At 26.9% G+C, this 115,343-nt stretch carries 111 protein-coding genes, 1 tRNA gene and 1 pseudogene (2 of these 113 running past the window's edge); 49 read left to right on the top strand and 64 right to left on the bottom strand.

Features of this window, described 5'->3' with window-relative positions; all coding sequences use genetic code 11:
- The 5 genes in view from ppk2 to greA are tightly spaced (at most 60 nt apart) and all read right to left on the bottom strand, a layout consistent with a single transcriptional unit that may run on beyond the window.
- A protein-coding gene (gene ppk2 / locus ACKU4C_RS03645) for a polyphosphate kinase 2 (RefSeq protein ID WP_321314523.1) crosses the window boundary here: on the bottom strand, nt 1–327 show its 5' end (the start). The gene continues 570 nt to the left of window position 1, outside the view; 327 of the gene's 897 nt are visible here — the first part of the coding sequence; it begins with the start codon at nt 325–327; its stop codon lies off the left edge, out of view.
- Nucleotides 328–387: 60 nt separating this feature from the next.
- Nucleotides 388–948, bottom strand: a complete 561-nt coding sequence (locus ACKU4C_RS03640) for a hypothetical protein (protein WP_321314522.1) — start codon at nt 946–948, stop codon at nt 388–390.
- On the bottom strand, nt 945–1,640 hold the full coding sequence (locus ACKU4C_RS03635; RefSeq protein WP_321314519.1) for a UDP-2,3-diacylglucosamine diphosphatase: 696 nt from the start codon (nt 1,638–1,640) through the stop codon (nt 945–947). The genes ACKU4C_RS03640 and ACKU4C_RS03635 overlap by 4 nt, the downstream gene beginning before the upstream one ends.
- Nucleotides 1,630–2,634 (bottom strand): N-acetyl-gamma-glutamyl-phosphate reductase, encoded by a 1,005-nt coding sequence (gene argC / locus ACKU4C_RS03630; RefSeq protein ID WP_321314517.1) that lies wholly within the window; start codon nt 2,632–2,634, stop codon nt 1,630–1,632. The genes ACKU4C_RS03635 and argC overlap by 11 nt, the downstream gene beginning before the upstream one ends.
- Nucleotides 2,634–3,119, bottom strand: a complete 486-nt coding sequence (gene greA / locus ACKU4C_RS03625) for a transcription elongation factor GreA (protein WP_321314516.1) — start codon at nt 3,117–3,119, stop codon at nt 2,634–2,636. The genes argC and greA overlap by 1 nt, the downstream gene beginning before the upstream one ends.
- 73 nt (nt 3,120–3,192) lie before the next feature.
- Between greA and ACKU4C_RS03620 the strand changes: the two genes are divergently transcribed.
- The gene (locus ACKU4C_RS03620) at nt 3,193–3,843 is read left to right on the top strand and encodes a tRNA threonylcarbamoyladenosine dehydratase (protein ID WP_321314513.1); all 651 of its coding nucleotides are present in this window, start codon (nt 3,193–3,195) and stop codon (nt 3,841–3,843) included.
- Nucleotides 3,844–3,914: 71 nt separating this feature from the next.
- The gene (locus ACKU4C_RS03615; RefSeq protein WP_321314512.1) at nt 3,915–4,820 is read left to right on the top strand and encodes a response regulator; all 906 of its coding nucleotides are present in this window, start codon (nt 3,915–3,917) and stop codon (nt 4,818–4,820) included.
- Nucleotides 4,821–4,848: 28 nt separating this feature from the next.
- Here the strand turns inward: ACKU4C_RS03615 and argH are convergent, their stop codons facing one another.
- The 5 genes from argH to ACKU4C_RS03590 form a co-directional block, all read right to left on the bottom strand.
- Nucleotides 4,849–6,240: an argininosuccinate lyase gene (gene argH, locus ACKU4C_RS03610; protein WP_321314510.1), complete on the bottom strand. Its 1,392-nt coding sequence runs from the start codon at nt 6,238–6,240 to the stop codon at nt 4,849–4,851.
- Nucleotides 6,241–6,318: 78 nt separating this feature from the next.
- On the bottom strand, nt 6,319–6,501 hold the full coding sequence (locus ACKU4C_RS03605) for a hypothetical protein (protein ID WP_320036431.1): 183 nt from the start codon (nt 6,499–6,501) through the stop codon (nt 6,319–6,321).
- Between the two features lie 105 nt (nt 6,502–6,606).
- Nucleotides 6,607–8,130: a methyl-accepting chemotaxis protein gene (locus ACKU4C_RS03600; RefSeq protein ID WP_321315913.1), complete on the bottom strand. Its 1,524-nt coding sequence runs from the start codon at nt 8,128–8,130 to the stop codon at nt 6,607–6,609.
- A 189-nt stretch (nt 8,131–8,319) separates the two neighbouring features.
- Nucleotides 8,320–9,300, bottom strand: a complete 981-nt coding sequence (locus ACKU4C_RS03595) for an iron-sulfur cluster assembly scaffold protein (protein ID WP_321314507.1) — start codon at nt 9,298–9,300, stop codon at nt 8,320–8,322.
- 20 nt (nt 9,301–9,320) lie between these two features.
- Nucleotides 9,321–10,517 (bottom strand): NifS family cysteine desulfurase, encoded by a 1,197-nt coding sequence (locus tag ACKU4C_RS03590; RefSeq protein ID WP_321314504.1) that lies wholly within the window; start codon nt 10,515–10,517, stop codon nt 9,321–9,323.
- A 205-nt stretch (nt 10,518–10,722) separates the two neighbouring features.
- Between ACKU4C_RS03590 and ACKU4C_RS03585 the strand changes: the two genes are divergently transcribed.
- Nucleotides 10,723–11,541, top strand: coding sequence for a transporter substrate-binding domain-containing protein (locus tag ACKU4C_RS03585; protein WP_321314503.1), 819 nt, complete (start codon nt 10,723–10,725; stop codon nt 11,539–11,541).
- 13 nt (nt 11,542–11,554) lie between these two features.
- Complete coding sequence (locus ACKU4C_RS03580) at nt 11,555–12,346, top strand: amino acid ABC transporter permease (protein WP_321314502.1); 792 nt, start codon at nt 11,555–11,557, stop codon at nt 12,344–12,346.
- Between the two features lie 3 nt (nt 12,347–12,349).
- Here the strand turns inward: ACKU4C_RS03580 and ACKU4C_RS03575 are convergent, their stop codons facing one another.
- From ACKU4C_RS03575 to ACKU4C_RS03565, 3 genes are read right to left on the bottom strand one after another with little or no spacing between them, the layout of a single operon-like run.
- A complete protein-coding gene (locus ACKU4C_RS03575; protein WP_321314500.1) occupies nt 12,350–12,727 on the bottom strand; it encodes a hypothetical protein in 378 nt (125 codons plus the stop codon).
- An 11-nt stretch (nt 12,728–12,738) separates the two neighbouring features.
- Nucleotides 12,739–12,960, bottom strand: a complete 222-nt coding sequence (yidD, locus tag ACKU4C_RS03570) for a membrane protein insertion efficiency factor YidD (RefSeq protein ID WP_321314498.1) — start codon at nt 12,958–12,960, stop codon at nt 12,739–12,741.
- 1 nt (nt 12,961) lies between these two features.
- Nucleotides 12,962–13,183 carry a DUF4177 domain-containing protein gene (locus ACKU4C_RS03565; RefSeq protein WP_321314496.1) on the bottom strand — a complete coding sequence of 74 codons (222 nt, stop codon included), beginning with the start codon at nt 13,181–13,183 and terminating at the stop codon, nt 12,962–12,964.
- Nucleotides 13,184–13,361: 178 nt separating this feature from the next.
- Between ACKU4C_RS03565 and sufB the strand changes: the two genes are divergently transcribed.
- From sufB to ACKU4C_RS03530, 7 genes are read left to right on the top strand one after another with little or no spacing between them, the layout of a single operon-like run.
- Nucleotides 13,362–14,798 carry a Fe-S cluster assembly protein SufB gene (gene sufB / locus ACKU4C_RS03560; RefSeq protein ID WP_321314495.1) on the top strand — a complete coding sequence of 479 codons (1,437 nt, stop codon included), beginning with the start codon at nt 13,362–13,364 and terminating at the stop codon, nt 14,796–14,798.
- A gap of 28 nt (nt 14,799–14,826) precedes the next feature.
- Nucleotides 14,827–15,588 carry a Fe-S cluster assembly ATPase SufC gene (gene sufC, locus ACKU4C_RS03555; RefSeq protein ID WP_321314493.1) on the top strand — a complete coding sequence of 254 codons (762 nt, stop codon included), beginning with the start codon at nt 14,827–14,829 and terminating at the stop codon, nt 15,586–15,588.
- Nucleotides 15,569–16,405 carry a SufD family Fe-S cluster assembly protein gene (locus tag ACKU4C_RS03550; RefSeq protein ID WP_321314491.1) on the top strand — a complete coding sequence of 279 codons (837 nt, stop codon included), beginning with the start codon at nt 15,569–15,571 and terminating at the stop codon, nt 16,403–16,405. Before sufC ends, ACKU4C_RS03550 begins: the two co-directional genes overlap by 20 nt.
- A complete protein-coding gene (locus tag ACKU4C_RS03545; protein WP_321314490.1) occupies nt 16,398–17,579 on the top strand; it encodes a cysteine desulfurase in 1,182 nt (393 codons plus the stop codon). Before ACKU4C_RS03550 ends, ACKU4C_RS03545 begins: the two co-directional genes overlap by 8 nt.
- A 10-nt stretch (nt 17,580–17,589) precedes the next feature.
- On the top strand, nt 17,590–17,997 hold the full coding sequence (locus ACKU4C_RS03540) for a SufE family protein (RefSeq protein ID WP_321314488.1): 408 nt from the start codon (nt 17,590–17,592) through the stop codon (nt 17,995–17,997).
- A gap of 3 nt (nt 17,998–18,000) precedes the next feature.
- On the top strand, nt 18,001–18,342 hold the full coding sequence (locus ACKU4C_RS03535; protein ID WP_321314486.1) for an iron-sulfur cluster assembly protein: 342 nt from the start codon (nt 18,001–18,003) through the stop codon (nt 18,340–18,342).
- Nucleotides 18,343–19,491 (top strand): MFS transporter, encoded by a 1,149-nt coding sequence (locus tag ACKU4C_RS03530; protein WP_321314484.1) that lies wholly within the window; start codon nt 18,343–18,345, stop codon nt 19,489–19,491. It abuts the gene before it with no gap.
- A gap of 323 nt (nt 19,492–19,814) precedes the next feature.
- Here the strand turns inward: ACKU4C_RS03530 and ACKU4C_RS03525 are convergent, their stop codons facing one another.
- The 6 genes from ACKU4C_RS03525 to ACKU4C_RS03500 all read right to left on the bottom strand — a co-directional run bounded on the left by ACKU4C_RS03525 (nt 19,815) and on the right by ACKU4C_RS03500 (nt 24,865).
- The gene (locus ACKU4C_RS03525) at nt 19,815–21,191 is read right to left on the bottom strand and encodes an ATP-binding protein (RefSeq protein ID WP_321314482.1); all 1,377 of its coding nucleotides are present in this window, start codon (nt 21,189–21,191) and stop codon (nt 19,815–19,817) included.
- Nucleotides 21,181–21,861, bottom strand: coding sequence for a response regulator transcription factor (locus ACKU4C_RS03520; RefSeq protein WP_321314479.1), 681 nt, complete (start codon nt 21,859–21,861; stop codon nt 21,181–21,183). Before ACKU4C_RS03520 ends, ACKU4C_RS03525 begins: the two co-directional genes overlap by 11 nt.
- Entirely contained in the window at nt 21,861–23,216 is a 1,356-nt protein-coding gene (nhaA, locus tag ACKU4C_RS03515) for a Na+/H+ antiporter NhaA (RefSeq protein ID WP_321314477.1), read from the bottom strand. Before nhaA (ACKU4C_RS03515) ends, ACKU4C_RS03520 begins: the two co-directional genes overlap by 1 nt.
- 126 nt (nt 23,217–23,342) lie before the next feature.
- Complete coding sequence (locus ACKU4C_RS03510; RefSeq protein ID WP_321314474.1) at nt 23,343–23,915, bottom strand: SCO family protein; 573 nt, start codon at nt 23,913–23,915, stop codon at nt 23,343–23,345.
- Nucleotides 23,915–24,400 carry a hypothetical protein gene (locus ACKU4C_RS03505; RefSeq protein ID WP_321314472.1) on the bottom strand — a complete coding sequence of 162 codons (486 nt, stop codon included), beginning with the start codon at nt 24,398–24,400 and terminating at the stop codon, nt 23,915–23,917. The genes ACKU4C_RS03510 and ACKU4C_RS03505 overlap by 1 nt, the downstream gene beginning before the upstream one ends.
- Before the next feature lie 12 nt (nt 24,401–24,412).
- On the bottom strand, nt 24,413–24,865 hold the full coding sequence (locus tag ACKU4C_RS03500; protein ID WP_321314470.1) for a copper chaperone PCu(A)C: 453 nt from the start codon (nt 24,863–24,865) through the stop codon (nt 24,413–24,415).
- 424 nt (nt 24,866–25,289) lie between these two features.
- On the opposite strand from ACKU4C_RS03500, the pseudogene hisI reads away from it, so the two are divergent.
- Together hisI and ribA are read left to right on the top strand one after the other, a co-directional pair.
- A pseudogene (gene hisI / locus ACKU4C_RS03495) lies at nt 25,290–25,589 on the top strand (phosphoribosyl-AMP cyclohydrolase); the annotation flags it as partial.
- 54 nt (nt 25,590–25,643) lie between these two features.
- Nucleotides 25,644–26,213 (top strand): GTP cyclohydrolase II, encoded by a 570-nt coding sequence (gene ribA / locus ACKU4C_RS03490; protein ID WP_321315912.1) that lies wholly within the window; start codon nt 25,644–25,646, stop codon nt 26,211–26,213.
- Nucleotides 26,214–26,325: 112 nt separating this feature from the next.
- On the opposite strand, the gene ACKU4C_RS03485 is transcribed toward ribA, so the two are convergent.
- Nucleotides 26,326–26,760, bottom strand: a complete 435-nt coding sequence (locus tag ACKU4C_RS03485) for a secondary thiamine-phosphate synthase enzyme YjbQ (protein ID WP_321314468.1) — start codon at nt 26,758–26,760, stop codon at nt 26,326–26,328.
- Between the two features lie 46 nt (nt 26,761–26,806).
- On the opposite strand from ACKU4C_RS03485, the gene ACKU4C_RS03480 reads away from it, so the two are divergent.
- On the top strand, nt 26,807–27,118 hold the full coding sequence (locus ACKU4C_RS03480) for a hypothetical protein (RefSeq protein ID WP_321314466.1): 312 nt from the start codon (nt 26,807–26,809) through the stop codon (nt 27,116–27,118).
- A 5-nt stretch (nt 27,119–27,123) separates the two neighbouring features.
- Nucleotides 27,124–27,276, top strand: a complete 153-nt coding sequence (locus ACKU4C_RS03475; protein WP_321314464.1) for a hypothetical protein — start codon at nt 27,124–27,126, stop codon at nt 27,274–27,276.
- Here ACKU4C_RS03475 and ACKU4C_RS03470 read toward each other — a convergent pair.
- Entirely contained in the window at nt 27,273–27,503 is a 231-nt protein-coding gene (locus tag ACKU4C_RS03470) for a DUF2798 domain-containing protein (RefSeq protein WP_321314461.1), read from the bottom strand. The genes ACKU4C_RS03475 and ACKU4C_RS03470 overlap by 4 nt on opposite strands.
- A 74-nt stretch (nt 27,504–27,577) precedes the next feature.
- Complete coding sequence (locus ACKU4C_RS03465) at nt 27,578–29,035, bottom strand: protein adenylyltransferase SelO family protein (RefSeq protein WP_321314460.1); 1,458 nt, start codon at nt 29,033–29,035, stop codon at nt 27,578–27,580.
- Between the two features lie 142 nt (nt 29,036–29,177).
- Here ACKU4C_RS03465 and ACKU4C_RS03460 point away from each other — a divergent pair, with 142 nt between their 5' ends.
- From ACKU4C_RS03460 to ACKU4C_RS03450, 3 genes are all read left to right on the top strand, one after another.
- A complete protein-coding gene (locus ACKU4C_RS03460; RefSeq protein WP_321314459.1) occupies nt 29,178–30,332 on the top strand; it encodes an aminotransferase class V-fold PLP-dependent enzyme in 1,155 nt (384 codons plus the stop codon).
- Nucleotides 30,333–31,826, top strand: coding sequence for a PLP-dependent transferase (locus ACKU4C_RS03455; RefSeq protein WP_321314458.1), 1,494 nt, complete (start codon nt 30,333–30,335; stop codon nt 31,824–31,826).
- Between the two features lie 63 nt (nt 31,827–31,889).
- Complete coding sequence (locus ACKU4C_RS03450; RefSeq protein ID WP_321314456.1) at nt 31,890–33,899, top strand: HAMP domain-containing methyl-accepting chemotaxis protein; 2,010 nt, start codon at nt 31,890–31,892, stop codon at nt 33,897–33,899.
- A 10-nt stretch (nt 33,900–33,909) separates the two neighbouring features.
- Here ACKU4C_RS03450 and ACKU4C_RS03445 read toward each other — a convergent pair whose 3' ends face one another.
- Both ACKU4C_RS03445 and ACKU4C_RS03440 read right to left on the bottom strand, forming a co-directional pair.
- Nucleotides 33,910–35,337: a hypothetical protein gene (locus ACKU4C_RS03445; protein ID WP_321314455.1), complete on the bottom strand. Its 1,428-nt coding sequence runs from the start codon at nt 35,335–35,337 to the stop codon at nt 33,910–33,912.
- Nucleotides 35,318–36,301: a metal ABC transporter solute-binding protein, Zn/Mn family gene (locus tag ACKU4C_RS03440; RefSeq protein WP_321314454.1), complete on the bottom strand. Its 984-nt coding sequence runs from the start codon at nt 36,299–36,301 to the stop codon at nt 35,318–35,320. The genes ACKU4C_RS03445 and ACKU4C_RS03440 overlap by 20 nt, the downstream gene beginning before the upstream one ends.
- Nucleotides 36,302–36,429: 128 nt before the next feature.
- On the opposite strand from ACKU4C_RS03440, the gene ACKU4C_RS03435 reads away from it, so the two are divergent.
- Genes ACKU4C_RS03435 through ACKU4C_RS03420 form a run of 4 tightly spaced genes read left to right on the top strand, consistent with a single transcriptional unit; the run spans nt 36,430 to nt 39,891 of the window.
- A complete protein-coding gene (locus tag ACKU4C_RS03435; protein ID WP_321314453.1) occupies nt 36,430–36,807 on the top strand; it encodes a transcriptional repressor in 378 nt (125 codons plus the stop codon).
- On the top strand, nt 36,804–38,084 hold the full coding sequence (nhaA, locus tag ACKU4C_RS03430) for a Na+/H+ antiporter NhaA (RefSeq protein WP_321315911.1): 1,281 nt from the start codon (nt 36,804–36,806) through the stop codon (nt 38,082–38,084). The genes ACKU4C_RS03435 and nhaA (ACKU4C_RS03430) overlap by 4 nt, the downstream gene beginning before the upstream one ends.
- Before the next feature lie 53 nt (nt 38,085–38,137).
- Nucleotides 38,138–38,938 carry an AraC family transcriptional regulator gene (locus ACKU4C_RS03425; RefSeq protein WP_321314452.1) on the top strand — a complete coding sequence of 267 codons (801 nt, stop codon included), beginning with the start codon at nt 38,138–38,140 and terminating at the stop codon, nt 38,936–38,938.
- 59 nt (nt 38,939–38,997) lie between these two features.
- A complete protein-coding gene (locus ACKU4C_RS03420) occupies nt 38,998–39,891 on the top strand; it encodes a DMT family transporter (protein WP_321314451.1) in 894 nt (297 codons plus the stop codon).
- Between the two features lies 1 nt (nt 39,892).
- Here the strand turns inward: ACKU4C_RS03420 and ACKU4C_RS03415 are convergent, their stop codons facing one another.
- From ACKU4C_RS03415 to ACKU4C_RS03400, 4 genes are read right to left on the bottom strand one after another with little or no spacing between them, the layout of a single operon-like run.
- On the bottom strand, nt 39,893–42,949 hold the full coding sequence (locus tag ACKU4C_RS03415) for an efflux RND transporter permease subunit (protein ID WP_321314450.1): 3,057 nt from the start codon (nt 42,947–42,949) through the stop codon (nt 39,893–39,895).
- 1 nt (nt 42,950) lies between these two features.
- Nucleotides 42,951–44,054 (bottom strand): efflux RND transporter periplasmic adaptor subunit, encoded by a 1,104-nt coding sequence (locus tag ACKU4C_RS03410; RefSeq protein ID WP_321314449.1) that lies wholly within the window; start codon nt 44,052–44,054, stop codon nt 42,951–42,953.
- Nucleotides 44,044–45,801: a TolC family protein gene (locus ACKU4C_RS03405; RefSeq protein ID WP_321314448.1), complete on the bottom strand. Its 1,758-nt coding sequence runs from the start codon at nt 45,799–45,801 to the stop codon at nt 44,044–44,046. The genes ACKU4C_RS03410 and ACKU4C_RS03405 overlap by 11 nt, the downstream gene beginning before the upstream one ends.
- A complete protein-coding gene (locus tag ACKU4C_RS03400) occupies nt 45,801–46,433 on the bottom strand; it encodes a TetR/AcrR family transcriptional regulator (protein ID WP_321314447.1) in 633 nt (210 codons plus the stop codon). Before ACKU4C_RS03400 ends, ACKU4C_RS03405 begins: the two co-directional genes overlap by 1 nt.
- Before the next feature lie 142 nt (nt 46,434–46,575).
- On the opposite strand from ACKU4C_RS03400, the gene ACKU4C_RS03395 reads away from it, so the two are divergent.
- Nucleotides 46,576–47,280: a hypothetical protein gene (locus ACKU4C_RS03395; RefSeq protein ID WP_321314446.1), complete on the top strand. Its 705-nt coding sequence runs from the start codon at nt 46,576–46,578 to the stop codon at nt 47,278–47,280.
- Nucleotides 47,281–47,309: 29 nt separating this feature from the next.
- Here ACKU4C_RS03395 and ACKU4C_RS03390 read toward each other — a convergent pair whose 3' ends face one another.
- Nucleotides 47,310–48,014 (bottom strand): SDR family oxidoreductase, encoded by a 705-nt coding sequence (locus ACKU4C_RS03390; RefSeq protein WP_321314445.1) that lies wholly within the window; start codon nt 48,012–48,014, stop codon nt 47,310–47,312.
- A 96-nt stretch (nt 48,015–48,110) separates the two neighbouring features.
- Between ACKU4C_RS03390 and ACKU4C_RS03385 the strand changes: the two genes are divergently transcribed.
- Nucleotides 48,111–48,815: a rhodanese-like domain-containing protein gene (locus ACKU4C_RS03385; protein WP_321314444.1), complete on the top strand. Its 705-nt coding sequence runs from the start codon at nt 48,111–48,113 to the stop codon at nt 48,813–48,815.
- Between the two features lie 4 nt (nt 48,816–48,819).
- Here the strand turns inward: ACKU4C_RS03385 and ACKU4C_RS03380 are convergent, their stop codons facing one another.
- Nucleotides 48,820–50,985 carry a hypothetical protein gene (locus ACKU4C_RS03380; protein WP_321314443.1) on the bottom strand — a complete coding sequence of 722 codons (2,166 nt, stop codon included), beginning with the start codon at nt 50,983–50,985 and terminating at the stop codon, nt 48,820–48,822.
- 336 nt (nt 50,986–51,321) lie between these two features.
- Here ACKU4C_RS03380 and ACKU4C_RS03375 point away from each other — a divergent pair, with 336 nt between their 5' ends.
- The gene (locus tag ACKU4C_RS03375; RefSeq protein ID WP_321314442.1) at nt 51,322–51,630 is read left to right on the top strand and encodes a F0F1 ATP synthase subunit C; all 309 of its coding nucleotides are present in this window, start codon (nt 51,322–51,324) and stop codon (nt 51,628–51,630) included.
- Nucleotides 51,631–51,761: 131 nt separating this feature from the next.
- Nucleotides 51,762–51,846, top strand: a tRNA-Leu gene (locus tag ACKU4C_RS03370).
- A gap of 2 nt (nt 51,847–51,848) precedes the next feature.
- Here ACKU4C_RS03370 and ACKU4C_RS03365 read toward each other — a convergent pair.
- Together ACKU4C_RS03365 and ACKU4C_RS03360 are read right to left on the bottom strand one after the other, a co-directional pair.
- Complete coding sequence (locus ACKU4C_RS03365; protein WP_321314441.1) at nt 51,849–52,013, bottom strand: hypothetical protein; 165 nt, start codon at nt 52,011–52,013, stop codon at nt 51,849–51,851.
- 188 nt (nt 52,014–52,201) lie between these two features.
- Nucleotides 52,202–52,369: a hypothetical protein gene (locus ACKU4C_RS03360; protein ID WP_321314440.1), complete on the bottom strand. Its 168-nt coding sequence runs from the start codon at nt 52,367–52,369 to the stop codon at nt 52,202–52,204.
- A gap of 136 nt (nt 52,370–52,505) precedes the next feature.
- Here ACKU4C_RS03360 and ACKU4C_RS03355 point away from each other — a divergent pair, with 136 nt between their 5' ends.
- Both ACKU4C_RS03355 and ACKU4C_RS03350 read left to right on the top strand, forming a co-directional pair.
- Entirely contained in the window at nt 52,506–53,570 is a 1,065-nt protein-coding gene (locus ACKU4C_RS03355; protein ID WP_321314439.1) for a cobalamin-dependent protein, read from the top strand.
- A gap of 3 nt (nt 53,571–53,573) precedes the next feature.
- Nucleotides 53,574–54,782: a HAMP domain-containing sensor histidine kinase gene (locus ACKU4C_RS03350; protein ID WP_321314438.1), complete on the top strand. Its 1,209-nt coding sequence runs from the start codon at nt 53,574–53,576 to the stop codon at nt 54,780–54,782.
- 17 nt (nt 54,783–54,799) lie between these two features.
- Here the strand turns inward: ACKU4C_RS03350 and ACKU4C_RS03345 are convergent, their stop codons facing one another.
- Nucleotides 54,800–56,353: a BCCT family transporter gene (locus tag ACKU4C_RS03345; protein ID WP_321314437.1), complete on the bottom strand. Its 1,554-nt coding sequence runs from the start codon at nt 56,351–56,353 to the stop codon at nt 54,800–54,802.
- Between the two features lie 181 nt (nt 56,354–56,534).
- Nucleotides 56,535–59,003, bottom strand: a complete 2,469-nt coding sequence (locus ACKU4C_RS03340) for an ATP-binding protein (RefSeq protein ID WP_321314436.1) — start codon at nt 59,001–59,003, stop codon at nt 56,535–56,537.
- A gap of 163 nt (nt 59,004–59,166) precedes the next feature.
- Between ACKU4C_RS03340 and hcp the strand changes: the two genes are divergently transcribed.
- On the top strand, nt 59,167–60,492 hold the full coding sequence (gene hcp / locus ACKU4C_RS03335; RefSeq protein WP_321314435.1) for a hydroxylamine reductase: 1,326 nt from the start codon (nt 59,167–59,169) through the stop codon (nt 60,490–60,492).
- 19 nt (nt 60,493–60,511) lie between these two features.
- On the opposite strand, the gene ACKU4C_RS03330 is transcribed toward hcp, so the two are convergent.
- The 10 genes from ACKU4C_RS03330 to ACKU4C_RS03285 form a co-directional block, all read right to left on the bottom strand.
- The gene (locus tag ACKU4C_RS03330) at nt 60,512–60,721 is read right to left on the bottom strand and encodes a cation transporter (protein ID WP_321314434.1); all 210 of its coding nucleotides are present in this window, start codon (nt 60,719–60,721) and stop codon (nt 60,512–60,514) included.
- Between the two features lie 13 nt (nt 60,722–60,734).
- Nucleotides 60,735–63,062 carry a heavy metal translocating P-type ATPase gene (locus tag ACKU4C_RS03325; protein ID WP_321314433.1) on the bottom strand — a complete coding sequence of 776 codons (2,328 nt, stop codon included), beginning with the start codon at nt 63,060–63,062 and terminating at the stop codon, nt 60,735–60,737.
- A 193-nt stretch (nt 63,063–63,255) separates the two neighbouring features.
- Nucleotides 63,256–63,924, bottom strand: a complete 669-nt coding sequence (locus tag ACKU4C_RS03320; protein WP_321314432.1) for an STAS/SEC14 domain-containing protein — start codon at nt 63,922–63,924, stop codon at nt 63,256–63,258.
- Nucleotides 63,925–63,943: 19 nt separating this feature from the next.
- A complete protein-coding gene (locus tag ACKU4C_RS03315; RefSeq protein ID WP_321314431.1) occupies nt 63,944–66,055 on the bottom strand; it encodes a heavy metal translocating P-type ATPase in 2,112 nt (703 codons plus the stop codon).
- A gap of 8 nt (nt 66,056–66,063) precedes the next feature.
- Nucleotides 66,064–66,402 carry a YtxH domain-containing protein gene (locus ACKU4C_RS03310; RefSeq protein WP_321314430.1) on the bottom strand — a complete coding sequence of 113 codons (339 nt, stop codon included), beginning with the start codon at nt 66,400–66,402 and terminating at the stop codon, nt 66,064–66,066.
- Nucleotides 66,402–66,755: a hypothetical protein gene (locus ACKU4C_RS03305; protein WP_321314429.1), complete on the bottom strand. Its 354-nt coding sequence runs from the start codon at nt 66,753–66,755 to the stop codon at nt 66,402–66,404. The genes ACKU4C_RS03310 and ACKU4C_RS03305 overlap by 1 nt, the downstream gene beginning before the upstream one ends.
- On the bottom strand, nt 66,745–66,996 hold the full coding sequence (locus tag ACKU4C_RS03300; RefSeq protein ID WP_321314428.1) for a hypothetical protein: 252 nt from the start codon (nt 66,994–66,996) through the stop codon (nt 66,745–66,747). The genes ACKU4C_RS03305 and ACKU4C_RS03300 overlap by 11 nt, the downstream gene beginning before the upstream one ends.
- Before the next feature lie 93 nt (nt 66,997–67,089).
- Nucleotides 67,090–67,866: a DUF2202 domain-containing protein gene (locus ACKU4C_RS03295; RefSeq protein WP_321314427.1), complete on the bottom strand. Its 777-nt coding sequence runs from the start codon at nt 67,864–67,866 to the stop codon at nt 67,090–67,092.
- A gap of 2 nt (nt 67,867–67,868) precedes the next feature.
- A complete protein-coding gene (locus ACKU4C_RS03290; RefSeq protein WP_321314426.1) occupies nt 67,869–68,183 on the bottom strand; it encodes an HMA2 domain-containing protein in 315 nt (104 codons plus the stop codon).
- A gap of 62 nt (nt 68,184–68,245) precedes the next feature.
- Entirely contained in the window at nt 68,246–70,399 is a 2,154-nt protein-coding gene (locus ACKU4C_RS03285; protein WP_321314425.1) for a cation-translocating P-type ATPase, read from the bottom strand.
- 266 nt (nt 70,400–70,665) lie between these two features.
- On the opposite strand from ACKU4C_RS03285, the gene ACKU4C_RS03280 reads away from it, so the two are divergent.
- The 8 genes from ACKU4C_RS03280 (at nt 70,666) to ACKU4C_RS03245 (ending at nt 80,828) form a co-directional block, all read left to right on the top strand.
- A complete protein-coding gene (locus tag ACKU4C_RS03280) occupies nt 70,666–72,009 on the top strand; it encodes an imelysin family protein (protein WP_321314424.1) in 1,344 nt (447 codons plus the stop codon).
- Nucleotides 71,978–73,372, top strand: a complete 1,395-nt coding sequence (locus ACKU4C_RS03275; protein WP_321314423.1) for a di-heme oxidoredictase family protein — start codon at nt 71,978–71,980, stop codon at nt 73,370–73,372. The genes ACKU4C_RS03280 and ACKU4C_RS03275 overlap by 32 nt, the downstream gene beginning before the upstream one ends.
- Nucleotide 73,373: 1 nt before the next feature.
- Nucleotides 73,374–74,360 carry an imelysin family protein gene (locus tag ACKU4C_RS03270; protein ID WP_321314422.1) on the top strand — a complete coding sequence of 329 codons (987 nt, stop codon included), beginning with the start codon at nt 73,374–73,376 and terminating at the stop codon, nt 74,358–74,360.
- A 9-nt stretch (nt 74,361–74,369) separates the two neighbouring features.
- The gene (locus ACKU4C_RS03265) at nt 74,370–75,272 is read left to right on the top strand and encodes a sterol desaturase family protein (RefSeq protein WP_321314421.1); all 903 of its coding nucleotides are present in this window, start codon (nt 74,370–74,372) and stop codon (nt 75,270–75,272) included.
- The gene (locus tag ACKU4C_RS03260; RefSeq protein WP_321314420.1) at nt 75,272–76,426 is read left to right on the top strand and encodes a cytochrome c peroxidase; all 1,155 of its coding nucleotides are present in this window, start codon (nt 75,272–75,274) and stop codon (nt 76,424–76,426) included. Before ACKU4C_RS03265 ends, ACKU4C_RS03260 begins: the two co-directional genes overlap by 1 nt.
- A gap of 133 nt (nt 76,427–76,559) precedes the next feature.
- Nucleotides 76,560–78,467, top strand: coding sequence for a TonB-dependent receptor plug domain-containing protein (locus ACKU4C_RS03255; protein ID WP_321314419.1), 1,908 nt, complete (start codon nt 76,560–76,562; stop codon nt 78,465–78,467).
- Nucleotides 78,467–78,937 (top strand): hypothetical protein, encoded by a 471-nt coding sequence (locus ACKU4C_RS03250; protein WP_321314418.1) that lies wholly within the window; start codon nt 78,467–78,469, stop codon nt 78,935–78,937. Before ACKU4C_RS03255 ends, ACKU4C_RS03250 begins: the two co-directional genes overlap by 1 nt.
- Entirely contained in the window at nt 78,927–80,828 is a 1,902-nt protein-coding gene (locus ACKU4C_RS03245; RefSeq protein WP_321314417.1) for an EAL domain-containing protein, read from the top strand. Before ACKU4C_RS03250 ends, ACKU4C_RS03245 begins: the two co-directional genes overlap by 11 nt.
- Nucleotides 80,829–80,839: 11 nt before the next feature.
- Here the strand turns inward: ACKU4C_RS03245 and ACKU4C_RS03240 are convergent, their stop codons facing one another.
- The 4 genes from ACKU4C_RS03240 to ACKU4C_RS03225 are packed head-to-tail and all read right to left on the bottom strand — an operon-like array spanning nt 80,840 to nt 82,603.
- The gene (locus ACKU4C_RS03240) at nt 80,840–81,331 is read right to left on the bottom strand and encodes a flavodoxin (protein WP_321314416.1); all 492 of its coding nucleotides are present in this window, start codon (nt 81,329–81,331) and stop codon (nt 80,840–80,842) included.
- 9 nt (nt 81,332–81,340) lie between these two features.
- Nucleotides 81,341–82,096: a hypothetical protein gene (locus ACKU4C_RS03235; protein WP_321314415.1), complete on the bottom strand. Its 756-nt coding sequence runs from the start codon at nt 82,094–82,096 to the stop codon at nt 81,341–81,343.
- Entirely contained in the window at nt 82,096–82,296 is a 201-nt protein-coding gene (locus ACKU4C_RS03230) for a hypothetical protein (RefSeq protein WP_321314414.1), read from the bottom strand. The genes ACKU4C_RS03235 and ACKU4C_RS03230 overlap by 1 nt, the downstream gene beginning before the upstream one ends.
- 1 nt (nt 82,297) lies before the next feature.
- Nucleotides 82,298–82,603, bottom strand: a complete 306-nt coding sequence (locus ACKU4C_RS03225) for a DUF2325 domain-containing protein (RefSeq protein ID WP_321314413.1) — start codon at nt 82,601–82,603, stop codon at nt 82,298–82,300.
- A gap of 153 nt (nt 82,604–82,756) precedes the next feature.
- Between ACKU4C_RS03225 and ACKU4C_RS03220 the strand changes: the two genes are divergently transcribed.
- The gene (locus ACKU4C_RS03220; protein ID WP_321314412.1) at nt 82,757–84,616 is read left to right on the top strand and encodes a mechanosensitive ion channel domain-containing protein; all 1,860 of its coding nucleotides are present in this window, start codon (nt 82,757–82,759) and stop codon (nt 84,614–84,616) included.
- A gap of 5 nt (nt 84,617–84,621) precedes the next feature.
- Here the strand turns inward: ACKU4C_RS03220 and ACKU4C_RS03215 are convergent, their stop codons facing one another.
- From ACKU4C_RS03215 to ACKU4C_RS03190, 6 genes are read right to left on the bottom strand one after another with little or no spacing between them, the layout of a single operon-like run.
- Nucleotides 84,622–86,151, bottom strand: coding sequence for a PAS domain S-box protein (locus ACKU4C_RS03215; RefSeq protein ID WP_321314411.1), 1,530 nt, complete (start codon nt 86,149–86,151; stop codon nt 84,622–84,624).
- Nucleotides 86,141–86,536 (bottom strand): hypothetical protein, encoded by a 396-nt coding sequence (locus ACKU4C_RS03210; RefSeq protein ID WP_321314410.1) that lies wholly within the window; start codon nt 86,534–86,536, stop codon nt 86,141–86,143. The genes ACKU4C_RS03215 and ACKU4C_RS03210 overlap by 11 nt, the downstream gene beginning before the upstream one ends.
- Nucleotides 86,537–86,544: 8 nt before the next feature.
- Complete coding sequence (locus tag ACKU4C_RS03205) at nt 86,545–86,859, bottom strand: hypothetical protein (RefSeq protein WP_321314409.1); 315 nt, start codon at nt 86,857–86,859, stop codon at nt 86,545–86,547.
- A 13-nt stretch (nt 86,860–86,872) separates the two neighbouring features.
- The gene (locus ACKU4C_RS03200; RefSeq protein WP_321314408.1) at nt 86,873–88,180 is read right to left on the bottom strand and encodes a DNA polymerase IV; all 1,308 of its coding nucleotides are present in this window, start codon (nt 88,178–88,180) and stop codon (nt 86,873–86,875) included.
- 55 nt (nt 88,181–88,235) lie between these two features.
- Complete coding sequence (locus ACKU4C_RS03195; RefSeq protein WP_321314407.1) at nt 88,236–91,991, bottom strand: ATP-binding protein; 3,756 nt, start codon at nt 91,989–91,991, stop codon at nt 88,236–88,238.
- Nucleotides 91,992–92,001: 10 nt separating this feature from the next.
- Nucleotides 92,002–94,962, bottom strand: a complete 2,961-nt coding sequence (locus ACKU4C_RS03190; protein ID WP_321314406.1) for an ATP-binding protein — start codon at nt 94,960–94,962, stop codon at nt 92,002–92,004.
- 138 nt (nt 94,963–95,100) lie between these two features.
- Between ACKU4C_RS03190 and ACKU4C_RS03185 the strand changes: the two genes are divergently transcribed.
- Nucleotides 95,101–95,277: a hypothetical protein gene (locus ACKU4C_RS03185; RefSeq protein ID WP_321314405.1), complete on the top strand. Its 177-nt coding sequence runs from the start codon at nt 95,101–95,103 to the stop codon at nt 95,275–95,277.
- A gap of 11 nt (nt 95,278–95,288) precedes the next feature.
- On the opposite strand, the gene ACKU4C_RS03180 is transcribed toward ACKU4C_RS03185, so the two are convergent.
- From ACKU4C_RS03180 to ACKU4C_RS03165, 4 genes are read right to left on the bottom strand one after another with little or no spacing between them, the layout of a single operon-like run.
- Nucleotides 95,289–95,819: a rhomboid family intramembrane serine protease gene (locus ACKU4C_RS03180; protein ID WP_321314404.1), complete on the bottom strand. Its 531-nt coding sequence runs from the start codon at nt 95,817–95,819 to the stop codon at nt 95,289–95,291.
- Nucleotides 95,806–96,372 (bottom strand): hypothetical protein, encoded by a 567-nt coding sequence (locus ACKU4C_RS03175; RefSeq protein ID WP_321314403.1) that lies wholly within the window; start codon nt 96,370–96,372, stop codon nt 95,806–95,808. The genes ACKU4C_RS03180 and ACKU4C_RS03175 overlap by 14 nt, the downstream gene beginning before the upstream one ends.
- Before the next feature lie 4 nt (nt 96,373–96,376).
- A complete protein-coding gene (lon, locus tag ACKU4C_RS03170; protein WP_321314402.1) occupies nt 96,377–98,794 on the bottom strand; it encodes an endopeptidase La in 2,418 nt (805 codons plus the stop codon).
- Nucleotides 98,795–98,819: 25 nt separating this feature from the next.
- On the bottom strand, nt 98,820–99,494 hold the full coding sequence (locus ACKU4C_RS03165; protein ID WP_321314401.1) for an outer membrane protein assembly factor BamD: 675 nt from the start codon (nt 99,492–99,494) through the stop codon (nt 98,820–98,822).
- A gap of 127 nt (nt 99,495–99,621) precedes the next feature.
- Between ACKU4C_RS03165 and ACKU4C_RS03160 the strand changes: the two genes are divergently transcribed.
- Genes ACKU4C_RS03160 through ACKU4C_RS03145 form a run of 4 tightly spaced genes read left to right on the top strand, consistent with a single transcriptional unit; the run spans nt 99,622 to nt 101,332 of the window.
- Complete coding sequence (locus tag ACKU4C_RS03160) at nt 99,622–100,386, top strand: pyrroline-5-carboxylate reductase (RefSeq protein WP_321314400.1); 765 nt, start codon at nt 99,622–99,624, stop codon at nt 100,384–100,386.
- Nucleotides 100,373–100,663, top strand: a complete 291-nt coding sequence (locus ACKU4C_RS03155) for a hypothetical protein (protein WP_321314399.1) — start codon at nt 100,373–100,375, stop codon at nt 100,661–100,663. Before ACKU4C_RS03160 ends, ACKU4C_RS03155 begins: the two co-directional genes overlap by 14 nt.
- Nucleotides 100,650–101,000 (top strand): prepilin-type N-terminal cleavage/methylation domain-containing protein, encoded by a 351-nt coding sequence (locus ACKU4C_RS03150; RefSeq protein WP_321314398.1) that lies wholly within the window; start codon nt 100,650–100,652, stop codon nt 100,998–101,000. The genes ACKU4C_RS03155 and ACKU4C_RS03150 overlap by 14 nt, the downstream gene beginning before the upstream one ends.
- Complete coding sequence (locus tag ACKU4C_RS03145) at nt 100,997–101,332, top strand: hypothetical protein (protein WP_321314397.1); 336 nt, start codon at nt 100,997–100,999, stop codon at nt 101,330–101,332. The genes ACKU4C_RS03150 and ACKU4C_RS03145 overlap by 4 nt, the downstream gene beginning before the upstream one ends.
- A gap of 5 nt (nt 101,333–101,337) precedes the next feature.
- Here ACKU4C_RS03145 and rdgB read toward each other — a convergent pair whose 3' ends face one another.
- Nucleotides 101,338–101,928 (bottom strand): RdgB/HAM1 family non-canonical purine NTP pyrophosphatase, encoded by a 591-nt coding sequence (rdgB, locus tag ACKU4C_RS03140; RefSeq protein WP_321314396.1) that lies wholly within the window; start codon nt 101,926–101,928, stop codon nt 101,338–101,340.
- 74 nt (nt 101,929–102,002) lie between these two features.
- Between rdgB and ACKU4C_RS03135 the strand changes: the two genes are divergently transcribed.
- The 4 genes from ACKU4C_RS03135 to ACKU4C_RS03120 are packed head-to-tail and all read left to right on the top strand — an operon-like array spanning nt 102,003 to nt 106,891.
- Nucleotides 102,003–103,319, top strand: coding sequence for an MFS transporter (locus ACKU4C_RS03135; RefSeq protein WP_321314395.1), 1,317 nt, complete (start codon nt 102,003–102,005; stop codon nt 103,317–103,319).
- Nucleotides 103,319–103,987, top strand: a complete 669-nt coding sequence (locus ACKU4C_RS03130) for a transglutaminase-like cysteine peptidase (RefSeq protein WP_321314394.1) — start codon at nt 103,319–103,321, stop codon at nt 103,985–103,987. The genes ACKU4C_RS03135 and ACKU4C_RS03130 overlap by 1 nt, the downstream gene beginning before the upstream one ends.
- 35 nt (nt 103,988–104,022) lie before the next feature.
- Nucleotides 104,023–104,670 (top strand): transglutaminase-like cysteine peptidase, encoded by a 648-nt coding sequence (locus ACKU4C_RS03125; RefSeq protein WP_321314393.1) that lies wholly within the window; start codon nt 104,023–104,025, stop codon nt 104,668–104,670.
- 16 nt (nt 104,671–104,686) lie between these two features.
- Nucleotides 104,687–106,891, top strand: coding sequence for an EAL domain-containing protein (locus ACKU4C_RS03120; RefSeq protein ID WP_321314392.1), 2,205 nt, complete (start codon nt 104,687–104,689; stop codon nt 106,889–106,891).
- A 17-nt stretch (nt 106,892–106,908) separates the two neighbouring features.
- Here ACKU4C_RS03120 and ACKU4C_RS03115 read toward each other — a convergent pair whose 3' ends face one another.
- Complete coding sequence (locus ACKU4C_RS03115; RefSeq protein ID WP_321314391.1) at nt 106,909–107,409, bottom strand: hypothetical protein; 501 nt, start codon at nt 107,407–107,409, stop codon at nt 106,909–106,911.
- Between the two features lie 137 nt (nt 107,410–107,546).
- On the opposite strand from ACKU4C_RS03115, the gene ACKU4C_RS03110 reads away from it, so the two are divergent.
- A complete protein-coding gene (locus ACKU4C_RS03110) occupies nt 107,547–110,636 on the top strand; it encodes an efflux RND transporter permease subunit (protein ID WP_321314390.1) in 3,090 nt (1,029 codons plus the stop codon).
- On the opposite strand, the gene ACKU4C_RS03105 is transcribed toward ACKU4C_RS03110, so the two are convergent.
- The 3 genes from ACKU4C_RS03105 to ACKU4C_RS03095 form a co-directional block, all read right to left on the bottom strand.
- A complete protein-coding gene (locus ACKU4C_RS03105) occupies nt 110,633–111,481 on the bottom strand; it encodes a methylated-DNA--[protein]-cysteine S-methyltransferase (RefSeq protein WP_321314389.1) in 849 nt (282 codons plus the stop codon). The two genes, ACKU4C_RS03110 and ACKU4C_RS03105, sit on opposite strands and share 4 nt — an antisense overlap.
- Nucleotides 111,482–111,549: 68 nt before the next feature.
- Nucleotides 111,550–112,812, bottom strand: a complete 1,263-nt coding sequence (locus ACKU4C_RS03100; protein ID WP_321314388.1) for a serine hydroxymethyltransferase — start codon at nt 112,810–112,812, stop codon at nt 111,550–111,552.
- A 76-nt stretch (nt 112,813–112,888) separates the two neighbouring features.
- The gene (locus ACKU4C_RS03095) at nt 112,889–113,653 is read right to left on the bottom strand and encodes a hypothetical protein (RefSeq protein ID WP_321314387.1); all 765 of its coding nucleotides are present in this window, start codon (nt 113,651–113,653) and stop codon (nt 112,889–112,891) included.
- A gap of 133 nt (nt 113,654–113,786) precedes the next feature.
- Between ACKU4C_RS03095 and metA the strand changes: the two genes are divergently transcribed.
- Entirely contained in the window at nt 113,787–114,695 is a 909-nt protein-coding gene (gene metA, locus ACKU4C_RS03090) for a homoserine O-succinyltransferase (RefSeq protein WP_321314386.1), read from the top strand.
- Between the two features lie 36 nt (nt 114,696–114,731).
- Here metA and ACKU4C_RS03085 read toward each other — a convergent pair whose 3' ends face one another.
- On the bottom strand, nt 114,732–115,343 hold the 3' end of the coding sequence (locus ACKU4C_RS03085) for a valine--tRNA ligase (RefSeq protein ID WP_321314385.1). The gene runs 2,004 nt beyond the window's last position; only the last 612 of its 2,616 coding nucleotides appear in the window; its start codon lies off the right edge, out of view — the gene reads right to left on this strand; its stop codon occupies nt 114,732–114,734.

The following is a 115,343-nucleotide window of genomic DNA, read 5'->3' as shown; positions in this document are numbered from 1 at the left end:
CACATCTGAAGGTTTACCTAAAGCAACAACTCTATAATGTTTTTCATTCATATATCTAGTTATTCTTCTAATTGCTCCACCTTTTCCAGAAGCATCTCTTCCCTCAATTAAAATTATCATTTTTTCATTGTGTTTTTCTAAATGATCTTGTAGTTTTATTAGTTCAACTTGTAATGTTCTTAAAGCTTCTTCTTGAGAACGATATTCATACTTACCGTGTAAATCCTTTAAAAACTCTTCAGAAGGATTATTTCTTAATATATCTAAGAAATCTTCATAATTTAAAATATCTTCAATCTCTTTTTCATATAATTTTTCTATTTTCATTATTACTCCAAATTAAAAATGTAGGATAACTAAAAAAGGTTACAAAACAATAATAGTATTTTATTTTGAATAATTTTTATAGTTTGCCAAAAAGTAAAAGATAATAGAAACATCCCTATTTGACCAAATATAATCTTTACATAAAGCATCTTTTGACTGATTAAAATCTACATACTGTTCATATTTTCTTATAATATCTCGCATTAGGCTTTTTATATCATTTTCTGTAGAATTAATAATAATATCAGGGAAAATATCTTCTTGATCATAAATAACTAAATCTTCAAGTCTTTTAAAAGTCATCAGTAGTATTGAAATCTGCCATGAGTGCCACTCTTTTTTTGCTAAGATTGCAGTGCTTTGATTTTTGTAATCAAAACTTCTATAAGATTCAAATATTTTTTTTGATATATCTCTTAATTGATTTTTTGACATACTTTCTATTATTTTTGGCAAATCTAAACTATAAGTCGTGGGCATAGGCACATGATAATTTTTATTTTTACTTTTATTATTACTCTTTTCATTTTTTCCACTAAATACAATAAGTAAAACAATCAAAAGAACAACAATTATTACTAAAAAAACAATTCCCAAGTAGATTAAATTTATATTTATCATAAATCTTCCTTTGTAAAAACTTTATTTAGTCTAAAATAACTATCTTCACAACATAATGATGGAACATTTACATATAATTGTTTATCATCTTTATAAGTTTTTCCTTGATGAAAATGTCCCTCTATTACAATATCACTTTTATAATTTGATAATCTTTTTTTTGCAAATTCATTAAAATTTTTCATTTTAAAACAAATCTCTTTTTTAATAAGTGTATAATATATTTTTTTTGAAATAAAATAATTAAAATCAAGCATATTTAAAAAAACCAACAAAGAATGATTTCTTATTATTTTACAATATAAATCATAATGCCATGGAGTAAATATATCTCCATGAGCTATCTCTACACTATTTTCTTTATATTTTGTAGTTATAGGCTGATTTTCTCTTTTGATAACTAATACTTGAGGGAAAAGCATATTCATATTATAATCATGATTTCCCTCTAAATAAACAATCTCTATAATTTTTGAAAGTTTATTTATTAATTCAATTAAGTCGTTATTCCTATTTATAAAATATTCACTCTCACCTGAAATAAAATCAAACATATCACCCATCAAAAAAAGTTGAGATGTTCGAATCACTCCAGAATCTAACTTTTTAAGAAAAGTTAAAAATTGAGTTTTTTTCTCATTATAATGTGCATCTGCTACAAAAATAGCATCATCTTTAATTTTAAGGTACATAGGCTATTTTAGGGATTCCTTCACCTTCTTCATATCCACACATTAAATTTGCATTTACAACTGCTTGGGAAGAAGCACCTCTTAATAAATTGTCAATAGATGAATTAACAAATAATGCTTTGCCATTTTTAGCTACAAAAATATCACAAAAATTTGTTCCTGCAGTTGATTTTAAATCTACTGCTTCATCTCGAACTCTTACAAATTCTGAATTCTTATAACTATCTTCTAAAATTTTTTCTACATTTACATCATCTTTAAGTGTTGCAAATACAGAAACTAACATACCTCTTGTAATAGGTAAAAGATGAGGAACAAAATTGATTTGACAATCCACATCTTTAAGTAATTTTACTTTTTCTTCAATCTCTGGCATATGTCTGTGTTTAAATGGGTTATAAGCATGGCAATTTTCATTTAAATGTCCAAAATGTGTAACCTCTTTTAAACCTTTTCCAGCTCCACTCATACCTGTTTTTGCATCAATAAAAATTTGTGCATTTGTATCAATATAGTCTATAAAAGGTAAAAGTGCTAATAAGGCTGCTGTAGGAAAACACCCAGGATTTGCTACTAAACTTGCACCTTTTAAATCCTTTGAATAGTATTCAGGTAAACCATATACTGATTCATTAATATGCTCTTTATCTTCATGAGGGCAATAGTGTTTTTCATAAGTTTCAAGTTCAAGTCTATAATCTGCACTTAAATCTACAACTTTAACACCAAGCTCTAAAAGTTCTTTTGCAAAAGACATTGAAGTTTTATGAGGTAACGCCAAAAATGCTAAATTGGCAACTTTACTAACCTCTTTTGCATCTGCTTTTTGAACTTGCGCATTAATAACATCTTTTAAACAAGGATGAAGTTCTTGAACATTTTGTTCTCCTGTAGAGTTTGCTATATATGTTATATTAAATTTTGAATGATTAATTAATATTTTTATTAACTCTAACCCTGTATATCCACTTGCTCCAATTATTGCTACATTCATTATAACTTTAGCTCCTTATACATAACACTTAATACTTCAAATGTTTTTTGTCCACCTGGCAAAGTAGCAGTTATTTCATCCCCCTCTTCTTTACCTAATAGTTGTTTTGCTAAAGGGGAATTAAAAGATATCATTCCATTCTCTGCATTTGATTCAACTCCACCAACAATTGAATACTCAAACTCTTCTTCTGTATCCACATCAACTAACTCAACTGTTGATCCAAAACTTACTTTATCATGAGGCAAACTTTCAGGATCAATAATTACAGCTTTAGAAATAATTGAACCTAATTCCCTAATTTGTGAATCAATTAAAGCTAATTTATCTTTTGCAGCATGATATTCTGCATTCTCTTTTAAGTCACCAAGTTGTCTTGCTTCATCAAGTGCAATTACAGTTTCAGGTCTTTCTTTACTTTTCAAAAAATCTAATTCATTTGTAATTTTTTCGTATCCTACTCTTGTCATTGGCTCTTTATCCATGAAGCCTCCTATTTATAAATTTATGTTTTGATTTAATTTGATATAATACCGAAATTTTTATAAAAGAGTAGATATGCAAAGATATGACCGTACCTTAAAACTTTTTGGAGAAGAAAACTTCAAAAAATTTCAAAATACAAAACTTATTCTTCTAGGTGTAGGAGGTGTTGGAAGTTTTGCTTTGGATTCATTATATAATACTGGAATTACAGACATCACAATCGTTGATTTTGATACTTATGAAGAATCAAATATGAATAGACAATTAGGAAGCCATGGAAATATAGGAAAAGTAAAAGTTGATTCTTTAAAAGAAAAATATCCTGAAGTCACAGCTATAAATGAAAAAATTACACCTGAATGGATTGATAAATTTGATTTTTCTCAATATGATTTAATTTTAGATGCTATAGATGATATTAAACCTAAAGTTCATCTTATACAGAGATATTATAATAAAGTTATCACTACAAGCGGAAGTGCAAAAAGGTTAGATCCTAGTAAAATAGAGTATAAATCAATTTGGGAAACGTATAATGACCCATTTATTAGAAAAATAAGATACGAATTAAAACAAAGAGGATTTAAGAAAAAATTTAAAGTTGTATTTTCTAGTGAGAATCCAAACTGTCTAGAAAAGGGGAGTTTTGAAGCGGTTACAGGCTCATTTGGATTTATGATGGCTTCACTTACAGTAAAAAAGATCTTAAACAGTAAAAAGTAAAATAATTTTTTAAAGTTAAGTATAAGAAAAAAAGCAATATAATTTAGCAATAAAGCACATAAAGGGTTTTCATGAGTGGTATCAATAGTGTTGAACAAATGACTCAAGGTCATTTAAGAAATGTTCAGCAATTAGCTGTATTTTACACTGGTCACAATAATATTTATGCAATTAATATTGCAAAAGTAAAAGCATTCATAATTACAGAAGAAGTAACTATCAATGATACACCAACTGATACAGATGTTATTGCTGGTATAGCAACGATTAGAGGTGAACCTGTTACACTAGTTAACCTAGATGCATGGTTAGGACATCAAAAACTTGATCTAAAAGAGTACAAGCTAATAATATATTGTGAGTTTAATCATAAAAAAGTTGGTTTTTTAATAAAAGACATGCTTGATATTGTAGAAAAAACTACAGATGAATTAAGACATTCAGAAGAAACTAACTCAAAGATTACATATACTACATATGTAAAAGTTCATAATAAAGATGAACTTTGTACAGTTTTCAATGCAGAACAGATGTTAAAAGATTTAGGTTGGGTTGAAGATGGAGATGATGTATTAAATAAATATGTTGAATCTTCATTTAACACTTCTAAAGTAATCTTAGCAGCAGAAGACTCAAATGTAGCAAGAGAAGTTTTAACAAAATTTTTCAAAAAAGCTAAAGCACATTATGAAATCTATATTAATGGGGCACAACTACTTAATAGAATTCAAGAATTAGATCCAGAAGATATAGGTCTAATTATAACAGATATTGAGATGCCAGAAGCTGATGGATTCCAAGTGGCAACTTTTATTAAAACAAATGATGAATATAGTCATATTCCAATTATTGTTAACTCTTCAATGACAACTGATGCAGTAAAAAACAAGATGATTAATATTGGAGTTGAAGACTTTATTGGTAAAACTGATATTCAAGCACTTTATCAAGCTGTTAAACAACATTTACTACACTAATATTAGATGAGTTAAACTCATCTAATATTTATACCTTTTTTAACCAATCTTCAAATACTTTTATTTGTTCAACTGTTTGAATTGTTGATGTGCCACCAAATGATGTTCGTGCGTTCATAGAGTTTCTTAAATCTAAATACATGATTATCTCTTCATCAATATTTTTTAACTCTTCATTTGCACTTCTAATTTCATCTAAAGTTAATTCACTTATATCTTTGTTTAAAGAGTTTGCACAAGCAACTACATCTTTTGTAATATAATAAGCCGTTCTAAATGGCATATTTTGTTTTTGAACTAGAAAGTCAGCTAAATCTGTTGCACTTAAGTGTCCAATTTTACAAGCTGCTTCCATCTTATCAACATTTACAATCATTGTTCTTATAACTTCAGTTAAAATTTTAAGTGAAATCTCTACAGTTTTAACTGAATCAAAAACACCCTCTTTGTCTTCTTGTGTATCTTTATTGTAAGCTAATGGTAAACCTTTCATAACAGTAAGTAGTGAGATTAAGTTTCCATAAACTCTACCTGTTTTACCTCTTAATAGTTCTGGTACATCAGGGTTCTTTTTTTGTGGCATAATTGAACTTGTTGTTGCATACTCATCACTCATTCTAACAAATTGAAACTCATATGAAGACCAAGTAACTAACTCTTCAGATATTCTACTAACATGCATCATACAAGTTGAGATATTAAATAAAATCTCCAAAGCAAAATCTCTATCACTTACTGTATCCATTGCATGGGAAGTTGGAGCAGTAAATCCAAGTATCTCGCTACTTAAAAATCGATCAATATTGTGTGGAGTTCCTGCTAATGCAGCACTTCCAAGTGGCGAAAAATTGTTTCTCTCATATGAACTTTCAAACCTTTCAAAATCTCTTTTGAACATATTTGCATAAGCAAGTAAATGGTATCCAAAGTTTAAAGGTTGAGCATGTTGTAAGTGTGTCATTCCTGGGATTAAAGTTGTAGTATGTTTATCTGCTACTTCAACAAAAACTTTTATTAGTTCTTTTAATTGAGCTTTTATACTTTCACTTTTATCTTGAACATATAGTCTAAAATCTGTAGCAACTTGATCATTTCTACTTCTTGCTGTATGAAGTCTTTTCCCTGGTTCTCCAATGATTTCAGTTAATCTACTCTCAACTGCCATATGAATATCTTCTGTTTCTAATGAAAATTTAAATTCACCCGACTCAATCTCATCTTTAACTTGAAGAAGACCTTTCTCAATTGCTTCTTGTTCCTCTTTTGTTAATATTCCTTGAGTATATAGCATTTTTGAGTGTGCAATTGAACCTGCAATATCTTGCGCGTATAACTCTTTATCAAACATTATAGAAGCATTAAATTCATCTAAAATTTGAGCATTAGTATTTTTAAGTATTTGATTATTTTGATTTGACATAAATTATCCTATTTTGATAGTTGTGAAATTATAACATAAGTGTATTTAGTTTAATGTAGTTAAGTAGTGCATAAAGCACTACTCTTTTTCTATTTTTTCAATTGTATCTTTGATAATAGCTAAAATCTTTTTTTTAGCTTCATCTTCATCATTTTCAGGTACATCCCAACCTACAATCGTCATATATTTATCTAATAAATCTTTAACATCGTCAACAATAGTATCATGAAGTTGTTCTAACTCTTTATCTTGTGCTGTCATAACATTCTCCTATTTAATAAATTTAAATAATTATATCATAAATAAAAAAAGGCCTAGAATAACTAGACCTTTCTTAAATCAATAAAAGCAGATTTGTTTATTTTATTAAAAACTTTCCCATTCATCACTATTTGAAATTTTAGATTCAATTTTTCTATTTTCAGTTTTTTGTATAGATTTTGATTGTGTATGCTTTGTTGCATTTGAACTTATAGTTTTATTTTGATTACCTAAAACTTTTGCTTTTACTTTATCTTTACCAATAAATTGTTTTTCATCTGCATCAGATACAATTAGTTTTGCTATCTCATCAGTTTGAGCAGCTATATCATGTGTTTGATTTGCAATTGATGCATTTTGTTGTGTCTGTTGATCAAGACTATTTATTGCATCATTTATTTGCTCAATTCCTGTTAATTGTTCTTTTGAAGCTATTTCAATATGAGAAATCAATTCTATTGTTTTAGTAATATTCTCACTTAAACCATTATATCCTTGAATCATCTTATCTGAAATTGCTTTACCACTATTAGCTTTATTTGTAGCATTTTCTACAAGATCTTTAATCTCTTTAGCAGCTTCAGCAGATCTAGCTGCAAGGTTTCTTACCTCTTGAGCAACGACAGCAAATCCTTTTCCTGCTTCTCCTGCAGTGGCAGCTTCAACAGCTGCATTAAGTGAAAGAATATTTGTTTGAAAAGCAATTTGATCGATAACTGTAATTGCATCATTAATTGCATTAACCTCTTCATCTATCTCATTCATTGCTACAGTTGTTTGTTGTGCTAAATCTTTCCCTTCATTTGTTGAGTTTGTAACTTCATTTGCAAAATTTGACATTTTTACAACATTTTCTGTATTGTGAGAGATGTTAGAGGTAATCTCTTCTAATGCAGCTGCCGTTTCTTCTAAAGAAGCTGCTGCTTCATTAGAATTTACATTTAAAGTATCAACATTTTTAAGTAAAATATTTGAACTTTCACCTAGAGTCAAACCATTTTCTTTGTTTTTAACTAACATTTGATTTATTACATCAGCAAGATTATTTAGACCACTTGCAGTATCACCTAAATCATTTCCATCTATTCTATATGTAAAATCAAGTTTTTGATAAAAACTTAAAGCTTTTGAGATATTATTTAAGTCTCCATCAACTTTTGATGATACTACATTAAATAAATCATTAATTCCATTTTTCAACTCTTCTATAGCTGAATTTTGTGTTGTTTCAGTTATAGTATTTTTCATAATTCCAGTTTTTGCTAACTCAATTGCATTATTAACACTATCTATTACAGTTTTTGCAGAAGTAATATCTTGTGCAAATTTAACTACACGATTGACTCTTCCACTTTTATCTTTTACTGGTGTATATGAGGCTTGAATCCAAACAGAACTTCCATTTTTATGAATCCTTTCGAACTCATCTATTTGCGATTTTCCACTTGATAAATCTTTCCAAAAATTAGTATATTCAGTAGTATTTATGTAATTTTTGTCACAAAACATTCTATGATGTTTTCCAACAACCTCATTTAAATTGTAACCTAAGGCATTTAAAAAGTTATCATTTGCATGGATAATTGTTCCATCTGGTTTAAATGATATAATTGCATAGTTTTCTTCCATTGCAGCTAATCTTGCTGCTTCCTCGTCAGTTTTACCAAAATTAAACATAAAATACTCCCAAAATAATTTAATAAATCTTATCTTTTTTTTCTTTTATTTTAATTTAATTTTGAATGAAAGTTCACTTAAGTATAAAAAAACCCAAGTTAACTAAATAACTTGGGTTTTGGGTAATTTTGATTAAATTAATTAGATAGGTAAAACTCTAATATTCTCATCAACTTTTTGTTTAAGTACTGATTCAATAGCGTATAAAGTACCTGTATCACCAGATGCACAACCATTACATGCACCTAAGTATCTGATATAAATATCATAGTGTGGAATATTTTCTTTAATATCAATAATCTCCATATTACCACCATCCATCATTAGCATTGGTCTGATATCAGTATCTAAAACTTCATCTACTAGTTTAATTCTTTGAACAATTGTCATTTTATCAAATGAAGATTGCCCACTTTCACTAGCATCTGCAGCAGATTTCATTCTTTCATGATCCATTTCAGCTCTTGTATTTTCTAATATATCAACTAAGTACATCTCTTTTTCTTCGTGACCACCTGGTTTAATACATGATTTACAAAATGCCCCTGCTTTTGTATAATCAGTAATCTCTTCAACAGTTTTAAGGTCATTTAATTTAATAACTTCTTGTATAGTTGCTAAAGAAACTCTTGCACACTCACAGATAATGAACTCCTCTTCAAAAGATTCCATATCTACACCTTTATATGTACCAGCAGCTTTTTTAATAACATCATAAGCCATAACTGAGCAGTGCATTTTTTGAGGAGGAACTGCAGGAACATCTGGATGATCTCTTAAAGCTTTTTCAACATCAATATTTGTAATTTTTACTGCTTCATCAACAGTTTTACCAATACAAAGCTCTGCCATAGCATCAGATGAAGCAATAGCTGTACCACAACCAAAAGATTTAAATTTTGAATCTAAAATCTTATCAGTTTTTTCATCAACACACCAGTAAAGTCTTACTGCATCACCACAAGACTCTGCACCAAAATCAGCTACAATTAATTTTCCACCTAATTCTTTTGCTCTTTCTTCAGTAATTTCACCTTGATGAGTTGGATCATCCATTCTTCTGATTACTTGGTTTGAGTATTCATCCCAAATTGAACCAGTAATTAAATCATTCTTTGCCATTATTAATTCCTTCTTCTTTTTTACAATTGTGACACATGGTCTTTTGGAGTATATGCATATGAACTTGAGATAGATCTAAGTCTATTAATTGCGCTTTTTATTACGTCAATTGCATAATCAATCTCTTCTTCAGTATTAAATCTACTTAAAGAAAATCTTACACCTGTATGTGCTAATTCGCTATCACTACCAAATGCATTCATAACAGGATTTGCTTCTAAATCTTCTGATGCACAGGCACTACCAGTTGAGGCACCAATTGTTTTTTGATTTAAATCCCAAAGCATTGACTCACCTTCAACCCCTCTAATAGAAATTAAAGTTGTGTTTGGAGTTCTATTTTCTTTTCCACCAATAACAATAGTTTCTGGTATTTCAAGAATTGCATTTTCAAGTTTATCTCTTAACTTTCTTACATGGTTATTCTCGTAAGCTAAAGCTATTTCAGAGGTTGCTAATTTCATTGCAACTCCCATTCCTATCATAGAAGCAACATCAACAGTTCCTGCTCTATGACCCCCCATTTGCTCACCACCATGTAATAAAGGAGTTAATTCATACCCTTTTTCTACATACAATGCACCAACACCTTTTGGTCCATGAAACTTATGAGCAGATAAAGATAAATAGTTTACATTACACTCTTGTACATCAACTGGAACTTTTCCAATTGCTTGAGTTGCATCTGTATGGAAAGGGATACCTGCTTCTTTACATATTTGACCAATCTCTTTTATTGGAAAAAGTTTCCCTGTTTCATTGTTTGCCCACATAATTGACACTAAAGCAGTATCTTCTCTAATATAATCTTTTACACTAGATGCTTCTAAAACTCCATCTTCATTTACAGGTAGATAAGTTACACTTACACCTTGTGTTTCTAAAAATCTACATGTTGCAGTGATTGCTGGGTGTTCTACTTCTGAAGTAATAATATGATTTTTATTACCATTTAATATTTTATCAACCCAAATACCTTTTATAACTGTATTGTTACTCTCTGTAGCATTTGCAGTGATAATAATATCATCTTCATCAGCAGCATTAATTCCATCATATAAATAATTTAAAGCCTCAACCATTTTAGGATGAGTTCCTGCCCCAAATTTATGAAGTGAATTTGGGTTACCATATATATGACAAAAGAATGGTTCCATTGCTTTAAAAACTTCTGGATCCACTTTCGTTGTTGCGTTGTTATCTAAATATACTTCCATACATATTCCTATACTATTCTTTGGTGATTTTTATGCAATAAGTGTTCCATAAAAAGTACCCTCTTGAATTTTAATTTTGAATTATAATTAAAATAGGATAAAAATAGTCTTAATTAATAAAACTATACTTTTACACTATTCCTTTTCTAATTTTAACATAAGTTTACTTCTGAGATAATATACCAAATTTTATAAAGGTTATACTATGAAAAAATTATTTTTTAGTTTTTTAGTTTTATTTGTTAGTCTCCTATTTATTGGGTGTGGTGAACAAAAAGTTGCTTCAGATTCTCAAGAGAATGTAAAGAAAGATATTTTAACAGTTGGTATGGAATTAGCTTATCCACCATTTGAAATGAGTGATAAAGATGGTACACCTTCAGGTGTTTCTGTTGATTTTGCTAAAGCATTAGGTAAATATTTAAATAAAGAAGTTGTAATTGAGAATATTGCATGGGATGGTCTTATTCCATCTCTTAAAACAGGTAAAATTGATCTAATCATCTCTTCAATGACAATTACAGATGAAAGAAAAAAATCTATAGATTTTTCAATTCCTTATGCACAAACTTCACTTGCAATCTTAGCAAACAAAGATTCTGATGTTGACTCAATAGAAGATTTAAATAAAGAAGGGAAAAAAGTTGCTGTAAAAAAAGGTTCAACTGGTCACTTATACGCAAAAAATAATTTACCAAATGCTGATATTCTAGTTTTTGATAAAGAAGCTGCATGTGTACTTGAAGTTGTTCAAGGTAAAGCTGATGGATTTTTATATGACCAATTAACTATTTATAAAAACTATGCAAAACATATGGATACAACAAAACCACTTCTTAAACCATTTCAAAAAGATTTTGAATATTGGGGAGTTGCTTTAAGACAAAATGATCCATTAAAAGAAAAAGTAAATGAGTTTATCAAAAAAGCAAAAGAGGATGGAACTTTTGATACATTTGCTAAAAAATATTTAACTGATGCCAAAAACACATTTGATGAACTTGGTATCCCATTTTTCTTCTAGGAAATAATATAAATTGAATATAAAAAAACTTTTTATCCATGAAAAAGGTTTAAAAGGAGATAAAAAGGTAGATAAACCTATCTACCTTTTTAATCTTTTTCTACTTACAATCTTAGTTTCTGTTACATTTTACTTAATGTTTAAAAATGTCTCATATAGTTTTAATTGGGATAGTGTTTATGAATATAGGCAAAAATTCATTGATGGATTCTTTATAACTATCATAATCTCTTTTTTTGCATTAATATTAAGTTTTATTATTGGATTATTTTTTGCATATGCTCAGAATTCAAAACTATTAATACTTAGATATTTTTCAAAATTTTATATTGAGATAATAAGAGGAACTCCCCTTTTAGTACAAATTTTAATATTTTTTTATGTTTTTGCAAATAATTTAGGTTTAGATAACAGATATGTTGTTGGTGTTGTGATTTTAGCTTTATTTGCAGGAGCTTATGTTTGTGAAATCATAAGAGGTGCAATTGAATCTGTAGACTTTGAACAATATGAAACAGCTTTAAGCCTGGGAATGACAAACTATCAAATGTATAGATATGTAGTTTTCCCACAAGCATTTAAAAGAATGTTACCTGCTTTAACAGGACAATTTGCTAGTATAATAAAAGATTCATCTTTGTTATCAATAATATCAATAAGTGAATTTACAATGAATGCACAAGAGGTAAATGCATATACATATTCTACTTTAGAGAGTTATATTCCACTTGCATTGGGTTATTTAATTTTAACTTATCCTATCTCTTATTATACAAATAAACTTGAAGCACATATAAAAAAATAAGAGTTATTTTATTTTATTTAATGTGTCTTCATATACTTTATTATTATAATCTTGCACAATTACTTGTGAATTAAATAATGCTCCTAATTCAATCACTGAGATAATTATTATTATAAAAAATCCTATTTCAAAAAAGGAAAGAGACAAAAAAATTATACCTATAATAAAAATTGATAAATTAAATACACCCCTTTTCCATTTTTCTAAATAAAAATGGTGTAACCCTGCTATAAAAAACCAATTTAAAACAGCATAAGTATCAGGGTCTTTCAATTTATCTTTAACATCTTTATAAAAGACTTTTCTTTTTTCATCATCAAGATTATTAATTTTTATACGAATTTTTTCCTCTTCTAAATCAACTTCATCTTTTTTTAACACAAATAATCCTTTTATTTAAGGGGATCTATACATTTACAAATTGAATCACTTTTTTTACAATCATTTATTCTATGAAAACCTAAAGTTATTCCCTTTTTTATTCCATATTTTTCTATTGCGTTATAAGTAAATAAAGAACAAGTTGGTTCAAAATTACACTCAATTCCAAACCATCTTTTACTTCCTCCACTTTTACGATAAAGATTTATCATAAATAAAATAACTTTTTTCAATCTAACGACCTAAAGTAATTATTGCAGCTTCTCTTGTCCAAAATAACCAAAATCTTTTACTTTCAATAACTTGGAATACCATTTGCCAACCTTCACTTGCATGTAGGTTTAATTCAGCCTCAATTTTCTTCAATGGTAAGCCTGAAGAACCTAAAAAAATTGTTCCACATCCGCCCTCAACTATATGAATAACTTTATACTCTTTATATCTATTAGTTTCCATAAATCTCCTTTTTAGATAATAAATTATATTATAATAATATTTAGGAACGATTAAATATATTAAAATAAATTTAAATTGGTATTTTACTAATTTATATAAATATTTTTTTAATGAACATATGTTACATTTATTTTTAGAAATAGGATAAAAATAGTCCTATTTAAAAAAGGGGTTTAAAATGAGTGATAATAAACAAATAAAAGATATTTTAAATAGAGACTATAAATTAGGCTTTGAAACACTTATTGAGAGTGATACATTCCCAAAAGGTTTAAATGAAGATGTCATAAAAGCCATATCAAAAAAGAAAGATGAACCACAATGGTTATTAGACTTTAGATTAAGTGCTTATAAAAAATGGCTAAAAATGGAAGAACCATCTTGGGCAAATTTAAAGTATCTAAAAATTGACTATCAAGATATTTCATATTTTTCTGCGCCAAAAAAGAATTTAGATTCTTTAGATGAAGTTGACCCTGAAATATTAAAAACATATGAAAAGCTTGGTATTCCTTTAGAAGAGCAAAAAATGTTAGCAGGTGTTGCTGTTGATGCTGTATTTGACTCTGTTTCAGTTAAAACAACTTTTCAAGATGAATTAGAAAAATTAGGAATTATATTTTGTTCAATCTCAGAAGCAGCACATAAACATGAAGATATATTAAAAAAATATTTGGCTTCTGTTGTAGGAAAAGCAGATAACTATTTTGCAGCATTAAACAGTGCAGTATTTACAGATGGAAGTTTTGTATATATTCCACCAAATACTAGATGTCCAATGGAGTTATCTACATATTTTAGAATAAATGCATTAAATACAGGTCAGTTTGAAAGAACATTAATAATATGTGATGAAGGAAGTTATGTTTCATATAATGAAGGATGTTCAGCTCCAAGTAGAGATGATAGACAACTTCATGCAGCAGTTGTAGAGTTAATTGCCTTAGATAATGCACAAATAAAATACTCAACTATTCAAAACTGGTTTCCAGGTGATGATGAGGGTAAAGGTGGTATTTTAAACTTTGTTACAAAAAGAGGTTTATGTAAAGGTGAAAACTCAAAAATATCTTGGACACAAGTTGAAACTGGTTCATCTATTACATGGAAATATCCATCATGTATCTTAAAGGGTAAAAATTCTGTTGGAGAGTTTTATTCGGTTGCTATTTCAAGTCATGCCCAACAAGCTGATACTGGTACAAAAATGATTCACTTAGGTGAAAATACAAAATCAACAATTATCTCAAAAGGTATCTCAGCTATGAAAGGTGTAAATGCCTACAGAGGATTGGTAAGAATTGGGAAAAATGCAAAAAATGCGAGAAATGTTTCGGAGTGTGATTCTTTATTAATTGGAAACAAATGTAAAGCACACACATTTCCATACCATGAGATAAAAAACTCTTCAGCGCAGATTGAACATGAAGCAACAACTTCAAAAATTTCAGATGAGCAACTATTTTATCTAAATCAAAGAGGGATAGAAGAAGAGGATGCAATTGCTATGATTGTAAATGGTTTTTGTAAAGAGGTATTAAAAGAGTTACCAATGGAGTTTGCAGCTGAAGCTAAAGAGTTATTAAGTATCTCTTTAGAGGGAAGTGTAGGTTAATAAAAAGAAAAAAAATAGGAGGTATATCATGCTTAATATAAAAAATTTAAAAGTTAATATAGATAATAAAGAGATATTAAAAGGTTTAGACCTAGATATAAAAAAAGGTGAAGTGCATGTTCTTATGGGACAAAATGGAGCAGGAAAATCAACTTTAGTAAAAACATTAAGTGCACACTATGATTGCGAAGTAAAAGAAGGTGAACTTAAATATAAAGATAAAAATCTATTAGATTTAAGTGTAAGTGATAGGGCAAATGAAGGTATCTTTATGAGTTTTCAAAATCCAGTGGAGATTCCAGGAGTAAATAACAGCTACTTTTTAAGAACAGCCGTAAATGAAAAAAGAAAATATAATAAAGAAGAAGAGTTAGATGCAATCAGTTTTTTAAAATTGACAAAAGAAGAATTAGGAAAGTTTGATATTGATAAAAAACTTCTACAAAGGGATTTAAATGATGGTTTTAGTGGTGGGGAGAAAAAAAGAAATGAATTAATCCAACTATTATTATTAAAACCTGATCTAATTTTATTAGATGAGATTGATTCAGGATTAGATGTTGATGCGATTAAAACCGTTGCAAAAGTTATAAATGAACTATTAGATGGTAATCGTTCAATATTAATGATTACTCACTATGACAAACTATTATCACAAATTAAACCAGATTTCGTACATATTATGCAAGATGGGCAAATTGTAAAAACTGGTGATTACAACTTAGCTTTAGAACTTGACAGCAAAGGTTATGAAGGAATAGGAATTAAAAATGAGACTTATGAATCTTAAAAATGAAGAACTTTTAATTGATGAAAATACAAATGAACCTATAAAATTAATATATTATCCCAAAGAGGAAAAAACTAATTCTTTGAAAATAAGAATAAAAAAGGGTATTAAAGCTTCTATTATAGAAGTATTTGCAGGAAATGACTTAAATGAAAAATTTACGAGAGAATTAATAGTTGAAGATAATGGAAATTTAGAATATATGAAATATCAAAATATTGGTGAAAATTCAAATATTGAATTAGAATACAATATTGATTTAAAAAATGATGCAAAGATAAAGATGACTAATATAGAATTAGGAAAAGGTAAAAATATCAATCAATTTAATACTAAACTAAATAGTATTAATTCTAATCTAAATATTTATGGTTTAGTAAAAATAGCAAACACTACTAATTCAAAATCTATATTTAAAACATTTCACAATAATCAAAATTGTTTTAGTGATATTAAATACAAACATATTCTAGATGATTCTTCAAAAGCAACATTTGAAGCTTTAAGTGTAGTAAATGAAGAAGCATTAAACTCAAAAGTGTTACAAAACTCTAATACAATATTATTAAGTGATGATGCAGTAATTTTTGCACAACCTCATCTTGAAATAAATATTGATGAGCTTGAAGCTGCCCATGGTGCTACAACTGGGAGTTTAAATAAAGAACAACTTTTATATTTAGAATCAAGAGGTATAGAGAATAAAAAAGCAAAACAGATGCTTCTAAAAGCTTTTGAAAATGAAGTATACGATAATATAGAAGATATTAAAATAAAAGAATTTCTTCAAGAATTAGAGGGAGAAAGAAATGTTTAAAAAAGATTTTCCATACTTCAAACACTCAAATACAGTATATCTAGATAATGCAGCAACAACACAAAAGCCTAAATGTGTTATCGATTCGCAAGTAGAATATTATGAAAAATATTGTGCAAATACTCATAGAAGTAGTTTTAATGATGCAAATACTGCAACACAAAAATATGAAGAGAGTAGAAACATTTTAAAAGAGTTCATAAATGCATCTTCGAAAGAAGAGATAATTTTTACTAAGGGAGTGAGTGAGTCAATCAATTTTATTGCTAATTCTTTTACAAAGGATTATAAAACTGTTATTATCTCTTCATTAGAACACCATTCAAATATTGTTCCATGGCATATGCAAGGAAGAAGTTTAAACAATGGACTTGAGGTTGTAAAGTGCGATAGTAACCTAAATTTCGATTTTGAGGATTATGAAAAAATTTTAAAAAACAATCCAAAATCTTTTGTAAGTATAACTCATATATCAAATGCTTTTGGAAAAGTTCACGATATTATAAAAATAATTCACCTAGCTCACAAATATGATAGTGTAGTTTTAATAGATGCCGCACAAAGTTTAGCACATACAAAAATGGATGTAAAAGAATTAGATGTAGATTTTGTGGCTATCTCCTCACACAAAACATTTGGACCAACAGGAGTTGGGGCTATTTATGTAAAAGATAAATATTTAAAAGAGTTAAAACCTTATCAAACAGGTGGTGCGACTATTCATGAAGTTGATTATAATAGTTCCACTCTACTTGATGCACCTTTTAAATTTGAAGCAGGAACACAAAATATTGCAGGAGTTATTGGTTTTGGAGAGGCTTTAAAATATCTAAAACATATAGGATATGAAAATATAGAGATAATAGAAAAAGATCTTTACAATTATCTTGAGCTTGAACTTGAAAAACTTCCTGGAATAATTTTTTATAATGATAGTGAAAACTGTATAGGAAGCAAAAGTTTTAATTTTGAAAATATTTCCCATGATGATATTGGAATACTATTAGATAAAATGGGTATTGCTATAAGAGTTGGACACCATTGTGCACAACCAATTATGAAACAACTTAATATAAGAGGAACAATTAGAGTTTCTTTAGCTTTTTACAATGACTATGAAGATATTAATAAACTAATAGAAGCTCTAAAAAAAGCTTTAGAGATGTTAAACTAAAGGAATATAAATGTCAATAAAAACAAAAGTTGAAAATATAAAAGATGATTTAGATTTTTTTGAAGATGAATTACAAAAATATGAATATATTATTGATTTAGGTAAAAAATTAGACTCATTAGAGGATAAATATAAAACTGCTGAAAATATTGTTCATGGATGCACCTCACAAGTTTGGTTAATAAGTGAAGAAAAAGATGGAAAACTATATTTCAAAGGCACTTCAGATGCAATTATTGTTAAAGGACTAATATATATAATTCTTGAGATATTTTCAGGTGAAGATATAGAAACTCTTAAAAATGTAGATATGGATATTATTTATGAATTAGGTTTATCTGAAGTAATTACACCAAATAGACAAAGTGGCGTAATAGGAATGATTAAAAAAATAAAAGAGATTGCACAAAAAGGATAAAAGATGGAATCACTAAATAAAGATGCTATTAAAGAAAAGATTATTGAAAGTTTAAAAAATGTATATGACCCAGAAATTCCAGTAAATATCTATGATTTAGGATTGATTTATTCTATTGAACTTGAAGTAAAAAACAACTATACTTATTGCACTATTGAGATGACTTTAACCTCACCATCATGTCCTGTAAGTGATAGTTTAGTTGAGCAAGTAAGCTATTATACAAAACAAGTTCCAGAAGTAGATGAAGCAAATGTACATTTAGTTTTTGAACCTATGTGGGAACCTTCTAAGATGAGTGACGAAGCAAGAGATATTTTATCAGCATCAGGAGCGGCTATTTAATTGACTAGAAAATCTAAACTTATAATAATTGTATATACAATCACAATTCTACTTTCTGTGATGTATGCTACTCAACCTTTACAGCCACTATTAGCAAAAGAGTTTGATGTATCAATGACAAAAGCATCCACTTTTACAGCTGTAATTATGTTGTTTTTAGCAATATCCCCAATTATATACGGTTATATTTTAGAATCGGTCAAAACTAAAACTGTTTTAAAAATTGCACTTATTACTTTACTTATAACCAACTTTGCATTATCCCTTGCAAACAGTTATGAAATTTTTTTAACAATTAGAACAATTGAAGCTATTGTAATCCCTGCAATTTTAACAGGTGCCATGACAATTTTGGCAAAAGATAAAGAAAATACAAAACTAAATATGTCAATATATGTTGCAGCAACAGTATTTGGTGGTATGGTTGGTAGAGTATTTTCTGGTTTTATAGCAGAAGAATTTGGATGGAGAATAGTATTTATCTCTTTGTCTTTTGCACTACTCTTAGCCTATTATTTAATAAGTAAAATAGAATTTAGAGGAGATGCAGAGCTAGTAAAACCTAAAATGCTTGATATTGTTCATATATTAAAAGATAAAAGATATATAGTGATTTATACTCTTATGTTTATAGTATTCTTCGTATTTGCTGGGCTATTAAATATCTTACCATTTAGAATAAAAGAGTTACTACCAAATACTAGTGAAACTCAAATTGGATTATTGTATTTAGGTTATGGAATGGGAATTATAATCTCACTTACAATACATAAAATCATCAATTTTTTCAAAAAAGAGATAAGAACTATTGTTGCGGGGCTTAGTATATTTCTCATCTCAACACTAATGTTTTTAAGTACAAATGCTCTTATTTTATTTTCTGTTGTATTTATTTTTTGTGTTGGTATGTTTACTATTCATACAGTTTCAACAAGACTTGCAAATTCACTTAAAGCTTCACAAAGAGGATTAACATCAGGGATGTATCTAAGTTTTTATTATATAGGTGGTGCAGTTGGTTCAATTATACCAGCAATAGTATATGATAAATTTGGTTGGAATATGACGATTTTACTATTTGCAACTTTACTTGTATTTATTATGTTTTTTATTCTTTTAAGTAGAAAACTATTTAAAGCATATAATTAGTAAGAGGAATCAAATTAAAAGGAGTACTTAGAAGTTTAATTTTAAAAACAAATTTTTTGATATATGATGAGAGATTTAGTAAGGTTCTGATTAGTAAGAAAAGCTAGATGGTTGAACTCTAACTTTTCAATATGGAATTTTTTCTTTTCTAGATTTAAAAGCTTGAACTGATTAAACCTATTGTAAGAAATGATACAACAACGAATACAACATATTTAACTACAAACTTCATAACACATCCTTTTAATTTTAATTCTTAATAAAATTTTACATTATTTATGTCAATTATAAAAGGTAATAATTCTTTACATTTTCTTGACAAACTAGAAAACTATATAAAAAATGTTATGTGAATTTTTGTAGTTATATCCCAATCTGAATTTATGCATTTGAATGATTTTATTTACAATATTTAAACCCAAACCATGTCCCATTTGTTGGTTAGGTTCTCTAGTAAAGGGTCTGATATAATATATCAAGTCATTTGATAATTCATCTGCAATATTTTCAACAAACAAGATTTTGTTTTTGGCTTTTATTTTAATAGGAAATTCTAATGCATATTTCATAGCATTATCAATCAAGTTTTTTAATGCTATAGTCATATAATATTTATCTGCTTCTATTTCAAAATCATCATCTATTTCTAATATAATTTTTGATTCATCATCAATAGATAGTTTCGATAAAGCCTCTAATATTAAACTGCTTACTTTAAACTTGTATGTTTTTAAAATAGCAAAATTTAATTTCTCCCTTTGAAGTAATTTATTTGTTAACTCTTCTATATCTATAAATACATTGTTTATATGTTCAACTTCTATTTTATATTTACTGTTCTTTAAATCTTCAAGTAAAAATTTCCCTTTTGTAATTGGAGTTTTTAATTCATGACTTATATTTCTTAAAAGCTCTTCTCTTGAATGTATAATATCGCTTTGTTTTTCTAAATATGAATTTAAATTTTTAGTTATTTCACTAAGTTCATTGTTTTTACCAATATCTACTTTTATACTATTTTCATCATCATTAAATAGCTGTAAAACACCTTTGTTTAATTTCTCTAACATCCCCTTTATCTCTTTTATAATTTTTGATGAAATTACAAAAGCTAAGGTAAATGCTATTAGAAGTAATAAAACCACTTCTATTTTTATAGTTTCTATAAATTGATTTTTATTTTTTTCTGTTTTATTAAGCTCATTTTGAAGATAAACAACCTCTTGGTCAAGTAAATTTTTTGTATCATTGCTTAACTTTTCAAAATCAATATTAAATTTGTCAAAACTACTTTGTTTTTGTTTTACAATTTCATATAGTCTATTTTTTATTAAAAAATTGATCTCTTTAAAATGTAGAAAAATCAACTCTAAATTCTTTTTTTCACTATTTGATTCTGAATTTTCTATTGTTTTATTTTGTAAAAAAAGTACACTTTTATAAATATCTTCTGCTTTGTTAAGCCTTTCTTTAACTATACTCAATTTATCATAATCAGTTATAATATCCAATACAATCCAAGAAAAAGAGTTGCTATGTTCTTTTAATTTTTCAACTCTTCTTATCTGGTCATAACGATGTATCTGAGAATTATGTATTTCATTGAAATTATATATTGAATAAAAGAATACCCCTATTATAAAAACAGTAATAAGAAGTATTAAAGAAAAAGAGATAAAAAGTCGTTGTCTAATTGTCATTTATAAATTTATACCCTATTCCCCATACAGATTTAATATATTTTGACTCTTTTGAGTCATCATTGATTTTAAACCTTATATTACTTACATGCATATCAATTGTTCTATTTTTTGTATCTTTTTTTAATGAAGTTTGATTGATTATATCTTCTCTTGAAACAACTTTATTGATATTATTCATAAACATAAAAAATATCTCTGATTCTATTTTTGTAAATTCTATCTCATGATTTTCTAAAAATACACTTTTTTTATCTAAGTCTATTTTTAATTCATTTATTTGTATCTCATTGTCATTTATATTTCTTTTTAATATTGCATCAATTCTTAAAACTAATTCTCTTGGTTCATAAGGTTTTGAAAGATAATCATCAGCGCCTAATTCAAAACCATGTATTTTATTTCCAATATCATCTCTTGCTGTTGAGATGATAATTGGAATATTTTTTAACTCTTTTAATTTTTTAAAAAGATCAAAACCATCCATACCTGGAAGTCCTAAATCTAATATTACTATAGAATATATAGAATGATTTAATTTAAACTCTTCTAAAGCCTCTAAAGGTTGTGAATAGACATGACAATCATAATTGTAAGCTTTTAAAAAATTACTTATTAAATTTTGTAACTCAATATTATCTTCAATTAAGAGTACATTTTTATTTTTCACTATTGACCTTTACTTTTAATCTCATCATTGTGTGAAGATACTGACTTTAACCAAAAATATCCAAATAAACCTGAAAATAATGAAGCACTAAGAATTCCAATTTTTGCTTGAAATATAAGCTCTGGATTCCCTATAAAAGCTAAATCTGCAACAAAGATTGACATAGTAAAACCTATTCCACCTAAAAATGCTACTCCAAAAATTTGATTCATTGAACTTCCTTTTGGAAGCTCTGCAAGTTTTAATTTAATAGCAAGCCAAGATACTCCAAATATCCCTATAACTTTTCCTAAAATTAAACCAGCAATAATACCTAAAGAAACTGGCTCAAGTATAGTTGAACCAATAGAAGAAAAATCGATTTTAATTCCAGCATTAGCAAGGGCAAAAATAGGAATAACAATAAGTGCCACAGGTAAATGAAGTCCATGTTCTAGTCTTGCAGCAGGAGTGCCTACTTCATCAATTTTATCTTTTATATTTGTTAAAATCTTTTTTTGTTTTTCATGTAATTCAAAATTTTCTTGCTCTGGATATTTTTCATACTCATCTAACAAAACTCTAGTGTCTTTTGTAAGACTAGCTGGAACTCTTTTAGGTTTTGAAGGTATTGCTAAAGCTGCTAATACACCGGCAATTGTAGCATGAACACCTGATTCAAGCATAAAAAACCACATAAATAAACCAACTATAAAATATGGCAAAATCATATGTATCCCAAATCTATTAAAAGAGATCATTATTAAAAGCATAACTCCAGCTAAACCTAAAGGCAATATATTTATTGTTTCAGTGTAAAATAATGCAATAACAATAACCGCACCTAAATCATCAACAATAGCCAATGCAACTAAAAATGTTACAAGTGTAGTTGGAATTCTTTTCCCTAATAAAACTAAAGCACTAATTGCAAATGCAATATCTGTTGCCATAGGAATTCCCCAACCATTTGAGCCTAGAGTTCCATAATTTAAGCTTGTATAAATTAGTGCAGGAAAAACCATACCTCCAATAGCAGCTAAGATTGGGAGAATTGCAACTTTTATATTTGAAAGTTCTCCTGCTGTTATCTCTCTTTTTATCTCTAATCCAATAAGAAAAAAGAAAATAGCCATAAGTCCATCATTTATCCAATGATGTAACGAGTGAGAAAAAGCCCAAGAACCAACATTAAGATCAATATTCATATGAAAAAAGTGAGAATAAGTTTCATATAATGTTGTATTAGCAAGAATTAATGCTAATACTGTTGTTACCATTAATATCAACCCTGTTGTAGTTTGTGCATGTAAAAATTCTTCAAAGGGGGTAGAGACTTTTTTAAAAGCCTTTTCCCAAGGTGCATATAATTTCATTTTAAATCCTATTAAATTCGTAAATTTTTATTTTTAAATGTAAAATTATACCCTATTAATGTCAATAGATTTATACATTATTTCTTGACATTTTCTTGACAAGTTATAGTAAATATAATAATTATACTAATTTAATATTTTCTTTAAGCTTTCTTCAATTTTACTTGGGTCTGAAAAATGATCAACTTTTGCAACAAATCTCCCATTTTTATCAAATAAATAGATAAATGATGTATGTGAAACAGAATATCCCATTGCAGAATTTTCTAAAGGTATCTTCTTATAATATGATCCATACCTACTTGTGATATCATCTATATTTTCTTTAGTTGATGTAGCACCAATAAAATTTTTATTAAAATAATGTGCATACTCTTTTAGATTTTTTAAAGTATCTCTATTAGGGTCTACACTTATAAATAAACCTACAAAGTTATCAGTTTTTTCTTTATCAAATTTTTTTAATGCACTTGATAAACTACTTAATGATGTAGGACATACATCTGGACAATATGTATAACCAAAGTAAACAGCTAAAGCCTTTCCTTTGAAACTTTCTTTAGTCACTTCACCATCTAAAGTGTTTACTTTAAAATCATATTTTTTTGCTTCTTTGTATTCGTCAACATATGGTTTTAAAAATACAATTAAAAGAGCTGCAATAACAACTACAATACTTAGTTTTGAAATCATTCTCATTATATATCCGTTTTAAATTGGAATCTTGCTCCAATTGTTTCATTTAATTTTTCAATTCTTATTTCTGCATTCCACTTCATATCTCCAACAGGACAAGTAGGAAGTGTGCCAATTGCTTCATAATTTCCATTTGATAAATTCTTAATAGGTAAATTAAAATCTCCCATAAACATATTTGTAGCATAAATATTTAAATTTAACTTTTCTAAATTAGGATTATTACTTTTTATGGTAAATTTCAAAGGTTTCATTAAAGGAATATCTTTAGGTGTTATACTTAATTCAAAAGTTGTACCATCCTGTATTGTTATGGTACAACTTCTTTTATGTAAATCACAATCTGCTTTTTGAGTAACAAATTTTACTTCACCTTTAAAAGATTGATATAAAACATTAAAATCAATTAGAAAATATCCCAAAACTATTGCAATAATAGCTACTGAAGATATTATTAAACTTTTTAAATCATTTTTGTTTTTAGTCATTTACAAATAAACTTAGTTGTGCATATGATTACCATGGTGTTTCATACCATCCATTACTGTTTTAACAGGTACAGTAATTGTTTTACTTTCACCATTTGAAAACTCTAAAGTTAAAGTTACACTTTCACCCTCTTTTAAAGCTTTATTTAAACCAATTAACATAATATGAAAACCACCAGGTTGAAGTGATACTTCTCCATTTGCAGGTACTTCTATTTTTGGAACTTGAACCATTTTCATAATACCATCTTTCATTAGATGGGTATGCAATTCAACCACTTTAGATACATTAGATAATGCTTTAACTATTGATACTGTTTCATTAGAACTATTTATAACTTTCATAAAAGCTGCTGAATTAGGTAAACTTGGAGGAGTAGCTCTAACATATCCATCTTCAACTTTTAAATTAGAAGCAAAAAGTATTGATATACTAAATATCATAAATACAACAATTTTTTTCATTTATATCCTTTTTATAATATATTATTATATTAGTATTTTTTTTGTTAATTACTAGTTAAAAAGTCCGTGTTTCTATCTATTGAAGATATAATTTTATATTAATAAATCTCAAAAAATATTTTCACATTTTAAAATACCTTAGCTTTACATTTATAACTCAATATAAAAGCTAAGTTCAACTTAATTTTCCTATGATAAAATTCCAAATGCAACTAAGTTGCAGACTATTACACTAAAGGATAAATTATTTGGGCAATAGTTTAATAGTATAAATAGAAGCATCAGATTTAAACTTTGCACATAAAGAGCAAAATAAGTTATTTATTTGATTTGATATATAGCTACACTTTTACTTAGTCACATTTTTATAGAAATATTTTAGAATAACTTATGATAGCAAATATGCAAACCTAAAAGGTGTAAAATGAATATTAAAAGAGAAAAAATGGAAATAGATTTTAAAAAATCAAATGGTTTAGTTCCAGTAATAACACAAGAATATGGAACAAATGAGGTTCTAATGCTGGGATATATGAATAAAGAAGCATTAGATTTAACTGTAGAAACTAAAATTGTTCACTATTTTTCAAGAAGTAAAAATAGAATTTGGAAAAAAGGTGAAACAAGTGGACATATTCAAAAGTTAATTGATTTAAGAGTTGATTGTGATGAAGATACAATTCTAGCTATAGTAGAACAAGTTGGAAACTCAGCTTGTCATACTGGAGCTAAGTCTTGTTTCTTTAGATCTTATCTAAAAGAAAAAAACGAGAGAACAATTGTTGAATCAAAGATTGCAAATCTTCCCTCTAAATTTGGAAACTTTGATATAAAAGCTTATAAAGATGGTTCTCAAGAGCATCTTGCAATTATGAGTAAAGATTTTTCTTCAATTGAAATGCCACTTGTGAGAATTCATAGTGAATGTTTAACAGGAGATAGTATTGGTAGTTTAAAATGTGATTGTAATAACCAACTAAACTTAGCTTTAGAACTTATTTCAAAAGAAGGTGGATTGGTTATTTATCATAGACAAGAAGGGAGAAATATAGGTTTGGTAAATAAGGTAAATGCATATAATTTACAAGATCAAGGTTTTAATACAGTAGAAGCAAATTTAAAATTAGGTTTTAAAGAGGATGAGAGAGATTATACAGCCATAGCTTATATTTTAAAAAATCTAGGACTAAAAAAAATGAGACTTATTACAAATAATCCTAGAAAAATAAAATTTATAGAAAGTACTGGTATTGAAATAATTGAAAGAATTCCTGCAATTACCAAAACAAATAAGTTCAATGTAAATTATTTGAGAACAAAAAAAGATAAGTTAGGACATTTACTTTAAATAAAAAATTATTTAATAGAAGACAATTAAGTAAAATAGCATAGAAGATTTTATGAAGATGAAGTAGATAATACAGATATTTTAAGTGATACATATTACAGTCAATAAAAAACTAAAAATCATTAGTAGATATTCCCATAATAGTAGCAACTATTCTTCTGCTTCCTCCAAAATCTCTATGTTCACCTAAGTATATACCTTGCCAAGTTCCTAGATTGAGTTTTCCATTTGTAATAGGAAGAGTAAGAGAGCTTCCAAAGATTGATGACTTAATATGTGCTGGCATATCATCTTCCCCTTCATAAGTATGTATAAAATAATTTTTATTTGAGACAATATCATTTATGAAATTTTCCATATCACTTCTTACACTGCTATCACAATTTTCATTAATTGTTAGGCTTGCACTTGTGTGTTTTAGGAATAAATTCAAAGTTCCCATTTCTATATTTTTTATCTCATTAAGTTTATTAATAACTTCATCAGTTATTAAGTGAAAACCTCTTGAATAATTTTTTAAATTAAATTCTTTTTGGATTACTTTCATATAGTAATAATATCTAAAAATCAATAATATTTGTGTATAATGATATATGTCAAAAAATTATAAAACACAAAAAAAGAAAACAACTACACATTTTGTTTTAGAAACACTAATTAAGCTACTTTTCATAGTTGTTTTAATTATACTAGGATTTGTTGCTTATCATAAAATAAGTATATCAGATGGATTTGATTTTAGTTCTGCATCAAAAAGCAAAAAAGATGCAAGAATGCCATCAGAACTTAAATGGTTTGATGATTTTAAAGGTATTGAAAATGTTCCAGATAAGAATACTAAAAAAGGTGGAAGTTCAGGAGAAGGTCAGAACTTTTTACAATATGAAAGTCAAAGAAACAAATAAGTAAAATGGAAACTCTATATATAATAGGTTTTATTTTACTTATTATTATCTCTATAATTATAAGCATCTCTTCAATCAAATATTTTTTAACTATGTGGAAATTTAAAAATAGAAAAAAAGATAAAAGTGAAGATGATGATTTTAAATATTTTGATTAATGGTTTTCCCTTACTAATCTATTTGTCAATTTATTAACAGCTGGTGCAACAAAAAATACAATTGGAAATGCACATATAAATGCTTTTATAAAAGCTTCCATCCATTTTATGAAAAAATTATCTACTATTCCTAAATTTATAAATGTAATAACCAAACTCATAATAAAACTCATAAACATTGACATAAAAAATGCAAATACTAACCTTCTATATTTAGGCGATATCATATAACTCCTTATCAAACATCTAATTTATTTTATCTAAATAACTCTTAAAATCAATATCAGTATCAATATGAAGCTTATGAAGAACAGCTAAGTTGAATATTAGCATACTCTATTGGTGTAGGGTTAGAATATCTATCATACTCTTTATGTTCTAAAAATGGATTTTGTGCAATAAATAATAAATCATTAGTTAATTTGAAATCCCCATTTTTAGCATTTTCAATTGCTTCTTGCAACATATAGTTTTTTATTACAAATTTTGGATTAACTTTTAACATCAACTCTTTCATATATTTAAAGTCTTGATTTTGATTTTCTATCACTTTTTTATATTCTTCAAACCACTTAATAATAGAATCTCTAAAAATTGAAATATCTGTAATACTATTAATAGAATCAAGGCTTTTTAGTTTTGATAAACGGTAAAAGAAACAGTTATAATCAATCTTTGATTTTTCTAACGCTTCTAATAAAGAGATAACTAAATCAATATTACTATCTTTGCTTAATCTTTTATCTAAGCCTAATCTTTTGTTCATAAGATCTAAATACTCTTTTTGATGTATAGTTATAAAACTTTTTAAATATCCTATTAGCTTTTTAAAACTGCAAATTTTCCCAAGATTGTAAGCTAATACTTCAAGATTCCATCTTGCAATTTCTGGTTGATTGCAAAAAGAGTATCTTCCTTCCATATCTGTATGATTACATATACAATTCATCTCAAAAGTATCCATAAATGCAAAGGGGCCATAATCAATAGTAAGTCCAGCAACACTCATATTATCCGTGTTCATAACTCCATGCATAAAACCATAAGCTTGCCACATTGCAAGTAGTTTAGCAGTTTTCTCAACTAGTTCACAATAAAATCTTTCATATTTATTATCTTCATTTTCTAGATGAGGATAAGATTGTTTTATAACATAATCTGTTAACTTTTTTAGATTTTCCTGTGCATCTTTTCCACGAGAGAAATACTCAAAAGTTCCAATTCTAATCCAAGAAGTTGACATTCTCATAACTATCGCACCAGTATCAATATCATCATAACTTCTATATATAGGATGAGTAGAACCAATCAATGCCAAAGCTCTTGTAGTTGGTATTCCCAAAGCATGCATATGTTCACTCATAATATATTCTCTAATAGATGAACGTAAAACAGCCCTACCATCACCTTGCCTTGAAAATCGCGTAAGTCCTGAACCCTTTGTTTGAAGATGCCAACCATTAATACTGCCTAAATTTATTGCTCGTCCATCTCCTAATTGAGGTACAAAATATCCAAATTGATGCCCTGCATATGCCATTGAATATGGAACTGAACCTTTTAAAACATTTTCACCATTCATAAATGCTACAAAAGATTCACTTTCACAACTGCTATAATCTAAACCTATCAAATCGCAAGCACTTTTACTGTAAGAGATTAGATGAGGATTGTTTAATGGAGTCGATTCAAGTTTTTGATAAAATTTTTTATCAAATTGAAAATAATCAACACTTAACTCTAATTCATTTAATTTCATTTATTACTTCTATACTTTATTTCATAGTAGATTATCAAAATAAGATAAAATTTGTCTTATATTAGAAAAATTAATAACTAAAATTAAGGTGATTTAACTCTTATAAAAAATAGGTTATAATTCCCAAAAAAATAGGATATGCATGAATAAAATAAAAATAGAGACAGCACTTAGTCATATAACAAAATTTGCTCCTTTTGAAGATAAAGCAGGAGCTTCTCACTTTCCAATATATAACACTGGAACTTTTGATTTAAAAAAACAAAATGGAGACAAAATATATGATTATACAAGAAGTGACAACCCAACAAGGGAAACTTTAGAAAACCTATTTACTGAAGTTGAAGGTGGGGCTGGTTGTGTTTGTACCCATACAGGTATTGCTTCTGTTGCTCTATTATTTGAAACAGTACTAAAAGCAAATTCACATATTTTAGTTGAAGCAGATTGTTATGGAGGAACATTTAGATTATTAAAAGTATTTAAAGACAAATACAATATAACTGTTCACTTTGCAAACTTTTTAGAGTTTGATAATGTTGAAAAAATACTACAAGAAAATCCTATAGAATTAGTATTATGTGAATCTCCTACAAATCCAGGCTTAAAGATTATTGATTTAGAAAAAATAGCTACTTTATCTCATAAATATAATTCACTATTTGCAGTTGATAATTCATTAGCTACTTTTATTAGTCAATTGCCTCTTAAGTTGGGTGCTGATTTTTCTTTATTTTCAACTACAAAATATATTTCTGGTCATGGAGCAGTGGTTGCAGGAGCAATAGTAGCTAAAACAGAAGAGTTAGCTGAACAGATTCATTATTATGCAAATGCTCATGGTAGAAGTCAAAACCCAATGGATGTATATCTAATATCTTTAGGAATTCCTACACTTAAAGTTAGAATGAAAGAACATCAAGAAAACTCTATAAAAATTGCTAACTATTTAGAAGAACAAAGTTATATAAAAAAAGTAACCCACCCTGCTTTAAAATCCCATCCTCAATATGAGTTAGCAAAAAAACAGATGAAATATATTCCAGGTGTATTTTGTGCAGATTTTGAATCCCTAGAATTAGCTGAAAAGTTTATTGAAAATACAAAAATATTTGGAGAGAAATGTTCTTTTGGTAGTCCTGATTCAAGAGTAGAAATACCTGCAAAAATTTCACACGCATCTTTTTCCAAAGAGGAACTTAAGGCAATTGGTATAGCTGAAGGTACAGTTAGATTTTCTATTGGATTAGAAAATATTGATGACTTAATTGAAGATATTAAACAAGCTGTAAAATAGATGAAAAAAGCTTTTTTTAACCATATTGCTGTGGGGGAAACATTACCACCTAAAAATGTTCATGCAGTATCTGTATCTATGCCAACAATATCTGATGTAATAGGGTATGAAGAGTTTGATGAAGATACATTAAAGGTTATAAAAAGTGGTTATCCAAGATTTATATTACATCCATACTTAAAAAAACTTAGTTCTTTTATAAAAGAGAAATACAAAATATCAAATATATATGAAGTTGTTCTATTAAGTTCAAAAAAAGCAGTTGACTTAGTAAGTGACAAATACTATATTTATAATAAAATTGAGATAGATGAGCCTTTTGGAGTTATACTTGTACAAAATGGTACCACTCAACTTCAAAAAGTATTAAGTTATATTCAACATGTAGGATGTAATCTTTCTTCAAGGCTAGCAGAAGAATACCTTTTCAATGAGGGTTTAATTGATACCCTGCATAAAGAGGAGTTAGAAGATAAAGAAGTCTCTGAAAAGATTGTAAAAGAGACTTTAGCTAATGCATATAAACAACCTCTAGAAAACATAGAGTTAACTCCATCTGGCATGAATGCAATCTATTCAGTTGTAAGAGGTCTTAACTCTATACAAGCACATAATGGTAGAGATACTTTAATACAGTTTGGTTGGCTTTATTTAGATACAATGAATATTGTAAATCATCATTTCCAAAGGCAAAAAGTATTTCCTGATATTTCAAATCTTGATTTATTAGAAGAGTATTTAAAAGATTATGGACTTAGAGTTACAGCTATTATTACTGAAGTTCCAACAAACCCTTTATTAAAATGTGTTGATATAAAAAGATTAAAATCACTTTGTGATAAATATAATATACCATTAGTAATAGATTCAACTTTTGCGACACCATATAATCTAGACTTGACAGATTATGCAGATATATTTGTGGAATCTCTTACTAAATTTGCTTCTGGAAATGCTGATGTATTGATGGGTGCAATTATATTAAACAAAAAACATAGACTATCACATATGAATAAAGAGTTCTTTGGACATTGTGAAAAAGTGTTTATCAAAGATATTCAAAGAATGGCTTTTGAGATTAAAAATTATGAAAAAAGAGTAAAAATAATTTCTTCAAATACGAAAAAACTAGTAGATTATTTAAAAACATGTCCTTATATTAAAAATTTGTATTATTGTTTAGATGAAAAAAATAAAGTTAACTATTCTCAAACAATGATTGATGATAATTCATATGTAGGAATTGTATCTGTAACTTTTAATAAACCTTTAAAAGAAACATACGATAAACTAAATTTTGCAAAAGGCCCTAGTTTAGGTACTGAATTCACACTTCTTATGCCTTATACTTATTTGGCTCATTATGATTTAATCAAAACTAAAAAAGGTAAAAAATTTTTAGAAAATATTGAACTTCCTATTGATTTAATAAGAATTTCAGTGGGTACTGAGCCTATTGAAAAAATCATCGAAGAGTTTGAAAATATAAAATAAATAATATTTAGATTTTAAGAAATAATATTATATAATATTTAATAACTTTATTAAAGGTATAATATGTTAAATAATTTATCTATTAGCTTAAAATTGAAAATAAATAGTTTATTAATTGTAATTGGTCTTTTGATTTCAGGATTTGTTATATACAATGCTTTAAATTCTTTATCTAAAGAATATAAATATTCTATAGATATTGCCAAACAAAATGACACGATAAATGCAATTTTTATAAATGGTCTTTTATATAACTCTTCATCTGGAGTAGTTTTCCAAAATCCCAATTCCCAAAAAGCTAAAAAAACTATGACTACTGCAATATCAAAAGTTGAAAATGCTGCAAATAACTTTAAAGAACTAAATATAAATCTATATAAAAAATTTGATACAAAAGTTATAAATTTTCTTAACATAGCTAAACCTCTTTATAAAAAGGTTAGTGAAGGGAAAGTATTAGAAAAAGAGGATATGAAAATCTCTTTAAAAGCTTGGAGAGATTTAAAGTTTACTATTGCAGATATAATTAAAATATTAAAAAAAGATTCACAAAAAGCACAAGATAATTATAATAAATCAATAGAAGAGTATCTGACAACTATAGTGATTTTATTGCTTGTAATTTTACTAATCATTTTTATTTTTAACATTTTATTATCTAGAAGTATTATCGTACCATTAGAAATACTTGAAGATGCTATGGATAATTTATCTAAAGATGGTTCTACTCAAATAAAAATTGATATAAAATCAAAAGATGAAACGGCACAAATAGCTAAAAGCTTCAATAAATATATTGATAAAATAGAAGAAAATAAGAGAGAAGATGAACTAGTTATCAATGATGTACAAAATGTTGTAAATGAGATAAAAAAAGGTAACCTCACACATAGAGTAACAACTACTACGACAAATAATACAATTATGAAATTAGTAGATACTTTAAATGATATGCTAAACACACTTCATAATATAATTGAACATACATTAGATACCTTAATAAAATATCAAAATGATGATTTTAAAGCTAAAACTTCAATGTCTTTAGAAGGTGATATTGATAAACTTTTAAAAGGGATTAATAGTTTAGGGGAAAGTATTTCTCATATGTTAGTAGAAAACAAAAATAGAGGTTTATCTCTTAACAAAAGTTCAAATGAACTACTAATAAATGTAGATGAATTAAGTAAATCATCAAACGAAGCAGCAGCTTCTTTAGAAGAAACAGCAGCAGCATTAGAAGAGATAACTTCAAATATCTCACATAATACTGAAAATGTTGTAAAAATGGCTCAAAATGCCAATGAACTAAAAAAATCTTCTGCTGAAGGTGAAAAACTTGCAACTCAAACTACTACTGCTATGGATAGTATAAATGAACAAGTAAGTGCTATTAATGATGCAATTTCTATTATTGATCAAATAGCTTTCCAAACCAACATTCTTTCACTTAATGCTGCTGTTGAAGCTGCTACTGCAGGTGAAGCTGGTAAAGGATTTGCTGTTGTTGCACAAGAGGTTAGAAATTTAGCAAGTAGATCTGCTGAAGCTGCTAAAGAGATTAAAGATTTAGTTGAAAATGCTACAGTTAAAGCTAATGATGGTAAAAATAGTGCCGACATTATGATTAAAGGCTATGAAGGTCTTAATAAAAATATCAATACTACTTTAGAGCTTATCTCTGATGTTGAAATTGCTAGTAAAGAGCAACAATCAGGTATCGTTCAAATCAATGATGCTATTAATCTTCTTGACCAACAAACTCAACAAAATGCTGCTGTTGCTAATGAAACTAAAGATATTGCTGACAAAACTCAGGATATTGCAAATGAAATTGTCAAAGAAGCTGATGAAAAAGAGTTTATTGGTAAAGACAATATCACTGTTTCTTCTAATAATACTAGAAAATCTTCAAACTCTAGTAGTATTTCTAAAATAAATACTTCTCAAGATAGTACTTCTAAACCTTCTATTAAAAATGAACCTAAAAAAGTTCATGAATCTAAGTCTGATTTTAAAAATAAAACTATAACTGCAAACAATAATGACGATGATGAGTGGGAAAGTTTTTAGGCTTTCTCACTTAAATAATTGAAGCATTTAAAAATAATAACATTCCTAAAACAAACATAATAACAGGTGATGCAATCTCTAAAAAATTTGTTATACTGTGGGATTTCGATGAAACTTTTTGTAAACTTACACCTAAAAATGAAGAGATAAATATTACAATTCCCATACCAAGACTTATAAATATTGAAGCTAAAAGTACAGCAAAATATGTTTTTAATATAAATGCATAGATAAATAATATTACTGTACCTGGACAAGGAATTAATCCAGCAGTTAATACAAAATATAAATCTTTTTTCATAAAATTTGGTTTTAGTTTTGTAGTATTTTTTGGTACTTGTGTACTCCAAGTTGAAGATGTGTTCGAAGAGCAACAAGAACTGCAAGAACAAGATTTGTTATTAAATTTATTATATAAAATATACATAGCTAATATCATAATAAGTATAGCAGAGACTCTAGTTAAAATCTCTACAGAATCATTTACAAAATTATTTAAAATAGATTCTAAAATAAAAACAGAAACTACAACTAAAATTAATGCACCAATTATATGAATAAAAGCACTTGCTTGTGAAATAAAAAATGCTTTTGTATATGAACTTTTATTTGAAACGAAATATGAAAAAGCAAGAGATTTTCCATGTCCTGGACCTAAAGCATGAATTATTCCATATAAAAATGAGATTAGAAGTAATGTAAATAAAGCAAAATCGTCACCTTTATCTATTTTAATCAAATACTCTTTTAGTTTTTTTGTGTATTTAGAAAGTAAAGTTTCTTCTTTTTTTTCTTTTTCTAATGTTTTGCCTGTCTCTTCTATAGCTGGTGTAACAGTATTTTCCTCTTCATCAACAACTTTTACAGGAGCAGAAGATGAGATATAAAAAGCAACACTTTGTTTATTTACTTCTTTATCAATTTCAATAGGCGAATCAATTTTTAAACTATTTTTTGCCATTAATAAAATAAAATAGTTTTCGTCATCATTTACATTTATAAATAAAATGTTATCTTTAATTACATCATAATTTAACTCAATTGTATATTCAAAATGTAAAAGTGAATTTTTTATAAAAGTTTTATACTCTTTTACTTCAACTGGCCTTGATTTATCTTTATTTATAACTTTATCATAAGAGATATGTGTCAAATAATTTTTAGGAATAATATAGTCTAATAAAGATTGCTCAACAGGTATCAATTCATCTTTATCTAAATAATTGTTCTGATTGACATCATAAACAGTCTCTAATTGTTGAGTAAACTCTTTGGTTAAAACCCAAAGTATTTTAGCCTCTTTTATTTTTGTTTGTGTTGTTTTTAAAGTTACGGCAACTCTTGTTTCGGGGGAATATATTGTACAAAGTGCACACCCGTAAAGAGTGTGCGTAAATATTAAGATAATAAATAGATATTTATTTATACGATTTTGCAATTTCTTCAGCTACTTTTATTAAATTTTCATCCCATTTTTCAGCTAAGGGATTGATTGTAGCAACATTACCATTAATACTCTTAGATATAGTTTTAGCACCTTTTTGAGAAAATTGAGGAGCTACAAAAACTATTTTTATATCATGAATTTTTGCTTCTTTTACCAATTCTACAAGTTGTGCAGGCTTAGGCTCTTTTCCTTCAATTTCAATTGAGATTTGTTCTAAATCATATCTTTTTGAAAAATATCCCCAAGATGGGTGAAAAACCATAAATGCTTTATCTTTATAATCTTCCAAAATTGATTCAATTTTTTTATCTAATGTATCTAATTCAACTAAGAACTTGTCTAAGTTATTTTTGTAAAATTCTTTATTTTCTGAATCAACTTTTACTAAGGCATTATAAATGTTTTTTGCTTGAATTTTAACTAAGTTTGGTTCAAGCCAGATATGTGGATCTAAACCAGAATGTTCATGTCCATGTTCATCTGCATGCTCTTCATGTTCATGGTTTTCATCTGCATGTTCTTCGTGATCATGGTTTTCATCAGCATGTTCTTCATGTTCATGGTTTTCATCAGCATGCTCTTCATGGTCGTGATGCTCATCTGCATGATCTTCATCTTCATGATGCTCATGTGCAGCAATTGGAAGTTTTTTAATACCTTCTGAAGTATCTACCATAAGCATATTTTTATTTGCACTTTCAAATTTTTCTAACCATACTTTTTCAAATGGTACTCCAATAGAAAAATATGCAATAGACTTAGATAAAAGTTTCATTTGTGATGTTTTTGGTTCATAAGTTGCTGGACTTGCACCTGGTTTAACCATCACATTTACATCTACTTTACCCTTTGCAATTTTATCTACAAAGTATTTTTGAGGAAGTATAGATACTGTTACTTCTTTTGCAAGAACTAAACTACTTAAACTTAACAACATAAATAATATTAATTTCATTTCTATCCTTTTTGCAATCAAGTTGCATTTTTGGAATTTTAATCTATAAAAACTTTAATGCAACTGAATTGCGAATAAACAAAAAATGAATAAAACTTTTTTTTAAAAATATAAAGATATAATATTTTATGAACTTAGAAAACATATCAAAAACAATAAAACTTACCTCAGCTAGAAAAGCAATACTGGAGATTTTAATCTCTTCAAAAAAACCTTTATGTTATGAAGATATTAAAAACAATCTTAGTATGGATAAAGCAACTTTTTATAGAAATATAATAAAGTTTGAAGAAGAATCTATAATTAGTTCCTTTGAATCAAATGACAAAAAAAGATATTATGAAATAGCAAAAACAAAACATTCCCATTTTATTTGTAATGAATGTTCAAAAATAGAATGTATACATGAAAAAATTGATATTGATTTAAAAGGATATGAAATCGATAATATTATTATAAAAGGAATTTGCCCTAAATGTTTAAACAAGCAGGAGAATCAAAAGTGATTCAAAAGTTAATAACTTTAGAAAAATTTATAAATAAAGAAGCCCTAAGTGGTATCATACTTTTTATTGCAACTGTTGCTGCTGTAATTGTTGCAAACTCAAGTTTGGGTCAAGAGTATTATGACCTTTGGCATCTTCCACTAGGAATAAATCTTGGTGGTCATGAAATCTCTATGAGTTTAACTTATTGGATTGATGATGGGCTTATGGCTTTATTTTTCTTAATGGTTGGACTTGAGATAAAAAGGGAGATGTTAATAGGTGAACTCTCTTCTGTTTCAAAAGCAGCATTTCCCATTGTTGCAGCTATAGGTGGGATGTTAATTCCTGCTTTAATTTATGTAGGATTTAATACAGATAATCCTTATGGATTTGGAATACCTATGGCAACAGATATTGCTTTTGCACTTGGTATTTTGATGCTAATGGGTACAAAAGTTAATCCAGCATTAAAGCTATTTCTAGTAGCTCTTGCTGTTGTGGATGATTTAGGTGCTGTACTTGTAGTAGCTACTGTTTATACAAATGAGATTCATGCAGAATATTTTCTACATGCAGGAATTATTTATGCTTTAATTTGGGGATTAAATATTAAAGGTGTTAAAAAATTAACTCCCTATTTAATATTAGGTATTGGATTATGGATATATATCCATGCAATTGGTATCCATGCAACTATTGCAGGTGTTCTTTTAGCTTTTGCTATTCCTATTAATTCTAAAATTGATGAAAAAAAATTTATCTCAGAATCAAGAAAAGATTTAGATGATTTTGAAGCACATATTGATGATATTCCAATTATCAACCACCATCAAATAGATTCATTGGAAAATATTGGATATAACTATGATAAAGTACAAAACCCTTTAATAAGATTAGAACATAATCTTCATGGACTATCTGCATTTTTTATTATGCCACTTTTTGCTTTTTCAAATGCAGGGGTACTTATAGACTTTTCAGGAATAAATGAAAACCTTATGATTGTTTTAGGTGTAGTTTTAGGACTTGTTATAGGAAAACCTGTTGGTATTTTAGGACTAACTTATCTTGCCTCAAAATTTGGTATTGTAAAAAAACCCGATGAATTATCATGGAGTGAAATCTTAGCTGTAGGTTTTATTGCTGGAATTGGTTTTACAATGTCAATTTTCATCACCCACTTAGCCTTTGTTGATGAAAGTATTATTGCTGCTGTTAAATTAGCAGTATTTGCAGCTTCATTTATAGCAGCACTAATTGGTGTTGTTCTTCTACTTAGAGTTAAAAAAGCATAAAAATAGAGCAATTTTGTTCTATTTTTATATTTTTATTTTAGATATAATATCTTATGAATAAACTTCAAACCTTTGATAAAACAATCTTTGAGCATGTAAAAAATACAAATGATCAATTTACAAAACACTTTCATGATACATATACTATAGGGATAACCCATGATGGAAAATTTAAATCCTTACATGGGAAAAAAACATTTTATTTATATAAAAATTCAACAAAAGTAATTAATCCAGGAGAGGTTCATGGTGGAGATTCAAATTCATGGAAATACACAAATTTCTATCCAAGTATAGAACTAATAAGTCAAATATATGAACAAATTTTCTATGAAAAGAAAAGCCCTATTTTTACTAAACATACTATTGATGATGTTGTTTTATGTAATCTATTAAGACAATTTTTTATCAATACCTATTCAAATAGTAATAAAATGGAAACAGAAACAAGTCTTATAACTGCACTTTCATATCTAATAAAAAACTATACCCATAAAACAAAAGTTTATGAACCAGTATTTAATAAGAAACCTATTATAAAAAACTCAGTTGAATTTATACAAGATTCTTTAGAGTCAAATATTACACTTGATGATTTAGCACAAATCTCTAATCTTAGTAAATACCATTTTTTAAGAACTTTTAAAAATACAACTGGCTTAACACCCCATCAATATATACTTATAAAAAGAGTTGAAAAAGGTAAAGAGCTTATTTCAAAAGGGATTAATCTAAATGAGATAGCATACCATACTGGTTTTAGTGACCAATCCCATTTTAATAGAAGTTTTAAAAGAGTTTATGGATATTCACCTAGTACTTTAAATAAAAATATTTTCAAAACCAAACAATAGCAATTTTGTTCTATACAAAAAACTACTTCTTTGTTATATTTAAAATAAAAAGAGTTTTTATGACAGAATCAAATAAAAATATATTTTATTTCTTATTATTCCTTGCTATGATAGGCTGGGGAGCATCTTGGGTAAATGTAAAGGTTTTAAGTTCATATATAAACGAATTTGAAACAATGTTTTTAAGATTTTTTATAACTGCAATTACAATGATACCTATCATTTTGCTACTGAGAAAATCTTTTAGAATTGATTTAAAAAGTTTACTTTTAGTAATAGTTACAGCTATTGTTTTTATCTCCTATATGAAATATTTCTTTTTGGGAACTAAATATGGAACAGCAAGTTTAGGTGGAGCCTTTGTAACTACATTAATACCTATTAATACATTTTTGATTTTAGCAATATTTGGAAGTAAAAAAATAGAAAGGAAAGATGCATTTGCATTATTTATTGGTGCAATTGGAGTTATGACTATGTTAAATGTATGGAGTTTTAATATAGATGAAATATTTACTATTCATAATATGTATTTTATTTTAGCTTCAATCTTTTGGCCTATAGTAACTATACTTAGTTCGAAATCAACAAAAATATCTCCTATTGTATTTACCTTTTATTTATACCTTGTAACTTCATTGTTAAATATAATATTTTTTGTAGATATAAGTGAAATTGATTACACAAAATTTGACAAATATTTTTATATAAATATATTTGTATTAACAATAATAGCTTCTACATTTGCTAATACAATATATTTTCTGGGAATAGAAAAACTTGGAGCAAGAGAAGTTAGTAGTTTTATCTTCTTTGTTCCTTTTGCAGCCATAATTTTAAGTTCAATATTTTTAAAAGAAGAGATTACAATCTCAATTATAATTGGTACAGCATTAACAATTTTTGCAGTAAAAATTTTAAATAATATAAAAATACTAAAAAAAAGAAAATAGCTTAGCTATTCTCTTTTTTCACTTTAAATATTGTTGCATAAAATGTTGGGATGAAAATCAAAGTAAACATTGTTGAAATCATTAATCCAAAAATAATAGAGATAGCCATAGGCTCCCACATAACTCCTCCACTATACCATAAAGGAACAAGGCCTAAAACAGTTGTCATTGTAGTAAGCATAATTGGTCTATACCTATTTAAACTAGCTTCAATAATAGCATCATAATGACTAAAGTTGTTTTCTTCTTGTTCTATTTTAATCTTTTCTAATAAAACTATCGCATTATTAATAACAATCCCACTTAAAGAGATTATTCCAAGTAGAGTCATAAAACCAAAATAAGAGTTCATAACAAAAAGACCAATACTAACTCCAATAATACCTAAAGGTATTGTTGTCAAGATGATTATTGGTTTTTTTACAGAATTAAATTGCATAACCATCAATAAAAGTATAGCCATAAATGCTATTGGAAGATTAACAACAATTGACTTATTAGCTTTTCCAGAAGCTTCATATTCTCCACCATAAGTATAATAATAACCCAACTCAAAAGACTTTGAAAACTCATCCATAAAAGGCTGAATCTGTTCATTAATAGCAAGTGCATTATATCCTGCTTGAACCTCGGCTCCAACAATCACTGTTTTTAATCTATCTCTTCTTAATATAACTGATTCTTCATATACCACTTTTATATCTGCAACTTGTGATAAAGGTACATTTCTACCTGTAGATTGAGAATAAACATTTAATGTTCTTAATCTTTGCAAATCATCTCTACTATTATGCTTAGACCTTAACATTATAGGAATAAGAGTATCATCTTTTCTATATGTTGCTACTTGATATCCACTTTGACTTGTCTGTAAAGATAAGGCAATATCCATATTAGAGATTCCCTCTTTTAAAGCCTTGTCTTCATCTATTTGAACGACAAGTTTTTTATTTCTCAAGCCCCAATCATCTACAATATTTTTTACCCCATCAATTTTGGCTAATTCTTGTTTTATTTTTGAGCTCATTTCAAAAAGTTTATCAATATCTTTTCCACTAACTCTAATCTCTATAGGTTTTTTAACGGGTGGACCCATGGATAAAGCTTTTGTAATAACTTGCATATCAGGAAAACTATTTTTGGCAAAATTTTCAATTGAAGTTCTAATCTCATGCATATCTTTAAACTCTTTTATATTTACTAAAATAGTACTATACTCCACACTAGAAAGTTTCTGGTCATAAGAAAGCCAAAATCTTGGTGCACTTTCACCTATAAAAGTTACAAAATTCTCAACTTTGTTTTGATTTTTTTCACCCATATATTTTTGTTTTATAAATTTTTCAATTACACTTACATCTTTTGTTGTTGTTTCAATTGCTGTTCCTACAGGTAAAGTTATCTCAACTGTAAAAGTATTTTCACTTGAAGGTGGGAAGAATTTTTTTGGTATAAAATCTAATAATTTAATTGCACCTAGAAATATAAGAAAAGTTAAAAGCAAGACAGTTTTTTTATATTTTAAAGCTATAATTATTGAATTTTTATAAATTTCAAAAAATTTAGTTTTTCTATCCTCTTTTGGTTCTTTTTTCATAAAATATTTACTTAAAACTGGTGTTAATGTTAATGCTAAAACCCAAGATGATAATAATGTAATGGTTACAACTTTAAATATGGAATTTGTATATTCTCCGGTTGTCGACTTTGCTAAAAATATTGGTAAAAATGCAGCAGATGTTGTCAATGCAGATGTCAATAATGGAATCTTTAACTCTTTTGCACTTTGAAGTGAAGCCTCCACAACATCTTTTCCATTTTGCCTTAATACCATAATTGATTCACTCATTACAATAGCACTATCAACTAAAAGTCCCAATGAGATAATTAAAGCAGCCAATGAGACTTGGTCAAGCCAAATATTAAACATTGACATAATAATAAAAGACATTAAGATTGACATAGGGATTAAAAATGCAACAATTAAACCTGTTCTCATACCTAAGGTAAATAGCATAATAATTATTACTAAAACTATCGCTTGCAAAAGATTTGATACAAAATTATCTATTATCCGTCCAACAATTTTTGGTTCATTAAACAATCTATCAAGTTTTACACCAAGCGGTAGTTTACTTTGAATCTCATGCATTTTTTGTGTTATTTGCTCACCCATTCTTATGATATCGCCATCATCTTTCATAGAAATAGCTATAAGAACAGTTGGTTCTGAATCTTTTTTTACAATCATATCACTTGGTGTTTTATAAGACTTTATCACATCTGCAATATCTCTTAAAAAAAGTTTTTCACCATTTTTTAAAGGAATAATTGTATTTTTTATTTGTTCAATATTTTCATAATTACCAGTTGGTTCTATTGATAATCTGTTTTTATTTAACTTTATATGTCCACCTGAGATAACTATATTTTTATTTTCTAAAATTGATTTTAAATAACTAGCACTAAGGTTTAATTTTGCAAGTTTTGAATTATCAAACTCTACATAAACAACCTCTTCTTGAACACCTATTAAATTTATTTTTGCTACATCATCAAGTCTTAGAAAAATATCCCTAGTATCATTTGCTATATCTTCTAACTCATCATAATCTAATCCATCACTTGTTACAGAGATTATTGTTCCATAAACATCTCCAAACTCATCATTAACAATTGGTGTAGAAGTACCACGAGGTAAAGATCGTGCACCTGTTTCAACTTTTCTTCTCAAATCATCCCAAATAGGTCTCATTTTTTTGTATTTTTCTAAGATATTAACAAAAATAATTGAGACACCATTTTTGGAAGTAGAACTAATAAAATCTATTTCAGCCATTTGCTGTATCTCTTTTTCTAACTTATCAGTTACTAACTGCTCTACTCTTTTTGCACTTGCTCCAGGGAAATATGTAACTACTGTCGCTGTTCTTATAATAAAACCTGGGTCTTTTGCCCTAGGTAAATCAAGAAAAGATATAAGCCCATAAATAAATATACATAGTGTAAAAACTATAGTAACCTTATCATTTTTCAAAGCAAATTTAGTGATATTCATCTTATTTACCTAAATCTTTTTTATTACCTATCTTAACATGCATATTTTCAAAAACCTCACTCATTCCAGCTTTTAAAACCAAGTCATCAATACTTAAGCCTTCAGTAACTTCATAACCAAATTCAGTAAGTTTCCCAACTTTTATATCAACTCTTTTTATAATACTTTTATTATTTTCTTTTTTTATCACATAAACAAAAAAACCTTTTTTGTCATTTAGAACTGAGTTTGAGGGGATTAAAAGTTTATCTTTATCAAGATTTTTAAAACTAAAATATACACTAGCTGACATACCTGCTTTTATTTTTTCTGAACTATTTAAGATTTTGATAATCACTAAATAATTCTTTTCATTAGTAGATGTACTTTTTGAAACCTCTTTTATCTTTCCATTAAACTCTTCATTTGTCAAAGAATCAAATTTTAATACAACTTTTTCATCTTTTAGAACTCTATTAATTAAAGTTTCCGGTACTTTTAAATGAACCTCATCGACTACTTTATTCCCTAATAATATTATAGGTGTACCAGCATTTATATTCTCATTTTCATTTACATACTTTGTAGTTATATAACCATTAATTGGTGCTTTCAAATCAGTATAAGAGAGTTGAAGCCTTGCATATTCTAATTGCTTCGAAATATTTTCTACTTTTGCAAGAGCTGAATCATAAGCTGCTTTAGCATTATCAATATCACTTGCACTTGCATTTTGATTTATATATAGTTTTTTTGTTCTTTCGTAACTACTTTTTGCAAGTTTCAAACTAGCTTTTGCTTCTTTTAATGAAAACATTGCTTGGGAAACCTTTATCTTGTAAGGTTCTTTATCTAAAGATGTAAATACCTCACCTCTTTTTAATTCATCACCAACTTCAATATCAAAATCTTTTAGATTTCCTTGGACTTTAAAACTCAATTTTATCTGCTCTTTTGCAGTTGCTACTGCATTAAAAACTCTATACTCATTTTTATCTGTTGCTATAGGTTTTGTGACAAATACACTTTTTACATTTTCTATATTTTGTGAATCATCATCTTTTTTTGAACAAGCACTAAAAGTTAATGCAAGACAAGCTACTGTAAGTAAAATTTTATTTTTCATCTATAGCCTTTAATATTTTTTTCTCTAAATTATTTTTTTTGTTTTTATCTACTAATACATCAATATTTCCTGTGAAATAATATATTGATGATAGATTACTCAAATATTCAATTTCTGAAATATTTTTGTTTAATCTTGATATTGTATATGTGTTTTGTGCATCTAAGAGTGTAATAATATTTACTTCACCTTTTTTATATTTATCTAATACAGATTGATAGTTCTTTTTTGTGAATTTCATAGATTTTTTTGCATAAAATAGTTTTTTGAAAGAACTATCTAAAGCATCAATATTTTGTTTAATATTTTTATTTATCAGGTTTTTTGTTTCTTCATATTTTAATTTTAAATTTATCAATTCTAACTCATTTTTTTGTATATCAACACTTTTTTTTCCACCTTCGTAAATAGGTATAGTTAGATTTAAAACTGCTTGATACTCTTCATCATCCCAAGGTCTTTGGAAATTTTCTGCTTGACCATACCTATCTACTATTTTTCTTGCTTGGGCTTCAAATGCTATTTTTGGAGAGTATCTTGAAGCTTCATTTATTGATTTTTCCTCTTTTTTTGCCTCTATTAGTCTCTTTATATATTTTAAATTTGGGTGAGTGAGTACAATCTCTTCTGATAACAAATTTTGTACTTTTGAATTATCTAATACTTTTATTGCATCATTATTAAAAATTCTAAAAACTTCAGAGTCTAAATCATATTTTTTAAGAATATAATCCTTATTTATTAAAATTGTATTTGCCAATTCTGTTTTTAATAATTTTAAGCTATTTTGAGCTGTTGTCAACTTCATACTAACATCAGCAAGTTCACTTTCCCATCTAAAAACATCACTTTTGTCAGCAACTCCAATATCAAATTGCTCTTTTGCAAACTCTAAATTCTCTTTTATAAATTGTTGATTTGTATTGATAATATCTATACTATTTTTTGCTCTTGTAATATCTAAGTAGGTTAGGACTATTCTATAAAGTATTTCATCATTTGAAGCTTTTATTTGATTTTCTACTGATTTATCTAATAGTTTTTTTATCTCAATATTTTTTATTACACTATTTGAATATATTAACTGTGTAAGTTTCACTCCCATATCAACTGTACCCTCAGAATATTGTCCACTACTATACTCTGCTCTATCAGAATCTATTTGAATAACATTTGAAAAAAATTCAACCTGAGGTTTATAGTTTGATTTTGCAGATTCAATATCAAGTGAACTTAATAAAGTATTATTGTAATTTTGTTTTATAGAAAAGTTGTTTTTTATAAGATTAGAGTAAACATCATCTAAATTTAGTAGTTTAACATCCTTTTTTGTTAAAACTAATTTTTTATTTTTTTTATTTTCTATATGTATTGATGAACTTTTTTTCTCTTTTAAAAACTCAAAAATACTTAATGCCGTTGCTCTTACTATTTTTTGTTTGTCTAATTTTGAAAAAAAATCATTATAACTTACTATATAACTATTTTTTATTTTTTTATTTTTATTTTCACTTTTAATTAAATATATACGATTCTCTTTATCTATACAATTTGTTGTTTTACATTTAATTATTTGATAATTTATTTCATCTTCTAGATTAAAAAGTGTTTTTGTTTCCTCTTTAATATCTTTTATAAACCCACTTGAGTTATCATCTAAGACAAGCCTTATTTTGTATTCTTTTGCATTTAATATGTTTAATAAAAGACTTGATAAAAAAGTAACAATTAATATTTTTTTAATCATTATTTACTCCCTAATACAATTTCAATCTCTTTAATTTGTTCATCATCTAAACTTTTTTGTGTCAAATAAGGTTTTATAAAATAGTATAAATTTGCTGTACCTTTTTTCCCATTGTCACTTTTGTCTTTATCTAACAAATCCCAAAAAGAATAACTATTTGTAGCTATAATCCAAGAGTTTGATACAAAAAACAGTATCTTATCTTCACTCATGTTTTTGATATAACCAAATTTGATTTGGTGTTGAACAAGTTTTGAAATTAGCTCAATCTCTTTTTTCAACTCAATTTGCATAACCTCTTTAAACTTCGGGAAAGTTATCATTAGTAAATTTAACTCTTGGTGCAAAAATCTATATTTTGTATCTGCTTCTAAACAATTAATCAAAAAATCTTTTAACAAAAATATCTCATCTTTTTGGAAATTTTGTTTTTCTATTTGAGAGAAAATATTTTCTATATATTGTAAAAATATCTCTATAAGTATCACTTCTTTATTTTTAAAATAATAATAAAGATTTCCAACACTAATATTTAATGCACTTGCAATATGCCTTGTAGAAGTATTTATACAACCTTTTTCATTAAAAAGATTAAGTGACGTTTCAAGTATTTTTTCTTTTGTTGTCTTCAAAAAATAACCTTTTTAGAACATTTGTTCTAATTTTAGAACATCTGTTCTAAATTAAGACTTAAATAAAAAATTGACCTAGGTTAATTTCTTTTCTCAATTATATTGCTATTATTATGAATAAACATTCATATAAAGGCATATTATGTTAAAAAAAACAATTCTTAGCTGTTTAACAACTTTATTTTTTACAAATTATTTGTTCGCACTAAATGAACCACATACTGTAAAAGTTTTAGAAACCAAAAATGCTGGCGTTTATACTTATATAAAAGTAAAAGAAAAGAAGGATAATTATTGGGTAGCAATAACAAAATCAAATATAAAAATTGGTCAAACTATCACTATACATGAACAAGTTTGGATGAAAAATTTTAAAAGTAAAGCATTAAACAAAACATTTGATAAGATTTTATTTGCTCAAATACCTAAAAAAGCTATATCTGGTTCAAATGATATTCACAACATACATGGTAAGATGATAAGGAAAAAACAAGATAATCAATTAAAACCAAATCCAACATTTAATGATGATCTTATAATATCAAATAGTAAACCGATAAAAACTACTATCTCTAATCTTTATACACAAAAAGAGAAATATAAAAATAAAAATGTTGAAATCCAAGGAAATGTACTTCAAGTTTCAAATAAAGTTATGGGTAACACCTGGGTAAAAATATATAATGGTAAAGATGCTGTAATATTCAGATCTCCTAATGAAGATGAAAAAGTGACTATTGGTGATAAAGTAAAAGTGATAGGAACAATAAACACTAATGTAGATTATGGATACGGCTTTAAGTATGAAATAATAGGCGTAAATGGTAAATTTGAAATATTAAATTAGAAAAGTGTAGATTTAAAATCTACACTCTTTTATCTTACATATGAAGCATTATTAAAATCGACAGTTGTACCATTTACATATTCAGGACAATCGGTACCTAACCAAAAAATAACTTCAGCTGCTTCATCAGGCTCAGCAAATCTACCACTTGGAACTGCTTTTTTAAATTCAGCTTTTCTCTCTTCGGAATTATCTTTTTGCATATCAGTTTCAACAGGACTTGGAGCAATACAGTTTACTACAATTCCATGGCTTCCTAATAGTTTTGCAAATATTTTAGTAGCATTTATAAGCCCTGCTTTTGCTATTCCATACCAAATATCTGGGTGACCAATTTGACCTGCAATTGAAGCAGTGTTTACAATCTTTCCATAACCTCTTTTTTTCATCCCTTCACTAAATAGTGTCATAAGTTCAACTGGTGCATAAAGGTCTACATTCATAATATGCTCTTTGGCCTCTAATGGATAGTTATCATATGTATATTTTGGTTGCATATAACCTGCATTGTTAACTAAAACATCAATCTCTCCAACCTCTTTTGCTAAATCTTTAAGACCATCCATATTTGATAAATCATATTCTATTGTTCTTACTTTTGGATTATCTTTTAATGGAAAATTTGAAAAATCTCTAGCAACAGCTATAACTTCAAAATCAACTTCTAAAAATTTTTTCACTACTTCTAAACCTATCCCTTTATTTCCGCCTGTTACTAATACTCTATTTAACATCATATTTCCTTTTCATATTTTATATTATAGATTTTAATAAAATTATATAAAAATTTTATGATTTTTCAAATATACTCTAAATAAAAAAGGATGAAAATGAAAGCTATACTTATAATAATCTCATTAATATTTTATTCTTATGCCGTTGATCCAATTATGTTACCACTTAAAGGAGTAAAAGTTACTCATCAATTTGATAATGGAGTAAAAAAAGAGTATTTAATCCAAAGAGAAGTTGATTCTAAATGTATGGATATAGCTATAAATGTAGAAAACTTTCAATCTGGGAATTTGGCTTCAAAAAATATTGACAATATATGTAAAAAAACTTTTATAGTAACAAAAGGTGTAATTCAACCTTTAATTATAATAGAGGGAATAAAAACTGTTGCAGAAATCGAAGTATTAGATTTCATTGAAAATAAATCATCTAAAAATGCAAATAAATATATTTTAATTGATAGCAGAACCAACGATTGGTATCAAGCTGGCACCATTCCAAGTGCAGTTAATATTCCTTATGATGAATTAACATATGATGAAGACTTTGAACTTGAATATGAAAGAGCCTATGAATTGTTAGGTGTGAAAACTTTAGCTAAAAATAAATATGATTTTTCAGATGCCAAAACTGCTATCTTTTTTTGTAATGGAGCTTGGTGTGCCCAATCCCCAAGGGCAATTAAACAATTAGTAAAAATAGGTTACCCAAAAGAAAAAATTATGTGGTATAGAGGTGGAATTGCTTCTTGGGCAGGATTATCTTTGACACTAACGAAAAAACAAGAGGCTAAAAAGTAGCCTCTTAGTTTTGACCAAACATCTCTTTAAAAGCTTTTGCTATCTCTTGGTCTGTAGCAACCTTATCAACTTTTACAGTTTTCACTGATTTTTTTATTTTTGGTTTTGATTCATTTTTATTAAATAATTTATCAAGATTAATTTTATCTCCAAGTTTTTCTTGAATCTTTTTCTCTAATTTTTCTTTATATTTCTCTTTTATTTTTTTACCTGCAGCTGATTTTAAAAATGCTTTTGTATCAACAGAGACTTTAGGATTTGATAAGTTTCCTTTTACTGTTGTATCAAAACTATAATCCTTTATTTTAGATTGAATTAATGCAATTACAGTATTATTTTTTGTATTTATTGTACTACTTGGAACTACAATTGAAGTATTTTTACTCTTCATATCAACAACAGAATTTATGATATTATCATTAATATCACTTTTTAAATCAACTTTTTCATAAATCTCTCTTGTAATATCAAACTTTGCAAAAGTATTAATTATAGTTGAGTACTCATTTTTTATAAACTTTCCATTTAGTAAATTACCAGATATTTTACCAACTTTTGAAGCTAAATTATAATCCACATCAATATTTGACTTAGATTGAAAAATTTCAGGATAATAAAGCATATGAGTTAATTGTTTTACTTCAACATCTTTAATATTGGCTTTAAAGTCATCATTTAATAAATTAAACTTTATATCTCCACCAAATAATGAACTAACACCATCAATACTAAGATTTTGATTTTCTTGTTTAATATTTCCATCAACTTTTAATGAACCTCTCATTTTTTGTTGAGTTACATCATAAAGCTTTGATAAATCACTTGCTAATAAACTATAATCACTTATAAAACTTACATCTTTTACATCAAATACTGCTTTTTTCATATCTAACTTAGCCATACTTGTATCAACATTTACAAGTGAAATTGCTTTAGTATCTTCTAAATTTGTTGTAATATCAGCTTTGAAATTAAGTTTATCTTTTAATTTTTGATTAAATTGCTTATTTATTATAGTGTTATTTACTATACAATTTGATATTTTTGTAGTAATTGTACCAGCTAAATTTTCCATATTTGCATCATCTACTTTTGCAACAATATCAAGTATTCCCGCTGCATATTTTGGTTGATTTACTAAATTAAGTATCGATTCAATTTTAGCATTGCTAATAAGTACATTTGCAGATTTTGGTTTTGAGTTTTCAACTTTAATATCATAAATCGTTTCACTTCCGAAAATGTCACTATCACCTTTTAAAGTAATATTTTTATCTTCTATAACAACATTCCCTTTTGTAGAAAATGAACCATTAAACTTTTGATTTATCAAAGCTTCAAGTTTTGATAAATTTTTAACAAATAAATCGTAATCACTATTTACAACCATAGTATTTAGATTTACATTTGCATCTTTTATATTTAATTTTGCAATTGAACTATCAAAATCTAGTTTTGTATTTGCATTATTTGGGATAAGATTTGTTGTAGTTTTTGCTTCAAAAATAATTGGAAGTTTATCCTCTTTTAATTCTTTATTAATTGCTTTTGCATTAAGTACCCCATTAGTAATTGAAGTATTTACTAATCCATCTAATGTTGGAATATTTGCATTATTTATATTTGCATCAATATTTAATAAACCTTTTGCATATATTGGTTGGTTTACTAGATGTAGAAGTTCTTGCATTTTTGCATTTTTCATTTTAAATAAAATATTATCTGGTTTAAAATCTACAAGTTTAACTTTATAAGAAGTATTACTAGAAGCAACTAAACTATTACCTTCTATTGTTGTTAATTCTTGATTTCCAACAATTGTACCCTTTGTAGAAAAAGAGCCGTTTAGTTTTTGTTTAGTTATATTTTGAAGTTTAGATAAGTCTTTTACATTTATATCATATTTTAAATCTACACTTTTTGCAAAAATGTTTAATTTTCCCTCTATATTTATTACAGAGTTTTCATCAAGTGTTGCTTTGAATAAAATGTCACTCATAGTTAATTTAAAATCATTAACCTTCATATTAACATCTTGCTGTCCTTCATTTACTTTCGTCTCAATAATAGAAGCTACATAAGAGTTTCCAGGACTTGTAAATAGTAGTCCATAAATTGCACCAATAATTATAATTATAAATAATGTAAGACCAAAGAATAGTTTTTTCATTAGTTACCTTTTGTATTTTACTTTTGTATTTGAAGATGTTTTGATTATACATCAATAAAATTGAAGTCCTTATTATGCTATTAACTTAAGTAAACAATCTGTAACTTAAAAACAAAAGATAAGCACTGAAAATAGATAGCTATAGAGTTTAATAAAAAATATTAATATATTTACATAAAGTAACACTATATAAAAAAGTCAATACTTTTAAAAAAAAGAGGAGTTCTTTATAAAGATTTAATTAAAAAATTTATAAAATACCACCTATGCAAAGTGATAAGTAGGGATACGCAAGCCGAACGGACTTTGTTAAAAATAAATATTAAGGAATATAGAATGAAAAAAATCGTTCTTTTAATGCTAGCTTTCGCTGGTTTTGCTTTTGCTGCTGATGCAGAAGCTGGTGAATTATTAAAAGCTTACTCTGTAGTTGCTGCAGGTGTTGGTCTTGGTCTTGCTGCACTTGGTGGTGCTATTGGTATGGGTAATACTGCTGCTGCAACTATTGCTGGTACTGCTAGAAACCCAGGTTTAGGTGGAAAATTAATGACTACTATGTTCATTGCATTAGCGATGATCGAAGCACAAGTTATTTATGCATTAGTTATTGCGATGATCGCATTATATGCTAATCCATTTATGTAAGATCTGATTTAACTACAGATATTATAAAAACTTAAAAGGTCAAGAGTTTTGCTCTTGGCCTTTTTTTATTCCTAATTTTTAGACTTTAAACATTTTTTTAAAGCTAAAAAGATATAATCTCAATCTTTAAAGCGACCGTGGTGAAATTGGTAGACACGCTATCTTGAGGGGGTAGTGCTTTCGGGTGTATGGGTTCAAATCCCATCGGTCGCACCATTTTATTTTAATTTTAATCCCTCTATTTGACTCTCTCGATACTCAATTACATCTTTTAAGTTTTTAATAATTTTGCTTTGTTCAGCTAATTGTTCATTTATTTTTGTATATTTTTCTTGCCTACTATTTAGCTCATTTGTTAAAGATAAGATTCTTTTTGTATTCATTTCATTTTGTTTTTGTTCAGTTTTATATTTGTTATAAAAACTTTGTGATTCTTCCTTTAAAGCTTTTTTTGATTCTAGGTATTCTGTATTTAACCTTTTAATCTCATCTTCATAATAAGCTATCTGAGATATAAGTTTTTGATTTTAACTCATCAATTTTTAGTCGTGCACTGATATTTTGTCTTTTATTATCTGCAATAGATTTCATCACGAATTATTTTTAAACCAGATAATCCAGTTTCAGCAACAAATACTTTTGCAAATAATTTTAAAAATATTGTTTCAATTTTTTCTCTTATAAGTTCTTCATCATCAATTACTAAGATATTTAAATTATTAATAAAATTATTTTTCACTACATAACCTTAATATAAGTTTTAATTTAAAAATTAAATTGTATCATTAATAAAGTATTTTTTCAATATAATATAACCATGATACAGTCATTTGTGTTGTATTATAAATTTACTAATTTATTTTAAAGAGTTTAAAATGCATGAATTAATTAATAAATTAGATACCATACTAAATAAGTCACATATAGACAATATAGTTGAGTCTGATTTAAAAATAATAAATGAAATAACTAATAATATTTATAAAAATAATTTTTTTGAAGATAAATATAAAAAAAGTTATATTGACTCGTTAGTGAAAAATCATATTTACTATATGAAAGAGATATTTATAATAAAAAATCCTAATTTAATTTATGATCATATTTTATGGGAAATATCTACATATAACAAAATGCAACTTTCAAATGATTTTTTTAAAATTCTTTTCCAAGTAATTTTAGAAACTTTAATAGAGAATAAAGATTCAAAACTTTTTAATCTAATCCCTGTATACCAACTTTTAATAAGTAACTTTTCACAAATTGAAATAGATGCAAAAAATTATACACTAAAAGATAATACAAACTATAAAGATGAAACATATAAAGAGTTTGTATCAGCCCTTTTAGAACCGAATTTAACAAATGCAATTGATATTTCAAATAGATATATCAAAAATAAAAATGAACTAAAAATTTTTTGGGAACAAATTATTTTAAATTCATTATATACTATAGGTGAGATGTGGTCTAGAGGAGAAATATCTGTAGGTCAAGAACATACTGCAACTTCTATATGTCAAAGAGTTATGTCTTTGCACTATGATAAGGTATTAAATGTAAAAATTAATATGAAAAAAGTACTTATTGTAGTATCTCCTAATGAATTACATGAAATTGGAGCAAGAATGATTGCAGACCTTTTAGAATTTAATGGTTATGATACATATTTTTTAGGTTCAAAGAAGACTACAGAAGAGATAGTAAAAACTATAAATGAAGAAAATATAAAAAATATTTTAATATCAACAACCATGGCTTCAAATATATCGATGACTAAGCAATTAATCAAAGATATAAGAGATCTAACAAAAGATAAAATTATAGAAATTTACGTAGGTGGTCAAGCATTTAGTAATTTAGATAATGTGACCAAAATCACAGGTGCAGATTTATATATAAACTCTTTTGATGAATTAATAGATATTTTGGAAAAATAAACAATGGAAACACATAAGCTAATAAATACAGATATAGTTAAAAAATTATTTGAGGAGAGTGATAAATTAATTTTTGTTATTGATAAACAAACAAAGATACTTAATTCTAATAAAACTTTTTATGAACAAAATTTTGATTTTACTTATATGACTGAATTTATTACTTATACTCATATTAAAGATTTTAAAAATAAAATCAACACCTTAAACTCAGATAATAAAATTATAAAACTAATGAGTAATTTTAGCTTTAACAATCAAGATGTAGAAGATATTCCTACTTCATATAATGTTATACTTTTTCTGAATAAAGATAATACAATAACAGTTGTAGCAGAACCAAGATTAGCACTTTCACAAGCTGATGCAAAACTTTATCTCTCTTTAATAAACGACTTTTCTAATACTTCAAGAGAACTAACAAAAACAAAACAAAAATTAAAATATTTAAATGATAATTTAGAAGAAGAGATAAAAAAAGCTGTAAAAGAGATAAATGAAAAAAATGAAATAATTTTAAAACAATCAAGAGATGCAATGATGGGTGAAATGATTGATTCTATTGCACACCAATGGAAATCTCCTCTAAGTGTTATAAAACTTATTGCAGACTCTATTAATCTCGATATAGAATTATTTGATGGTATTAGTGAAGAAGAACTAAAAGTAGATACAAAAAAAATCATTGACAAAGTTGACCATTTATTAGAAACATTAGATGAATTTAGAAACTTCTTTAGACCAGATATTCAGACACAAACAACTTGTTTATTTGAACTAACTAACTCAGTTTCTGTATTACTAAAAGATGAATTAATAAAACACAAAATTAATATAAATGTTAATAATACTACAAATAAAAAAGTAGAATTAATACAAAATCAATTCAAGCATGTTTTGATAAACCTAATTAGTAATAGTAAAGATGCTTATATAGAACATAATATTTCTCAAAAAAATATAAACATAAACATATTTGAAAATGAAGATTTTGTAGTTCTAGAGTTTTTAGATCAAGCAGGAGGTATACCTGAAAATATATTAGAAAAAATATTTGAAGCAAATTTCACAACAAAACAAAGAGATAAAGGGACAGGTATAGGACTATATCTAACTAAGCAGATAATAGAAAAAATTGATGCTGAGATAAAAGTATTTAATAAAGAAAAGGGAACATGTTTTCAAATTTTGTTCCCTATAAAAAAAGATTAGAGTTAATTATTCTAATCTTATATTTTTTCACTTTTTAAACCTTTATATAATGATACACACATAACTAACAATACGATTGTAAAAGGTAAACCTGTAGTTACAGCTCCAGCTTGTAAGGCTTTTAAGGCTTCTTTTCCACCTACAAATAATAGTGACCCAGCAATAAGACCTTCAACAACTGCCCAAAATATTCTTTGAGGAACTGGTGCATCAACTTTTCCACCTGCTGTAATACTATCAATTACCAACGACCCAGAATCTGATGAAGTAATAAAAAATACTAAAACTAAAACAATTGCTAGAAATGATGTAATTGAACTAAAAGGCATATGTTCTAACATTTGAAACATAGATAATGATACATCAGAAATACCATTAGCTAGTTCTCCTATCCCTGAAATTGATTGTTTTAAAGCTGAACCACCAAATGCACTCATCCATAAAATAGTGATTACTGTTGGTATCAATAATACTGCAGAAATAAATTCTCTTACAGTTCTACCTTTTGAAATTCTTGCAATAAACATACCTACAAATGGTGACCATGATATCCACCAAGCCCAATAAAATACAGTCCAACCATGAAACCAAGCTGTATCTTCTCTTCCAACCCAGTTACTAAGTGGAATAATATTTACAATATAATCCTTTGCTGTTGAGAAGAAAGTTGAAAAAATATCAAAAGAAGAACCTGCTAAGATAACAAAAAATAGTAAAAATACAGCAATTAACATATTTATATTACTTAATAGTTTAACACCACCATCAACTCCTCTTATAACTGAAAAAGTTGCTATTGCTGTAACAAAAATAATAATTGCAACTTGAGTTGAAATACTTGCATCTACTCCAAATAAAAAGTGTAATCCACTACTTGCTTGCTGTGCACCTAATCCTAAAGAAGTGGCTAAACCAAATATTGTTGCCAATACAGCTAATAGATCAATAATATGACCTGGCCATCCCCAAATTTTATCACCAAAAATTGGATAGAATGCTGATCTTACAGTTAATGGCAATTTTTTATTATAAGTAAAAAATGCCAAAGATAAAGCAACAACACAATAAATAGCCCAAGGATGTAATCCCCAATGGTACATTGTTGCACCCATAGCCATACTTGCAGCTTCAGGTGTATTTGCTGCAACACCTAATGGTGTTTTATACCATGCAGTATAATAAGCAATTGGTTCAGCAACACTCCAAAACATAAGACCAATACCCATACCTGCTGCAAATAACATAGCAAACCAAGAGATTCTAGAAAATTCAGGTTTAGCATCTTTCCCACCAAGTCTTATTTTTCCAACTGGAAGAAAAATAAGAGCAAAACAAAAAAGAACAAATATATTTCCTGCTAACATAAATAGCCAGTCAAAATTATTTATAGACCACCACTTTGCACTTTCTAAAGCCTCTTTAGCTCCAACTGGAAACACTAACGTTAACATTACAAACAATAAAATTAACACTGCACTCATAAAAAATACTGGGTTATGTAAATCCATACCCATTATTTCGACATTATCCTGACCAACTTCATAGTCAGTTTCATATACTTTTGTTGACATTAAATTTTCCTCTTTGAATTATGTAAGAATATTACAATATTTTTAAAAAATATCACAATATAGATGATAATATTGACATACTTTATGTAATTTTTTATCATAGCATATGTTAATGTTTTAACATATAGTATATTAAATATTAATAAATTTGATTTTTTATTTAGGTAAGAAGAGAAGAATTTTAATATAAATCTTCTATATTAAAACTCTTTTTTATTGTTTTATCTGCAAAGTTTTTAAGTTTAGAATCTTCATTATCTTCTACAATAACAATTAAATCCTCTTTTCGTATATTACTTGAAATTTTATCTATATCATTTTGAGTTAAATTTTTTTCTTCAATTAACACTTTTGAGGTCTCTTTTTCATATTTTTTTATAAGCTCATCTAAAATTGTTGTAAAAGAGGTTTCAAAATGTTTTTTTATTTCCATAATATGATGCATAAAACTTACAGGATCACTATTATAAACTAAGATTTTATCTTTTAATTTTTCACTTTTAGAGATATCTTTTAGTTCAAAATTCTTTTTAAATACCTCATCTATTTTATCTTCATTTTTAGGTATTAGAACTTCAAATCTACTACCACTTCCCACTTCACTAGAAACTTTTATTTCTCCATCTAAAAGTATCAAAAGATCTTTACATATAGCAAGTCCAAGTCCAGTACCACCATATTGTCGTGTAATACTTGTATCAACTTGTTTAAATCTATCAAAAATGTGTTCTAATTTATCTTGAGGTATCCCTACCCCTTCATCCTCAATTATGATTTTAATAAATTTATCTTCATCTTTTACTTTAAATATAATATTTTTATCTTTTGGAGTAAACTTTAAAGAATTAGATAATAAATTTTTTACTATCTGTTTAATCCTAGATTCATCACTATAAATAAAATTTAAACTTTTATCTATTTCTAAACTAAGATTTATCCCTTTTTCTTCAGCTTGTGAGCTAAACATATCATTTATTGTTTCCATTAACTCTTTTACATCTAAAGTTGTATAATCAAGTTCAATTTGTCCAGCCTCTAGTTTTGAGATATCAAGTACATCATTTATTAGATATAGTAGGTCTTTACCACATTTATTAATTATCTCTAAACTTTTTACTTGTTTTTGGTCTAAATTACCAGTATTATTGTTTCTCATCAATTCACTAATTACATTAATTGAATTTAATGGAGTTTTTAATTCATGACTCATATTCGCCAAGAAATCATCTTTTGCTCTTGATAATTCTTCAGCTAACTCTTTTGCCTCATAAAGTTTTCTCGTACTATCATTTAACTCATTCATCATACTCGTAAAGTTTTGATTTAGTTGTTCTATTTCTCTAATATCAGTTTTTATAAGTTCAATTTTGAAATCTGTAGATTTAATCTCTGAAGTTTGATCTGATAATTTAATGATTGGCTCAGTGATAACTTTTGAAAACTTATTTATTCTTTTTAAAAGCATATAAAAGAAAACTACATAAAACAAAAGTAAAAATCCTATTGCTAAATATCCAATCTGATTTGATAACTCTTTTAAATTTTCAATTGAATTAAAAATCTCTTTTTTATCAATTAAAACCATCAATTTCCAATCTGTTTCTTTAACAGATTGTTGTAGCGTTAAATATTCATCATCTTTAATTTTTAGGGAATCTAATTCTAAATTATTTTCTATAAGATTTTTAAAATGTGACGCAAATGGAGATTTATTTTTTAATATATTAAACTCTTCAGGCTTTTCTATTGTTTTCAAAATCTTATCTGTATAAAGATGTTCTTTTAACTCTTTTAATCCCAAAAGATTCTCTATTTTTTCTGGCATGGCAATTATCATACCATCTTTACTAAGCATGAAAAATTTTGCATTATAAACTAGTTTTGTATTTAAAATATTTTTTATAAAACTATCAATTGTTATATCTAATCCTGTAACACCTTCTAAAAAATCACCATTATAAATAGGAACAATACAAGAAAGCATCCAACCATTTCCTGCTGGATCAAGATAAGCACCAGTCCAAACTGGTTCTTTTTTAGGGTTGTGTTTTAAATCAGCTAAATAGTAAAAATTGTAATCTTGCATTTGAATATGTGGACCATACTGTTCATAAACTTTATCAATAAAAGGATAAAGTCTATTCATATTGTCCCAACTATTAAAGTATGCCGCAACAATAATAGGATTTATCTCTGTAATACTTTTAAAACTAGTATCCATTGCTTCTGTAAAAGTTGCTTTTTCTATTGCTTTTTCATCTATTTTTGTTTGTGCAGAATAATAAACACTTGAACCAACTTTATTGGTTTTATAAAAAACTCCATTTGGTGCAACATCAAAACTAGGTTTTCCATTTGGCAATCTATTATTTTTAAGATTTTTAAATAGTACTTGATGTTCATTTTGCAATAGTTTTGCCATCATTGAAACTTCATTTAATTTATCTTCTATAAGTTCTACTTCATTAGATAAGATATCTTTTACATGTGATTGTGCTTCATTTAATAGCAAATTTGTATTTTTTGATGAAATATATGCATTTATTGAAAAGTAAAGTATTAATAAAGCGACCTCAACTACTAAAATTGGAATTAAAGAAAATTTAATGAAATGTAATGATAAAACTTGTTGGAGAAATTTTTTTGCCATCTTTTTCCTATATTAATTTATTATGATTATTAAATATAATAACTTAAATAACCATTACAATTATACATTAAGATAGTACTGTAATAGTATTATTGATTTAAATCAATGAAACATATACCTATTTCATATAGTATTTCAACTCAATTTAGAATAAAGGAATTTTATGAGTATGTTTTGTTATCAATGTGAAATGAGTGCTCCAAATGGCTGTGGTTCTACAGGCGCAACAACTGGAACATGTGGAAAAGATGAAAACCTTGCTAGACTTCAAGATATTATGATTTTTGGACTAAAGGGATTAAGTGCATATAGAGAGCATTTAAATGAACTAAAACCAAATCAAACTAAAAATGTAGATGATATTATTAGTGAAACTTTATATTTTACACTTACAAATGTGAATTTTAATTTTAATGATCATATAAACCAACTTATGAAAGTGGGAAGTGCTGGGGTAGAAGTTATGGATAAGTTATCAAATGCACACACAAATAAGTTTGGTATTCCAAGTCCTGTGAAAGTTAGTCAAAATGTGGTTGAGGGTAAAGCTATATTAGTTACAGGTCACAACTTAGATATGTTAGAAAAACTTCTTATAGCTACGCAAGACAAAGGTATAAATATATATACTCACTCAGAGATGCTTCCAGCCCATGGATATCCTGAATTAAAAAAATATCCCCACCTAAGAGGAAATGTAGGAAAAGCATGGTTTGACCAAGCAAAACTAATGGAAAAATTCAAAGGAACTTTTGTTGTTAGTACAAACTGTATTGTACCACCTAAAAAAAGTGCAACATATGTTGATAGAGTATTCACATACAAAATTGTGGGTATTGAAGGTGGTACAGCAATAGTTGATGATAACTTTGATGAACTAATAGAAAAAACTTTACAATGTGAAGATACAAATATGCAAGAGAATCTTACTCTAACAACAGGTCATCACTATAAAACTATTTTAACACTTGCGCCACAAATCTTAAAAGCAGTAGAAGAGGGAAAAATAAGACAATTTTTTGTAGTTGCAGGATGTGATGCACCAGGAAGTGCCGGAAATTATTATAGAGAACTAGTTGAAAATTTACCAGAAGATTGTGTGATTATAACTTCAAGTTGTGGTAAATTTAGATTCAATGACATAGATTTTGGGGAAATAGAAGGTACTGGTATCCCTAGATATTTAGACTTAGGACAATGTAATGATTCAAATGGCGCAGTAGAGATTGCAAAAGCAGTAAGCTCGGCTTTAAATACTCCTATAAATGATCTACCTATATCTATTGTACTTTCTTGGATGGAGCAAAAAGCTGTTATTATTCTTTTAGCCCTATTCTCTTTAGGTATAAAAGATATTTACCTAGGACCAAAACCACCACAATTTGTAAATGAAGATATATTTAACTTCTTAGTTGAAAATTTCAACCTTCACTTAACAGGTGATGCAAAAGAGGATCTAAAAAAACTTCTTATTGAAAAAGCAGCATAATAGCTGCTTTTTTATAAAACTATTTTACAGGTTCAAATCCTGCTTCTTCAATAGCTTCATAAAGTTTATCAACAGATAAAGATTCATCTTCTAAACTTACAGTTACTTTTTTTTCTTCTAAACTAACCTCTGCATTACTTACACCAGATAAATCTTTTAATTCATTTTCAACAGCCATTTTACAATGACCACAATTCATACCATTTACACCAATTTCTAATTCTTTCATAAAATCTCCTTATTTATAATTTTGTTTGTTTTAATCTTAAAGCATTTGTTACAACAGATACTGAACTAAATGCCATAGCAGTTCCTGCAACTATAGGATTAAGTAATCCTGCTGCTGCAATTGGAATACCTATTATATTATAAATCAATGCCCAAAACAGGTTTTGTTTTATATTTGCCATAGTTTTTCTACTAAGATTTATCGCTTTTGAAACACTTGTAATATCACCTTGAAGTAAAGTTACATCAGAGGCTTCTATGGCAATATCAGTTCCACTACCAATGGCAATTCCAATATTTGCAACTGCAAGTGCCGGTGCATCATTTATCCCATCACCAACCATTGCAACAAAAGCTCCTTTCTCTTGAAGTTGTTTTACTTTTTCACTTTTTTGTGTTGGTAAAACCTCTGCAAAAACATGTTCAATACCTACTTGTTTTGCAATATGTAAAGCAGTTTTTTCATTGTCTCCTGTTAACATATATACATCAATTCCTAAATCTTTAAGATTTTGTATTGCTTGTTTTGTATCTGCTTTAATCTCATCTGCAACTACAATAACTCCCTCATAAAAGTTATCATAAGCCACATAAATAAGTGAACCAACTTCATCTTTTATCTCATCATTTTCTATTTTAATATTTTGTTCAATAAATTTTTTTGAACCAACTAAAATCTCTTTGGAATCAATTTCGCCTTTAATCCCTAAGCCCGTAATAGCTTCTACATTTTTAACCTCTAAAAGTTTTCCTTCAAAAAACTCTGTAATTGCTTTTCCTAAAGGATGTTCTGAATGTTTTTCAATGGATGCGGCTAATTGTAAAACTCTATTTTCATCTTTTGCCAAAACCTTTGTTACACTTGGTTTTCCAAGAGTTATTGTTCCTGTTTTATCAAAAACTACTGTATCAACTTTTTGCATATTTTCAAGGTGTTCCCCACCTTTAAAAAGTATTCCATTTTGTGCCCCTTTTCCACTTCCAACCATAATAGAAGTTGGAGTTGCAAGTCCCAAAGCACACGGGCAAGCTATAACTAAAACTGCAACCATATTTATAATAGCAGTTTCAAAAGTGGTATCTTTTGCTAAAAAGTTCCAATATAAAAACACTAAAAAAGCTATTACTATAACTGTTGGTACAAAATAACCTGAGATAACATCTGCAAATCTTTGGATAGAAGCTTTACTTCCTTGGGCTTGCTCTACCACTTTTACTATTTGGGAGAGAAAACTCTCATCACCTAATTTTGTAGCTTTATATTTAAATGTTGAATTTCCATTAATTGTTCCACCAATAACACTATTTTCTATAATTTTTTTTACGGGCTTACTCTCCCCTGTAACCATAGATTCATCAATATAACTTTCCCCTTCAATAACAACTCCATCAACAGGTATCTTTTCACCTGGCTTTACTAAAATAATATCACCTTTTAAAACCTCATTAGTAGTTATTGTAATCTCTTTTTCATCTCTTATTACATTTGCTTTTTTAGGACTTAGATTTAAAAGTTTTGAAATAGCTTCACTTGTTTTAGATTTTGCTCTTTGTTCTAAATATTTACCCAATAAAATAAGAGTAATTAAAACTGCTGAAGTCTCAAAATATAAGTGTCCACCTGTTGTTATATTATAAATAGAGAAGATATACGCTGCACTTGTCCCCATAGCTACTAGTACATCCATATTTGCACTAAAGTGTGTTAGGTTTGCATACGCACCTTTATAAAATTGTGCTCCACAATAAAACTGAACAACAGTTGCTAAAAGAAGTTGAAAATATCCATTTGAGAAAAAATCGGGAATAATACTCAATGAAAATATCATATCAAACATCCCTAAAAGCATAGGAATACTAAATATAGCAGAGATAATCAGTTTAATCTTTTTCTCTTTTAACTCTTCATCGTTATTATTTAACTCAACACCTTTAGCCTCTTTTGCACTAAAGCCTAGTTTTTCTATTCTTTTTATAATTGAATCACTAGTTTGTAAGCCTTTTAAAATAGTAAAAGTTCCCTTATTTGTAGTAAGATTTACATTTGATTCAACTACCCCATCCATTTTTGCTACTTGTTTTTCTATCCTACTAGAGCAAGCTGAGCAACTCATACCACTAATATCAAATTCGATTTTTTCTTTTTCCACTTCAAAACCATATTTTTCAATTTTTTCTATAATTGGGTCTAAATCTAGTTTTTCATCGCTTTTAAAGAAAGCTTTGTTTGTTGTAAGATTTACATTAGCTTCTTGTATCTCTTCATTTTTATTTAAAAGTTTTTCTATTCTACCTGAGCAAGCTGCACAAGTCATACCTTTTATTGATAAATTGTAATCCATATTAAAACCTTTTTGGTTTTTGTTTTATTAAAAAAACGATTATACACTTTTTAAAGTTATAACTATTAAAAATAGTTTAGTTATAAGAGAGTTTAAAAAAGATGATTTTTATTCTTTTTATTTTCAGGAAGTTTGGTAAAATACAATTAAATACTAAAGGCTAAAGCACCTTTAGTATTTAAGACTACTAACTCTAACTATTTAAAAGCCAAGTTTTAGCTTTATCATATTCTTCAAAATACTCTAAATCAAAAGAGAATACTTTATCAACTAAATGTACAGAATACTCTTCAAGTTTATTATTACCAACAATAGCAATTTTATTTAACTCTTTTATATGCTTCATAGTAAAAGTTAAATCATCCCATAAAGCCTTTAACTCAACACCTTCTATTTGAGTAATGTCAAGTAAGATATTTATAGATGGAACTTCATAAGTATCCAATAAAGTCTCTATTTTTTCTTGAAATGATTTAAATTCTACATGGGTTAGATTACCCTTTATTGCTAATTCAACAAAAAAGTTATTTAAAGATATTGCGAAACTATCTTCATTAAGCTCTTCTATAATTTCATCTTTTTTTGAAATTATTGTTTCTTTTTGAGTATTAATATTTTTAGATTTTTTCTTTGTTGGTTGATATAAGGTATGATGCCAATAAGAAAACCCCACTAAAGCTACACCAGCAACAACATGAAGTCTTTTCATAAATTTATTTTTCATATACATTGATGTCGCAACGGTTATTCCCATTGTGGCTGTCATGCCGATTTTTGCTATCTCTTTTTTAGTATCTAAATCAATCTCAATTCTTGGTAAAAGAGGCTTTTTTTCTTCTATAGTTATATCTTGTTTTTCCATATATATTTTAAATGTAAAACTATTTTTTTACATTTACTCCTTTCATTGAATTAAGTAATAAACCTATTGTTGTTCCATTATGTAAAAATGCAGTTGTTACAGGAGAAAATAAACCTACTGTTGCTCCAGTTAAAATCAAACTATTAATTCCAACTGTAGCAGCAAAATTATAATTTATAAGTTTCATAGTTTTATTTGCTAACTCTTTTACATCTGAAATAGCTGATATATCATCAATCAAAAGACCTATATCAGCAGTAGCTTTTGCAATATCTGCACCCTTACTCATACTTATACCTACATTTGCACTCATAAGTGCAGGAGCATCATTTATACCATCTCCAACAAAAGCAACATTAGCACCTTCATCTTTTAATTTTTTAACAACATCTGCTTTACCAGTAGGTCTCATATTTGCAAATACAACATCAATACCTAATTCTTTAGCTAAAACATCTGCTTTTTCTTGAATATCACCTGTAAGCATAACTAGCTTTTTTGCTCCAAGAGTTCTAAGTTTTTCTAAAGTCTCTTTTGCATTTTCTCTTACTTTATCTCTCATCCCTATTGTACCAAGGAGTTTTTTGTCATATCCCACATATAATAAAGTTTTACCATCTAATAAGCACTCTTCAATTTTTTCTTCATATTTAGAAAAATCTATTTTTTCATCATCCTCTAAAAAGTGTCTACTTCCAATAACAACCTCTTTATCATTTACAATAGTTTTTACACCATGGGCAACTATAAACTCAACCTCTTCATGGTGCATATGAACAAACCCTTTTTCTCTTGCAGCTTTTACAACAGCCTCTGCAACAGGATGAAAATAGTGTTCTTCGGCACTAGCTGTAAGATTTAGAATATCCTCTTCAAGCCAATTTTTATCAAAAGAGCTTATTGATTCAACTTCAAGTTCTCCATAAGTTAAAGTTCCTGTTTTATCAAAAACAAAAGTGTCTGCATTGTTAAGTGCTTCTATTGACTTAGCACCCTTTATCATAATTCCATCTTTTCCAGCTTTTGAAATAGATGATTTAAAAGCAACAGGAGTTGCAAGTTTTAAAGCACAAGAATAATCAGCTTGAAGTACAGCAGCTACACTTTCAAAATCTTTATTAATAAAATATGAAACTCCAGCTAAACCTAAAGTAACAGGGACAAGCTTATCGGCAAGTTTTGTTGCTTTTAAACCAACTGCTGATTTTTCATTTAAAGATGAAGCAATATAGTTTTTAATTCTAGCAGTTGCAGTATCCTCGCCTACATATTCTGCCCAAATTTTAAGTCTTCCCTCTTCAACAACAGTTCCTGAGATAACTCTGCCACCTCTTTGTTTTGTAACAGGTTCACTCTCACCTGTCATCGATACTTGATTAACTGAAGCTGTACCGGCAATGATATGTCCATCAATTGCAATAGTATCCCCTGCTCCAACAATAACAATATCACCAATTTTAATTTGTGCAGAATCTACAAGTTTTTGTACAGCTTTTCCATTTTCTTCAACTTCTATCCAAGCTTTTTTAACATTTGGTTTTGCTAATTCTTTGATTAAATCATCACTTTTATGAACAGTGGTCTCTTCTATATATTCGCCTAATTCCAACATTGCGTTAGTACTATTTGCAGCAAAATAATCTTTTCTAGCAATACTAACACCAACTGCTGTTGCTTCTAACACTTTAGAAGTAAGTCCTTCTGTAAAGAGCTCTTTTGCTCCTTCTATAAGTAAAGGTTTTGAAGCATATGAAGTAATTGCAAATTTGGCTATATCATTATCAATAAATCTTTCTGCACCTAAAGCAGTACTAGCTCTTAAAACTCCATTTAAACTCGGTTTTTCTTCACCTACGCAATCTACACAATCACTTAAAAAAGTATCACAAACTTTATATCTAGCTAAATCAAGTTTTATTAATAAATCCTCTATAGTGTCTAAAGCTTTTCCATCATGTTCAAAAACAATAGAACCAATTTTTTTATTAACCCTTACACTATTAATACCATCAATAGATTGCAAATATTGAACTAAAGATGAAATATTAAAATCCTCTTTTTTTAATTCTTCTAAATAAAATCTAACTCTTTTTTGAGTTTTATGTAAAAGTTTTATATTGTTTTGACTCATTTTATCTCTTAATCTTGTGCTTCCATTTCAGCTTTGGCATCTTCAAATCTTTCTTTCATCTCTTCAATACCAGCACTAAAAAGAGTACTTCCTTTTGCAATTGTTTTAAAAATAGCTTTTTGAGCATTTTCATTAGTTAAAATATATGCACCAAGAGCTCCTACAACAGCACCCATTAAAAACTTATTTGTATCAAAAGAACCTAATAAACTACTATTGGCACTATTATCAATATATGGATTTTGATTTACTAAATTAACATCCTGTGCTTGTTGAGTATTTGCTGTTTGACTTGTTTGAGTAATGTATGGATTTGCATTTATTGTATTATTTGTATTATCAACCATTATTTTTCTTCCTCTTCTTCAATAATCTCTTCTTTAAATCTAGGAGTAAGCTTTTCATTAATTTTTTCTACTGCATAAACTCCTGCCATACCAATAGAAAGAGCAGTTAACATTTTCATATAACTTCCTTCTCCAACATAATTAGCTACTGCAATAGAACTTCCTGTAACAATTCCACCTTGAATTGAAAGTTTTAATGAGTCTTGAATAGCCTCATTTTTTCCAATCTGACCTTTTTTATATTTATTATAATTTATTCCTGCAGCTAATGCACCAGCAGCAAGTGAACCACTTACTACATGACCAGTTACGTTTCTTGGTGCACCTGTATCAATCGCTAAATTAGTTGTCATTAATTATTTCTCCCTTTTCTTCTGTTGTCTCTTCTTTTTTCTTTGATTTGATTGATTCAACTTTTTCACTTACAGTTGCTTTTACATCTTTTGTAAGCTCTTTTGTTTTTTCAAAGCCCTCTTCAGCAAATTGTTTTGCTTTTTTAGCTCCACTATTTACACTTTTTCTAATCTCTTTATTATTGTTGTACGCAACAACAGCTACAGCACCAGCTGCAACTCCAGCAATGAAAGGTAACATTATTTCTCCTTTTTAGTTTTTTTAGTTTTTGAAAACAACACAACTACTGACCCACCAATAAGTGCACCAAGTGCAAAAGGTATAAATGGCATATTAAACCTCCTCTTCTTCTGTAGTATTTTCTTTTTTATCTTTAGTTACTTGAGAAAATACTCCAGCACCTACAGCACCTAATAAAGCACCACCAACAAAAGAAAGATTAGAATTACTTAAAAGTTTTAAAATATCTTCTTGACTTACATTTCCTGTAGAAAACTTAGATGCCATAGCACTGATTTCATCCATTTTACTAATAGCTTCATCAATGTTATGAATACTATTTTCTTGATGGATCGTATTTACATCTACTTCATTTATATTTAAATTTGAATGTTTCGCAACTGCTTGTCTTAATGCAGGTAGATGATTATTATAAGATGCAGCTTGAAGTCTATATAATAAATCCAATACATCAGGATAATCTTTAGCATAAGTGATTAAGTTATCATACATTTTAATATTATCAATCTCTTCAGCAACACCAACTTCAGATGCTTCTAAAATAGAATTAGGTGTTTCAACTTTAATAACCCAATCATTTAATGGGGCAGGAACTTGATATTTATTTAATAAAACAGTTAACTCTTCATAATGATTTATTTCAGCTTGTAATATATTTATAAAAGGTGTCTGACTTCCAAATTTTTCTACAATTACCCTATAATTTTCATAAGCATGATATTCATCATAAATAGCAATTCTAAGTATTTGATGAAGTATGGGTTCATTGTAAGTTGGATTTACTCTTAAACTATCTAATAAATCCTGATCAAAATTTGAAGTAGGTAGATTCTCTTCTACAACTTTTTGGGTATCTAAATTTTCTTCCATTTTTACACTACCTCTTTTGTTAGTTTATTTAAAATTTCAGCTATCTCTTCAAGGTTTTTTTGGTTTATCATATCTTTCCATAAACTATCAGGGAAAACACTATTATCATATTCAATTGTTATAGAACCTATAACTTTATTTATTTTAATCCTCTTTATTCCCTCAATTTTATTAGGGATATCTTCAATATCTTCTAAAGATATATTATTACTTTGTTCTTTTATTTTTGGACTAACTCTAACTCTTATTCTTCCTTTAGTATGGTGAATAAGGCTTAGATATGATCCAATTTCTATTAATTTATCAACTGTTATCAATATTTATATCCTTTTAATAAGTTAATTATTATATATTTATTTTAATTCTAACTTAATACAAATTAAGAATTATTATCAATAGCTAATCTTGATGAATTAGCCATAATTCCCACTGTGTGACCAATATGAATCAATCCTGCACCAACAGGAGTTAACCTACCTACTGCAGATAACGCTACTCCTATTAGATTTGTTCCTGTTCCTATATAATAGTTTTGATTTACTACATTTAAACTTTTTTTACTTAAGTCATATAAGTTTACTACATCTTCAGGATGAGAGTGTGTAATAGCAATATCAGAGACAGCAATGGCAGCTTCACTCCCACCTGCTGCAAAAGAGATAGCAACATCGGCTTTACTCATGGCAAAAGTATCGTTTACACCATCTCCAACCATAACAACTTTTTCATATTTTCTTTTTAACTCTTTGATTGCATCAGCTTTCCCTTCTGGAGACTGATTTGCAAAAACTGAATCAAAACCAAAATCAAGAGCAAAACTATTTGCAACTTTAACCTCATCTCCTGTTAATAAAGCAATATGTTTTACTCCTCTATCTCTTAAATTTTCAATCATCTCTTTAGTTCCTGGTCTAACTTCATGAGTAAAGGATAAAAAACCTAAAATTTTTTCATCTAATGCAACTAAAACAACTGTTTTACCATTGTTAAGATGTGTTGATATTTCATTTTTATACTCTTTTGTTGATACTTTATATTTGGATAATAAGGCTTTATTCCCAATAAGTAATCTTTTTCCATCAATTTTTGATTTTACTCCAAAACCTGGAATAATTTCACTCAATACATCTTGATTTATATCTATTCCTCTATCTTTTGCATTTTTAACAATAGATGTTGCAATTGGATGTGAATTTCTATATTCTGCCATCGCTGCATATGAGATTAACTCATCCTCACTAATATCACTAAAAAGTAGAATATCACTTATTATTGGTTTTCCAGTTGTAAGAGTTCCTGTTTTATCAAAACAAAATACTTCACTTTTACCAACTAATTCTAATGCTTCTCCACCTTTTATTAAAATACCTTGTTTAGCACCATTTGAAATACCTCCACTAATAGCTGTGGATGCTGCTAAAACTGTTGCACAAGGGCAAGACATAACAATCATAGTTGAAAATGCAGCTGTAAAAGAACCTGTTAAAAAGAGAGTTCCTACAGTTAATAAAGTTCCTAATTTGAGTAATTTATTTGCTAATCTATCTGCCTCAACTTCACTTGGGGATTTTTGAAGTAAAGAGAATTCTACTTCTCTCATAGTTCTTGATATATATGTATCATAACCTAAAGCTGTTACTTTTATATAAATTCTTCCTCTCTCACACACAGTACCGGCAAACACTTCACTTCCAACTTCTTTAAAATCTGGTTCACTTCTTCCATTTATTAAAGCTTCATTTATCTCGGCACTACCCTCTTGTATCACCCCATCTACTGGGATTTTTTCACCACTTCTACTTACAACTATATCTCCATGTTTAATATCTTCAACATTAGTTTCAATCTCTACACCATCTACTAAAACATAAACTTTTTTAATATCAAGTTCAACTAATCCTTGAATCTCTTCCCTTGATTTATTTGCTATATATTCTTCAAGAAGCATTCCACCCCTTAATATATATATTATTTCAAAAGCAGCAGTAGCTTCTCCAAATAAAATTGCCAAGATAAGAGTACCACTCATAAAAGTATGTAAAGTAAATTTTTTCTGTTTTATATCCTCATATGATTCTTTAAGTAAAGGAATTGCTGCAACAATAGAAACAATACCCACTAAACTTAAAGGGGTAGCAGCAATTGTAAGACCTAAAATATTTTCACTTATAAAAATGTATGTTGCATATCCACTTAATAAAACAAATTCAAATACTTTTCTTTTCCAAGATTTTTCATCATGCTTTTTTATATTGCAATTATTGCAACTTTGATTTTCACAAAGTGCATTACTTGCAGGGATAGATAAAGATATATTAAATATATTATTCATCTTATCAATTATTTCATCAAGTGTGACATTTAAAGAATAAGTAAAAATAATAGATTTACATGAGATATTCTTTCTAAAAGAAGTAAATATCTCTTCAAACTCTTTTTCTATTTTTTCTAAATTCGAATTTAAAGCAAAAATATCTGATTTTAGTCTAACTCTATTGTTAGCAATACTTTTAATTACTATTTCGTTTTTCATTTTATTACCTTAGGTCTTTTATTTAATATATTGTATGCAAATTCTATTCTTACAAAGAGTTTCCTTAATTTTAATAATTATTATCATATATTATTCTTAAATTACTTAATCTTTTATGAAAATAATATTATTTTATTGATTGATAACCATTATTAATATTAAGTATTTGTTAAGTTAATTGATATTACAATTCACGACATTAATGATATTAATTATTAAAATAACTATAATATCATTTTCCCATGAAATTAATAAAGGATACATACATGAAGAAAACAAGATTAATTGCAGCGTCGATAAGTGTTGCAGCAGCTTTCGTATTTGCAGGATGCACGGCAAGTTCAGAAAACACTACAGTTAACACAGTTAAAGTAGATAAAAAAGCTGAAAAAATACTTACTGCATATGCAAATATTGCTCAAATAAACTATAACGATGCACTAAAGGATGCTAAATCTTTAGAAGTTGCAATTGAAAAATTTGTTAAAAATCCAACAGAAGCTACATTAGAAGAAGCTAAAAGAGCTTGGTTGAACTCTAGAGAGTCATATGGACAAACTGAAATTTTTAGACTTTCAAATGGTCCAATTGATGCTGAAGAAGGTTGGGTTGCAGATACTTACGGAGCACTTGAAGGACAAATTAATGCTTGGCCATTAGATGAAAATATGATTGATTATACTATTGATGCAGATGGAAATAAAACATCTGGAAATATTATTGATACAGCAGGAGAATTTAATCCAGGTGGTGAAGAATCAAGTAGTGTTGATGTTTCTAATATTACAGTTGATGCAATTACAGCTCTAAATGAAAATGGTGGAGAAGCTAATGTTTCGACTGGTTACCATGCAGTTGAGTTCCTACTATGGGGACAAGATCAAGATTATTCAAACTTTGTGAAAGATTCTATTACAAATGGACCTCTTACAGCTGGGCAAAGACCTTTATCTGATTTTACAACAGATAAAAATGCACAAAGAAGACTTGCATACTTAAAAGCTTCTGCTAAAAAAATTGTTTCTGATTTAGATGTTGTTGCAAATGCTTGGGCTGATGATGGACTTTATAAAAATGCATTCTTAGGAAAATTAACTGGAACAGATGCTTCAAAAAATATCTCTGCTAATGTTGCTTTAAAACAAGTTATTGCTGGAATGGGAGTATTTATAAAATCTGAACTAGCAAACGAAAGAATTGCTGTTGCTGTGTTAACTCCATCTGAAGAAGATGAACACTCTTGTTTCTCAGATAATACCCATAGAGACATTGTAACAAACTATTTAGGTTTTAGAAATGCTTTAACTTCAACTTACAATGGTAAATCATATGGACCATCTTTACTAGATGCTGTATCAGCTGAAGAAAAAGCTAATATTTTAGCACTAATGAAATCTATTGAAGAAAAAATTGCTAGTGTAAATGAGATTGCTAATACAAAAGAGCATTTCGATTATCAAATTCAACCAGATAACCCACAAGCAAAAGTTATTGTAAAACTTAAAAATGAGATGAGAAAATTAGGTGATGCAATGGTAACTGTTGCAACTGCAAATGGAATTTCTTTGAGTACTGATGATGTTACAGATCCAGAAGAGACAAAACTATAATTTAAAACTCTTCAAAACAATTTTAATAAAAAGCCTTGTAGTAAGTTTTGCTACAGGGCTTTTTGCCGTTAATGGTTTAGGCAAAGATTTATCAAGTGAAAAAAATAAGTCTTTACTTCTAAAGCCAATAGCTGGATTAAGTGATGAAGAGTATGATAAATTTATATTGGGAAAAAGTTTTTTTAGAATTCCTTGGGTTGAAGCACCTAGCGCAACAACTGCAAGAGATGGTCTTGGACCTTTATTTAATGCAAATACCTGTGCAAGTTGCCACCCATCAAATGGAAGAGGAACTTTATACAATAGTAAAGGGGATTTTTCAAGAAGTTTAATTCCTAAATTATCTTTAGAAAACAATAAAAAAGATGAAAATATCTTAAAAACCAAAGGTTTAATTCCAGACCCAATTTATGGTGTACAAATTGCTTTAAATGCTAATCATGGAGTTAAATTTGAAGCTAAAACAGATATAACTTATACAGAAAAGAAAATCACTTTTCCTGATGGAGAGATTGATACAATACTTAAACCAAATTACGCTTTAAAAGAGTTACAATATGGTCCTTTACATAAAGATTCAGTTTTAACTTTTAGAATTGCTCCAACTTTAAATGGTTTAGGCTTATTAAGTGATATTTCAAATGAAGATATATTAAAAAATGAAGATGAATTTGATAAAAACAAAGATGGAATATCAGGACGTGCTAATTATGTATATTCGCCAATAACAAAAAAAACTGAGCTTGGAAAATATAGTTGGAAAGCTACTACAACTTCTATAATACATCAAACTGCTGATGCTGCAAATAACGATATGGGTTTAACTACAACATATTATCCAAATGAAAACTGCACAAAGCAACAAGAAGCATGCAATAAAGCACCAAAAGCTAGAGATGCACTTGATATTACAGATATGAGGTTAGAAGCTATGTCTTTCTATCTAAAAAAAAGAAAAACCTATACTATAGATAAAAATACTACAACTTATAAAGATGGTATTAAAATATTTAAACAAATAGGTTGTAACAAATGTCATATTGAGTCTTTTGAAACAAAATCAGGTATAAAAATTACACCCTTCACCGATATGTTGTTACATGATATGGGAGAGGGTCTAGCTGATGGAAGAAACGAATTCAAAGCAACGGGAAGTGAATGGAGAACTCCACCATTATGGGGTTTAGCCTTACATAAAAAGATAAATGGCAAAAACCCTAGATTACTTCATGATGGTAGAGCAAGAGATTTTCAAGAAGCTATTCTTTGGCATGGTGGCGAAGCTCAAAGTATAAAAGAGGCATTTATGAATCTTGAAAAAGAAAAAAGAAAAAAACTACTTAAGTTTTTAGAAGAGGTATAAAATGAAACTATTAAAATATTTTTTAGTTGTGTCACTTTTAGCAGTGTTTTCTTATGCAGATGATATAAGTGATAACAAAGAAACATTAAAAAATTTGTATGAGAAAGTTATTCTTAAAAATGCAAATAGAGCATTAGAAGATATTGATGCTTTAAAAAAGTCTGTATTAGAAAAGAATACCAAAAAAAGTAAAGAGGATTTTGCAAAGCTTGTAAAATCATGGAAAAGTGTTCAGGCATTTTATTTGTTAGGTGACTTAAATGAAGACTTTATTGATACACCAAGATATTTAGATGTTTTTCACAATATTAATGAAGATATTACTAAACAATTAGATAGAGCCATAAAAAGTGATGATGAAGTTAGAATTGCACTATTTAAAAACTCTTTAAAATCTATTAATGCATTAGAATATATTATTGCAAAAAAAGATATTCAAAATGAAAGAGTAAATAAGTTTGCACTAGCAATTATTTCAAAAATAGAAAGTTTATTATCAGAGATAGATGAAGAATATAAAGTTCAAGAAAAAAACTTTTTATCTGATATTAAAAAAGCTAATTCAATAACTATTAATACATTAATCCAAAGTACATATAAATTAAAAGAGTGGCGTATTGGTGATATTATTGGGGAAACAAAAAAATATCAAGGAAAACCTGATAATAATAGAGCAGAATATATAATCAGTAAAAATAGTTCAAATGCTATTGAAGCAATATTATTAACATATAAAAATATTTTTAATAATAAAAACTATAAAGATTATGGAGATTATTTACTTGAGATCACTGATGGTACACAAATTGAAAGTTTAAGAGAATCTATTGATAAATCATTAGAACTTGTAAAAGAGATTAAAGATGATAATCTATTAAAAACACAAGATTTATATGAAGAGGTTAGTAATATTCATGTTATTTTATTTCTAGAGATTATTGAAGAATTATCAATAAATGCAAAAATTATTGAAGCAGATGGAGACTAGAAAGTTTAAATGGATAATTTTTTAGTATTAGAGTATTTAATAGATCCAGGTAGACGTACCTACTGGATCTATCTTGCATCTTCAATTGCAATTGGAATAATTTTTATTTATTTTAATAAAAGATATAGAAAAATAGCATTTAGTTCAAAACTTTGGTTACATCCAAGCTCAAAACTCGATTACTACTATTTTATTCTGTCATATTTTATTAAGATTTTATTGATTATTCCTATAGTAATTAGTGCAAAAACCGTAGCTTTTTGGGTAAATAAACATTTGTATTATAATTTTGGATTTAATCAAATACAAGATATTTCTTATGAAACTACTATTGCTTTATATACTATCACACTATTTATTGTAAGCGATTTTACTAGATACTGGATACATAGATTCTTACATACTATTCCAATTTTATGGGAGTTTCACAAGGTTCATCATAGTGCAAAGGTATTAAACCCTTTAACTTTTTATAGAGTTCATCCTGTAGAAAATATTCTTTTTGGATTTAGATATTCATTAAGTATTGGATTAGTTACAGGTGTATTTATATATTTTTTTGGTTCAAAGGTTGGATTATATGAGGTTTTAGGTGCAAATATATTTATCTTTATATTTTCACTTTTTGGTTCAAACCTAAGACATTCTCATATACCTTTAGCATATTTTCAGTCTCTTGAGAAATGGTTTATTTCACCAAAGCAACACCAAATACATCATAGCAAAAAACATTTTGATAAAAATTATGGAAGCTATTTAGCTATTTGGGACAGAATATTTGGAACCCTAACCCTTTCAAAAGAGGTAAAAGTTTTAAAATTTGGATTAAAAAAAGAACAAATGAATAATTATAAATCTATTACAAATATAATAGTTTATCCATTTATTAATTTATTAAGAAGGAGAAATTAATGAAAAATTTAAAATTATATAGCGTTATTATTGCCATAATATTTTTTAGTGGATGTACAAACACTACACCTACAAAAGAAGATATAGCAAAAAAAATTAAAATGAAAGAGCAATTAGGACAAGTGTTGTTTTTTGATAAAAACTTATCAAAAAATAGAACACAATCATGTTCAACTTGTCATAATCCAGAATATGGTTTTATAGATAATAGAGATAATACAGTTAATAAGATGGCATCTATGGGTGATGATGGTAAGTCTTTAGGTGATAGACAAGCTCCAAGTGCAGCATATGCGATGTTTAGTCCAAAATTCCATTTTGATGAAAAAAAGAAAAAATATATAGGAGGTCAATTTTGGGATGGAAGAGAAGCAACACTAGCAGGACAAGCAGGTGGCCCACCACTTAATCCAATTGAAATGGGAATGCCTGATAAAAAGAGTGTTGTAGAAAGATTAAAAGAAAACCCTTATTATATTAAAACACTAAAAGATATTTATGGAAATGATATATTTAAATCTGATGAGGAAGCTTATTTTGCGATGACAGATTCAATTGAAAAATTTGAAATGACAAAAGAGTTTGCACCCTTTGATTCTAAATATGATAGATTTTTAGAAGGTAAATATGATTTAACTCCTTTAGAGGATTTAGGAAGGTCATTATTTTTCTCTAACAACAATAACTCTTGTGCCACGTGCCATGTTTTAAAAGGTGAAGATAAAAAATATGAAACTTTTACTAACTATGAATACCACAATATTGGGGTACCAGCAAATCCAAATTTAAGAGTAAAAAATGGAGTTAAGAATATTGATGATGGTTTATTAGCTAATCCTAAAGTTACAGATAAAAAACATAAAGGTAAATATAAAGTTCCTACCCTTAGAAATGTTGCAGTAACTGGACCATATATGCATAATGGGGTTTTTAAAGATTTAAGAACAGTTATAGAGTTTTATGATAAATACAATCATAAAATGAGAAAACTAAATCCTGAAACAGGAAAACCTTGGGCAGAACCTGAAGTTAAAGAAACTATATCTTTAGAGGAACTAAAGGCAAAAAAACAAAATGATAGAAAAATAGATGCACTAGTTGCATTCTTAAAACTTCTAACTGATAAAAGATATGAACATCTTTTAGAAAAATAACTGTAATACCTTCGGGTATTGCAGTACATAATAACAAAATTATCCCCTAACTGTTTATATTTTATATTCTATTTTACTAGATTTTTAAAATTTATAAAGTATAATTATAATCTAAAATTATAATGGAAATTCAGTGTTAAGATTAATATTAATTCTTATTTTACTTTTTAAAATGCTTTTTGCATCATCAAGCATAGATTCCTTGTTAGAGGAGTATGAAGAGACCTCTAAAAATTCACTTCAAACTCTAAATGAAAAGATGGGACATGCTAGAATCTATTCTCAAAAAGATTTAAAAGCGATGCAATATGATAGATTAAGTGATATTTTAAAAGAATTACCTATTACAAGTCTAAATAAAAGTTCTTTTGGAGCAAATACTCTATCATTAGTTGGGACAAAATCTGAAACAAGTGGATATTTTAGACTTTTCATAAATGACCATGAAGTAAGTTCATCATATACACAATCACCTTTTTTAAGTTGGTACGAACTACCAGTTAGCCTTATTGATTATATTGAAATTTATATGGGAGAAGGTTCTTTTACTTTAGGAGATGAAACGGGTGTAGAGTTTATCAGAGTTTATACCAAAAATCCTTCAAAAGAAAATGGTGCAAACCTAAAAACAACTATTACAAATAATAGTAACAACTCTCAAGAGTTTAGTTATTCTACAATACTTGCAAATGGTTGGTCATATTTATTATATTTTGCAAATCAAAACAGTTTTTTTGATAGATTTTATAAAAATGATTTACTTGACAATGATACTTCCCAGAAATATCTATTTTTAGATATTAGCAATGAGAAGAATAAAATAAATCTAGGATATACAAAATTAGAAAAAGAGAATTATCAGGGTATGTCTTTTGATTCAAATTCTGATGATGGAAAAATTAAATCTAGTAATTTCTTTATAAATTATAATAGATACTTTTTAGATGATAACTCTTTAAAACTTAATTTATCAGCAGATATTGAAGATAGAATATATAAAGAACAAAACAAAGAAGCTATAGGTGTAGTTGGAGTTCCAGGTTATTTAGGAAGGTTTATCAAAAAATTTGATGATGATTCTAAATTTACGAAATTAAATGCAACTATTTCAAAAAATTTTAAAACAGAAAAAAACAATCTTTTTACTTCCTTAAGTTTTACAAGTAAGGATTATGATGTTAAAAGTAGAACTATAAATAATATTCCACAATATAATTATGGGAATCAATTTAACAAAGAAAAGTCTTATTCATTAGCTATTCAAGATGATTATAAAATTTTAGATAATCTAATAATAATTGGAAATTTTAAAGTAAATAGCTATAAAAGAAATGGTTTTATGGTTGATAGTACAAAAAACCTTTATAGAATAGGTTCAATCTTTTTACCAACTAAAAATCTTGGATTTAAAACTTTTTATACTATAAGTCATATTCCCCCATCTTTTTATAATATTGATTCTGCATTTATGCAAAGACCAATTTTAGATTCACAAAAATACAACTACTTCACTTTTGAGGGTGCTTATACTTTTGAAAAATCAAGATTAAGTGTAGAATATTTTAACGTACATATGACGGATTACATATATTTTGTAAATCCAATTGGATTTATAAATGTTGATCATATCATTAAAACAAATGGATTTATTTTTGATTATACTTATAATTTTGATAATAAAAGTAAATTAGAATTTAATTATTTTGTGAGCCAATTAACTGAAGAACAAAGCAATTATACAGATGGTGGTTATCTAAAGTTTTCTAAGTCATTTGACAAAACTAGCTATTTTGCTTCACTAATATATAGAAAAGGGTTTGAATATTTAGGTTTAGATATAAAAAATTCTTACAATTTAAATATTGGAGCAACACATAATTTTACAAAAAATTTTAGTATAAGTCTAAAAGGAACAAATCTTTTAAATAAACCTACTCAATCAATTCTTAGTGACTATACAGCTGGATATGCAAATCCAACTTTATCTTTAATTGATGATTACGACCGAGCTATCTCTTTTAGCTTGAATTGGAGGTTTTGATGAAAATATTATTATCAATATCTCTATTTATTCTTAGTTTATATGGACAAAATTACACATATTTGATTGATGAATATGATAAAGTGATTGATCTAGAAGCAAAAATTATTACAAAAATAGCAAAAGATATTACTAAAAATGAAAAAATAAATCTTTATATTCCTGATATAAGACAGATAGATGAAAAAGTTTATTCAACGAAATTAAATATTGTAAATAGTTGTAAAAAAGCTGATTTTATTTTTGTAAAATATGATGAAAAAAATTTAAAATGTAAAAATATTAATAATAAATACTTTTTTACAAATAACTATAAAAAACTTTTAAATAATAAAAAATATTTAGGTGCGTTTTTCTGGAGTAAAAGTAGACCAAATATCGTACTTATAAAAGGTAGATTAGTTAAAAATAATATAAATTTGAAAAAAGAGTACAACAAATTTGTAGAAGACTATAATAATGAGTACTAAATTTATAATAAGAAAACCTTCTTATCTAATTGCCTTCTCATTACTAATCTCTATCTCTTTGGGGATTTTACTTTATGGTACTATTAAACTAGAAAAAAAATTTGAGAAAAAGATGTTAGATATTTCAACTTCAGATGTTATATCAATATCTAAAAATAGTTCTGAAGTAATAACTTCTCTTTTAAAAGATAGTAAAGATTATGTAACAGATATAAAAACAAATCCCAAGCTATATAAGATAATAGAAGGAAACCTCAGTATTCTTCTTACAAAAAATATTAAATATGCCTACTTACTTTATAGAGATAAAAGAGGTGTTTTTAGATTTTTAATTGATGGTGCACCTGAAAAAGATAAAGCTTTTGTAAATCAAAAATTTGATATTGATAGTCCAAAATGGTTAGAGATTTTTACAGAAAAAAAACCTGTGTTAATTAAACAACCTCTACTTCATCAATTATCAATCACTTATTTGGTTCCAATAATATATAAAGATAATGTCGAACTAATATTAGCAATAGATTTTTCAGTAGAAAAAGTTGAAGATATTAATCAAATTATATCTGTAATAAAATATGCGATTATCACTATTATTTTTATAATAATTTTATTTATAATAGCTTTTATAATTCAAACAATAAAATATATAACTGTTAAAAAGAATGCTTTTATTGATAAATTAACAAACGTATATAATAGAAACTATTTACAAGAATCAAAAGATTTTATAAATTTAACTGATTATATATTAGTAGCTTTGGATATAGATTATTTTAAAAAAATAAATGATACATATGGACATGATGTTGGAGATAAAATCTTAAAACAAATTGCAAATACAATTCAATTTTGTGTAAGAAAAAATGAAGATATAGTTGTAAGATATGGAGGAGAAGAGTTTTTAGCATTAATAAGAACAAAAAGAAAAAAACATCTTCAAGCGCTTAATGTTCTAGAAAGAATATTCACAACAATACAAGAAAAAAAATTTAAAATCTCTTCTGAAGAGTTTATAAATGTTACAGTATCTATTGGAGTAAATCTCTATCCAGGAAAATCAAGAACATTTCAAGATGCTTTTAAATTAGCTGATATCGCTCTTTATAATGCCAAGAATAAAGGGCGTGATAAAATAGAAATATTTTCAAATGAACAAGATAACAATAATTTTTATATGACAATAAATGATGTAAAAGATGCAATTGAAGAAAATAGAGTAACTTGTTTTTATCAAAAAATTATTGATAATAAAAATAAACAAGAATCTCATTATGAAGCTTTACTTAGAATAATTGCACGAAATGGAGATATTATTACTCCTGATAAGATTTTCCCCGTAATCAAAGGAACATTTATTTCAAGAAACATAACTAAAAAGGTTTTAGAGATATGTTATGGAAAACTAAAAGAAAATCCAAATGTATATCTAAATGTAAATCTAAACCCACAAGATATTATAAATGATTCAATTTTAACGATTTTAAAAAACTATGCAAATGAGGAAAATATTGCCAATAGACTAGGTCTAGAGATAGTTGAGAGTGAAGATATTATTAATTATGATGGTTCAAAAAGAAACCTTCTTATGTTGAAAAATTTAGGATATAAACTATATATTGATGATTTTGGAAGTGGATATTCAAACTTTATATATTTAACAGAGATAAAAACAGATTATATAAAAATTGATGGAAGTATCATAAAGAAAATTTTAGAAGATAAAGTATCTTATTTAGTTGTAAAAAATATTGTAAACTTTGCAAAAGAAGCAAATATAAAAGTTGTTGCAGAGTATGTAAGTTCTCAAGAGATATATGAAAAAGTAAGTGAACTAGATATTGAATATTCTCAAGGTTATCTATTTCATCAACCTAAAAAAGACTTTGATTAACAAGGAAGTTTTTACAACTTCCCTGAAATCTCTTCACACCAATCATCAACTCTTTTCTTTGTTAAAGATGATTGATTATCTTCATCAATTACAAGTCCAACAAACTGACCATTTCTAACTGCTGTTGATTCTTCAAAATCATACTCATCAGTTGAAGTGAAACCTACAACTTCATTTCCATCTTTAGAAACTACATCATATATTGTTCCCATAGCATTTACAAATTCATCGCCGTAACTTTCTTGATCACCTAAACCAAATAATGCAATCTTTTTATTTGAAAAATCAATCTCTTGCAACTCGTCATAACAATCATCCCAATCATCTTGTAAATCACCCTCACCCCAAGTTGATACACCTATGATTATAGAATCACATTGCTCCATTTTAGATATTCCATCAGATGCAATATCTATTAACTCAAAATCTTCCAATCTTTTTTTTATCATTTTTGATACAAATTCAGTATTTCCTGTACTACTTGCATAAAAAATAGCTTTCATTTTTTTCCTTTATCTTAATGTTGAACGCATAGAATACGGTATTAATTTAATCATATAATCACTTTTTATCAAATCATCACATTTAATTTGAATGTGTCTATCAAAATTTTCATTTTTTGGATAAACCAAATATACTTGATTAAACTCAGAAGTTTTAATACAATCTACAGCTTTTTTTATATGTTTATCAACTTCAAGCTTATCACTATCTATAAACTCCCAAAAAGTGAATATTTTAGTTTTAAATAAATACTCTTGACTTTTTATATCTATTGAATCAAGATTTACATTCACTTCTCTATTTTCACTAGATTTTAATATTTTATTTACTACAAAATTTTTAAATATCTTTTCCCCATCTAGATATAAAGAATAATTACAATCTTCTAAAATATTTATAAGTTTTGCTGCTGTTGATATTTTTGTCTCTTCTAATGAGTTTTTTAAAGAACAACTATAAAAATTTGGATTTGCATTTACTTTTTTTAAAAAAGAGTTTACTTTATTTGTTGTTTCTACATCTATTTTTGTAATAAAAGATTGTGTGTAAACAGGAAACTGTAAATTTTTCAAAATTTTATTTGAAAATATATCAAACAACGATTCTTTTTTTGCCTTTTTTAACTCATCTTTTGAAAACTTCATATCACAAGATACCTCTTGATTAAAAAGTTTTAAAAACATTAATCTTTTATTTCCCATCGTTTTAAATTTATCAAAAGATGGTAAAAACTCATTTTGTATATCAAAACCTATTTTACTCATTATTTCTTTCCTATTATTCTAATATCTATATTTGTTGAAAACTTATATTTTATAAAGTTGGAATCTAAAATGTGTGCAATAGCTAAAAACTCATCCATATCAGCATTTGATACACTTTTTAGATTTACAATTCTTCTTGTTACTGGCTCATATTTATAGTTTTTGAAATTGTTTAATTCATTAACTACTGCTTCACTCATTTTATTCCTCCTTACACTTATTCATATTTAAAAACTTACATACTTCACAATAAACTGAACTTGCACTTCTTTTTGTACAGATTAAAGGTATATTTTTCTTTTTCGCTTCTTTTCTATATTTATACATTGCATTATGATTTATAAAATCAGTAAGCATAAGAACATAGTCTGTATTTTGAGGAATCTCTTTTCTACAAGCACTCGATTTTTTTCTAGTATCCCAGTGAGTGATTGAAAACTTTCCCAATTCATCTAAAATATTCTTTATAGTATCTATCTTGTCTCCACCTATTATTAATACTGACATCTTATACTCCTTTTATGATAATCAATATCAAAATAATATAATACTAAACCTTAATATTTCCTGATATTGATAACTGTTATCATATATAATCTAATAACTCTTAATAAGTCTATTTTATATATAATACGTTTTATGTAAATAAGTGGAGTTTTTATGCAGAATTTTTTTAAATTTTTTATCTTTTTTATTTTTATACCTTCTTATCTATTTTCAGCGCAAACACTTTTTACTGGAAATATAGAAAAAGCAAAAGAAGAGATACAAACTACTCAAGAAAAGATTAATGAACAATCTATTGATCAAAAAGTAAATGAACAAATTAAAATAGCCCAAGATGTTATTAAAAATATAAATGAAGAAGTCTATTTACTAAAAGAGTTTCAAAATAAAGATTATAATACAAGAATTAATTATCTTGAAAATAGAATTAATTTAAATCAAAAAGAGGATAATAATCTTGCAATCAAAAGAGATGAGATTGAATTACAACTTTTAAGACAACAAGCTCTTTATGAATCAACACTTAAAGATTTAGTTGACGCAAGAAAATCTTTTAAAGATAAAGAATACTTTATTCAGGTTTTAGACAATAACATTGAATATCTTTTAAAAAATAGTTTTGAAAAGTTTCGAATGTTTTATGAAGAAGAAAAAAACAATGATAATAGAATATCAAAAGAGTTAACAGAAAACTATTTAAAACTATTAAATCAATATATTCAACAACTATTTACATTAAGATACTTAAAAGATAATATAAATCAATACAGAACAACAAACTTTTTTATAGATAACTTTAACCTTCAATATATAATATCAACCATAGATTCTTATAAATTCATCTCTTCTTTATCAAAATTTACCTCTTATCATTTTAAAATAACTATTGGAGAAATAGTAATTGTTTTATTAGTTTTACTATTTTTCAAACTTTTTGTTACAAAAGTCATTTCTATATTCATATCTTTATTAAATAAGATTTTTATTGAAAAATATAGAGATGAAGATGACGAAGAGGAAGAGAATAAAGAGATTTTAGAATATATAGAAAACTCTATTAGGAAACCTCTTGTTATTGCACTTTATACCTTATCTATACATATTTCATTGTATATTTTGGTAAAAGACACTCTTTTATTAAATAAAGTTGTACCATGGATAAATACTTTTTACATAGCTCTTTTAACTTGGGCTATTTATGCTTTACTTTCAAATAGTATTACAAGCTTTGCCCAACATCTAGTTGAAAAATATCCAAATGTAAGAAGAGAGATGATTGTCTTTATTCTTAGAATATTAAAAGTTATATTTATACTTTTAGTTATACTGTTTCTTTTTACTCAATTAGGAATTGATATAAAAGCAATCGCAGCATCTCTTGGGGTTGGGGGTATTGCTATAGCTTTAGCTTCAAAAGATACACTAGCAAACTTTTTTGGCTCTTTAAATATTATGAGTGATAATTCATTTTCACAAGGGGATTGGATACTTGCTAATGATGTAGAGGGTACAATTGTGGATATTAGAATGAGAACAACAAGAATAAGAACATTTGACAATGCAATGATAACTATTCCTAACTCTGAACTTGCAAATACACATATAAAAAACTATTCAAAAAGAAGAATAGGTAGAAGAATCAAAATGACTCTTAATATAACATATGAAAGTTCAATTGAGGATATCTATAATCTTAAAAAAGATATTTATGAAATGTTAATTAATCACGCAGGAATTGCCAGTGAAAGAACTATAAAAGAAAGAAGAACAAGAAGATTTGAAGCAATTAAAAGAGAAGATTTAAATGGAGTAAAAAGAAACCTTATGGTTTATATAGATGAATATGGTTCAAGCTCTATAAATATTTTCATCTATTGTTTTTCAAGAAGTCCAGACTGGGAAGATTGGCTAGAGGTAAAAGAGGATTTGATTATAAAAATAAATAAATTAGTAAAAGAAAATAATTGTGATTTTGCATATCCTACACAAACACTATTTATGAAAAATGATTAATCACTTTAATTTTTAGGTATACTTATTTTAAAAACAGCACCTTTTCTAAGGTCTGTTTTATAACTTATCTCTTCATTGAAGACTTCAAGTTTTCCTTGAAATCTATTTTCAATTACATCCTTAACCATAAATAATCCAATGCCAGTGCCTAAACTTTGATGTTTAGTAGTAAAATATGGCTCAAAAATTTTATCTAAAACATTTTCATCTATTCCACCTGCATTATCTTTTATAAAAATTGTATAGAATTTTTCTTCAATATGACTCTCTAAAAAAACAACTTTATTATTTAAGTCTTTACCTACAAAAGCATCTTTTGCATTATTTAATATAGTAACAATAACTTTAATTAATTCATTGAAAGGTCCTTCTATATTAAAGTCCATATCACTTTTAATTCTTAATTCAATATTTGAGGATTTAAAACTATTTAGTATAAAGTTTTCAATTTTAAAAAAAAGTTCTTTATTTGAAAATTTTCTATTTATTTCATCTGTTTTAAAAAAATTTTGAAACTCATTTATTGTTTGAGATAAGTATTGTGTCATATTTACAATTGCAGTCATACCTAAATTAAAATCTTCATCACTTAAAATACCCATCTCTTTTTGTATTTTTATTCCTGAGGCAGCAGTTGATATAGTACTTAAAGGTTGTCTCCACTGATGTGCAATATTTCTTAACATCTCACCCATAGATGCAAGTTTTGCTTGATGAAATAGAAGTTTTTCATTTCTTTTTTTATCATCCTCAAGTTTTAATAGCTCTGTAATATCTTCACCTGAAGATATCATACCGGAAATTGTTTTTTTATCATCATATATATATCTTCTTCTCCAAAGAATTGTTCTTTCTTTATTATCTGAACAAATAACATTATATTGAATCTTTTCAGAGATATCTTCTTTATTGTTAATTGAATTTACAAAATCAAATATCTCTTTTTGTCTATCTTTTTTTCCAACAAAATTATTAAACCAATTCTTTCCTAAAATAGAATGCTCTTCATAATCTAAAATCTCACAGGTTTTTCTATTAACTAAAGTGATATTACCTTGTTTATTTACAACAACAATAGCAACATCAACTATATCTAAATATAACTGCATAGTTTTTGTTTGCTCTAAAATAGTATCTTGAATATTTTTTCTTTTTGAGATATCAGTTACAAACCCCAAAGTATATAGAAATTTTCCATTACCATCAAAAATATGATTTATAAAAATTTCTACCCAGATAATTTTTCTATCTTTTCGTACATATCTTTTTTCTAAAGTGTAACTATTATTTTCTTTTTGTTGAGTTTTATTGTATAAGACTAAACTTTTACCCTTATCATCTTTATAAGTAATATCTGAAAAATTTGATTTAAGAAGTTCCTCTTTAGTATAAGCTAATATTTCACAAAATTTATTATTTACTTTAAAGAAATTACCCTCTTCATCTAAATAAATAATCCCTACTCGTGAATGTTCAAAAAGAAACTTATAATCTTGTTCTAAATTTTCAAATTTTATATCCATTTTATCTTTCAACCAACATATCTGCTTTAGTTTTAAGTTCCCTATTTAAAAACTTTTCTTCTCGTTTAGTAAATTTTTTTTCTTTTATTGATTCTTCATTATCTACTTTTTTAGTTTTTGATAGATTGTTCTTTTTCTCTTCTTTATTCTCTTTTTTGAATAAAGTTAAAATCAAATATATTGAAAAAAGTATATTAAATATTATTATAAACCATTTGAACAAAATAGCTATTTCCAAATACTCTAACTTCTCTTTTAAAGTTAAATATTGAACTATATCAGAATATATAGCATTAGCAAATATTACAACTATTAGTAGAAAACTAATTAAAAGTACTTTTCTTCTAAATTTATAAAGATAATACCAAAAAACTGCTGACTTAACTTGTTTAAACATACTAAAACCTACACTAAAAAGTCTAAACCTAAAAGAGCTAAAGCACCAACTAAAGATTTTGTTTTTAAATCATCTTTGATTTTATTCTCTTCATCTGCAATAATAATTTCTAACTCTTCATCAGTATAATCATCAAATGTTTTATGATGCTCTGCAAGTCTAGCTTTTGTACTTAAAATAGCTTTTTCTCTAATTTTATTTTTAATAGATTTTTTTAATTCCTTACCTTTTAATGAAGGGTAATCAAAAGCTTTAGTAACATTTTCAGAAGCTAGGTTTAATAGTTTTGTTGATTTTTCTTTTACTCGATTTTTTATGCTCATTAATAAAATCCACCTACCTTTTCTTTATTATATCATCTTTATTTGTTAACTTCTCTTTCAATTCTGATGCTGTTTTAATTATATCAACTCCATACTTATCCCTTAAAGATTGTAATTTATTAGTAAGTTCTCTCTTTTTAATATCCTCTTCATACTCAAATATATTGTATGTAAACTCTTTTGGTTTTGAAAAATTTGAAACAGTAAGGTTCAACTGAACTACACTATGAGTTGGATGTATATCATTTTCAAGAAAAAGTGTTTTCATCTTTGCTTTAAAATCACTCTCATTAAAAATCCTATTAACATTTACATAGTTTTTAGATTTTGTATTTGATTCATATTTTATTTTTATAGCATATGTTAAAGGGTTTACATCACTTTTTTTAACTATAAAACATAAATATCTTGATAAGATTATTACTCTTCTTAATAACTCCTGCCTATCATAAATCGGATCAAAAGTTCTACCTATACCTATTGATTTTTTATCTCTTTGCTGTATAAGTTGAGTATCATTTATTCCACAAACTCTATTGTATAAATCTATTCCTGGTTTTTTCCATGAATAAAACAGATTTTTTTTATTTTTTATATCTCCTAGAGTTTTTATTCCATAACCTTGAAGTTTCTGCTGATATCCTTTTCCAATGCCAGGAAACTCTTTTATAGGGATATCTTTTAGAAATTCGTCCATATCCTCTTTTTTTATATATCTTACACCATCAGGCTTTGCATATTCAGTTATCAATTTTGCTAAATATTTTGAATGGGCAATTCCAATTGAAATAGGAAGTTTTAACTCTTTTAAAATCTTTTCTTTTAAATAATATGCAAACTCTACAACCTCTTCCTCACCTATATACCCTCTTACGTCACCAAAAAATTCATCTATTGAAAATTGTTCTACTAAAGGGATTTCATAAGATAAGAGTTTATATAGTTTTTGAGAAAGTTCATGATACAATGGATAATTTGGGGAAATCATTTTAAGATTGGGACAAAGTTTTAAAGCTTCGTTAACACTCATTGCAGTTTTAACTCCAAACTCTCTTGCCTCATAAGATGAAGTTGTGATTATTCCTCTTATTTTTCCATTTTCATCTACAAAATAATCATTAAAAGTTTTTTCACCCTCATTTGTTAATATAGTACTTACAAAAGCACCATTATTTTCACTAATTTTACGAACCTCTTTTTTCGTTGAAAAAATATTTAAATTACTTCTTCCTCCAACCGCAACTGGAATATTTTTTAAACTATTATCTAAAGTTCTATGGGCTGATACAAAAAAGCAATCTAAATCTAAGTGTAAAAACATAGTGTAATTATATCCATTTTTATTTCATATTGCAATAAAATTGCAATATGAAATTTTATAAATAACTATCAATTTTTGTTTTTAATTGTTTAACTAGCTTATGTAGCTCTTCTTTATCAGATTTTTCTGACTCTAATTTCTCTAAGATTTCACAAACCTCATCTAAACATACATTTAAAGCAGAGTTTTTAATATAATGAGCTTTTTGAGACACTTCATTAAAGTTTGATTCAAAGACATAAGATTCTAGTTCTTTCATATCTTTTTTTATATCTTTTTTGAATTTATCAATAATCATATTTACGATAGATTCACTAATACCTAATTGAGTCATAATCTTATTTGTATCAAACTCCAATTTTTCTTTTAAAGATAAGTCTTCTAAATCTATTTTTTCTGCCTCTTGAACTTCTAGGTTCTTTTTTAAAAACTTATCAAATACCTCAATTAAATGTTCAGTATTTACCGGTTTACTTAAATAGCCATTCATACCTAGATCTAAAAATTTTTCTTTATCCCCTTTAATTGCATTTGCAGTAAGGGCAATAATTGGTATCTTAGATAAACTATTTTCTTCTTCATATTTTCTTATTGCTTTGAAAGATTCAATACCATCCATAACTGGCATATTTATATCCATCAAAATTAAATCATATCTCTTTTCTTTAAAAGCTTCAAAAGTTTTTAGTCCATTATCTTTAAGTTCAAAATCAATATTTAAACTATTTAATATATACGAAATCAATTCTTGATTTGCATTATTATCTTCTGCAACTAATACTCTTCCTTGTAATTCTACATTATTTGTAGAATCTTCTATAATAGTCGTATTATTTTTCATTAACAACTCTTGTAAACTATCATTTACTTTTGAAGCATAAAAAGGTAAAGAGATAAATTGTTCATCAATATTTGGTGTTATATTTAAAGCATCATCTTCATATTCCAACAAAATCAATTTTGGAATATTTTTATATTTTTCTCTTATATTTTCAAGTTCTAAGTTATTTTTATAAGGATAAACTAAAATATAATCCTCTTGAACACTATTAATAGTTCCAAAGATATTCAAATATCTTTTTATATAATGGTAAGTATCATTTTTAATATCTAAAACTTTAAAATTCAGTTTATTTAGGTAATCTTTCGTTTCAAAAATTGTAGCTTCACAAGTATTAAAAGATAGATCAAAGTAGAACTTTGTCCCTTCATCAACTACACTATCAATAAAAATTGTTGAATCAAGAGACTCGATAATATGTTTACAAATACTAAGACCTAAACCTGTACCCTCATATACTCTATTTGACATATTGTCTACTTGTATAAAAGGTTCAAATATAGTTTCTAGTTTTTCTTTTGGTATTCCAATACCTGTATCAATAACCTCAAATCTAATTTTTACATCATTTCCACTATCTTCTAAAACAAAAATATTTAGTGTAACTAATCCTTTTTCAGGAGTAAATTTTATGGCATTACTTAAAAGATTGGATAAAACTTGTCTTACTCTAACCCCATCTGTTCTAACACATAAAGGGATTTTATAATCTAAATTAAATATCAGTTTAATATGCTTTTCTAAAGCTCTTTTTGAAAACAGTTCAACAACATGTTCACTAATAAAATATATATCTGTTTCCTCTACACTAATTTCAAAATTTCCACTTTCAATTTTAGAAATATCAAGTATGTCATTTATAATTGTAAGTAAAGTATTAGCACTTGAATGTATTATTTTTAATTGTTTTACAACAGTTGAATCCAAGTTTTTACTTTGTGTTAATACATCTGAAAAACCAATAATTGCATTTAACGGTGTACGAATTTCATGAGACATATTAGCTAAAAATACTGATTTTGCTTCATCAGCTTTTTTTGCTCTTTGTAAAGTCTCTCTTAAATAAGCTGTTCTTTGTTCTATTTGTTCTTCAAGAGTATGATTAATATCTTGTAACTCTTTTGTTTTTTCATCAACTTTCTCTTCCAAATGTAAATTTAAAGCTTTTTGGTCTTCAACTAAAGCTTTAATTTGAAAAGCCATATCATTAAAAGATTGTTCAAGCTTTCCAATCTCATCATTTGAAGATATTTCTATTTGGTAATCTAACTGTTTATTCGAGAATTTTTTTGTTGCTATTAATAGATTAGATATTTTTTTACTAATATAATTTGACATCCAAATAGCCACTGCAATAATGATAATAATCATTACAAAAGTTACAAGTGTTAGTTCATTTATTAAATTTTTTATATACTCTTTTATTTGTATAGTATTTTCATTAACAATATCTTTCATTGCGTTTGTTTGACTATTTAAAATCTTTTTTACATTCTCTTTTGTCTCATTTGCTGCAGCATGAAATTCATCAACATTTGCCCCTAAAGTGATAAATCCAAATCCTCTTTTAGTATCTCCATATTTACCTGTATAATATGGAATAGTAGCAGCAGTAGTTAACTTCCATACTTTACTCCAATAAATAATAAAAGATCCAAATCCACCATTTTGTGTTACTTGCATCCAACCTTTGCACTGAGGTGCAAAATTCAAATATCTACAGTCTAAGCCTACATTACCATCAGATACTAATTGTTTTATATTTGGTTTTTTCTTTAAACTTTGTTCCTCAAAAGTTGGATATGTTGATAAAAACTCATTTATCTCTTTTCCAGACTCTTGGTATTTTTTCGCAATATCTGCACTTAACCAAGGCATCTCTCTTTTTCCTGTTTCTTTATTAAAACCATTAATAAAATAATCTCTTGGATGGGAAATATTTCTACCTTTATAATCCCACATAAAAGTATAGTTACCCTCACTTGCATCAGAAATATCTTGTTTTGCATTAATATTTGTAGGACTTGATGTATCTGTGAATTGCATAATATGTTCATGATCTAAAGCTAAAGAAACATACCCTTGTTTTTTACCATTTTTATATACAGGAGTAACAAATCTAATAATACCCTCAAATCTTTTTCCTACAGGATTCTCTTTTCCTGCGTATGCATATTTTTCAGGTTTAAACTCTATTTTTGCTTTTTGGGCTTTCTCTTTAGTAAAAGTTCCTATTACTTTTGTTTTGACATATTCTCCAATTACATCGGATACATAGATTTCATCTTTTTTTAGGTTTTGAACCTCTTTAAAATAATCTTCTGAATTGATATAAGTATTTTTTTTATTTGAAATATTATGAAGTTTTTTATCAATCTGAGATACTTTATATATCTCTTTTCCATTTAGGTCAAAATATGAAACTTCTTTATAGATAGGGATATTTTTTGTTTTATATTTTATTGGGTCTATATAACTAAATTCTCTTTCATTATCTTTTAAATCAGCTGTAGTTTTATCTCTTTTTATTTTTTCTTTTTCTATTGGGTCTACCCATGTATTAGTACTATCATCATAAATATATTTGTTATGAATTATAATATCTCTATTTTTACTATTATAAAACTCTTTTAATACCTTTTGATTTAAATCTAAATTTGAAAGTAGTTTAATATCACTATCTCTTTCATATAAAAATTGTGCAACATTATTTGCTATTTCATAAGATAATCTTTCTAAAGCTAATTGTGATTTTTTATCTAGATTTTTTATACTATCTTCAATAGATTTATTTGCAGTATTTATTACTATCTCTTTATTTTGATTAAAAAGATACCTTGTACTGTCTTGAATATAATTATCAAGTTTTAATGCACCTTCATAGGCTATATAAGCGATTAAAAGAAGAGGGATAACCTTTATAACTATAAAAAGAAGAATTAATTTTGCTTTTATTGATAGATTTTTCATTTTATAGCCTTTATTTTATTACTTTATTTATCTCTTTACTTATCATAGTAAAAACCTCTAATTTTTCATCTTTATTTAACTCTTCAATTTCAAGCTTAGTTAAATAATCTGATACCTCATCTAATGCAACATTTAAAGATGAATTCTTAATATAATGGGCTTTTTGAATAATATTTTCTTTATCTTCATTTAGAATATATTTTTCTAATTCATCTAAATCTTTTTGAATCTCATTTTTAAATTTATTAAATATCAAATCTGCAATATTTTCACTTACACCTAACTTTTGTACAATTTTTGAAACATCTACAGTTCTATTTTCTTTTATCTCTTCTTTTGATTCACTTTTTGCAGTTAAATACTCTTTGAATATATCTTTTAGTTCAAAAGTATTAATTGGTTTACTTAGATAACCATTCATTCCTAATGTTAAAAACCTTTCTTTATCACCTTTTATAGCATTAGCAGTAAGAGCAATAATAGGTGTAGCATTTAAAGCTTCAATTTTTTCATATTCTCTTATTTTTAAAAAAGATTCAATTCCATCCATAATAGGCATATTAATATCCATCAAAACCAAATCATAGTTATTATTTTTGAAAGACTCATAAGCTTCTTTTCCATTTTCTTTAATATCAAACTCTATTCCCATATCATTTAATATGTATGTAATTAATTCTTGATTAGCTAAGTTATCTTCAGCAACTAAAATTTTTCCACTAAATTTATCATTTGAACTTACTTGAATTTGTTTTCTTTTATTGTTAGATTTTCTTAATAAATCTTGCAATGAATCATTTACTTTTGAAGCATAAAAAGGTAAGGATAATCCAGTTTCATTGTTTTTAAAATCAAACTCTAATATATCTTTTTCATATTCAAAAAGTATCAATTTAGGAACTTGCTTATATTTTTGTCTAATCTCTTCGATATCATTACTTTTATAATCACAAACTAAAATATCAGGATTCTCTTTACTATCAATTTGACCAAAAATATTTAAATATCTTTTTACATAATGAAAAGAATCTTCTTGTTTATTTAATACCATAAAATTTAAACCATTTGTAAAAGAATCATTTTCTTTAAACTCTTTTTTACATACCTTACTTTTTAAAAGAAAAGAAAATTTTGTTCCCTTACCAACTTCACTTTCTATCTCAATTTTTGAATCTAAGGCTTCTATAATATGTTTAGAGATACTTAAACCTAAACCTGTCCCTTCAAACTCTCTATTTGATTTATGGTCAACTTGAATAAATGGATCAAATATTTTTTCTATTTTCTCTTTTGGAATACCAATACCTGTATCTTCTACTGTAAATCTTAATTTAACTTTACTTTCATCAAGAGATTCAACACTAATATTAAAATCAACAAGCCCTTTTTGGGGAGTAAATTTTATAGCATTACTTAAAAAGTTTGATAATACTTGTCGTATTCTCACACCATCAGTTATTAGACAAAGAGGGATTCTTTGGTCAATATCAAAAATCAATTTTATATCTTTTTCATTTGCTCTTTTTGAAAATAATTCAACCACATGTTCACAAATATAAAATATATCTGTTTCCTCTTTTGCTATTTCAAAATTCCCACTTTCTATTTTAGAAATATCTAAAATATCGTTTATTATTGCTAAAAGTGAATTTGCACTACTATGTATAATATTAGATTGTTTTTTACTTTGTGTATCTATCTTACTTGAGTTTCTCAATACTTCAGAAAAACCTATAATCGCATTTAAAGGTGTTCTAATCTCATGGGACATATTTGCTAAAAATATTGATTTTGCAGCATCTGCTTTTTGTGCTTTTTGTTTTGACTCCACTATATCTGTAATATTTAATCGAATAGCTAAAAACTCTTCTATATCATTATTATAATCAAGTATTGGAACAATTGTAGTATTTACATAATAAGCAGTTCCATCTTTTGCTTTATTTTTAACTTCACCTTTCCAGATTTTTTTAGCTTTTATTGTTTTCCATAAATTTTTAAAAATAGCTTTTGGCATATCTTCATGCCTAATAATATTATGACTTTTTCCTAAAAGTTCCTCTTCTTTATATTTAGAAATTCTTACAAATTCATCATTAACGTAAGTGATAATGCCATTTTTATCAGTTTTAGAAACTATAGCACTTGTATCAACTGCTTTTTTATATTGATTTAATAATTTTATAGTGTTATTTAAAGTTGCTGTTCTATCTTCTACTTCTTTTTCTAATTGAACTTTTATTTTTTTATGTTCATTTGTTCTTTTTATTGAAATAACTGTGTAGTGTACACCTAAAAGTAAAATTACAAATGAAAATATATACATCAATATATTAAGCTCTTTTGAACTTAAGAGAACTCCATTTTCAAAAGGTATGCTTATTTCAATCACACCTCTTACATCTCCAATATTCCAATCTTTCTTGGGACTATCCACTCTGTTATTGTGACACTCAACGCACGTATTGTCTAATAATACATCAGCAACGGCTAATCTAAATGTTCTTTTATTATCAATTATTACATCTTTTTTATATATATCATCTGGATTATTTACTAAATAAGCTAATGAATCTTTTTCAAATTTATCAAGTTTTCTATCTTTTCTATTAGGATAAGGATAATCACTATAGATTTTTATCTTCATACCATTTTCTGGAAGTATTAAACTTAAGTCATGCATCATTGTAGCAGATAAAGGCACAGTTCGATATGATTCTTTGTGATTATAATCAACATCAATAGTTGTGTTGTTTCTTATTTTATCTACAACATTACTTGTATAATATATTCTAGTTTTTTTTAAATAATTTAATGTTTTTACAGCTTCATCTGTCATGTGTTCAATTTTATTTGTATATGAATGTTTTGGAATAACAACAAATACAATAAATGATAAGAATATAGAGATTACAAATACAGGTCCCACATAAGGGTCAAAGATAGGGGAAAAGATTTTTTTTAATTTCATATAATACCTTAAATTACTTCTTAAGTGTAACTTATAATATTTTATTATTTATATACTTAAAGTATAGTTTTTATTAGCTTATTAAAGCAATAGAATGAACAATTTTAGTTATAATTTTAATTACTAATTATTAAAGGATTGAACATCAAATTAGAACCATGTAGAAACTGTAAAAGTGAGATTAAACCAAAGCTTAGAAGATGCCCATATTGTGGAATATTAAATCCCACAGTAAAGTTAAAAGAGATTTTTATTGGAATTGCAGTTGTCTTAATAGCTATGTCAATAATAACTTATTTTATGCCTCAACAATAATAATTAAAGAGTTATTTTCTAACAACTCCAAATACAAAACCAAGTGCAAACCCAATAAAGTGAGAATACCAAGCAATTGGAAGTCCTATTAAAATAGGTGCAACAGAGATTATAAGAATCCAAGTGATTATCCCTTTTCTTTGATATTTATCAAAATAGGCAATATATCCCATTAATACACATATAGCACCTGAAGCTCCTACTAAATTTACTTGATTATCAAGATAATAGATATAAAGATAACTTAAAAGTGAAGTTAAAATTCCCCCTACAAAATATATTAGTAAAAACTCTTTTTTACCTCTATACTTTTCTATTAAATTACCAAATTGATATAAAACAAACATATTCATAGCGATATGTCCAAAACCTCCATGAGAAAACATTGAAGTTAGAGGTTGCCAATAAAATCCTGCATGGGTGAAATATAAATTTAAACCTAAATATAAACTTCCATATTGAATATTTGTTTGTACTAAAAACATTATAATAGTTATTACAATAATAATATTTGTACTTGTAAAATCTTTAGTTTTTAACATAATTTTTATAAACCTTTATTGAACATTCTATTCTATCTTTTATCGCATTTTCATACATAAATTTAAAATCACTTTCAAATCTTAATAACTCTTTTGAATTTATTCTAAAAGAACTTATCAAAGTTCCAGCACTTAGTCTATCACTATTTTTATTTTTTTCATCTTTTTCTATTAATTCATATCTAATTTTTAAGTATTTTTCAATATTTTTTTTAGGTTTTACACCAATTAAACTCTCATAATAACTATTTAATGAAGAGAGCTTAACTACATCTTCAATTGTTGATTTGTTTTCAAGTTTTAAATATGAACCTTCAACTTTATAATAACCTTTATTTAAAGCTTTTTGTGACTTTTTTAAAAGATTTAAATCTAAAAGACTTACTTTTGTAAAAGTATCAAGTTCACAGGGAAGTTTTTCAATTTTTAAAATATTTTCTTCTTGGGAAAAATAATTACTATATAAAATGATAGTTATAGATATTAATACGATTGAGGCAAAGGTAAAAAAGTTATTTACAACTTGACTATCACTTGCCCCAGATCTTCTCATTTAATTATATCAATGCCTCTTTTAAGACATCATCAATGGTATCAACTGCTTTGATTTCCATAGCTTCTTTAACTTCTGTAGGGATTTCATCTAAATCTCTTTGGAAATTTTTTCTTGGAATTAATGCTAGTTTCATTTTAGCTTTATATGCAGCAATAAGTTTTTCTTTTAATCCTCCAATTGGAAGAACTTTTCCAGTAAGAGTAAGCTCACCTGTCATACAAACATCTGACCGAACTTCTCTTTGGCTTAAAATAGAAGCTATCGTTGTAGCCATTGTAATACCTGCACTTGGTCCATCTTTTGGTGTTGCACCTTCAGGAATATGTAAATGTATATCAAATCTTTTATAAACCTCACTTGGTTCAAGATTTGTATTTTCTTCTTCCTCTTTTAAAGTTTTTGGAATAATATTTTTATCTATTTTTAATTTCTTGTTGTCTATAAGAAGTTTTACAACTGAATATGAGATTCTTGATGATTCTTTCATTACATCTCCCATATTTCCAGTTACATTTAAGATACCTTTTCCTCTAAGCTTGATAGCTTCAGTTTTTAATACATCTCCACCAACTGATGTCCAAGCTAAACCATTTGTAACTCCAATAGAGTTTTTCTTATCAGCTGGGTCAATCTCAAATATTGGGTTATCTAAAAACTCTTTAATATTTTTAGTGTTGATTGATACTTTTTTAAGCTCTCTATTTTTTAGTAACTTCTTAACAGCTTTTCTAAATAATTTAGCAAAAACTCTTCTAAGATTTCTAACTCCTGCTTCCCTTGTATATTTAGAAATTATAGTTTCAATAGTTGTTTTTGATAATGCTATTTCGTTTCTTTTTAAACCATGTTTTTCTAACTCTTGAGGTATTAAATAATCTTTAGAGATATGATATTTTTCATTTGGAGTATAAGATGACATTTCAATAAATTCCATTCTATCTCTAAGTGGTGCAGGAATACTTCTAACATCATTTGCTGTTGCCACAAATATAACTTGTGATAAATCAATCGCAAAATTTAAATATAGGTCTCTAAATTCATTATTTTGTTCAGGGTCTAAAACCTCTAACATAACTGCTGTTGGATCACCTCTATGGTTTGCTCCAAGTTTATCAATTTCATCAAGTACAACAACAGGATTCATAGATTTTGCATCAACTAAACCTTTTACAATTCGTCCAGGCATAGCCCCAACATATGTTCTTCTGTGTCCTCTTAACTCATTTACATCTTCCATTCCACCTAAAGCAACTCGTACAAGTGGTCTTTTTAAAGCTTTTGATATAGAGTTTGCTAATGATGTTTTACCAACACCAGGAGGTCCTACAAAACATAATACAGTACCTTTTGACTTAAGATTCTCTATTTTTCTCTCTTCTAACATCTCTTTAACAGCAAAATACTCAGCAATTCTCTCTTTTGGTTTTTCTAAAGAATAGTGGTCTTTATCAAGTTGTTCTTCTACATTTTTAACAGATATTTTCTCATCTGCATATTCCCCAAAAGGTATATCTAATACATTTTCTATATAAGTTTGAAGTAGTGAACTATCAGGTGAATCCTGATGCATTCTACTTAACTTTTCAATTTGTTTTTTTGTTTCTTTATAACCATCTTTGGGCATAAAAGGTTTTATTTTTTTTAACTTCTTTTTATAAGCTTTTATCTCTACATCTTTTTGATTATCAGAACCAAGCTCTTTTTGTATAGCTTTAATTTGTTCTTTTAAGAAGTAATCTTTATGTGTTTTTTCAATCTTTGAGTTTACTTTTTGAGTAATCTCTTTTTGGATTTTAAAACTCTCAATCTCTTTTTTAATAGTCTCTATTATCTCTAATAATCTTTTTTCAATATTTGTTTCAGAAAAAAGTTTATACGCTTCCTCTTTTTTAACTCTTAAAACTGAAGAGATTAAATCTGCAATTCTTGAAGCTTCATCATTTTCTTCTATTGTTTTAATTAAATCTGCTGGAAACTTTGAGTTGATTCTTGATAGTTTTTTTACTTGTTCAATTAATACATCAACAATAGAATCAACACTCTCTTTTGAATACTCTTCATCTACAAGTTTATCTACATAAGCATGTGTTGGATTTTCTTCATCAAAGTTTTTAATATAACCTTTTGTTAATCCTTGAAAAAGTACTTTAATCTTACCATCGGGAAGACTTACTTTTCTCATAATATTTCCAACAACTCCTACATCATAAAAGCTATCTTTTTCTCTTTTTCCCTCAAATCCTGGTTTACTTACAGTAACAATAACTAATTTATTCTCTTCAATTGCATTTTCCACTGCTTTAATATTGTCTTCATTATTTAAAAATAGTGGTGCAATCATAAAAGGATATAAAAATACATCATCTTCAATAATTAATGGTATACTTTGAGGAAAAGAATCGTAATTTTCTAACTCCATAAAAACTCCTAAAATTTATAGTTTCTTAAAATAATATATCTCTTTCAAATGGGTATCTATAAAAAGGAACATCAACTGGCTCAATTTCTTCTGGGTTAACCCAAGATTTTTTTACTTTTTCATTATATAGTTTTGCTGCCTTTGGCTTATCAAGTCTTTCATATAAATCAGCAATCTCTTTATCTAATGTAGCTTTTGCCATATACAATCTTGCATTCATAGTATTTACTAAAGGTGTATAAGGTGATCTTGGAAAATTTTTAATAAAATCTTCAATTTGAGAAATAGTATCTTCAATCAATTGTTGATCTCTTAAATCATATGCAAAACCTTGAAAGTTTGCTTTAATTTTTAAGTATCTTACATAATCAATATTTTTACTAAGTGCAAATCTTTTTATATATTCATCTAAATAGAAATTTGCCAATTCATACTCTTCTTCATCAATATGTGCATTTGCAAGTATTAACAATGCGGTTGAAAGAAGTGGAGAATTTCTATGCTCACTCTCTAAAGAGATATATGTATCATCTGCATCTTCTAAAAATCCAGTACTTATCTCATCTGCCATTTTGTTGTACCAATATAAAGCTGGCTTATCAAACTCTTGAATTTTCTCAGATTTTTGGGAACAAGCTGAAAATACAAAAATTAAACTTGTTGCTAAAAACAGATTAGTAAACTTTAAATAATTACCCATTAAATAATCCTTTTTTATCTTAAAAAAGATATTTTATCTAATAAAACCTTGCTATTTTCTTACTTTTTTTGACCTAAATTTCTATATTAGTTATAATATAAAAATTAATTAAATTAAGAGGAATTATATGAAACTTACATTAATTGGAAATGGCTTTATGGCGCAAGCTCTAGCTAAAGGATTAACTAAAAACTTTGAAGTTGAAATTATTGGAAGAGATATTAATAAACTAAAAAAAGTTAAAGAGGCTATCCCTACTGTTGAAATAAAAGAACTAGATGATACAGAAGATATTACAGATAAAAATGTGATATTTTGTGTAAAACCTTACGCTTTACAAAGTGTTGCAGCAAGATTAGAGGGTAAAGCAAATATACTATTTTCAATCTTAGCCGGGACTACTTTAGAAAGCCTAAGAAAACAAATTAAATCAAAATATTATGTTAGAACTATGCCTAATGTAGCAGCATCTGTTAGTAAATCTGCTACAACAATAACAGGGGATAAAGAGGTTAAAAAAATAGCTTTAGAGCTATTTACTTATATTGGAAAAGCTGTTTGGGTTGATACTGAAAAAGAACTAGATGTGGCAACTGCAATTGCAGGAAGTGGTCCAGCATTTTTATGTTTAGTAGCAGAAGCTCTAAGTGATGGTGGAGTAAAAGCAGGTTTAAATAGAAGTGTAAGTAATGAATTAGTTCAAGGGCTTTTTGAAGGTTATGCAAAATTATTAGAAAATAACCATCCAGCAATCATCAAAGATTCTGTAATGAGTCCAGGTGGAACAACAGCAGCAGGTGTAGCAAAACTTGAAGAGGGTTCAATAAGAAGTAGTATGATAAAAGCTATTGAAGCTGCACATGAAAAAGCAGTTGAAATTGGAAAAAAATAGTTTTTCTCTTATTGAAACTTTATTTAGTATAGTTTTATTAAGTATTGTCATAGTAGGGTTTAGTAAATACTCTTACTATGATAATTTTGATAGAGAATTTAATAAATTAAACGATATAGATAACTCATTTAATACTAAAAATTATAATTCAAACTTTCAAACAAACCCTAAAACAATTCAAATAATTATAAACGACACAGAAGAAAAAAGTATAAATATAAATCAAATAAGCTATAAAGATGAAAGAATTGAGCTTGTAAAATATGAAATCAAATAAAGCATTTTCACTTTTAGAGTTAATCTTAGTTATATCTATCTCCTCTTTTGTGCTTATTTTTGTATTTAAATTTTCAAAAGATTTGTATTTTGCTGAAAATGAAACTAAAAAAATCTCTATTTTGAAAATAGATTTAAATTCAACAAAAATAATCATAGAAAAAAATCTTCCAGATATAATAAATAAACTTGAATATAAAGATAAAACCTTGTATATTGATAATAATATTTTATTAAAAGAGGTAAGTAGTTTTTCCCTTATGAAGGGGACAAAAAAAGTTATTATAGATATTACATTAGATGATAAAATCTCACAAAAATGGGAATTTGAACTATGAAAAAAGATAAAAAAGCTTTTATTCTTTTTTCAACACTAATCTTGATTTTTATCTTCTCAATAATTTCTATAAAAATATTTGAAAATAAAAGTATAAGTTCAATAAATATCTCAAATCAATACAATTATATACAAGCAAAAAATCATCTAAAATTTCTTGAAAAATATATTTTAAGTATAGAATCTTTAGATTTAATCGACAAAATAAAAATTAGAAACAAAAAGTTTAATATCATAGCTTTAATAGAAAAGAAAGAAGAGAATTTTGAGATTGAATTGATTGTAAAAGCTAAAAATAACAATATACGAGTTTATAAAAGAATTATTATATAACTCTTTTATAATATTATATCTAAAACTTTTTTTGCTAAATTTAAAGCTTTACTTCTGTGAGAAAACTCTTTTTTTATTTCATGGGGTAATTCTCCTAAGGTTTTATCAAAGCTATCAGGGATAAACATAGGATCATAACCAAAGCCCTTGTCACCAATCTCTTTATCAATTACATTACCATGCATCCAGCCATGTACTGTGTAAACTTCATTTTTGAAAACAATAGCTATACAAGCAGTATAATATGCCTTTGTTTTTTTAATATTTTTCTTTTTTAAATTTGAGATTAACTTTGCATTATTTTTTTTGTCATCGGCATCAACACCTGCATATCTAGCTGAATATATTCCTGGTTCATCGTTTAAAGCAGGAACTGAAATTCCACTATCATCAGAAATTACTACTATATTTTTATCTCCAATTTTTTCATATATCTCTTTTGCTTTTTTTACTGCATTTGCTTTAAAAGTATCACCATCCTCTACAACTTCATACTCACCTATTAAATTTTTAAAAGGTATTATCTCTTCATTTGGAAGAAGTTTTTTAAACTCTTCAATTTTTCCTTTATTACTTGTAGCTAAAACTATTTTCATAATTTTCCTTTTAACACTATTATTAACTTTATTGCTATATAATTTTTTCTTTATTTTAACTTATGGGATTATATATGATTAAATCTATTTTACCACTTAGTTCTATTATAGCACTAAGATTTTTCGGACTTTTTATAGTTCTTCCTGTTTTATCAGTATATGCTATTAATCTATATGGAGCAACAACTACTTTAGTTGGTGTTGTTGTTGGAGGATATGCTTTAACACAAATGATATTTCAAGTTCCTTTTGGAATTATGAGTGATAAACTAGGAAGAAAAGGTACAATTATCACAGGACTTATTCTTTTTGGTATTGGTTCAATATTCTGTGCAATTGCAGATGATATTTTACTTCTTATGTTAGGAAGATTTCTACAAGGGGCAGGAGCAATAGGTGCAGTAGTAACTGCAACAATTAGTGATTTAGTAAAAGAGGAACAAAGACCAAAAGCAATGGCAACAATGGGAATGGCTATTGGTATGAGTTTTGCTGCTTCAATGATTTTAGGACCAACTATCAGTTCTTTTGCTGGTGTTGAATCTTTATTTTATTTAACAGCTGTTATCGCTTTTGGTTCAATTTTTATTTTAATTAAATTTGTTCCAAATCCACCTCAAATAATTCACTCAAATCCAACGGACAAGCAATTAATACAAGTTTTAACAAATAAAAACTTAATCAAAATGAATATAACAAACTTTTTACAAAAAGGTTTAATGACATTTGCATTTATGATTATTCCAATGGTATTAATAAATAATTTCCAATGGCAAATGTCAGACTTATGGAAAGTTTACCTTCCTGCAATGATTTTTGGTGTATTAGCAATGGCACCTGCAGCAATTTTAGCAGAGAAAAAAGGTAAATTCAAAGAGATTTTAGCTGTAGGGATTGTATTTTTTGCGATATCATATTTACTTATAGGTTTAAGTTCAACTGCTCTTGTTTTTGTAATTGGAGTAGTGATATTTTTTATTGGGTTTAATATGCATGAACCTATTATGCAATCTCTTGCTTCAAAATTTGCAAAAGTTCACCAAAGAGGCTTAGTATTAGGTATCTTTAATGCACATGGGTATTTAGGTACATTTATTGGAGGTGTTTTAGGTGGTGTTTTCTTTGAGAAAGTATCTTTATCTTCATTAGTTATGGTTATTGCTGTAATTTGTATTATTTGGATTATTTTAATTTTGACAATGCCTAATCCATCAAAGAAAAAAACTCTTTATGTACCTTTAACTACTCAATCAGAAGATAAGAGTAAAAATCTTGATAAAATTTCTGAAATTGATGAATGGTATATAAATGATACAGAACAAACTATTGTAATAAAATATGATAGTGAATTGATTGAAGAAGATATGATTCTAAATACACTAAAACCTTAATGAAATCTAACTACTTTAATATAAATGGAACTAAAAAAAGATTTATTTTAATAAGTCTAATCTTAGTTTCATTTTCTTCTTTATCACTATTTGCAAACGATGACTTTAGTATTTCAAATACAACTATAGAAAAAATAGGTTTGAAATATGGGAAGAAAGCAAAAAAAAGAGTTCAGCTTTGGAATCAAACAATGAATAGTGTTAAATCAAAAAATATTTTTTATAAACTAAAAGAGATAAATGATTTTTGGAATAAGATACAATATCGAAAAGATTCAAAAGTATGGCAAAAAAAAGATTATTGGGCATCACCTTTTGAGTTTCTAGCCGTAGGTGCTGGTGATTCAGAAGATTATGCAATAGCAAAATATATTAGCCTTTTAAATTTAGGTATCTCTGATAAAAAGCTAAAAATAATTTATATAAAAAACTCAACAGAAAAAAAACATGCAGTTTTAACATATTTTCATAAAAGTGATTCTAAACTCGTTGTTTTAGACAATCTAAATAAAAGTCTTACATTAAAAATAAAAAAAGAGATTCAAGATAACAATAATTTTTTAAAAATAACTACTTCATATATAAATGATATTAATCAAAATGTAAAAATGAAATATATCAATCAAAAAGTTGACAAAGAGATTATTTTAAATACACTTAAACTTTAATAGACTATAATCTATACTAAAAAAGGGGTGAAACAATGAAAAAAATATTTATTATATGTTTTTTCATTGTTTCACTTACTCTTACAATCACAGTTGCAAACAAATCTTTCAATATAACAGAATCAAAACTTGAACAAATAGCCCAAAAGTATGGGATAAAAGCTAGAAAAAGAGTAGAACTTTGGGATAAGACTATCCAATCAGCAAAAAATGATGATATTCTACATAAATTAAAAAAAGTTAATGATTTTTGGAATAGAATAACTTATAAAAGAGACAAAGTAGTATGGGGTAAGAATGATTACTGGGCTGCACCATTTGAATTTTTAAGTGTTGGTGCAGGAGATTGTGAAGATTATGCAATTGCAAAATATTTTAGCTTACGAAAACTTGGAGTTCCTGATAGTAAACTAAGAATTACATATGTAAAACTTATGAGAAGAGGTACAAAATTTGAGGAAGCTCATATGGTATTAACTTATTATCATAAACCAGGTGCTACACCTATTGTTTTAGATAATGTAAATAAAAGATTAAAACTAGCAAGTAAAAGAACAGATTTAAGACCAGTATATAGTTTTAATGCAAGTGGCTTATGGCAAGCAAAAAATAAAGGAAAAACTTCAGTTAAAGTGGGTTCAAATAACTTAAAGAACTGGAAATCTATGATGAGTAGAATTTAAAAAGGGGATTAAAAATATGTCTTTATCAAAACAACTGTATATGATTATTGCTTTTATATTTTTTATAATATTTAGTGGTAATTTTTTAATTAGTGTAAACAACATGAAAGACTATCTAGAGATAGAAGCTTCAACAAAAGCGCAAGATACAGCCACATCCATAGGAATGAGTCTAAGACCTTTAATAAATGATAAAGAAGACCCAGAGATTCAATCTATAATAAGAGCTATATCAAATAGTGGTTTTTATAAAGAGGTTAGATTAGAAGATGCTGATTTTATTATTTCAGATAAAAAGCTTATTGAAGCATCAACAGATTTAAGTGATTCAAATTGGACTATAGATAAAGTTTCTGTTGATTCAAAGTTTGGATTTATTGAAAAAGTTGAATCTGACCAATCAATAAGTGAACAACTTTTAAAACTTGAAAACGAACAAGATGAGATTGATTTAAGTGAGATGGCAGACAGTGTCAAGTATAGATATATACCTAGTGAATTTTATAAAAAGGGTGGGAATATCACTTTTAACTTTACTGCCTCAAAAAATGGACAAAAAATTGATACATTTGCCAATATTACTCTAAATAAAGTACTCTTTAAAGAGAGTAGAGATATTAAATTTGACTATGTTCCCCAATGGTTTATAAAACTGATTCCTATCGATCTTGAAGAAAAATTTAGTGAAATCTCAAATGGATGGAATACAGCAGCTATAATATATGTAAGTCCCAATCCAGGTGAAGCATATGCTAAACTTTTTGAACAAGCTAGAAACTCAATTATTTATGCGGTAATAGCATTTATAATCTCTATGCTTCTTTTACTTGTATTTGTTCAATTTATTCTAAGACCACTTAAAAAGATTGAAAAACTTGCTAAAAATATTGCAAAAGGTAATTTTGATGTAATTGAACCTCTTCCTTGGACAATTGAGATTAAAAATGTTTCTATCGCTATGAATGATATGTCAAGAAAAATTGAAGCTATGATAAATAAACTTACAAATAATCTGGCAAATCTTTCAAAAAAATTATCTGAAGATGAATTAACTGGACTAAATTCAAAACAACCTTTAGAAACAGATATAAAACAAATGTTTATAAAAAAAGAGACAGGATATATATTTGATATAAAAATAGATAACCTTTCAAAATATGTTAAAACCCATACTAATGAAGAGGTTGATAATTATATTATAAAATTTGCAAATCTTTTAAAAGATTTAAGTACAAATACAAAAGCCTATAGAATTTTCGGTTCAGAATTTCTATTAGTAATAAATGGTTGCAATTACGATGGAGCAAAAGAGATCGCAAATAAATTGAAAAAAAGATTTAATGACTTATCAGCAGAATTAAATATAGATGAAGTTGCTCACGTTGGAGGGACTCCATTTAACGAACTAGGAACATTAACTGAGATGAGACAAGCTGCAAATGAAGCCTATGAAAAAGCAAAACTTATTGGTCCAAATGAGATTTTTATTCGAGATAGCAATGATCTTTCAAGAGATATGAATGCTTGGAGAGAATTAATAACTGAAATAATTGATAATAGCCATTTTGAAGTAGATTTTATCAATGACACTTATACTTTAGATAATCTTGATAAAGATATTATTATGCAAGAAGCCTTCACCAATGCAAAAGATAAAGAAAATAATCCTATTCCTATAGGTTCGTTTGTTTCTATTGCTGAAAAATATGAAAAAATTGTTGATTTTGATAAAGCTGTAATCTCAAAAATCATTGGCTTTATACAAATAAATAATATCAAACATGATATTTGTATTAATTTATCTTTAGATTCTATTTCTAACAACCATTTTATTATGTGGCTTGAAAAAGAGATTATCAAAAATAGAGATATATCTTCTAAATTAGTCTTCTCTTTATCTGCATATAGTGTAGCAAAAGACATGACTTTATTTAAAGATTTTTGTGATTTTGTTCATAGTTGTGGTTCAAAAGTTATTATTAAAAGATTTGAAAGTAAATTTGTTCCAACTGAAAACTTAAAAGAGTTTAATCTTGATTATATAAGACTTGCAAGAGACTATACAACTAATATGCATAAAGATCGTTCTAAAAAAGAGTTTGTTGAATCTATAAATGAACTAGGAAGCTTATTGAATATAAAAGTTTGTGCTGAAGCAGTAAAAGAGGAAAAAGACTTAGAAACTGTTAAGAATATTAAACTTTTTGCAATAAGTAAATAAAGAGATTTTTAATCTCTTTATTCATAAACAATCAGTTTATCATCTTCATCAATCTCTTCCTCAAAAGTATTAGAAAATAGGTTTATGTACTCGTATATATTATCATTTACAAAACTATTAGCTTCATTAATAACTATATTAAACAAAATATCTTTACATTCCTCAAAACTATAAGGTATAAATTCTAAAGTAAAACTTTTATCTTTGTTTTCATATAACCATAAAGTTCCATTTTCACTTTTTAACCAAAATGCAATTTTTTCATATAATAACAAAGACTCAAATGTTTTTTCTAAATTTTCAAATAAAAAAGATTTAATTTTCTCTTTTTTATGTTTATCTACTGTTTTATCTTGAACACTTATACATAACTCTTCCCAAAAATTATCGATACACTCATTTTTTTTATCAGAAAAAACTTTTACATTTTGTTTTTGCAAATCTTCTATTGTATTTTTAGTTAATCTCTTCTGTAAAGAATAAACTAATTCAGAGATTATTAATTCTTCAATTTTCATAATATCCCCTTTAATAGATTATTTTAACACCTAAATTCAAAGCAAATATTAAAAATATTAAACTAATTATTTGTTTAATATTAAACTACTATTAATAATCCTTGATTATAATTTTGTTCTTAATATAAAGGAATTTAATGTTTGAAAGATTTTTAAGATTCTTTGTTGAAAACTCAAGGATGAATTACACTCTTTTTGTTTTAGTTTTTGCTGTTGGAGTTTGGTCATATAATAATACTCCAAAAGAGATTTTTCCAAGTTTTGAATTAGATATGATTTCTATAAGAGGTTCATATACTGGAGCTTCTGTTGATATTCTTGATAGAATGGCTGTAACAGAAATAGAAGATAATGTAAAAAACATTGATAGTATTGATGTCATAACAACAGTTATTAGCCCGGGTAGTTTTTCTATCATATTAGAATTAAAAAAAGGGTTTAATAAATATAATGAGACAGATAAAGTAAAAGATGCAATTGCCCTTGTAAAATCTAATTTACCCTCAGATATGGATGAACCAACTGTAAATGCTTTAGAAAGGTCAAGATCTTTAATAGATATTACATTAACTTCGAATAAATATACAACTGACGAGTTAAAACCTTTTGCAGATAAATTAAAAAGTCAATTATTAGGAGTATCTGGAGTAAAAGATATAACTGTTTATGGAGATTCAGATAAATTCTATCAAATACTTTTAGATGATAAAAAAATAAAAGCAATGAATCTTAATAAAAATAATGTATTTAATGCTATATCTACTCTATCATATATTTTTCCAGTTGGTAAAATAGAAGGGGAAAAACACTATTATATCTCTACTTTTAATGGAGCAAAAACAGCAAATGCTTTTGCAAATACTTTAGTTAAAATTGGAGACAGCAATATATATTTAAAGGATATTGCATATATTTCAAAAAAATATGAAGACTCTTCAACTTTATACTCATTTAATGGTAAAAGTGCAATATCTTTAGCCCTTGAACAAAGTGAAAGTGCCGACGCAATAAAAATAGTACAAAATATTAAAAAACTCTTACCCTCTATAGATAAAGCAAATCCTGATATTCAAATCAGTATAGCTGATGATAATAGTGAAAGAATATTAGACAGACTAAATATTGTTGTATCAAATATTTTATTAGGAATTATACTTATTACTATTTTAGTAATGCTTCTAATCAATTTTAGAATGTCATTTATTATAGCAATAGGTATTCCAACTTCATTTGTTATTGCAGCACTATATATGTATCTATCTGGCTATACAATCAATATGATATCACTTGTTGGAGTCTTAATAGCAATTGGTATTGTTGTTGATGATGCAATTGTTGTAAGTGAGAATATCCAGCAACACATTGAAGAGGGATATGAACCTAAAGAAGCTGCAATTATGGGTGCAAAAGAGATGGTTAAACCTGTAACTGTTGCATCTATTACTACCCTGTTTTCTTTTTTACCAATTTTAATGATTAGTGGAACTATGGGTGAGGTTATGAAACTTATCCCCATTGCAATTTCTGCTTTAGTTGTAGCTTCTTTGATTGAGTCATTTATATTTTTGCCAATACATGCAGCCCATACACTTAAAAATGATGCAAAAGCTACATCATGGGAAAAACCAAATAAAATCTATAATTCAATTATACATTTTTTTATGAATTGGAAGAAAACTTTTCTTTTAATTTTTATAATATTAGTTCCTATATTAACTTTTTATGAAATAAAAGCATCAAAGTTTCAAATGTTTCCAAAGTTTGATGCATCGGATGTAAAAATATCTATAAAAGCTGATGAAAATACAAAACTTGAAGATGCTTTCAAGATTGTACAAAGTATCGAAAAAGATATTATGAAAAATGAGAAAAAATTTTTTATTAGAAGTATAGATTCTGTAGCAGGATTTAGGCGAGATACAGGGAGTAATACAGAAAAATATCCATATGTTATGTATATGACGGTTGAACTTCAAAAAATGAAAGATGCCAACTTTTTAGATAAATATATCACCCCTTACCTTAGTTTCTATTATGATAATACGGGGAGAGAAAGAACTAAAAAATCTATACAAATTGCAAAAGAACTTAAACAGTTTCTGAAAGAACAAGATTATAAAACTAAATTTAACCTAAATGAAATAGTTGTATTAGAAAGAAAAGTTGGACCAATTAAAGCAGATATAAAAATAGGTCTTGTTTCAAATAATAATGAAAAAATCATCTCTTCAATACATATGCTAGAAGATGAACTTAGAACTATTAAAGGTATAAAATCCTTATCAAACTCTCTTAAATTTGGTATTGATGAGATTAAATTAAAAGTTAATGCATATGGGGAACAATTAGGATTAGATGAATCAACAATAGGTACCTTCCTATCAAATATGTATCTTTCTAAGAAAAAAGCTGTTTCATTTGATGATACAGAGATGCTAGATATAAAAATAGAAAGTATAAATAAAGATGATTATGAAAGCTTTAAAAACATGGAGATACCATTGGATGATGGTACATTTGTGGCATTAAATCAAGTTACAGATTTTAAAATAATAAAAGGTTTTGAACAACTTATTAAAGATAATGCAGAAAGAAATTTCTACGTTTTTGCAAATGTAAATCCAGAAATAGTCACAGCAAATGAAGTTATAGAAAAACTGCAACCAACCCTAAATAAAATAAAAGAATCAGGAATAAAACTTATTTTCAAAGGGGAAGCTGAAAAACAAAAAAGTCTTAGAAATGATATGCTTTTAGCTTCTGCACTTACTATTATTTTAATTATGCTTTCAATGCTTTACTTATTTAACTCATTTAGAGAAACATTTATCTTAATGAGTGTTATCCCTTTTTCACTTTTAGGGGTTTTAATTGGGCATAAAATAATGGGGATTAATCTATCTATGCCATCACTAATTGGAGCATTGGGACTTGCAGGGGTTGTTATCAATGATGGAATTATTATGATGACCTATTTAAAGAAAGCAAAAACATTACATGATGTATTTAATAGAGCAACAAAAAGGTTTAGACCAATTATTTTAACTACAATCACAACTTTAATTGGTATGAGTTCCTTGATATTTTTCCCAACTGGTCAAGCCGTGATTTTCCAACCAATAGCAATTGGTCTTGGCTTTGGTCTTTTGTGGGGAACAATTTTAAATTTAATCTATTTACCTGTGATATATTCTATATCTCATAAACTCAAAGGGGATAAGTTTTAAGAATCTTCTTTGTTGTTTTTCATAGCCTCATAAGCAACTAAAATTTTCTTTCTTTCAATCCCCCATCTGTAGCCACTCATGGCTCCAGATTTTGCTAAGACCCTGTGGCAAGGGATTAGAAATCCAATATGGTTTGAACCAATTGCACTGGCAACTGCTCTAACTGCTTTTGGTTTATTTATACTATTTGCAATATCTTGATAAGTTGCAATTGTTCCTGTTGGAATATTTAATAAAGCTTTCCAAATATTTATTTGAAAATTTGTCCCTTTTACATAAAGATCAAATTTCTCTTTTTTTACAAAAATCTTATTTAAATACTCTTTTGCTTTTTCATCATTTTCTATTAAATTAGCTTTTGCCCAAATCTCTTGAAATCTATTAAAAATTGGCTCTTTATTATCATCAATAAACCCAAGATAACACACCCCTCTTTTTGTAAAACCTATTAATGCTTCCCCAAAAGGTGTTGAACCATATCCATAGGTAATATCAACATTTTTCCCAAACTCTTTATACTCTTTGGGAGTTACACCAATAATATTTACAAATAGATCATGTAATCTGCTACTACTTGATAATCCCATATCTAATGAACTATCTAGTATAGATTTTGATTCTTTTAGATGTTCTTTTGCATAATTTAATGTAACTGATTGTAAAAATTGGATGGGAGTCACACCTACATATTCTTTAAATACTCTTATTAAATGGTATTTACTCATCCCAATATATTCTGAGATTTCATCTATTGTAGGTTGTTCTTTAAAGTTTTCGTCGATATATCTTATTACTTTTTCAATTTTTTTGTAGTTTTCATTTTCTAAAGATAAGCTATCTTTCATTTACCTTCCAAATTATAAGCTAAAGTTAGTATATATTATACCACTTTAGCTTACATAATTGTTAGTATCTAGTAAGTTGATTTGTTGTAAATTACAAAATCTCTAGCTAACTCTTTAAGTTCTTGTTTAATCTTAGCTTGTAAATCTGTATTGTTAATATCATCTAATACATCACAAATTTTATTCGCTATAAACGTAAACTCTTCCTCTTTCATCCCTCTTGCTGTTAGTGCTGGTGATCCTACTCTAATACCTGATGTTACAAATGGACTTCTTGTTTCACCTGGTACTGTATTCTTATTTACAGTTATACCTGCGTTTCCTAATGCTGCATCTGCATCTTTACCTGAAAACTCTTTATTTAAAAATGACACTAACACTAAGTGATTATCTGTTCCATCAGATACTATATCATATCCTCTTGACATCATCACTTCCCCAAGTACTTTTGCATTTACTTTTACTTGTTTTGCGTATTCTTTCCATGATGGATCTAAAATCTCTTTAAATGCTACTGCTTTTGCTGCCATTACATGTACTAATGGTCCACCTTGTGTTCCTGGGAATATTGCAGAGTTTATTTTTTTAGAAATATCTTCATCATTACATAGAATCATACCACCTCTTGGTCCTCTTAGAGTTTTATGTGTTGTAGTTGTTACTACATCTGCATGTGGAAATGGGCTTGGGTGTTCACCTGCTGCTACTAATCCAGCAATATGTGCGATATCTGCAAATAGATATGCTCCTACTGAATCAGCTATTTCTCTAAATTTTGCAAAATCTATCTCTCTTGCGTATGCTGATGCTCCACACACTATAATTTTTGGTTGTACTATTTGAGCTATTTCTTTAACTTTATCATAGTTTATTCTTCCATCTAATTCTACTCCATAGTAGAATGCTTGGTAGTTTTTACCTGAAAAAGATGGTTTTGAACCATGTGTTAGGTGTCCTCCATGAGAAAGGTCCATACCAAGAATTTTATCACCTGCTTTAATTAATGCTGCGTATACTGCTCCATTCGCTTGACTTCCTGAGTGTGGTTGTACATTTGCATACTTACATCCAAATATCTCGCAAGCTCTATCTATTGCTAATTGTTCTGCTTTATCTGCAAATTCACATCCACCATAATATCTTTTATATGGGTATCCTTCTGCGTATTTATTTGTAAATACACTTCCCATTGTTTCCATTACTGCTGGGCTTGTGAAGTTTTCACTTGCTATCATCTCTAGGTGATCTGTTTGTCTTTGTAGTTCTGCTTCTACTATATCGAATATCTCTTTATCTGCAACTTCAAGTCTTCTCTCATTTATAAAGCTCATCTTTTATACTCCCAAAAATTAAATTTTTGAAAGTATAACGTAAGAAAAAAAATCAAACAATCCAGATATTGCGAAATTATAAAAATATAAAAAACTTAACAGCTGAAATACCTAAATCTTTTGGTTCTTCACCTAAAGCTTTAAGGGAATTCTCCACTGTATCAATCATTTGAGTTAAAATAACTTCAAAAGAAAAATTTGAATGTGAGTATAAGGATTCTTTATTTGATTTTATAGAAGCAAGATTTTGTATATCATCATAAGTGATATTTTTATTTAAACTTAATCTACTTTCTAATTCTATTTGCCAATTGTTTTGCCAAGTTAAAAATAGATACTTCCCAGTTTCATCCCTATCAACTTTTATTTTCCATCTTAAGACTTGAAGGTTTTTATGAAGAATAGAAAGTTTTTCTTTATCATACTGTAAGGCAGTTACATTATGGAAATCTTCTGTATCATAAGCATATGCAATCATATATCTTAAACCTAAAATCAAATAGTCATTTCTATTTAATAAAGGCTTTTTTGAAAAAGCTAATTCAAGATATTCTTTATAGTTTTCTAATACATCCCCTTGATATTTTAAAAGAAGTTTTTTATTGAAATCATTTAATACTGTATAGATTTTTTTTTCATTTTTTGCATTAAAATTTTTAGGATTTCTTTTATCAAGTTTGGTTTTAAACTTTATAAGAAGTTTTTGTAATTTTTTTTGATCTTTAGTTATTAACTCAGCAGAATTAGTTTGAAATACACTTTCTACATCACTTTGATTTGTAGCACAACCAGTTAAAAATATAGTTAAAATTAAACTCAAAAGAAACGTCCATTTTGTCATCATTTACCTTTTAGGAATCTATAGTTTATAATCTATTTTATCATATTGATACATAAATTATATTTTTAAAACCACTTCAGATAATTTTTTAATGGATACATGATATAATTCATAAAATTTTAAAGAGAAATATATGCCAATTGTTATACCAAAAAAATTACCTGCTGTTAAAATATTACAAAAAGAAAATATTTTTGTTATGAATGACAAAAAAGCTATGAAGCAGGATATTAGACCACTTAAAATACTTATATTAAATTTAATGCCAAATAAAGTTGAAACAGAAACTCAATTATTAAGACTTTTAGGAAACACTCCATTACAAACAGAAGTTACTTTGATAAAAACAGCTACGTACCAGTCAAAAAATACTGCAGAAGACCATCTTGAAAGTTTTTATAAAACCTTTGATGAAGTAAAGAATCATAACTTTGATGGACTTATTATAACTGGTGCACCCATTGAAACAATGCCATTTGAAGAGGTTTCTTATTGGGAAGAATTAAAAAAGATTATGGAATACTCAAAATCAAATATCACTTCAACTTTATATATTTGTTGGGGTTCACAAGCGGGACTTTACCATCATTATGGGATACAAAAATATGAAAAAGATAAAAAAATATTTGGTGTATTTGAACATGATTTATTTAATAAAACAAACCCTTTATTAAGAGGTTTTGATGATGAAGCATATATCCCACACTCAAGATATACTACAGTTTTAAAAGAAGATATTGATAAAATTTCGGATCTTGAACTTTTACTATATTCTGAAAATTCAGGAGTCTGTTTAGTAGCTTCAAAAGATAGAAGACATGTATTTATGAGTGGTCATGTAGAATATGATTTTAATTCTTTACAAAAAGAGTATTTTAGAGATATTGAAAAGGGTTTAGATACAGAGATTCCAAAAAACTATTTTAAAAATAATGACCCAAAACAAGAGCCTAAAGTTAAATGGCGTTCTACTGCACACTTATTATTTGCAAATTGGTTGAACTATTTTGTTTACCAAGAAACACCTTTTGAATTAAAATAGGAATTCAAATAAAAGTCCCAAACTATTGGGACTTTTTTAACTTAATGATTTAAGTTCTGCTTCTACTTTTGCAAGTTTCTCTTCAGCTGAAGCTAAACCAGCTTTATTTTCTTCAATAACTTTTGCAGGTGCATTAGCTACAAATTTTTCATTTGACAACATTCCTGTAAGTTTTCCTATCTCTTTTTCTAATTTTTCTTTTTGTTTAGTTAATTTATTTATAATAGGTGTCATATCAATTTCACCTGTTGGGATATAAACCTCTAAGTTATCACTTACATCTGTAATAGAATTTTCTTGTTTAGTATCTACAAACTCAATATTTTCAACTTTTGCAAGCTTTTCAATAAATGGTTTAGCAACTTCTGTATCAATAGAAGAATCAAGTTTTACATAAGCTTTAGCTATTTTACTATTACCCATATCAATAACAACTTTTGCTCTTCTAATAGCTGTAATTGCCTCTTCAATAATTGCAAACATATTTTCAATATTTTCATCTTTTTTAATATTTTTAGGGAAGTTCATAATCATAACTGAATCACCCTCTTCTAAAGAGGTACCACTTAACTTATGATATAGGAAATCTGAAATAAATGGCATAAATGGAGATATCATTTTTAATGTTTCTTTAAATACAGCTCCAAG

Origin of the sequence: Halarcobacter sp. (assembly GCF_963676935.1) — a bacterium.
Lineage (GTDB): Bacteria > Campylobacterota > Campylobacteria > Campylobacterales > Arcobacteraceae > Halarcobacter.
Note: the sequence above shows the minus strand (reverse complement) of the source record. Positions and strands in the feature narration are given on the sequence as shown.

Excerpts from the sequence above, each read along its gene's own strand:
- ACKU4C_RS03640 (WP_321314522.1), bottom strand. The coding sequence starts at position 948 with ATGATAAATATAAATTTAATCTACTTGGGAATTGTTTTTTTAGTAATA.
- ACKU4C_RS03635 (WP_321314519.1), bottom strand. The coding sequence starts at position 1,640 with ATGTACCTTAAAATTAAAGATGATGCTATTTTTGTAGCAGATGCACAT.
- argC (WP_321314517.1), bottom strand. The coding sequence starts at position 2,634 with ATGAATGTAGCAATAATTGGAGCAAGTGGATATACAGGGTTAGAGTTA.
- greA (WP_321314516.1), bottom strand. The coding sequence starts at position 3,119 with ATGGATAAAGAGCCAATGACAAGAGTAGGATACGAAAAAATTACAAAT.
- ACKU4C_RS03620 (WP_321314513.1), top strand. The coding sequence starts at position 3,193 with ATGCAAAGATATGACCGTACCTTAAAACTTTTTGGAGAAGAAAACTTC.
- ACKU4C_RS03615 (WP_321314512.1), top strand. The coding sequence starts at position 3,915 with ATGAGTGGTATCAATAGTGTTGAACAAATGACTCAAGGTCATTTAAGA.
- argH (WP_321314510.1), bottom strand. The coding sequence starts at position 6,240 with ATGTCAAATCAAAATAATCAAATACTTAAAAATACTAATGCTCAAATT.
- ACKU4C_RS03605 (WP_320036431.1), bottom strand. The coding sequence starts at position 6,501 with ATGACAGCACAAGATAAAGAGTTAGAACAACTTCATGATACTATTGTT.
- ACKU4C_RS03600 (WP_321315913.1), bottom strand. The coding sequence starts at position 8,130 with ATGGAAGAAAACTATGCAATTATATCATTTAAACCAGATGGAACAATT.
- ACKU4C_RS03595 (WP_321314507.1), bottom strand. The coding sequence starts at position 9,300 with ATGGCAAAGAATGATTTAATTACTGGTTCAATTTGGGATGAATACTCA.
- ACKU4C_RS03590 (WP_321314504.1), bottom strand. The coding sequence starts at position 10,517 with ATGGAAGTATATTTAGATAACAACGCAACAACGAAAGTGGATCCAGAA.
- ACKU4C_RS03585 (WP_321314503.1), top strand. The coding sequence starts at position 10,723 with ATGAAAAAATTATTTTTTAGTTTTTTAGTTTTATTTGTTAGTCTCCTA.
- ACKU4C_RS03565 (WP_321314496.1), bottom strand. The coding sequence starts at position 13,183 with ATGGAAACTAATAGATATAAAGAGTATAAAGTTATTCATATAGTTGAG.
- sufB (WP_321314495.1), top strand. The coding sequence starts at position 13,362 with ATGAGTGATAATAAACAAATAAAAGATATTTTAAATAGAGACTATAAA.
- sufC (WP_321314493.1), top strand. The coding sequence starts at position 14,827 with ATGCTTAATATAAAAAATTTAAAAGTTAATATAGATAATAAAGAGATA.
- ACKU4C_RS03550 (WP_321314491.1), top strand. The coding sequence starts at position 15,569 with ATGAGACTTATGAATCTTAAAAATGAAGAACTTTTAATTGATGAAAAT.
- ACKU4C_RS03545 (WP_321314490.1), top strand. The coding sequence starts at position 16,398 with ATGTTTAAAAAAGATTTTCCATACTTCAAACACTCAAATACAGTATAT.
- ACKU4C_RS03540 (WP_321314488.1), top strand. The coding sequence starts at position 17,590 with ATGTCAATAAAAACAAAAGTTGAAAATATAAAAGATGATTTAGATTTT.
- ACKU4C_RS03535 (WP_321314486.1), top strand. The coding sequence starts at position 18,001 with ATGGAATCACTAAATAAAGATGCTATTAAAGAAAAGATTATTGAAAGT.
- ACKU4C_RS03525 (WP_321314482.1), bottom strand. The coding sequence starts at position 21,191 with ATGACAATTAGACAACGACTTTTTATCTCTTTTTCTTTAATACTTCTT.
- nhaA (WP_321314477.1), bottom strand. The coding sequence starts at position 23,216 with ATGAAATTATATGCACCTTGGGAAAAGGCTTTTAAAAAAGTCTCTACC.
- ACKU4C_RS03510 (WP_321314474.1), bottom strand. The coding sequence starts at position 23,915 with ATGAGAATGATTTCAAAACTAAGTATTGTAGTTGTTATTGCAGCTCTT.
- ACKU4C_RS03505 (WP_321314472.1), bottom strand. The coding sequence starts at position 24,400 with ATGACTAAAAACAAAAATGATTTAAAAAGTTTAATAATATCTTCAGTA.
- ACKU4C_RS03500 (WP_321314470.1), bottom strand. The coding sequence starts at position 24,865 with ATGAAAAAAATTGTTGTATTTATGATATTTAGTATATCAATACTTTTT.
- ACKU4C_RS03485 (WP_321314468.1), bottom strand. The coding sequence starts at position 26,760 with ATGAAAGTAATCCAAAAAGAATTTAATTTAAAAAATTATTCAAGAGGT.
- ACKU4C_RS03480 (WP_321314466.1), top strand. The coding sequence starts at position 26,807 with ATGTCAAAAAATTATAAAACACAAAAAAAGAAAACAACTACACATTTT.
- ACKU4C_RS03475 (WP_321314464.1), top strand. The coding sequence starts at position 27,124 with ATGGAAACTCTATATATAATAGGTTTTATTTTACTTATTATTATCTCT.
- ACKU4C_RS03470 (WP_321314461.1), bottom strand. The coding sequence starts at position 27,503 with ATGATATCGCCTAAATATAGAAGGTTAGTATTTGCATTTTTTATGTCA.
- ACKU4C_RS03465 (WP_321314460.1), bottom strand. The coding sequence starts at position 29,035 with ATGAAATTAAATGAATTAGAGTTAAGTGTTGATTATTTTCAATTTGAT.
- ACKU4C_RS03460 (WP_321314459.1), top strand. The coding sequence starts at position 29,178 with ATGAATAAAATAAAAATAGAGACAGCACTTAGTCATATAACAAAATTT.
- ACKU4C_RS03455 (WP_321314458.1), top strand. The coding sequence starts at position 30,333 with ATGAAAAAAGCTTTTTTTAACCATATTGCTGTGGGGGAAACATTACCA.
- ACKU4C_RS03450 (WP_321314456.1), top strand. The coding sequence starts at position 31,890 with ATGTTAAATAATTTATCTATTAGCTTAAAATTGAAAATAAATAGTTTA.
- ACKU4C_RS03440 (WP_321314454.1), bottom strand. The coding sequence starts at position 36,301 with ATGAAATTAATATTATTTATGTTGTTAAGTTTAAGTAGTTTAGTTCTT.
- ACKU4C_RS03435 (WP_321314453.1), top strand. The coding sequence starts at position 36,430 with ATGAACTTAGAAAACATATCAAAAACAATAAAACTTACCTCAGCTAGA.
- ACKU4C_RS03425 (WP_321314452.1), top strand. The coding sequence starts at position 38,138 with ATGAATAAACTTCAAACCTTTGATAAAACAATCTTTGAGCATGTAAAA.
- ACKU4C_RS03420 (WP_321314451.1), top strand. The coding sequence starts at position 38,998 with ATGACAGAATCAAATAAAAATATATTTTATTTCTTATTATTCCTTGCT.
- ACKU4C_RS03415 (WP_321314450.1), bottom strand. The coding sequence starts at position 42,949 with ATGAATATCACTAAATTTGCTTTGAAAAATGATAAGGTTACTATAGTT.
- ACKU4C_RS03410 (WP_321314449.1), bottom strand. The coding sequence starts at position 44,054 with ATGAAAAATAAAATTTTACTTACAGTAGCTTGTCTTGCATTAACTTTT.
- ACKU4C_RS03405 (WP_321314448.1), bottom strand. The coding sequence starts at position 45,801 with ATGATTAAAAAAATATTAATTGTTACTTTTTTATCAAGTCTTTTATTA.
- ACKU4C_RS03395 (WP_321314446.1), top strand. The coding sequence starts at position 46,576 with ATGTTAAAAAAAACAATTCTTAGCTGTTTAACAACTTTATTTTTTACA.
- ACKU4C_RS03390 (WP_321314445.1), bottom strand. The coding sequence starts at position 48,014 with ATGTTAAATAGAGTATTAGTAACAGGCGGAAATAAAGGGATAGGTTTA.
- ACKU4C_RS03385 (WP_321314444.1), top strand. The coding sequence starts at position 48,111 with ATGAAAGCTATACTTATAATAATCTCATTAATATTTTATTCTTATGCC.
- ACKU4C_RS03380 (WP_321314443.1), bottom strand. The coding sequence starts at position 50,985 with ATGAAAAAACTATTCTTTGGTCTTACATTATTTATAATTATAATTATT.
- ACKU4C_RS03375 (WP_321314442.1), top strand. The coding sequence starts at position 51,322 with ATGAAAAAAATCGTTCTTTTAATGCTAGCTTTCGCTGGTTTTGCTTTT.
- ACKU4C_RS03365 (WP_321314441.1), bottom strand. The coding sequence starts at position 52,013 with ATGAATACAAAAAGAATCTTATCTTTAACAAATGAGCTAAATAGTAGG.
- ACKU4C_RS03355 (WP_321314439.1), top strand. The coding sequence starts at position 52,506 with ATGCATGAATTAATTAATAAATTAGATACCATACTAAATAAGTCACAT.
- ACKU4C_RS03350 (WP_321314438.1), top strand. The coding sequence starts at position 53,574 with ATGGAAACACATAAGCTAATAAATACAGATATAGTTAAAAAATTATTT.
- ACKU4C_RS03345 (WP_321314437.1), bottom strand. The coding sequence starts at position 56,353 with ATGTCAACAAAAGTATATGAAACTGACTATGAAGTTGGTCAGGATAAT.
- ACKU4C_RS03340 (WP_321314436.1), bottom strand. The coding sequence starts at position 59,003 with ATGGCAAAAAAATTTCTCCAACAAGTTTTATCATTACATTTCATTAAA.
- hcp (WP_321314435.1), top strand. The coding sequence starts at position 59,167 with ATGAGTATGTTTTGTTATCAATGTGAAATGAGTGCTCCAAATGGCTGT.
- ACKU4C_RS03330 (WP_321314434.1), bottom strand. The coding sequence starts at position 60,721 with ATGAAAGAATTAGAAATTGGTGTAAATGGTATGAATTGTGGTCATTGT.
- ACKU4C_RS03325 (WP_321314433.1), bottom strand. The coding sequence starts at position 63,062 with ATGGATTACAATTTATCAATAAAAGGTATGACTTGTGCAGCTTGCTCA.
- ACKU4C_RS03320 (WP_321314432.1), bottom strand. The coding sequence starts at position 63,924 with ATGGAAAAACAAGATATAACTATAGAAGAAAAAAAGCCTCTTTTACCA.
- ACKU4C_RS03315 (WP_321314431.1), bottom strand. The coding sequence starts at position 66,055 with ATGAGTCAAAACAATATAAAACTTTTACATAAAACTCAAAAAAGAGTT.
- ACKU4C_RS03310 (WP_321314430.1), bottom strand. The coding sequence starts at position 66,402 with ATGGTTGATAATACAAATAATACAATAAATGCAAATCCATACATTACT.
- ACKU4C_RS03305 (WP_321314429.1), bottom strand. The coding sequence starts at position 66,755 with ATGACAACTAATTTAGCGATTGATACAGGTGCACCAAGAAACGTAACT.
- ACKU4C_RS03300 (WP_321314428.1), bottom strand. The coding sequence starts at position 66,996 with ATGTTACCTTTCATTGCTGGAGTTGCAGCTGGTGCTGTAGCTGTTGTT.
- ACKU4C_RS03295 (WP_321314427.1), bottom strand. The coding sequence starts at position 67,866 with ATGGAAGAAAATTTAGATACCCAAAAAGTTGTAGAAGAGAATCTACCT.
- ACKU4C_RS03285 (WP_321314425.1), bottom strand. The coding sequence starts at position 70,399 with ATGAAAAACGAAATAGTAATTAAAAGTATTGCTAACAATAGAGTTAGA.
- ACKU4C_RS03280 (WP_321314424.1), top strand. The coding sequence starts at position 70,666 with ATGAAGAAAACAAGATTAATTGCAGCGTCGATAAGTGTTGCAGCAGCT.
- ACKU4C_RS03275 (WP_321314423.1), top strand. The coding sequence starts at position 71,978 with ATGTTACAGATCCAGAAGAGACAAAACTATAATTTAAAACTCTTCAAA.
- ACKU4C_RS03270 (WP_321314422.1), top strand. The coding sequence starts at position 73,374 with ATGAAACTATTAAAATATTTTTTAGTTGTGTCACTTTTAGCAGTGTTT.
- ACKU4C_RS03265 (WP_321314421.1), top strand. The coding sequence starts at position 74,370 with ATGGATAATTTTTTAGTATTAGAGTATTTAATAGATCCAGGTAGACGT.
- ACKU4C_RS03260 (WP_321314420.1), top strand. The coding sequence starts at position 75,272 with ATGAAAAATTTAAAATTATATAGCGTTATTATTGCCATAATATTTTTT.
- ACKU4C_RS03250 (WP_321314418.1), top strand. The coding sequence starts at position 78,467 with ATGAAAATATTATTATCAATATCTCTATTTATTCTTAGTTTATATGGA.
- ACKU4C_RS03245 (WP_321314417.1), top strand. The coding sequence starts at position 78,927 with ATGAGTACTAAATTTATAATAAGAAAACCTTCTTATCTAATTGCCTTC.
- ACKU4C_RS03240 (WP_321314416.1), bottom strand. The coding sequence starts at position 81,331 with ATGAAAGCTATTTTTTATGCAAGTAGTACAGGAAATACTGAATTTGTA.
- ACKU4C_RS03235 (WP_321314415.1), bottom strand. The coding sequence starts at position 82,096 with ATGAGTAAAATAGGTTTTGATATACAAAATGAGTTTTTACCATCTTTT.
- ACKU4C_RS03230 (WP_321314414.1), bottom strand. The coding sequence starts at position 82,296 with ATGAGTGAAGCAGTAGTTAATGAATTAAACAATTTCAAAAACTATAAA.
- ACKU4C_RS03225 (WP_321314413.1), bottom strand. The coding sequence starts at position 82,603 with ATGTCAGTATTAATAATAGGTGGAGACAAGATAGATACTATAAAGAAT.
- ACKU4C_RS03220 (WP_321314412.1), top strand. The coding sequence starts at position 82,757 with ATGCAGAATTTTTTTAAATTTTTTATCTTTTTTATTTTTATACCTTCT.
- ACKU4C_RS03210 (WP_321314410.1), bottom strand. The coding sequence starts at position 86,536 with ATGTTTAAACAAGTTAAGTCAGCAGTTTTTTGGTATTATCTTTATAAA.
- ACKU4C_RS03205 (WP_321314409.1), bottom strand. The coding sequence starts at position 86,859 with ATGAGCATAAAAAATCGAGTAAAAGAAAAATCAACAAAACTATTAAAC.
- ACKU4C_RS03200 (WP_321314408.1), bottom strand. The coding sequence starts at position 88,180 with ATGTTTTTACACTTAGATTTAGATTGCTTTTTTGTATCAGCCCATAGA.
- ACKU4C_RS03195 (WP_321314407.1), bottom strand. The coding sequence starts at position 91,991 with ATGAAAAATCTATCAATAAAAGCAAAATTAATTCTTCTTTTTATAGTT.
- ACKU4C_RS03190 (WP_321314406.1), bottom strand. The coding sequence starts at position 94,962 with ATGAAATTAAAAAAAATCTTTTCCCCTATCTTTGACCCTTATGTGGGA.
- ACKU4C_RS03180 (WP_321314404.1), bottom strand. The coding sequence starts at position 95,819 with ATGTTAAAAACTAAAGATTTTACAAGTACAAATATTATTATTGTAATA.
- ACKU4C_RS03175 (WP_321314403.1), bottom strand. The coding sequence starts at position 96,372 with ATGAGAAGATCTGGGGCAAGTGATAGTCAAGTTGTAAATAACTTTTTT.
- lon (WP_321314402.1), bottom strand. The coding sequence starts at position 98,794 with ATGGAGTTAGAAAATTACGATTCTTTTCCTCAAAGTATACCATTAATT.
- ACKU4C_RS03165 (WP_321314401.1), bottom strand. The coding sequence starts at position 99,494 with ATGGGTAATTATTTAAAGTTTACTAATCTGTTTTTAGCAACAAGTTTA.
- ACKU4C_RS03160 (WP_321314400.1), top strand. The coding sequence starts at position 99,622 with ATGAAACTTACATTAATTGGAAATGGCTTTATGGCGCAAGCTCTAGCT.
- ACKU4C_RS03150 (WP_321314398.1), top strand. The coding sequence starts at position 100,650 with ATGAAATCAAATAAAGCATTTTCACTTTTAGAGTTAATCTTAGTTATA.
- ACKU4C_RS03145 (WP_321314397.1), top strand. The coding sequence starts at position 100,997 with ATGAAAAAAGATAAAAAAGCTTTTATTCTTTTTTCAACACTAATCTTG.
- rdgB (WP_321314396.1), bottom strand. The coding sequence starts at position 101,928 with ATGAAAATAGTTTTAGCTACAAGTAATAAAGGAAAAATTGAAGAGTTT.
- ACKU4C_RS03135 (WP_321314395.1), top strand. The coding sequence starts at position 102,003 with ATGATTAAATCTATTTTACCACTTAGTTCTATTATAGCACTAAGATTT.
- ACKU4C_RS03130 (WP_321314394.1), top strand. The coding sequence starts at position 103,319 with ATGAAATCTAACTACTTTAATATAAATGGAACTAAAAAAAGATTTATT.
- ACKU4C_RS03125 (WP_321314393.1), top strand. The coding sequence starts at position 104,023 with ATGAAAAAAATATTTATTATATGTTTTTTCATTGTTTCACTTACTCTT.
- ACKU4C_RS03120 (WP_321314392.1), top strand. The coding sequence starts at position 104,687 with ATGTCTTTATCAAAACAACTGTATATGATTATTGCTTTTATATTTTTT.
- ACKU4C_RS03115 (WP_321314391.1), bottom strand. The coding sequence starts at position 107,409 with ATGAAAATTGAAGAATTAATAATCTCTGAATTAGTTTATTCTTTACAG.
- ACKU4C_RS03110 (WP_321314390.1), top strand. The coding sequence starts at position 107,547 with ATGTTTGAAAGATTTTTAAGATTCTTTGTTGAAAACTCAAGGATGAAT.
- ACKU4C_RS03105 (WP_321314389.1), bottom strand. The coding sequence starts at position 111,481 with ATGAAAGATAGCTTATCTTTAGAAAATGAAAACTACAAAAAAATTGAA.
- ACKU4C_RS03100 (WP_321314388.1), bottom strand. The coding sequence starts at position 112,812 with ATGAGCTTTATAAATGAGAGAAGACTTGAAGTTGCAGATAAAGAGATA.
- ACKU4C_RS03095 (WP_321314387.1), bottom strand. The coding sequence starts at position 113,653 with ATGACAAAATGGACGTTTCTTTTGAGTTTAATTTTAACTATATTTTTA.
- metA (WP_321314386.1), top strand. The coding sequence starts at position 113,787 with ATGCCAATTGTTATACCAAAAAAATTACCTGCTGTTAAAATATTACAA.